This window comes from Bacillus sp. 01N45, from assembly GCF_056399205.1.
The window spans coordinates 115,344-230,686 of the sequence record NZ_JBFTQW010000003.1; the positions used below are offsets into that span (position 1 = coordinate 115,344).

Annotated in this window: 124 protein-coding genes, 1 pseudogene, 4 riboswitches and 2 other annotated features (2 of these 131 cut by a window edge); of the genes and pseudogenes, 24 read left to right on the forward strand and 101 right to left on the reverse strand. The window is 35.6% G+C overall.

From position 1 onward, the window contains the following. From dinG to panB, 4 genes are all read right to left on the reverse strand, one after another. Window positions 1-2,722, reverse strand: the 5' portion of a protein-coding gene (gene dinG / locus AC1DMU_RS08310) for an ATP-dependent DNA helicase DinG (protein WP_088062714.1). The gene continues 83 nt to the left of window position 1, outside the view; the window shows 2,722 of its 2,805 coding nt (coding positions 1-2,722); the start codon lies at window positions 2,720-2,722; its stop codon lies beyond the left edge, outside the window. Between the two features lie 128 nt (window positions 2,723-2,850). Further along, window positions 2,851-3,234 carry an aspartate 1-decarboxylase gene (panD, locus tag AC1DMU_RS08315; protein ID WP_088062713.1) on the reverse strand — a complete coding sequence of 128 codons (384 nt, stop codon included), beginning with the start codon at window positions 3,232-3,234 and terminating at the stop codon, window positions 2,851-2,853. A 15-nt stretch (window positions 3,235-3,249) separates the two neighbouring features. Then, complete coding sequence (gene panC / locus AC1DMU_RS08320; RefSeq protein ID WP_088062712.1) at window positions 3,250-4,095, reverse strand: pantoate--beta-alanine ligase; 846 nt, start codon at window positions 4,093-4,095, stop codon at window positions 3,250-3,252. Further along, window positions 4,095-4,931 (reverse strand): 3-methyl-2-oxobutanoate hydroxymethyltransferase, encoded by an 837-nt coding sequence (panB, locus tag AC1DMU_RS08325; RefSeq protein ID WP_000853116.1) that lies wholly within the window; start codon window positions 4,929-4,931, stop codon window positions 4,095-4,097. Before panB ends, panC begins: the two co-directional genes overlap by 1 nt. A 409-nt stretch (window positions 4,932-5,340) precedes the next feature. Here panB and AC1DMU_RS08330 point away from each other — a divergent pair, with 409 nt between their 5' ends. Beyond that, window positions 5,341-5,730, forward strand: coding sequence for a cupredoxin domain-containing protein (locus AC1DMU_RS08330; protein ID WP_078183454.1), 390 nt, complete (start codon window positions 5,341-5,343; stop codon window positions 5,728-5,730). Between the two features lie 26 nt (window positions 5,731-5,756). On the opposite strand, the gene AC1DMU_RS08335 is transcribed toward AC1DMU_RS08330, so the two are convergent. The 7 genes from AC1DMU_RS08335 to AC1DMU_RS08365 are packed head-to-tail and all read right to left on the reverse strand — an operon-like array spanning window position 5,757 to window position 11,312. Continuing rightward, window positions 5,757-6,737: a biotin--[acetyl-CoA-carboxylase] ligase gene (locus AC1DMU_RS08335; protein ID WP_046955213.1), complete on the reverse strand. Its 981-nt coding sequence runs from the start codon at window positions 6,735-6,737 to the stop codon at window positions 5,757-5,759. Then, the gene (locus tag AC1DMU_RS08340) at window positions 6,722-7,915 is read right to left on the reverse strand and encodes a CCA tRNA nucleotidyltransferase (RefSeq protein WP_088062710.1); all 1,194 of its coding nucleotides are present in this window, start codon (window positions 7,913-7,915) and stop codon (window positions 6,722-6,724) included. The genes AC1DMU_RS08335 and AC1DMU_RS08340 overlap by 16 nt, the downstream gene beginning before the upstream one ends. Then, on the reverse strand, window positions 7,902-9,047 hold the full coding sequence (gene bshA / locus AC1DMU_RS08345; protein ID WP_087985552.1) for an N-acetyl-alpha-D-glucosaminyl L-malate synthase BshA: 1,146 nt from the start codon (window positions 9,045-9,047) through the stop codon (window positions 7,902-7,904). The genes AC1DMU_RS08340 and bshA overlap by 14 nt, the downstream gene beginning before the upstream one ends. After that, entirely contained in the window at window positions 9,048-9,749 is a 702-nt protein-coding gene (bshB1, locus tag AC1DMU_RS08350) for a bacillithiol biosynthesis deacetylase BshB1 (RefSeq protein ID WP_048543522.1), read from the reverse strand. Window positions 9,750-9,760: 11 nt separating this feature from the next. Further along, the gene (gene mgsA / locus AC1DMU_RS08355) at window positions 9,761-10,156 is read right to left on the reverse strand and encodes a methylglyoxal synthase (protein WP_046955216.1); all 396 of its coding nucleotides are present in this window, start codon (window positions 10,154-10,156) and stop codon (window positions 9,761-9,763) included. A gap of 14 nt (window positions 10,157-10,170) precedes the next feature. After that, window positions 10,171-10,971 (reverse strand): dihydrodipicolinate reductase, encoded by an 801-nt coding sequence (dapB, locus tag AC1DMU_RS08360; RefSeq protein ID WP_048543525.1) that lies wholly within the window; start codon window positions 10,969-10,971, stop codon window positions 10,171-10,173. Beyond that, on the reverse strand, window positions 10,971-11,312 hold the full coding sequence (locus AC1DMU_RS08365; RefSeq protein WP_048543622.1) for a nucleotide pyrophosphohydrolase: 342 nt from the start codon (window positions 11,310-11,312) through the stop codon (window positions 10,971-10,973). Before AC1DMU_RS08365 ends, dapB begins: the two co-directional genes overlap by 1 nt. Before the next feature lie 240 nt (window positions 11,313-11,552). Here AC1DMU_RS08365 and AC1DMU_RS08370 point away from each other — a divergent pair, with 240 nt between their 5' ends. Continuing rightward, window positions 11,553-12,434, forward strand: coding sequence for a YitT family protein (locus AC1DMU_RS08370; RefSeq protein ID WP_476941491.1), 882 nt, complete (start codon window positions 11,553-11,555; stop codon window positions 12,432-12,434). A gap of 28 nt (window positions 12,435-12,462) precedes the next feature. Here the strand turns inward: AC1DMU_RS08370 and AC1DMU_RS08375 are convergent, their stop codons facing one another. From AC1DMU_RS08375 to AC1DMU_RS08515, 29 genes are all read right to left on the reverse strand, one after another. Continuing rightward, window positions 12,463-13,095, reverse strand: a complete 633-nt coding sequence (locus AC1DMU_RS08375; protein ID WP_088062708.1) for a uracil-DNA glycosylase — start codon at window positions 13,093-13,095, stop codon at window positions 12,463-12,465. Window positions 13,096-13,204: 109 nt separating this feature from the next. After that, a complete protein-coding gene (locus AC1DMU_RS08380) occupies window positions 13,205-13,885 on the reverse strand; it encodes a zinc metallopeptidase (protein WP_002096760.1) in 681 nt (226 codons plus the stop codon). A gap of 112 nt (window positions 13,886-13,997) precedes the next feature. Further along, complete coding sequence (ypjB, locus tag AC1DMU_RS08385; RefSeq protein WP_088062706.1) at window positions 13,998-14,786, reverse strand: sporulation protein YpjB; 789 nt, start codon at window positions 14,784-14,786, stop codon at window positions 13,998-14,000. A 107-nt stretch (window positions 14,787-14,893) separates the two neighbouring features. Then, window positions 14,894-15,580: a lipoprotein intramolecular transacylase Lit gene (gene lit / locus AC1DMU_RS08390; protein ID WP_088062705.1), complete on the reverse strand. Its 687-nt coding sequence runs from the start codon at window positions 15,578-15,580 to the stop codon at window positions 14,894-14,896. Between the two features lie 17 nt (window positions 15,581-15,597). Then, window positions 15,598-16,188 (reverse strand): lipoprotein heptaprenylglyceryl N-acetyltransferase LhaT, encoded by a 591-nt coding sequence (gene lhaT, locus AC1DMU_RS08395; protein WP_097907594.1) that lies wholly within the window; start codon window positions 16,186-16,188, stop codon window positions 15,598-15,600. Between the two features lie 121 nt (window positions 16,189-16,309). Next, window positions 16,310-17,077: a menaquinol-cytochrome c reductase cytochrome b/c subunit gene (gene qcrC, locus AC1DMU_RS08400; RefSeq protein WP_000554601.1), complete on the reverse strand. Its 768-nt coding sequence runs from the start codon at window positions 17,075-17,077 to the stop codon at window positions 16,310-16,312. Between the two features lie 43 nt (window positions 17,078-17,120). Next, window positions 17,121-17,795, reverse strand: coding sequence for a menaquinol-cytochrome c reductase cytochrome b subunit (qcrB, locus tag AC1DMU_RS08405; RefSeq protein WP_000932700.1), 675 nt, complete (start codon window positions 17,793-17,795; stop codon window positions 17,121-17,123). Continuing rightward, a complete protein-coding gene (gene qcrA, locus AC1DMU_RS08410) occupies window positions 17,796-18,308 on the reverse strand; it encodes a menaquinol-cytochrome c reductase iron-sulfur subunit (RefSeq protein WP_001290419.1) in 513 nt (170 codons plus the stop codon). 143 nt (window positions 18,309-18,451) lie between these two features. Next, on the reverse strand, window positions 18,452-18,907 hold the full coding sequence (locus AC1DMU_RS08415) for a YpiF family protein (protein ID WP_048543535.1): 456 nt from the start codon (window positions 18,905-18,907) through the stop codon (window positions 18,452-18,454). 155 nt (window positions 18,908-19,062) lie between these two features. Then, window positions 19,063-19,599, reverse strand: a complete 537-nt coding sequence (locus AC1DMU_RS08420) for a ReoY family proteolytic degradation factor (protein ID WP_001095922.1) — start codon at window positions 19,597-19,599, stop codon at window positions 19,063-19,065. Between the two features lie 73 nt (window positions 19,600-19,672). Next, the gene (locus tag AC1DMU_RS08425) at window positions 19,673-20,935 is read right to left on the reverse strand and encodes a tetratricopeptide repeat protein (RefSeq protein WP_088062701.1); all 1,263 of its coding nucleotides are present in this window, start codon (window positions 20,933-20,935) and stop codon (window positions 19,673-19,675) included. A 350-nt stretch (window positions 20,936-21,285) separates the two neighbouring features. Beyond that, entirely contained in the window at window positions 21,286-22,398 is a 1,113-nt protein-coding gene (gene hisC, locus AC1DMU_RS08430) for a histidinol-phosphate transaminase (RefSeq protein ID WP_088062699.1), read from the reverse strand. 120 nt (window positions 22,399-22,518) lie between these two features. After that, entirely contained in the window at window positions 22,519-23,604 is a 1,086-nt protein-coding gene (aroB, locus tag AC1DMU_RS08435) for a 3-dehydroquinate synthase (RefSeq protein WP_088062697.1), read from the reverse strand. Next, a complete protein-coding gene (gene aroC / locus AC1DMU_RS08440; protein WP_087985544.1) occupies window positions 23,604-24,776 on the reverse strand; it encodes a chorismate synthase in 1,173 nt (390 codons plus the stop codon). The genes aroB and aroC overlap by 1 nt, the downstream gene beginning before the upstream one ends. Before the next feature lie 273 nt (window positions 24,777-25,049). After that, on the reverse strand, window positions 25,050-25,496 hold the full coding sequence (ndk, locus tag AC1DMU_RS08445) for a nucleoside-diphosphate kinase (protein WP_000415885.1): 447 nt from the start codon (window positions 25,494-25,496) through the stop codon (window positions 25,050-25,052). A 124-nt stretch (window positions 25,497-25,620) separates the two neighbouring features. Then, window positions 25,621-26,583: a heptaprenyl diphosphate synthase component II gene (gene hepT / locus AC1DMU_RS08450; protein WP_000776075.1), complete on the reverse strand. Its 963-nt coding sequence runs from the start codon at window positions 26,581-26,583 to the stop codon at window positions 25,621-25,623. Between the two features lie 87 nt (window positions 26,584-26,670). Continuing rightward, window positions 26,671-27,384, reverse strand: coding sequence for a 2-heptaprenyl-1,4-naphthoquinone methyltransferase (gene menG / locus AC1DMU_RS08455; RefSeq protein WP_088062695.1), 714 nt, complete (start codon window positions 27,382-27,384; stop codon window positions 26,671-26,673). Window positions 27,385-27,413: 29 nt separating this feature from the next. After that, entirely contained in the window at window positions 27,414-28,163 is a 750-nt protein-coding gene (locus tag AC1DMU_RS08460) for a heptaprenyl diphosphate synthase component 1 (protein WP_141542766.1), read from the reverse strand. 212 nt (window positions 28,164-28,375) lie between these two features. Then, complete coding sequence (folE, locus tag AC1DMU_RS08465; RefSeq protein ID WP_001151478.1) at window positions 28,376-28,945, reverse strand: GTP cyclohydrolase I FolE; 570 nt, start codon at window positions 28,943-28,945, stop codon at window positions 28,376-28,378. Window positions 28,946-29,065: 120 nt separating this feature from the next. Beyond that, a complete protein-coding gene (locus AC1DMU_RS08470) occupies window positions 29,066-29,338 on the reverse strand; it encodes an HU family DNA-binding protein (protein ID WP_001043860.1) in 273 nt (90 codons plus the stop codon). Window positions 29,339-29,637: 299 nt separating this feature from the next. After that, on the reverse strand, window positions 29,638-31,116 hold the full coding sequence (spoIVA, locus tag AC1DMU_RS08475; RefSeq protein WP_476941492.1) for a stage IV sporulation protein A: 1,479 nt from the start codon (window positions 31,114-31,116) through the stop codon (window positions 29,638-29,640). A 242-nt stretch (window positions 31,117-31,358) separates the two neighbouring features. Further along, entirely contained in the window at window positions 31,359-32,072 is a 714-nt protein-coding gene (locus AC1DMU_RS08480; protein WP_215559018.1) for a hypothetical protein, read from the reverse strand. Window positions 32,073-32,136: 64 nt separating this feature from the next. After that, the gene (locus AC1DMU_RS08485) at window positions 32,137-32,340 is read right to left on the reverse strand and encodes a DUF2768 domain-containing protein (protein WP_001288995.1); all 204 of its coding nucleotides are present in this window, start codon (window positions 32,338-32,340) and stop codon (window positions 32,137-32,139) included. Window positions 32,341-32,606: 266 nt separating this feature from the next. Further along, complete coding sequence (locus AC1DMU_RS08490) at window positions 32,607-32,858, reverse strand: stage VI sporulation protein F (RefSeq protein ID WP_142291700.1); 252 nt, start codon at window positions 32,856-32,858, stop codon at window positions 32,607-32,609. Window positions 32,859-32,973: 115 nt separating this feature from the next. Continuing rightward, window positions 32,974-33,996: an NAD(P)H-dependent glycerol-3-phosphate dehydrogenase gene (locus AC1DMU_RS08495; RefSeq protein WP_088062692.1), complete on the reverse strand. Its 1,023-nt coding sequence runs from the start codon at window positions 33,994-33,996 to the stop codon at window positions 32,974-32,976. 18 nt (window positions 33,997-34,014) lie between these two features. After that, entirely contained in the window at window positions 34,015-35,325 is a 1,311-nt protein-coding gene (gene der / locus AC1DMU_RS08500; protein WP_001125888.1) for a ribosome biogenesis GTPase Der, read from the reverse strand. A 124-nt stretch (window positions 35,326-35,449) separates the two neighbouring features. Continuing rightward, window positions 35,450-35,635, reverse strand: a complete 186-nt coding sequence (locus tag AC1DMU_RS08505; protein ID WP_000979052.1) for a capping complex subunit for YIEGIA — start codon at window positions 35,633-35,635, stop codon at window positions 35,450-35,452. Further along, window positions 35,632-36,525 (reverse strand): YIEGIA family protein, encoded by an 894-nt coding sequence (locus tag AC1DMU_RS08510; protein ID WP_000141603.1) that lies wholly within the window; start codon window positions 36,523-36,525, stop codon window positions 35,632-35,634. Before AC1DMU_RS08510 ends, AC1DMU_RS08505 begins: the two co-directional genes overlap by 4 nt. After that, window positions 36,518-37,129, reverse strand: a complete 612-nt coding sequence (locus tag AC1DMU_RS08515) for a YphA family membrane protein (protein WP_088062691.1) — start codon at window positions 37,127-37,129, stop codon at window positions 36,518-36,520. Before AC1DMU_RS08515 ends, AC1DMU_RS08510 begins: the two co-directional genes overlap by 8 nt. Window positions 37,130-37,245: 116 nt before the next feature. On the opposite strand from AC1DMU_RS08515, the gene AC1DMU_RS08520 reads away from it, so the two are divergent. Continuing rightward, the gene (locus AC1DMU_RS08520; protein WP_000513900.1) at window positions 37,246-37,380 is read left to right on the forward strand and encodes a YpzI family protein; all 135 of its coding nucleotides are present in this window, start codon (window positions 37,246-37,248) and stop codon (window positions 37,378-37,380) included. A 330-nt stretch (window positions 37,381-37,710) separates the two neighbouring features. Here AC1DMU_RS08520 and AC1DMU_RS08525 read toward each other — a convergent pair whose 3' ends face one another. The 4 genes from AC1DMU_RS08525 to AC1DMU_RS08540 all read right to left on the reverse strand — a co-directional run bounded on the left by AC1DMU_RS08525 (window position 37,711) and on the right by AC1DMU_RS08540 (window position 41,235). Further along, window positions 37,711-38,760 carry a type 2 isopentenyl-diphosphate Delta-isomerase gene (locus tag AC1DMU_RS08525; RefSeq protein ID WP_087985539.1) on the reverse strand — a complete coding sequence of 350 codons (1,050 nt, stop codon included), beginning with the start codon at window positions 38,758-38,760 and terminating at the stop codon, window positions 37,711-37,713. A 12-nt stretch (window positions 38,761-38,772) separates the two neighbouring features. Beyond that, window positions 38,773-39,921: a 30S ribosomal protein S1 gene (gene rpsA, locus AC1DMU_RS08530; RefSeq protein WP_000229549.1), complete on the reverse strand. Its 1,149-nt coding sequence runs from the start codon at window positions 39,919-39,921 to the stop codon at window positions 38,773-38,775. 334 nt (window positions 39,922-40,255) lie between these two features. After that, entirely contained in the window at window positions 40,256-40,933 is a 678-nt protein-coding gene (gene cmk / locus AC1DMU_RS08535; RefSeq protein ID WP_000361262.1) for a (d)CMP kinase, read from the reverse strand. Window positions 40,934-41,061: 128 nt separating this feature from the next. After that, a complete protein-coding gene (locus tag AC1DMU_RS08540; RefSeq protein WP_000738047.1) occupies window positions 41,062-41,235 on the reverse strand; it encodes a YpfB family protein in 174 nt (57 codons plus the stop codon). A gap of 180 nt (window positions 41,236-41,415) precedes the next feature. On the opposite strand from AC1DMU_RS08540, the gene ansA reads away from it, so the two are divergent. After that, window positions 41,416-42,390 carry an asparaginase gene (ansA, locus tag AC1DMU_RS08545; RefSeq protein ID WP_087985537.1) on the forward strand — a complete coding sequence of 325 codons (975 nt, stop codon included), beginning with the start codon at window positions 41,416-41,418 and terminating at the stop codon, window positions 42,388-42,390. A gap of 36 nt (window positions 42,391-42,426) precedes the next feature. On the opposite strand, the gene AC1DMU_RS08550 is transcribed toward ansA, so the two are convergent. The 12 genes from AC1DMU_RS08550 to AC1DMU_RS08605 all read right to left on the reverse strand — a co-directional run bounded on the left by AC1DMU_RS08550 (window position 42,427) and on the right by AC1DMU_RS08605 (window position 52,431). Then, entirely contained in the window at window positions 42,427-43,407 is a 981-nt protein-coding gene (locus AC1DMU_RS08550) for a YpdA family putative bacillithiol disulfide reductase (RefSeq protein WP_088062690.1), read from the reverse strand. Window positions 43,408-43,516: 109 nt separating this feature from the next. Further along, window positions 43,517-44,047: a peptidoglycan recognition protein family protein gene (locus AC1DMU_RS08555; protein ID WP_001240648.1), complete on the reverse strand. Its 531-nt coding sequence runs from the start codon at window positions 44,045-44,047 to the stop codon at window positions 43,517-43,519. Window positions 44,048-44,126: 79 nt separating this feature from the next. Continuing rightward, a complete protein-coding gene (locus tag AC1DMU_RS08560; protein ID WP_001983018.1) occupies window positions 44,127-44,363 on the reverse strand; it encodes a DUF3961 domain-containing protein in 237 nt (78 codons plus the stop codon). Window positions 44,364-44,457: 94 nt separating this feature from the next. After that, entirely contained in the window at window positions 44,458-44,667 is a 210-nt protein-coding gene (locus tag AC1DMU_RS08565; protein WP_000426773.1) for a hypothetical protein, read from the reverse strand. A 78-nt stretch (window positions 44,668-44,745) separates the two neighbouring features. Beyond that, on the reverse strand, window positions 44,746-46,032 hold the full coding sequence (gene gudB / locus AC1DMU_RS08570; RefSeq protein ID WP_000225171.1) for an NAD-specific glutamate dehydrogenase: 1,287 nt from the start codon (window positions 46,030-46,032) through the stop codon (window positions 44,746-44,748). Between the two features lie 351 nt (window positions 46,033-46,383). Then, on the reverse strand, window positions 46,384-46,992 hold the full coding sequence (locus AC1DMU_RS08575) for a genetic competence negative regulator (RefSeq protein WP_001235391.1): 609 nt from the start codon (window positions 46,990-46,992) through the stop codon (window positions 46,384-46,386). A 77-nt stretch (window positions 46,993-47,069) separates the two neighbouring features. Further along, a complete protein-coding gene (locus AC1DMU_RS08580) occupies window positions 47,070-47,945 on the reverse strand; it encodes a MerR family transcriptional regulator (RefSeq protein ID WP_142291699.1) in 876 nt (291 codons plus the stop codon). Beyond that, on the reverse strand, window positions 47,945-48,727 hold the full coding sequence (locus AC1DMU_RS08585) for a metallophosphoesterase (RefSeq protein ID WP_088062688.1): 783 nt from the start codon (window positions 48,725-48,727) through the stop codon (window positions 47,945-47,947). The genes AC1DMU_RS08580 and AC1DMU_RS08585 overlap by 1 nt, the downstream gene beginning before the upstream one ends. Before the next feature lie 58 nt (window positions 48,728-48,785). Beyond that, entirely contained in the window at window positions 48,786-49,265 is a 480-nt protein-coding gene (locus tag AC1DMU_RS08590; protein WP_001231546.1) for a LysM peptidoglycan-binding domain-containing protein, read from the reverse strand. A 22-nt stretch (window positions 49,266-49,287) separates the two neighbouring features. Beyond that, on the reverse strand, window positions 49,288-49,851 hold the full coding sequence (locus AC1DMU_RS08595) for a CPBP family intramembrane glutamic endopeptidase (protein WP_001025770.1): 564 nt from the start codon (window positions 49,849-49,851) through the stop codon (window positions 49,288-49,290). After that, entirely contained in the window at window positions 49,851-51,380 is a 1,530-nt protein-coding gene (locus AC1DMU_RS08600; protein WP_088062687.1) for a RecQ family ATP-dependent DNA helicase, read from the reverse strand. Before AC1DMU_RS08600 ends, AC1DMU_RS08595 begins: the two co-directional genes overlap by 1 nt. Beyond that, entirely contained in the window at window positions 51,370-52,431 is a 1,062-nt protein-coding gene (locus tag AC1DMU_RS08605; RefSeq protein WP_088062686.1) for a YpbB family protein, read from the reverse strand. The genes AC1DMU_RS08600 and AC1DMU_RS08605 overlap by 11 nt, the downstream gene beginning before the upstream one ends. 289 nt (window positions 52,432-52,720) lie before the next feature. On the opposite strand from AC1DMU_RS08605, the gene AC1DMU_RS08610 reads away from it, so the two are divergent. Then, complete coding sequence (locus AC1DMU_RS08610; protein WP_001151994.1) at window positions 52,721-52,969, forward strand: ferredoxin; 249 nt, start codon at window positions 52,721-52,723, stop codon at window positions 52,967-52,969. A 123-nt stretch (window positions 52,970-53,092) separates the two neighbouring features. Here AC1DMU_RS08610 and AC1DMU_RS08615 read toward each other — a convergent pair whose 3' ends face one another. Further along, window positions 53,093-53,671: an ECF transporter S component gene (locus AC1DMU_RS08615; protein ID WP_000810851.1), complete on the reverse strand. Its 579-nt coding sequence runs from the start codon at window positions 53,669-53,671 to the stop codon at window positions 53,093-53,095. 162 nt (window positions 53,672-53,833) lie between these two features. Beyond that, a riboswitch (FMN riboswitch) is annotated at window positions 53,834-53,973 on the reverse strand. A 245-nt stretch (window positions 53,974-54,218) separates the two neighbouring features. On the opposite strand from AC1DMU_RS08615, the gene AC1DMU_RS08620 reads away from it, so the two are divergent. After that, a complete protein-coding gene (locus tag AC1DMU_RS08620; protein ID WP_000711800.1) occupies window positions 54,219-54,905 on the forward strand; it encodes a hypothetical protein in 687 nt (228 codons plus the stop codon). Window positions 54,906-54,934: 29 nt separating this feature from the next. Here AC1DMU_RS08620 and AC1DMU_RS08625 read toward each other — a convergent pair whose 3' ends face one another. The 14 genes from AC1DMU_RS08625 to AC1DMU_RS08690 all read right to left on the reverse strand — a co-directional run bounded on the left by AC1DMU_RS08625 (window position 54,935) and on the right by AC1DMU_RS08690 (window position 67,979). Next, the gene (locus AC1DMU_RS08625; protein ID WP_088062685.1) at window positions 54,935-55,549 is read right to left on the reverse strand and encodes a peptidoglycan DD-metalloendopeptidase family protein; all 615 of its coding nucleotides are present in this window, start codon (window positions 55,547-55,549) and stop codon (window positions 54,935-54,937) included. Between the two features lie 85 nt (window positions 55,550-55,634). Next, the gene (locus tag AC1DMU_RS08630) at window positions 55,635-56,216 is read right to left on the reverse strand and encodes a cob(I)yrinic acid a,c-diamide adenosyltransferase (RefSeq protein ID WP_087985531.1); all 582 of its coding nucleotides are present in this window, start codon (window positions 56,214-56,216) and stop codon (window positions 55,635-55,637) included. Window positions 56,217-56,353: 137 nt separating this feature from the next. Then, on the reverse strand, window positions 56,354-58,129 hold the full coding sequence (gene resE, locus AC1DMU_RS08635) for a sensor histidine kinase ResE (RefSeq protein ID WP_000964666.1): 1,776 nt from the start codon (window positions 58,127-58,129) through the stop codon (window positions 56,354-56,356). Further along, window positions 58,129-58,845, reverse strand: coding sequence for a DNA-binding response regulator ResD (gene resD / locus AC1DMU_RS08640; RefSeq protein ID WP_000426862.1), 717 nt, complete (start codon window positions 58,843-58,845; stop codon window positions 58,129-58,131). The genes resE and resD overlap by 1 nt, the downstream gene beginning before the upstream one ends. 302 nt (window positions 58,846-59,147) lie before the next feature. Next, window positions 59,148-60,305, reverse strand: coding sequence for a cytochrome c biogenesis protein ResC (resC, locus tag AC1DMU_RS08645; RefSeq protein WP_087985530.1), 1,158 nt, complete (start codon window positions 60,303-60,305; stop codon window positions 59,148-59,150). A gap of 14 nt (window positions 60,306-60,319) precedes the next feature. Further along, a complete protein-coding gene (gene resB, locus AC1DMU_RS08650) occupies window positions 60,320-61,945 on the reverse strand; it encodes a cytochrome c biogenesis protein ResB (protein ID WP_000910540.1) in 1,626 nt (541 codons plus the stop codon). 121 nt (window positions 61,946-62,066) lie between these two features. After that, window positions 62,067-62,588 carry a thiol-disulfide oxidoreductase ResA gene (gene resA / locus AC1DMU_RS08655; RefSeq protein ID WP_000742211.1) on the reverse strand — a complete coding sequence of 174 codons (522 nt, stop codon included), beginning with the start codon at window positions 62,586-62,588 and terminating at the stop codon, window positions 62,067-62,069. 94 nt (window positions 62,589-62,682) lie between these two features. Next, window positions 62,683-63,411: a 23S rRNA pseudouridine(2605) synthase RluB gene (gene rluB, locus AC1DMU_RS08660; protein ID WP_000440552.1), complete on the reverse strand. Its 729-nt coding sequence runs from the start codon at window positions 63,409-63,411 to the stop codon at window positions 62,683-62,685. Between the two features lie 292 nt (window positions 63,412-63,703). Beyond that, complete coding sequence (spmB, locus tag AC1DMU_RS08665) at window positions 63,704-64,234, reverse strand: spore maturation protein SpmB (RefSeq protein WP_000029511.1); 531 nt, start codon at window positions 64,232-64,234, stop codon at window positions 63,704-63,706. Continuing rightward, window positions 64,231-64,827, reverse strand: a complete 597-nt coding sequence (gene spmA, locus AC1DMU_RS08670; RefSeq protein WP_000247806.1) for a spore maturation protein SpmA — start codon at window positions 64,825-64,827, stop codon at window positions 64,231-64,233. Before spmA ends, spmB begins: the two co-directional genes overlap by 4 nt. Further along, window positions 64,820-65,944, reverse strand: a complete 1,125-nt coding sequence (gene dacB / locus AC1DMU_RS08675; RefSeq protein ID WP_001252621.1) for a D-alanyl-D-alanine carboxypeptidase DacB — start codon at window positions 65,942-65,944, stop codon at window positions 64,820-64,822. The genes spmA and dacB overlap by 8 nt, the downstream gene beginning before the upstream one ends. Window positions 65,945-66,055: 111 nt before the next feature. After that, the gene (locus AC1DMU_RS08680; protein ID WP_000082674.1) at window positions 66,056-66,970 is read right to left on the reverse strand and encodes a superoxide dismutase; all 915 of its coding nucleotides are present in this window, start codon (window positions 66,968-66,970) and stop codon (window positions 66,056-66,058) included. 105 nt (window positions 66,971-67,075) lie between these two features. Beyond that, window positions 67,076-67,567, reverse strand: a complete 492-nt coding sequence (locus AC1DMU_RS08685; RefSeq protein ID WP_000067570.1) for a YpuI family protein — start codon at window positions 67,565-67,567, stop codon at window positions 67,076-67,078. A 22-nt stretch (window positions 67,568-67,589) separates the two neighbouring features. Beyond that, window positions 67,590-67,979, reverse strand: a complete 390-nt coding sequence (locus AC1DMU_RS08690; RefSeq protein ID WP_000583791.1) for a hypothetical protein — start codon at window positions 67,977-67,979, stop codon at window positions 67,590-67,592. Window positions 67,980-68,165: 186 nt separating this feature from the next. Between AC1DMU_RS08690 and mprF the strand changes: the two genes are divergently transcribed. Continuing rightward, the gene (mprF, locus tag AC1DMU_RS08695; RefSeq protein WP_048541887.1) at window positions 68,166-70,751 is read left to right on the forward strand and encodes a bifunctional lysylphosphatidylglycerol flippase/synthetase MprF; all 2,586 of its coding nucleotides are present in this window, start codon (window positions 68,166-68,168) and stop codon (window positions 70,749-70,751) included. 4 nt (window positions 70,752-70,755) lie between these two features. On the opposite strand, the gene AC1DMU_RS08700 is transcribed toward mprF, so the two are convergent. Continuing rightward, entirely contained in the window at window positions 70,756-71,544 is a 789-nt protein-coding gene (locus AC1DMU_RS08700; RefSeq protein ID WP_141499058.1) for a hypothetical protein, read from the reverse strand. A gap of 175 nt (window positions 71,545-71,719) precedes the next feature. On the opposite strand from AC1DMU_RS08700, the gene deoD reads away from it, so the two are divergent. The 4 genes from deoD to AC1DMU_RS08720 all read left to right on the forward strand — a co-directional run bounded on the left by deoD (window position 71,720) and on the right by AC1DMU_RS08720 (window position 75,347). After that, window positions 71,720-72,427 carry a purine-nucleoside phosphorylase gene (gene deoD / locus AC1DMU_RS08705; protein WP_000110707.1) on the forward strand — a complete coding sequence of 236 codons (708 nt, stop codon included), beginning with the start codon at window positions 71,720-71,722 and terminating at the stop codon, window positions 72,425-72,427. Window positions 72,428-72,583: 156 nt separating this feature from the next. After that, a complete protein-coding gene (locus AC1DMU_RS08710) occupies window positions 72,584-74,395 on the forward strand; it encodes a sensor histidine kinase (RefSeq protein ID WP_088062683.1) in 1,812 nt (603 codons plus the stop codon). Window positions 74,396-74,502: 107 nt separating this feature from the next. Continuing rightward, window positions 74,503-75,033, forward strand: a complete 531-nt coding sequence (locus tag AC1DMU_RS08715; RefSeq protein WP_000806231.1) for a tyrosine-type recombinase/integrase — start codon at window positions 74,503-74,505, stop codon at window positions 75,031-75,033. Between the two features lie 119 nt (window positions 75,034-75,152). After that, window positions 75,153-75,347, forward strand: a complete 195-nt coding sequence (locus AC1DMU_RS08720) for a DUF3924 domain-containing protein (RefSeq protein ID WP_001094861.1) — start codon at window positions 75,153-75,155, stop codon at window positions 75,345-75,347. Between the two features lie 298 nt (window positions 75,348-75,645). Here the strand turns inward: AC1DMU_RS08720 and AC1DMU_RS08725 are convergent, their stop codons facing one another. Then, window positions 75,646-76,491, reverse strand: a complete 846-nt coding sequence (locus tag AC1DMU_RS08725) for a DUF72 domain-containing protein (RefSeq protein ID WP_000897337.1) — start codon at window positions 76,489-76,491, stop codon at window positions 75,646-75,648. 160 nt (window positions 76,492-76,651) lie between these two features. Here AC1DMU_RS08725 and AC1DMU_RS08730 point away from each other — a divergent pair, with 160 nt between their 5' ends. The 3 genes and pseudogenes from AC1DMU_RS08730 to AC1DMU_RS08740 all read left to right on the forward strand — a co-directional run bounded on the left by AC1DMU_RS08730 (window position 76,652) and on the right by AC1DMU_RS08740 (window position 79,925). After that, window positions 76,652-77,923, forward strand: a complete 1,272-nt coding sequence (locus AC1DMU_RS08730; RefSeq protein ID WP_088062682.1) for an ATP-binding protein — start codon at window positions 76,652-76,654, stop codon at window positions 77,921-77,923. A 229-nt stretch (window positions 77,924-78,152) separates the two neighbouring features. Beyond that, window positions 78,153-79,301, forward strand: a pseudogene (locus AC1DMU_RS08735) (Gly-Xaa-Xaa repeat protein); the annotation flags it as partial. A 195-nt stretch (window positions 79,302-79,496) separates the two neighbouring features. Then, complete coding sequence (locus tag AC1DMU_RS08740; protein ID WP_088062681.1) at window positions 79,497-79,925, forward strand: hypothetical protein; 429 nt, start codon at window positions 79,497-79,499, stop codon at window positions 79,923-79,925. 126 nt (window positions 79,926-80,051) lie between these two features. On the opposite strand, the gene AC1DMU_RS08745 is transcribed toward AC1DMU_RS08740, so the two are convergent. Then, window positions 80,052-82,094, reverse strand: a complete 2,043-nt coding sequence (locus AC1DMU_RS08745) for a transglycosylase domain-containing protein (protein WP_088062680.1) — start codon at window positions 82,092-82,094, stop codon at window positions 80,052-80,054. Between the two features lie 312 nt (window positions 82,095-82,406). Here AC1DMU_RS08745 and AC1DMU_RS08750 point away from each other — a divergent pair, with 312 nt between their 5' ends. The 3 genes from AC1DMU_RS08750 to AC1DMU_RS08760 all read left to right on the forward strand — a co-directional run bounded on the left by AC1DMU_RS08750 (window position 82,407) and on the right by AC1DMU_RS08760 (window position 84,955). Further along, window positions 82,407-83,027 (forward strand): DUF47 domain-containing protein, encoded by a 621-nt coding sequence (locus tag AC1DMU_RS08750; protein WP_000231446.1) that lies wholly within the window; start codon window positions 82,407-82,409, stop codon window positions 83,025-83,027. An 11-nt stretch (window positions 83,028-83,038) separates the two neighbouring features. Then, window positions 83,039-84,037, forward strand: coding sequence for an inorganic phosphate transporter (locus AC1DMU_RS08755; RefSeq protein WP_048544857.1), 999 nt, complete (start codon window positions 83,039-83,041; stop codon window positions 84,035-84,037). A gap of 117 nt (window positions 84,038-84,154) precedes the next feature. Further along, window positions 84,155-84,955 (forward strand): sulfite exporter TauE/SafE family protein, encoded by an 801-nt coding sequence (locus AC1DMU_RS08760; protein WP_000455764.1) that lies wholly within the window; start codon window positions 84,155-84,157, stop codon window positions 84,953-84,955. 293 nt (window positions 84,956-85,248) lie between these two features. Here AC1DMU_RS08760 and AC1DMU_RS08765 read toward each other — a convergent pair whose 3' ends face one another. Next, on the reverse strand, window positions 85,249-85,476 hold the full coding sequence (locus AC1DMU_RS08765) for a hypothetical protein (RefSeq protein WP_000882907.1): 228 nt from the start codon (window positions 85,474-85,476) through the stop codon (window positions 85,249-85,251). 169 nt (window positions 85,477-85,645) lie between these two features. Between AC1DMU_RS08765 and AC1DMU_RS08770 the strand changes: the two genes are divergently transcribed. Then, the gene (locus AC1DMU_RS08770; protein ID WP_000600574.1) at window positions 85,646-86,158 is read left to right on the forward strand and encodes a Crp/Fnr family transcriptional regulator; all 513 of its coding nucleotides are present in this window, start codon (window positions 85,646-85,648) and stop codon (window positions 86,156-86,158) included. A gap of 31 nt (window positions 86,159-86,189) precedes the next feature. Here AC1DMU_RS08770 and hmpA read toward each other — a convergent pair whose 3' ends face one another. The 3 genes from hmpA to AC1DMU_RS08785 all read right to left on the reverse strand — a co-directional run bounded on the left by hmpA (window position 86,190) and on the right by AC1DMU_RS08785 (window position 89,288). After that, window positions 86,190-87,398: an NO-inducible flavohemoprotein gene (gene hmpA, locus AC1DMU_RS08775; protein WP_088062679.1), complete on the reverse strand. Its 1,209-nt coding sequence runs from the start codon at window positions 87,396-87,398 to the stop codon at window positions 86,190-86,192. A 159-nt stretch (window positions 87,399-87,557) separates the two neighbouring features. Beyond that, window positions 87,558-88,076: a hypothetical protein gene (locus AC1DMU_RS08780; RefSeq protein WP_000734814.1), complete on the reverse strand. Its 519-nt coding sequence runs from the start codon at window positions 88,074-88,076 to the stop codon at window positions 87,558-87,560. A gap of 114 nt (window positions 88,077-88,190) precedes the next feature. After that, window positions 88,191-89,288 (reverse strand): site-2 protease family protein, encoded by a 1,098-nt coding sequence (locus tag AC1DMU_RS08785; RefSeq protein WP_075308733.1) that lies wholly within the window; start codon window positions 89,286-89,288, stop codon window positions 88,191-88,193. Window positions 89,289-89,444: 156 nt separating this feature from the next. Between AC1DMU_RS08785 and AC1DMU_RS08790 the strand changes: the two genes are divergently transcribed. After that, window positions 89,445-89,642, forward strand: coding sequence for a hypothetical protein (locus AC1DMU_RS08790; protein ID WP_001053356.1), 198 nt, complete (start codon window positions 89,445-89,447; stop codon window positions 89,640-89,642). A 107-nt stretch (window positions 89,643-89,749) separates the two neighbouring features. Here the strand turns inward: AC1DMU_RS08790 and AC1DMU_RS08795 are convergent, their stop codons facing one another. Beyond that, window positions 89,750-90,601, reverse strand: a complete 852-nt coding sequence (locus AC1DMU_RS08795; RefSeq protein ID WP_142291698.1) for a YhfM domain-containing protein — start codon at window positions 90,599-90,601, stop codon at window positions 89,750-89,752. A gap of 108 nt (window positions 90,602-90,709) precedes the next feature. Between AC1DMU_RS08795 and AC1DMU_RS08800 the strand changes: the two genes are divergently transcribed. Beyond that, window positions 90,710-91,486 carry a class I SAM-dependent methyltransferase gene (locus AC1DMU_RS08800; protein WP_088062678.1) on the forward strand — a complete coding sequence of 259 codons (777 nt, stop codon included), beginning with the start codon at window positions 90,710-90,712 and terminating at the stop codon, window positions 91,484-91,486. Window positions 91,487-91,525: 39 nt separating this feature from the next. Here AC1DMU_RS08800 and AC1DMU_RS08805 read toward each other — a convergent pair whose 3' ends face one another. Beyond that, window positions 91,526-91,735, reverse strand: coding sequence for a hypothetical protein (locus AC1DMU_RS08805; protein ID WP_000880630.1), 210 nt, complete (start codon window positions 91,733-91,735; stop codon window positions 91,526-91,528). Between the two features lie 271 nt (window positions 91,736-92,006). Next, window positions 92,007-92,265 (forward strand) — a binding site (T-box leader). Between the two features lie 56 nt (window positions 92,266-92,321). On the opposite strand from AC1DMU_RS08805, the gene brnQ3 reads away from it, so the two are divergent. After that, the gene (gene brnQ3 / locus AC1DMU_RS08810; RefSeq protein ID WP_476941493.1) at window positions 92,322-93,677 is read left to right on the forward strand and encodes a branched-chain amino acid transport system II carrier protein BrnQ3; all 1,356 of its coding nucleotides are present in this window, start codon (window positions 92,322-92,324) and stop codon (window positions 93,675-93,677) included. Window positions 93,678-93,700: 23 nt separating this feature from the next. On the opposite strand, the gene AC1DMU_RS08815 is transcribed toward brnQ3, so the two are convergent. The 9 genes from AC1DMU_RS08815 to gltP all read right to left on the reverse strand — a co-directional run bounded on the left by AC1DMU_RS08815 (window position 93,701) and on the right by gltP (window position 101,428). Continuing rightward, entirely contained in the window at window positions 93,701-93,997 is a 297-nt protein-coding gene (locus tag AC1DMU_RS08815; RefSeq protein ID WP_131932946.1) for a DUF3922 domain-containing protein, read from the reverse strand. Between the two features lie 98 nt (window positions 93,998-94,095). Further along, window positions 94,096-94,728, reverse strand: coding sequence for a response regulator (locus AC1DMU_RS08820; protein WP_000598709.1), 633 nt, complete (start codon window positions 94,726-94,728; stop codon window positions 94,096-94,098). Further along, window positions 94,725-95,780 (reverse strand): sensor histidine kinase, encoded by a 1,056-nt coding sequence (locus AC1DMU_RS08825; RefSeq protein ID WP_064476649.1) that lies wholly within the window; start codon window positions 95,778-95,780, stop codon window positions 94,725-94,727. The genes AC1DMU_RS08820 and AC1DMU_RS08825 overlap by 4 nt, the downstream gene beginning before the upstream one ends. Further along, on the reverse strand, window positions 95,780-96,520 hold the full coding sequence (gene liaF, locus AC1DMU_RS08830; protein WP_075308724.1) for a cell wall-active antibiotics response protein LiaF: 741 nt from the start codon (window positions 96,518-96,520) through the stop codon (window positions 95,780-95,782). The genes AC1DMU_RS08825 and liaF overlap by 1 nt, the downstream gene beginning before the upstream one ends. Window positions 96,521-96,626: 106 nt before the next feature. Further along, a complete protein-coding gene (locus AC1DMU_RS08835) occupies window positions 96,627-97,289 on the reverse strand; it encodes a PspA/IM30 family protein (protein WP_075308722.1) in 663 nt (220 codons plus the stop codon). 56 nt (window positions 97,290-97,345) lie between these two features. Beyond that, on the reverse strand, window positions 97,346-97,702 hold the full coding sequence (locus tag AC1DMU_RS08840; RefSeq protein WP_000808634.1) for a lmo0954 family membrane protein: 357 nt from the start codon (window positions 97,700-97,702) through the stop codon (window positions 97,346-97,348). Window positions 97,703-97,931: 229 nt separating this feature from the next. Continuing rightward, on the reverse strand, window positions 97,932-99,248 hold the full coding sequence (locus tag AC1DMU_RS08845; RefSeq protein WP_088062675.1) for a Na+/H+ antiporter NhaC family protein: 1,317 nt from the start codon (window positions 99,246-99,248) through the stop codon (window positions 97,932-97,934). 94 nt (window positions 99,249-99,342) lie between these two features. Next, a riboswitch (SAM riboswitch) is annotated at window positions 99,343-99,448 on the reverse strand. A gap of 120 nt (window positions 99,449-99,568) precedes the next feature. Beyond that, complete coding sequence (locus tag AC1DMU_RS08850) at window positions 99,569-100,087, reverse strand: ribonuclease FAU-1 family protein (RefSeq protein WP_088062674.1); 519 nt, start codon at window positions 100,085-100,087, stop codon at window positions 99,569-99,571. Between the two features lie 66 nt (window positions 100,088-100,153). After that, complete coding sequence (gltP, locus tag AC1DMU_RS08855; RefSeq protein WP_087985514.1) at window positions 100,154-101,428, reverse strand: glutamate/aspartate:proton symporter GltP; 1,275 nt, start codon at window positions 101,426-101,428, stop codon at window positions 100,154-100,156. Between the two features lie 493 nt (window positions 101,429-101,921). Between gltP and AC1DMU_RS08860 the strand changes: the two genes are divergently transcribed. Together AC1DMU_RS08860 and AC1DMU_RS08865 are read left to right on the forward strand one after the other, a co-directional pair. Beyond that, window positions 101,922-103,193 carry a murein hydrolase activator EnvC family protein gene (locus AC1DMU_RS08860; RefSeq protein WP_097889752.1) on the forward strand — a complete coding sequence of 424 codons (1,272 nt, stop codon included), beginning with the start codon at window positions 101,922-101,924 and terminating at the stop codon, window positions 103,191-103,193. A gap of 102 nt (window positions 103,194-103,295) precedes the next feature. Next, window positions 103,296-103,457 carry a hypothetical protein gene (locus AC1DMU_RS08865; protein WP_001096003.1) on the forward strand — a complete coding sequence of 54 codons (162 nt, stop codon included), beginning with the start codon at window positions 103,296-103,298 and terminating at the stop codon, window positions 103,455-103,457. A 30-nt stretch (window positions 103,458-103,487) separates the two neighbouring features. On the opposite strand, the gene AC1DMU_RS08870 is transcribed toward AC1DMU_RS08865, so the two are convergent. From AC1DMU_RS08870 to AC1DMU_RS08925, 12 genes are all read right to left on the reverse strand, one after another. Then, window positions 103,488-104,843 (reverse strand): sodium-dependent transporter, encoded by a 1,356-nt coding sequence (locus AC1DMU_RS08870; protein ID WP_046958187.1) that lies wholly within the window; start codon window positions 104,841-104,843, stop codon window positions 103,488-103,490. Between the two features lie 111 nt (window positions 104,844-104,954). Then, window positions 104,955-105,202, reverse strand: a binding site (T-box leader). 61 nt (window positions 105,203-105,263) lie between these two features. After that, a complete protein-coding gene (locus tag AC1DMU_RS08875; protein WP_088062670.1) occupies window positions 105,264-105,881 on the reverse strand; it encodes an NAD(P)-binding protein in 618 nt (205 codons plus the stop codon). After that, window positions 105,856-106,611, reverse strand: a complete 756-nt coding sequence (locus AC1DMU_RS08880; protein WP_088062668.1) for a sirohydrochlorin chelatase — start codon at window positions 106,609-106,611, stop codon at window positions 105,856-105,858. Before AC1DMU_RS08880 ends, AC1DMU_RS08875 begins: the two co-directional genes overlap by 26 nt. A gap of 1 nt (window position 106,612) precedes the next feature. Next, window positions 106,613-107,389, reverse strand: a complete 777-nt coding sequence (cobA, locus tag AC1DMU_RS08885) for a uroporphyrinogen-III C-methyltransferase (RefSeq protein ID WP_088062666.1) — start codon at window positions 107,387-107,389, stop codon at window positions 106,613-106,615. Between the two features lie 85 nt (window positions 107,390-107,474). After that, window positions 107,475-107,675, reverse strand: a complete 201-nt coding sequence (locus AC1DMU_RS08890) for a DUF3906 family protein (protein ID WP_000366913.1) — start codon at window positions 107,673-107,675, stop codon at window positions 107,475-107,477. 10 nt (window positions 107,676-107,685) lie between these two features. Beyond that, complete coding sequence (locus AC1DMU_RS08895) at window positions 107,686-109,308, reverse strand: nitrite/sulfite reductase (RefSeq protein ID WP_088062664.1); 1,623 nt, start codon at window positions 109,306-109,308, stop codon at window positions 107,686-107,688. 11 nt (window positions 109,309-109,319) lie between these two features. Next, window positions 109,320-109,913, reverse strand: coding sequence for an adenylyl-sulfate kinase (gene cysC / locus AC1DMU_RS08900; RefSeq protein ID WP_048561381.1), 594 nt, complete (start codon window positions 109,911-109,913; stop codon window positions 109,320-109,322). A 12-nt stretch (window positions 109,914-109,925) separates the two neighbouring features. Continuing rightward, a complete protein-coding gene (sat, locus tag AC1DMU_RS08905) occupies window positions 109,926-111,062 on the reverse strand; it encodes a sulfate adenylyltransferase (RefSeq protein WP_088062662.1) in 1,137 nt (378 codons plus the stop codon). 38 nt (window positions 111,063-111,100) lie between these two features. Further along, complete coding sequence (locus tag AC1DMU_RS08910; protein WP_075308704.1) at window positions 111,101-111,805, reverse strand: phosphoadenylyl-sulfate reductase; 705 nt, start codon at window positions 111,803-111,805, stop codon at window positions 111,101-111,103. Window positions 111,806-111,891: 86 nt separating this feature from the next. After that, window positions 111,892-112,035, reverse strand: coding sequence for a YezD family protein (locus AC1DMU_RS08915; protein WP_000116163.1), 144 nt, complete (start codon window positions 112,033-112,035; stop codon window positions 111,892-111,894). A gap of 72 nt (window positions 112,036-112,107) precedes the next feature. Next, window positions 112,108-112,216, reverse strand: a riboswitch (SAM riboswitch). Between the two features lie 116 nt (window positions 112,217-112,332). Then, on the reverse strand, window positions 112,333-113,649 hold the full coding sequence (lysA, locus tag AC1DMU_RS08920; protein WP_000280662.1) for a diaminopimelate decarboxylase: 1,317 nt from the start codon (window positions 113,647-113,649) through the stop codon (window positions 112,333-112,335). Window positions 113,650-113,829: 180 nt separating this feature from the next. Then, window positions 113,830-114,011: riboswitch (Lysine riboswitch) on the reverse strand. An 89-nt stretch (window positions 114,012-114,100) separates the two neighbouring features. Then, window positions 114,101-114,496 carry a DUF3888 domain-containing protein gene (locus tag AC1DMU_RS08925; RefSeq protein WP_001228833.1) on the reverse strand — a complete coding sequence of 132 codons (396 nt, stop codon included), beginning with the start codon at window positions 114,494-114,496 and terminating at the stop codon, window positions 114,101-114,103. A 254-nt stretch (window positions 114,497-114,750) separates the two neighbouring features. Here AC1DMU_RS08925 and AC1DMU_RS08930 point away from each other — a divergent pair, with 254 nt between their 5' ends. Then, window positions 114,751-115,343: the 5' end (the start) of an LTA synthase family protein gene (locus AC1DMU_RS08930; protein ID WP_088062660.1), read on the forward strand. The gene runs 1,294 nt beyond the window's last position; 593 of the gene's 1,887 nt are visible here — the first part of the coding sequence; the start codon lies at window positions 114,751-114,753; the stop codon falls past the right edge of the window.

Consider the following 115,343-nt stretch of genomic DNA (forward strand, 5'->3'; position numbering starts at 1 on the left):
AAAAACGTTTTCCATAAGAAGCGCTTATCAAACGACGGTCTAATACAAATACTGTTCCGGTATCTGTACTTGTTCTAATCAGACGACCAAATCCTTGTTTGAAACGCAAGATTGCTTGCGGGAGTGCTAACTTAGCGAATACGTCCTCTCCTTGATTTTTTAACCACTCTCCTTTTGCTTCCATCATCGGTTGATGAGGAGGCGTAAAGGGAAGCCGTACAATAACAAGACAACTAAGGGCATCTCCAGGTATATCTATCCCTTCCCAAAAACTACTTGTTCCTAACAAAATCGATTTGTCGAACTCTTGAAATTTACGAATGAGACGACTTCGGCTCTTATTATTTACACTTTGCGTTAATAATAAATACCCCTCTAATTCCTCATCATTTTTCAAATTCGTATACGCTTCTTTCAACATTTCATACGAAGTGAATAAAACAAGCATTCTACCTTTTGTAGCTTTCGCGATTTTTGCAATATGTGCCGACACAGATTTAATATATTCTTCATTACTTGCTTGCTTAATAAAAGGCACATCTGTTGAAACCATTAATTTCATCTGTTCTTCAAAACGGAATGGTGATGGAACCTGTAATGTATTGGGAGCAAAATCATGTAAACCTAGCTCCTCTTTTATATAGTCAAATGAATCGTTTACTGTTAACGTTGCTGATGTGAAAATAACACTCTTTTTCTGTGTTAAAAATTCATCCGCAAGCCTTTCACCAATATGAACAGGCTGTGCATATAAAACGGTTGAATGAATTGTTCCCTTCGTTTCAGTCTCCATCCATGTCACATATGAATTTTTTTCTAAAATGAGTAATTGTAAAGATTTTTCCATCTTTCTCAACAACTCAATTAAATGCATAAATTCACCTGTAATAACATGCATCTCCCATTCTAATTTACTTTGCAATATATCAACTTGCTTCTCAAGTATAGTCAATAATTTTCTTACATCGTATACAAAACGATTTGTTAACTCGGTAATGCTATCCCATAACTTACCTTTCTCTACTTCCGTGTTATATCGATAAATGAGTGGCATATTGCTTATCCCTTGTTCCTGCTTTGTTTGTTTAAAGATGAAAGCACGTAACATTTGGAATAGCTCATCCGCATCAAATTTCAATTCCTTCAAACTATGACTCACCATACGGAAAGTCGAACGAGAGGCTTGCTCTGATTTTTTCATCATTTTATATACTTTAGAAAGTACATCATCTGTTTCTAGCGTACCAAGACGAGATAAAACTAATTGAAAATACATACAGGAGAACTGTTCACCTAATATTCTACTCGCCGCTTCCTCGATATGATGAGCTTCATCAAAAATAATATGTTCACATGAAGCAAATAGTGGTTCTTCACTTGAAAAATCTTGAAATAATAACGCATGATTTGTAATAACGATATCTGCAAATAATGCTTTATTCTTTGCTCGTTGATAAAAACAACGGCTATACCAGTTGCTTTGCATCCCGCCTGGACTATGTACATCACTACAAATACGGTTCCAAAGTAACTTTCCGCCCTCAGGAATATTTAATTCATCACGATCGCCAGTTTCTGTTTGCAATAACCACACTAAAATTTTTGCCTTTGTGAGCGCCATATCATAATTTTTCTCTTCCTCTTGCAAAGCATATTCAAATTTATGTAGACAAAGATAATGCTTTCTTCCTTTCAAAAGAGCTACTTCAAATGAAAATGGCATTATTTTCTGTAATAATGGAATTTCTTTTTCTAATATTTGTTGTTGCAGTTGTACTGTTTGGGTACTTATGATGACAGGTTCTTCTTTTTTCGTTGCAAAATAAATACTTGGAAGTAAATATGCAAGAGTCTTTCCTGTTCCTGTTCCTGCTTCAATTAGTGAAAACCTAGAATCTCTTAGTGCTGTATATATTTCCTTCATCATAATCTGTTGGCTTTCTCTTTTTTCAAACCTTGGCATATTCAATTCAAGTTTATCGATTGCCTTATGCAAGAAAGCATCAAATTTAGATGAACATGTTTCACTGAGATTTAAAGCATAATTCCGTTTTCGAAGCGCAATATTTCGATACACTTCATACCCCTCTGCCACTTTTCTACCATGCATCATTTTCTTTAAAATATTTTCAGAAAGTACATCCGCTATATCACTTTGAAAAACATCGCTCAATTCATAAAGCGATTGCAAGGTGACAAGTGGTAACTTTTCAATTTCATTTAAAAATTGTAAAAATAATTCCGCTGTTGCAAGAGCATCACTATCCGCACGATGCGGTTGATCGTGCTCTAATTCATGTTGTTTAGCTAAATCACGTAATTTATAACTATCAGCTGTCGGCAAAAGAATTTGCGCCAACTCCACTGTATCAACTTTCGGACAATGTACTTCTGTATATCCAGCCCACCTTAATTCTTCCGTTAAAAAATTCCAATCAAAGTGAACGTTATGTGCAACAAAAGCTGCACCTTGCAATAGCTCAACAACCATCGGGGCTACATCATGAAATAACGGGGCTTGCTTAACCATACTCTCATCAATCCCTGTTAATTCTGTAATAAATGGCGGAATCTCTCTCTTCGGATTAATAAAAGATGAAAAAATCTCTAGTATCTCTCCATCTTCCACTACAACAGCTGCGATTTGGGTAATTTTATCCTTCCCGTCCTTCCAGGAGTTCCCTGTCGTCTCTAAATCCACAACGACATAACGTTTACTCATATATGTAACACCTCAATTTCTTACCTATCAATCACAAAATTATATAATGTTACTATACCACGTTTTATCTCATCTTAATGAAAAGATGCACAAAAAAGCTATCTCCATAATAGAGATAGCCTTCTTACTTATAATATCGTACCCGCTTTTTCAGTGCCTAACATTTGGATAATTTGATTATCATCGTCTAATACTGCAATTTTCGGCTCTTGGTTATGAATATTTTCTTCTGCCACTAAACCGTAGCAAATAATAATAACTTTATCCCCTGGCTGTACAAGCCTTGCAGCTGCACCATTTAAACAAACAACACCGCTACCGCGTTCTCCTTTAATAACATATGTCTCTAAGCGCGCACCATTATTGTTATTTACAATTTGTACTTTTTCATTTTCTAAAATATTTACTGCATCCATTAAATCTTCATCAATTGTAATACTACCTACATAATTTAAATTTGCTTCTGTTACTGTTGCGCGATGTAACTTCGCTCTCATCATTGTGCGAAACATAGATGCTCCCCCTTATTAAACCGTTAATGTTATATTGTCAATTAATCGTACATTCTCAAATTTAACTGCAATTGCTAAAATGATTCGTCCTTCAATTTTATCTATTACTTGTAGTGAAGGATAGGCATATAAATCAGCATAATCTACAGTGCCTTTCGTATACGTCTCAATATACTCTTTCACAAGAGTTGTAATGATTTCTGCATTACGTTCGCCTGCTTCAATTCTTTCTTTCGCTATACATAGACTGCGGTATAAATGAGGAGCCTCTTCACGCTCTTCTTGTGATAAATACACGTTACGAGAACTTTTCGCTAATCCATCTACTTCCCTTACAATATCCACTGGTACGATCGTAACCGGAATATTAAAATCAGCGACAAATCCTTCAATGACAGCAACTTGCTGTGCATCTTTCATACCAAAATAAGCACGCGTTGGCAATGTAATATTAAATAGTTTCATTAGTACAGTCGCAACTCCAGCGAAATGACCAGGTCTTTGTTTGCCACATAATACATCGGTACGCTTCACAACTGCTACTGTTGTCGTTTGTTCTGCTGGATACATTTCTTCTACGCTCGGATAAAATAAATATTCTACACCGTTTTCTTTTGCTACATTTTCATCTCTATCAATATCACGAGGGTATCGATCTAAATCTTCATTCGGCCCAAACTGTAGCGGATTGACAAACACGCTTAAAACCACAATTTCATTTTCTTCTCTTGCCTTACGTAATAAAGTCGCATGGCCTTCATGTAAATAACCCATCGTTGGAACAAAACCAATACTTTTTCCACTTATACGAAGTTCGTTTGTAATTTGCTGCATCTCTTGCACTGTAGTTACGATTTTCATTATTGTTTTCCTCCGTATAACGCTAAGCATTCTTCCTCTTTCATTGTGAATGAATGTTTTTCTTCTGGAAATTGCCCTGTCTTTACTTCAGTAACGTATTGTGAAATCCCTCGCACAATCTCCTCTTGAACAGACGTATATTGCTTTACAAATTTCGGAACACGATTTACGCCGTATGAGATAAGATCATGATAAACAAGTACTTGCCCATCTACTTTTTTCCCTGCTCCAATTCCAATCGTCGGAATTGTTAGTTGCTTCGAAATTAATTCCGCTAACTGCATTGGCACACATTCTAACACAAGCGCTATCGCACCAGCTTCCTCACATCTCTTCGCATCTTCTATTAATTTTTTTGCACTTTCAGCATCTTTTCCTTGTACTTTATACCCACCTAGTACTCCTACAGATTGAGGAGTTAAGCCTAAGTGTGCCACGACAGGAATTCCCGCATTCGTCAAGTAATGAATAGTTGATACCACTTCCCCTGCACCTTCTACCTTCAGTGCATGAGCACCACTCTCTTGAACAATGCGGCGTGCATTCACCATCGTATCTTGAGGCGACACATGATACGACATAAATGGCATATCAGTTACAATAAACGTCTCTTTCGCTCCTCGGCGTACAGCTTTCGTATGATGAATCATATCCTCTACTGTTACAGGTACTGTTGAATCGTAGCCAAGCACAACCATCCCAAGGGAATCTCCAACTAGAATCATATCAACTTCAGCTTCTTCTGCTAACTTAGCAGATGGATAATCATACGCCGTTAGCATCGTAATCGGCTCACCTTGCTCTTTCATCTTCAAAAAATCTGTTTTTGTTTTCAAAAACTACTCCTCCTTTATACAGGAGAGAGGAGATGGCCGAAATCATATAAAAAACCCCTCTGGCCATAAAAGGGCAGAAGGGTTGTGTGTTAGTCGGCATTATTCATCCCTCTGTCCCAGTCCGTTATTGGATCAAGGCAGAATCCAAGTTATTATTTTTCGTATTGCTTCGAATCATGGTGCAGTTCGCTCTGATACTGCCCACATTCGAACTAATTATAGCAAACTCCAAAAAGGAATTACTACATTTTTTTGAAAAAATAATTTTTTATTCCTATTATGGTATGTGAAATTTTTTATAAATAACTCAATCATAGAAAGATTAAGCTTTGTTTAAAATGCCTCGTATAACTCTTAAACTAATGATGCAGGTTAATGGAGAAAAGTACTTACAAAAGGAGAATTGCGCATGTTTATGAACAAATGGTTATTTCCATTCACCGGTTTGCTTCTGATGATTGTAGGGATGATAACTTTTAGCTCCTTCCATGCATTTGCCTCAGTTAACGTCGTAACACAACCTATCGATTCAACGAAAGTAATTGAGGTCGAACTGAATGATGATTACTTTCATCCAAACGTCATCACCATTCCAATTGAAGAGTCAACAACATTGTTATTAAAAAACAAAGGTAAGAATGAACACACCTTTACAGTAAAAAAACTCGGCATTGATGTCGTAGTCGAGTCAGGAAAAGAAAAAAACATTACCGTGAAACCTAAAAATACTGGTACATATGAATTAATATGCCGGTACCACCTTCTTAAAGGAATGGAAGGCAAAGTAATAGTCAAATAAAAAGAAGTTCCCAAAAGGAACTTCTTTTACTTAATTTCGATATCCGCAGAATGAATGTGATGTACTTTCCCTTCATGGTCCTCCAGAAGCAATACACCATCCTCTGTAATTCCTTTTGCTACGCCTGTAATTGTCTCTCTCATCGTTCGAGCGGTAATTTCTTTCCCGATGCTCACAGCGTAACTTTCCCAAAGAATTTTAATGACAGAGAAACCATTTTGTAAATACTCTTCATATAATTTTTCTAGTTGTAAAAAGATTTGTTGCATCAGCTCTGCACGAACAATTGGCTCACCGGATTCAATCGCTAAAGAAGTAGCAATATGCTGAATTTCCTCATCAAAATGCTCTTGCTTTTGATTTGCATTAATACCAATACCCATAATGACAGCATTAATTTTATCAGGATCAGCCTGCATTTCTGTTAATATACCTACAGCCTTTTTACCTTGAATTAAAATATCATTCGGCCATTTTATTCCTACGTTTACACCCGTGCACTTTTCAATTGCTTGTGCAACGCTAACAGCCGCTAATAAAGTAAGTTGTGGTGCATGATGAACCGGGATTGATGGACGTAAAATAATACTCATCCAAATTCCTGTTCCTTTTGGTGAATGCCATTTCCTACTTAAACGACCTCTGCCGGCTGTTTGTTCTTCTGCAACAACAATCGTTCCTTCTTCTGCACCTTCATAAGCAAGTTTTGCTGCAATATGCTGCGTAGATTCAACAGACTCTTCAAAATATACCGTTCTACCAATATGTTTCGTTTGTAACCCTAACTGAATTTCATTAGCAGTCACTTTGTCTGGCTTACTCGCAATTCGATAACCTAATCGACGCACAGCTTCAAGTTCATATCCCTCATTCCGAAGGTCCTCCATATGTTTCCACACAGCGGTTCTTGAACAACCAAGTTTATCACTAATCGTTTGGCCAGATACAAACGCGCCATCCGCTTCTGAAAAAACTTGCAATAACTGCTTTCTTATAGTAGATTGCATTCTTGCAGCCACTCCCTTATACACTCTTTCTCATTAACTACGTTTCCTTGTACAATTGCTTCCTCAATTTTTTGAATCATTTCAGCAACCCACGGACCTGGCTTTTTATTTGCCCAGTTTAATAAATCATTCCCAGTCACATTCATTTCTTGTCGATTCTTGATTGGCAATGCTTCAAACAACGTTTGTACTCGTTTCACAGATGTATTATCATAGCTTTCAATCATCGCTTCATATACTCTTTCTGCCATTTCAGCGATATGAATTCCCGTTTTATAAAGAAAGACTGTATCCCAATCCTTCTCCTTTCTCGTACGGAGTGTTAATAAAACTGCGACGATATCTTTTATTTTTTTATTTGAAAACTTCCATTGACGTAAAAAGACAGATGGATGCTCTTCCCCAATACAATATAAGAAGAATGCCCATGCCTCAATGTCCGTTTCAAAAGAATCCCAGTTATACTGCGTAGCTTTTAATAATCTCTCATCTGACATTTGTAAATATGGCAGATGAGAAAATAGCTTCGTTTCTACTAATTCTTGCAAGCCCTTCACGCAATATGTACCAGTTAACAGTTTCTCAAACTCCACTGTAATTCGCTCAATTGCAATATGTTCTAGCAAATGTCCATATGTTTCTATTGCTTGTTTCGTTTTCATTTCTAAAGAAAAACCTAACGTACTTACGAAACGAATACCACGCATCATTCGCAGGGCGTCTTCTTGAAAACGATCCGCAGCATTGCCAACCGTCACAATTTCTCTCTTTTGAATCGCTTGCTGTCCAGCAAATAAATCAACCATTTTGCCTTCTTCTGTCATCGCAATTGCATTCATTGTGAAATCACGACGTTTTAAATCCTCTTCTAATGAACGAACAAATTGAACACTACTAGGTCTTCGAAAATCTTCATATTCGCTCTCTGTTCGAAAAGTGGTTACCTCATAAGGTTCACCATTTTCTACCACAATTACAGTTCCATGCTCAAGACCAACAGGAACATGTCTTGGAAATATAGCCATCACTTCTTCTGGTAAAGCAGATGTCGCAATATCAATATCTCCAATCGGCCTATCGATAATAAGATCTCGTACGCTTCCACCGACAAAGTAGGCCTCATGTCCTTGTTGCTTTAAAGTCTCAATAATAGAACTAGCTTTTTTAAATCTTTCCATTTTTGTCATCCCTTAGTACATCATAGTAAATCGTTTCATATTGTGAGACGATTTTTTCAGAGCGGAACTGCTCGTAAACACTTTCTCTTGCTCGCTCTCCCAAATTACGGTGAAGTTCTTCATCCTTTAATAGCTGAATGGCTTGATTTGCCACTCCTGTTGGATCGCCAACTTCACATAAATATCCTGTTTCACCATGTTGAATGACTTCTGGAATACCTCCAACCCTTGTTCCGATACAAGGTACACCACACGCCATCGCTTCTAATAAAACAAGACCAAAACTCTCCTTCTCTGAAAGAAGCAACATTAAATCACTCATCGCAAGTAGCTCTGCAACATTATCTTGCTTCCCTAAGAATAAGACGCGATCTTCAATATGTAAATTTTTTACTATCTGTAAAATCGTGCAAAATTCTGGTCCATCTCCAACAAGAAGCAACTTCGCATCTACTTCTGTAACAATTTTAGCAAATGCCTGAACAACATCTTGCACACGTTTCACTTTACGGAAATTTGAAATGTGAATCAGTATCTTTTCACTCTCACTTATACCGTATTCTTTCTTTAATTGAGACATATCACGCTTGAAATATACACGCTCGTCTATAAAGTTATATACCGTTTGAATGTTTTTATTTGGTTTTACAAGCTCATGCGTTTCGTTAATCAATGAATGCGAGACAGCCGTCACAACATCAGATTGCTCAATACCAAAACGAATTAAATTATTTAACGAAGGGTCAGAACCTAACACAGTAATATCTGTTCCATGCAAGGTTGTAACAATTTTAATACGCTCTCCAATCATTTGTTTTGCTAAATAAGCACAAATGGCATGTGGTATTGCGTAATGCACATGTAAAATATCTAGGTTCTCTCTTTGTGCAACCTCTGCCATTTTACTCGCTAACGCTAAATCGTATGGTGGATATTGAAATACAGAGTATTGATTTACCGTCACTTCATGAAAATAAATATTTGGATACACTTTATTTAACCGGAATGGTAAACCCGATGTAATAAAATGAATTTCATGCCCGCGTTCCGCTAATTGCTTTCCTAATTCTGTTCCAACAACTCCAGAACCACCTACAGAAGGATAACATGTAATACCTATTTTTAATTTCATTTACATCCCCCCTATTAAATCAGCATGTAATAAAACCGGTTTCTTACTCATAAATCCCTCGGCATATAAGACTCCAACTTCTTTTCCAAACATTTTCTCTCGAGCGACCACAGTTTCAACGTAACCTTCTGTTAACGGCGTTTTCACACCATCACTCCCTGTTGAAAACTGACTTTCATACGCTTCTAATGCTTCCACTTTTATAGAAAGGTACTCACTTATATCTATACAAAAATTCGGTTTATGAAAACCATTAATCATATAATAATAAAAAGACTCCACGCGATGTGGCGAAACCTCTGGCATATATTTACGAATTCCCGCTGAAAAAATAGCTTCTTCCACAAGTTTTGCACAATTTGCATGATCTGGATGACGATCTTCATAATACGGCGCGAAAACTAGTTTCGGTTTATATGTACGAATCACCTTTACAATTTCACGTATATACTCTTCTTTCATATACAAACCACGGTCTGGCATCGCTAAATTCAGTCTCGTTTTTACTCCCATTATACGAGCTGCCGCCTTTGCTTCTTCTTTTCTCAATTCTATCGTTCCATTAGAAGAAAGGTCAGCTTCTGTTAAATCACAAATACCTACTTCATACCCTTGCTTCGTATATTTAGCAATGGTACCAGCCATGCCGATTTCGACATCATCGGCATGAGCACCAAACGCTAATATATGTAATCCACTCATAATTGTTCCCCTCATTTTCTAAACTTGCGGTAATCTAAATCTCCTCGCTCTAATGCGTGCATTAACATTTCAGCACTTGCCATATTCGTTGCAAGTGGAATCGCATATACATCACATAAACGAAGCAATGCATTTACATCTGGTTCATGCGGCTGAGCAGTTAGTGGATCTCGGAAAAAAATCACCATATCCATATCGTTTTTTGCAATCATGGCACCAATTTCTTGATCGCCACCAAGAGGACCCGACTGAAATCTTGTTACAACTAAACCAGTTGCCTCCATAATACGAAGTCCTGTCGTCCCTGTTGCAAATAATTCATGTTGTTCAAAAATTGGTTTATATGCGTATGCAAACGAAACCATGTCATCTTTCTTTTTGTCATGTGCGATTAAGGCAATTTTCATCCGTTGTCTCCCCTTTAGTCGATAATATTTTCTAAACCGTACACAAGATGATCTAGATTCATTACTGTATCAATTGATAGTTTTACACCCGACATAAATGATGCACGATTGAATGAATCATGACGAACCGTTAACATTTGTCCATCTCCACCAAACATTACTTCTTGGTGTGCAATAAGTCCTGGTAAACGTACACTATGAATGTGAATGCCGTCTACATTTGCACCACGAGCACCTTCTAGTTGTTCTACTTCATTCGGATGACCTTGCTGCTTTGATTCACGATTTTGACGAATTAATTCTACTGTTTTTACTGCTGTACCAGATGGTGCATCTAACTTTTGATCATGATGCAATTCAATTACTTCAACATCTTGGAAATACTTCGCTGCCATTTGTGAGAATTTCATCATAAGAACTGCACCAATTGCAAAGTTTGGAGCGATAATTGTTCCTACTGCTTTTTCTTTCGCATTCTCTCTTAATTGCTTTAGTTCTTCTTCTGTAAATCCAGTTGTACCAATAACAGAACGAAGTCCACGCTCAACTGCTAGTGTAACGTGTTGTTTCCCAACTTCTGGCGTTGTTAAATCTAACAACACATCTGCTTCTACTTCCTCTAAACAAGTATGTAAATCTGCGTAAATTGGCGCTTGTAACGCTGGCATGCCCGGTAAATCAGAAATTTTCTCTCCACCATGCTTATAATCCACTGCTGCTACCAAATTAAAATGTTCCGTTCTTTCCATAAGAAGGACTGCTTCATGTCCCATACGTCCTCTTGGTCCAGCGATAATTACTTTAATTTCTTTCATTATTCTTTCTCTCCCTCATCAATACGTGTCCAGCGATCTTTATCACGTGTATTAAATTTATTCATTACAATGTTATGTGCCGTTTCTAAATCAATATTTAAACTATTTGCCATACAAATCATAACAAATAATACATCTCCAAGCTCTTCTTCCAGACTACGTTCTTTTTCAGTTGTTTTCTTCGGTTTCTCACCATAATAATGATTTACCTCTCTTGCAAGCTCCCCCATTTCTTCCGTTAAACGAGCCATCATTGCAAGTGGACTGAAATAACCTTCTTTAAACTGACCAATATATGCATCTACTTCTTTCTGCATATCCTTCATCGTTTTTGCTTCCATACAATTCACCTCTAATCCTTCCTCTTTCATGTTAGCCAATTCATCGCGATTTGACAAATATTATTCCCCGCCAAACACCTATTTGCGACCCTTTTTTGGATAGACTATAATAAAGTGAAACTTTCTTTTGCGTTTTTTTTACAGCCTTCTCTATTTTTACTAACAACTAGAAATTACTTATCATTATGTTTTACCGTATCAGCGGAGCAATGCAATTTACATAATTAGGAGGATTTCTATATGACATCAAATGTGAAGATTCGAAATATCATTTTCATTTTAATCGGTTCCGCTATTTTTTCTTTCGGTATTGTGAATATCAATATTGAAAATCACCTTGCAGAAGGTGGATTTACCGGTATTACACTATTATTGTATTTTCTATTTAAGTTTGATCCTTCTTATTCAAACTTAATTTTAAATATCCCTATATTTTTTATTGGTTGGAAGTTACTTGGAAGAACGACATTTATCTATACACTAATCGGCACCTTCAGCGTATCTTTATTTCTATGGATTTTTCAACGTTACGAAGTTCTTAACTTACATTTAAACTTACAAAATGATATGACACTCGCGGCTTTATTCGCCGGGGCATTTATCGGTGTCGGTCTTGGCATAATATTTAAATATGGCGGGACTACTGGCGGTGTAGATATTATCGCAAGACTCGCTCATAAATATGTTGGCTGGAGTATGGGGAAAACGATGTTTATGTTTGATGCTATCGTCATTATCGTCTCTATTCTTACCTATTTATCATACCGCGAGGGCATGTATACGTTAGTTGCTGTTTTTATCGGGGCGAAAGTCATTGATTTTATGCAAGAAGGAGCCTATGCGGCAAAAGGAGCAACTATTATCTCAGATAAAAACGATGAAATTGCTGCCAAAATTTTATCTGATATGGAACGCGGAGCTACTTTTTTAAAAGCTGTTGGATCGTATACGAAAGTGGAACGGAACGTATTATATTGCGTTGTTGCTAAAAATGAAATCGTGAAATTAAAAAATATTATTACTTCTGTAGATCCTCATGCCTTTGTTGCTGTAAGTGATGTACATGATGTAGTTGGTGAAGGTTTTACGTTAGATGAAAATAAAAATCCGTTACATAAATAAACGCAACTAGAAAAGCTCTCTAGCTTTTCTAGTTTTTTATTACATATTTTTTAAGTTTATCTAAATCCTCATAAATAAGCTCCAATAAACTCCGATTATAAAAAATGGAAGCAGGATGAAAGGTCGGAAAGATATGATATTCTTGCTCTGACCATGTAAACACTGCACTTTGCATATCCTTTAATTTTTGAATGGGCTGTTTTAATAATTGTCCGTGCACATCTGTTATTTTTTTATTTTTTCCTGTTAAACGTTGAAGACCGATATTTCCAAGGGTGACGATAAGCTTCGGATTTATTTTCTCTAATTCATAATCTAACAAAGGCGCATGGGCAAGTATTTCTCCTTGATTTGGTGTTCTATTATATTTTTTCTGTATGATTTCACCATTTCGTTCTTTTTTCTCTCGCCATTTATAAGGCCTACTTCGGACAGCGCTCGTAATATATACTTCTTCCCTTGTAACATGAATCCGTTCTAAAAAACCCATTAATTGTTTTCCCGCTCTCCCGCTCCCATTATGAATTTCTGTTTCACCAGGCGCTTCTCCTAACAGCATAAATTTTGGATTTTCAGGACCTTGTCCACTTAAAAAGCCTTCTAACTGATAAGAAGCGCTTTGTTCTTTCACTTGTTTTACTAAACGACTTGGATATTTCACTTCCCCCACCGCCTTTCCGCATTACTTCTATTCCTTCTATTATTTCTATTTGCAATACATTATATAATTCAATCCACAAAACAAAAAAGACTATCAAAATTGATAGTCTTTAGTCGTCGCTACGCTGCATACCAGTATACATTAATACGAGACGTAATAATTCAAATACTGCTACAGCTGCAGCCGCTACATATGTTAATGCTGCCGCATTTAATACTTTACGAGCTTGGCCATATTCATCTGTTGATACGATACCTAACGCTTCAATTTGTTGCATTGCACGCTTTGATGCATCAAACTCAACAGGTAATGTCACAAGTTGGAACACAACACCTGCTGCCATTAAAATGATACCTAATAACAACAAGTTAGACATAGATGCAAAGGCACCAATCATAATAAATACCCAAGAAATATTCGATCCAAAGTTTGCAACTGGCACTAACGAATGACGAATACGCATAAAGTTATAATCTTTTGCGTCTTGAATTGCGTGTCCTACTTCGTGTGCTGCAACTGCTGTACCAGCAACTGAATGACCGTAATAGTTATCTGTTGATAATCGAACTGTTTTGGCAGTTGGATCATAATGGTCTGATAAATGACCTGGTGTTTCTTCTACAGCTACGTTGTATAATCCGTTCTCATCTAAAATTTTTCGAGCCACTTCCGCTCCTGTCATACCTGAAGTTGAATAAACTTGTGAATACTTGCTATAGGCACTACGTACTTTTGACTGTGCATACAACGGTATGATCATTATGATCGCGAAGTAAATTAAATAAAACATCATGAACCTCTGAACCTCCATTGAAGTTTTAATTATAGTACTTCTCATTCTATTTTCTTCTGACATCATTGTCAATGAATAAACCTTACAATCCGTATCTTTATTTATTGCATTATCTATTCTTAGAGTGTACATTACTTTTTCTTTTTTCTCTCTCTCCTTTATACTTTCTCCATCCAACATAAGTTAATGTGAATAAAATAAGACCTCCAGTAATTGTCATAAACCAAATGAGTGAGGGTGCAATTTCATCTTTTTTTACTGTGTGAAATATTTTTTGCAAATCCCCTTTAATGATTCCTACTTGCATTTGCCCCCCTTTCGTATTTAACATAACGTTACGAAATTCATCCAAATAAGATAAATGGGCATTTACACGCTGCACTTCATTTTCTGGCAGGGCGATCATTAAGCTTGGATAAATAATATTAAATTCATGTAAAAATGTGTTTAACGTTTGTTGAAACTGTCCCGTATCTTCTTTTTTCATCGCTTTTTCCATTTGAGAAAAGGCACCCATTACTTTTCTTTCTCTTTCCATCCAAAGCGGTTGATATTTCGACACTTGCGCATCAACAGCGAGCTGCAGGGCTAACACATTATCAATTTTAACTTGTTTACCTAAATCTGTTTCCGAGAGAGATTGTTTCGCCTTGTCGTAAGCTAAAGAAATAACTCTAACCTGATCTGGCGTTACTTCTTGCTTCTTTTCATTCCCCTTTATAACAAACTGCTCGGAGAAATGTTGTAATACTTGTACTGCTTTTCCATCTTCATTACGCTTCACTAATTGTAATGAGTCGTCTAACAACCCTGTTAGTTCACTCCACTCTTCAGCATATATACGTAACGGAAACATTATAATTAGAAATGCTATTAATCCAATTAATGTTCTCTTCATCACGGTCCCCCCTATAACTACTAGTACAAAATATGTTAATTTGGACAAGAATAGAACAGAACTGGACCGAAAAATATATTATCATTTTACAAACAAAAAAATTCTCTTTAAACAGAGAATTTTTCCTTTGAAACCCTTTTCTTTTTTACGAAATATCTATACAAACTGTAACAAATTATGCTGCCGCATAAAATAAATAATAAAATAGCACACGCAGCATGCATAAAGAATTCTTCTGGTAACATTAATATAATTGGATCCGTTTCAATATCAAACATCCAATAATCATTACTGAATAAAAGTTTATGGAATAATACAAAACTCTTTTCAAAATTAATAGCGATCGGTAACATGAGCGCGATCGGTAAGATAATTGTTAAAATTGATCCGTGCAGTAAAAACTTTTCATTTTTCTTTTTTAATAAATAAATCCCGCCTATTATTGCAATCATAATTGTCGCATACATCACATATTGAATTTTCACTAAAATATTTTTAACATCTACAAAATGAATACGGCCATTTGTGGACATATCTAATGTTGGAAACTGTAATGCTCCGTCATAAAACGGAGATAAATATGTGATAAGCACATCATAATTTCTTTTAATATCATCCTTCGTCATATCCGCTAAGTCTGGAATGTTTAAAAAATCAATTTCAAAATAATATAGCCATTTTCCGTACACCACCACCGTTGTTGCGAGTGCAAATATAGAAAATGCTATGCTATATGAAACAACTATCGTAATCAATCGATCCAATATTTTTGTACGACTCTTATTCTTCTTCATTTTCTCCCCCTAAATGTTCATAAAGAAAACTGTTTTCGGTTCTCACGTAAGCAATAATAATATGTAACACAAAGCACTGCGATACTTAGCCAGAACGTAAAATAACCAATTTCTCCTACAAACAAATGCATAATTCCATATCTCGGCATTTGCCAAAATAAATAATCAATTGCATCATTATGTAATGTCCATATAGCTGCTACCGCAAAATGCCATTTTTTTATACGGTAAAACGGCGCATATAGCACTGCTTGTACTGCCATCGCAAAATGCGAAAGCATTAACATATACCCCATAAGACCAATAGGACCTTTTACATAGATCATAATTGCATTTACAACAACAGCCCATATACCATATTTCATTAAAGTAACAATCGCTAGCGCCTCTATTAATCCCCAATTTCTCTTTCTTAAAAAAGCAATTAAAACAAAGACAAAAAAGAGACTTGCCATCGGGCTATCGGGTACAAACGGCCAAAATATAGGTGAGGTTTCTTTTAATTGATTTCCATACCATATAAATCCGTATATTGTACCTAATATGTTAACAACTAATAAAAATAATAATATAGAGCGTTGTCTTAACATTGCATACAAATAAACCAAGCTGTATGTCCAACACCTTTCAAACAAAGTCATTCTTTCCTCAAACTCTACTCTATTATATAGTAAACTTTCTTTCATCAAAATAAAAAGCTGACTACAAATTTTTGTAGTCAGCTTTTTATTATTTTTTATTATACTTTGCAACGAATTCCGAAAGTTTCTTCAGTTCCTCATCTGTACCTTTAAATACCCCTTTAGGCATTGAACCTTTTCCATCTTTCGCAATTTTAGCAATTTCTTCTGGCTTTAAAGTTAAGTTTTGCAGTGCAGGCGCTGCTGCCCCGCCCTGTAAATTGTCACCGTGACACGTTAAACAAGTATTTTTTTGCATTAATTTATAGCCGTCATCATTTTTATCAACTGGTGCTGTTTTTACAATTGCTCCTTGTTTTTTTGCAGCTTCCCAGTCGTGGTGTGCTACAGATTCCCAAGTTAAAAAGATAATCGATGCAATTGCTAAAAGCATAAATCCAGTTGCTACAGGACGCTTCAATGGGCGTCTTTCTGGGCCTCGGTCAAGAAATGGAGCTAACAATAATGCGCCAAACGCAATCCCTGGCATAATAAACGCTCCAATTACAGTAAATGAACCAGAAGCATAAGAATACTTTAATAACTGATACAAGAATAAGAAATACCAATCTGGAAGTGGTATATATCCGGCATCAGTTGGATCTGCCATTCTCTCAAGTGGTGACGGATGCGCCACTGTTAAACATAAATAACCGATTAAAAAAACTGCACCAACCATCCATTCTTTTAACAAGAAGTTCGGCCAAAACGCTTCTGTTTTTCCTGGGTATTCAGAATAGTCTTTTGGAATATTTGGTTTCCGAGCTACTGGTACCCGAGAATCTCCTACAAACTTCATCCCTTTGCCTCGATGCATAATCTCCCTCCTTTAGTTCTTTCCCCTTTAATTTAGCAATCTCTTATAGCGGACCGGAAATACCTTGTTTGCGAATCATGATGAAGTGGAAGGCCATTAAACCTAGAAGTGCTGCTGGTAAGAAGAAGACGTGAATAGCAAAGAAGCGAGTTAATGTTTGAGCGCCAACAATTTCGGAATGACCAGCGAGTAATGTTTTAATATAAGGACCAATGAGCGGCGTTTGCTCTGCAATTTGAATCCCTACTTTCGTAGCAAATAATGCTTTCATATCCCACGGTAATAAATATCCGGTAAAACCAAGACCTAACATAACAAAGAAAATAAGAACACCAACAATCCAGTTTAACTCACGAGGCTTTTTATACGCACCCTGGAAGAAAACTCTAAGTGTATGTAAAAACATCATTACAATGACGAGACTAGCGCCCCAGTGGTGCATACCACGAACAATTTGCCCATATGCAACTTCATTTTGTAAATAATAAACCGATTCCCAAGCATTTTTAATATCAGGCACATAATACATCGTCAAAAACATTCCTGATAAAATTTGAATTACAGTAACGAAAAAGGTAAGTCCTCCAAAGCAATAAACGAATGCAGAAAAGTGATGTGCCGGGTTTACATGTTCAGGTACTTCATGATCAGCGATATCACGCCATATTGGTGTAATATCTAACCTTTCATCTACCCAATCATAAATTTTATTTAGCATCTACTTTGCACCCCCTTTTGGCTTCGCTTTGCCTAAATACAGCGTTCCATCTTTTACTTTGGACTCGTATACATCAAGCGGAGCAAGGGGCGGCGTGCCTTTAATGTTCATCCCGTCTTTTGTGTAACGGCCCCCGTGACATGGACAAAAGAATTGATTCGGATGTGCTTTGTCCGAATTCCAGTTAACTGTACATCCTAAATGTTTACATACTGGAGAGAACGCAACAATGTCTCCGCTTTCATCTTTATGAACCCAAGCTGATTTTGGCTCTTCGGACTTGTACCAACCATCAACCTGCTTCACCTTAAAGTCGAAACGTTTCGGCTCTGTTGTAATATCCTTTACTTGTGCAACAGCAACCATATCCGTTCCCGCTTCTTTTCTTAACACCGGATCAAGCGCAAATCGCGTCATCGGCATTAAAATACCCGCTGCCATAAAGCCTCCTACCCCTGTAAGGGTGTAATTTAAAAACTGTCTTCTTGATACACGATGTTCTTTCTCGCTCACGAAAATTTCCCCCCTCTATCAGAAATTGTCCCCTCGTGATAAATTATATAAAAAATAAAAACTAGGACACTATCATGATATAATACGCTTAGGTACAGGTCAATATCATACTACTCATAATAATAAGAACTTTCTGTTTATTACTACTTTCCCCATTTTTCTTCTAACATCACCATTATATTTTTTATATGTGCATGAATAACTTCTCTTTTCGCTTGATCACTAAATTGTTCTAACGCTAATGAAGGAAACCAAAATAAATCTCCTTGTAACTCTTGCATATCTTCTTTCCATGAAAAATCACTTGTAACATAAGCAATATGCTTAAAACCTTGCTTTTGCAAATGATTTGTCCATTCTTGCAAACGACCTTTTTCATTTTTTTGACTTTCTACTAAATACGTAAATGCAGGTAGTAAAAGTACTCTTCCTTTATATTCTCTTTCCAACTCCATACTCAACAATTCGATAAATTCACCTTGTTCTACTACCATTTTCATTTCTTTTGCTGCCGAAATTGATAAAAGTGGTATAACACCAGTATCTACATAATCTCTTGCTTGCTCAAACTGCTCCACATCTTTTACACTCCATTTCAAATGTCTTCCCTCCCTTCATTTTCAAATGACAGAACTTTCACTTTATATATATTAAACCATACTAAAAGAGGTAAAAAAAGAAAAACTACCTATATTAAGGTAGTTTTTCTTAAAAAAGTCTGAAATTTGTAAAATTTTATGAATCCAAATGAATTCTATAACATCTTTAACTCAGCTGTTAACTTATGAAACGCTTCCTTATCTTGCTTATCCAGCGCTTCATCAATTTGTTTCAAAAGACGTTCTCTTCTAAAAGAAAATACACTTTCTTCTAAAAATCTTTCTGCAAGTAAACGATCTTTTTCATTTACTTCAATATGCTTTGGTAAATACGGGTTTTCTTCTAATACAGCTACATAATTGGCATTTTGAAACGATGATTTAAAATTGAGTTGAATATAAATATCTTCATCTCGATTTAAACGAATATCATGAAACGATTTTTCAGCATCTGTTGTCATAACATTTTGTTTAAAAAAGTGAAATGGTGTGTCTTTCACACAATTCGCGGACATCACTAAACCACGCGGACAATATTTTGCATGCTCTACGAAGTGGACTTTATGCATCAATTGGTCATGACTCATTAAATAATTCAAAATCCATACACATTCACGCTGTTTCAGTTGGTAATTATTCAAAAACCATTTTACAAAATCCTTCTTCTCGTTTACAGAAACAGGGGTATTCATAGCAATTAAGTCCCTCCTCTGTCTTTCTCTTTTCTTTTTAGATTCAAGAAGCGGTATTCAGTTTCCTTCCAACTTATGAAAAATCCTCTAAATTATATAACAATTCTTCAATATGAATTTGTGTCGGGTCTAGTTGTATTAACTGAGTAAATACTTCTTTCGCCTCTTTTCGCATACCTTCTTCCAATAAGAAATAACCGTACTCTTCCAAGAAGTCTGGATGATTCTTAAAAGAAGTATATGCACTTTCATAGTGTTTTAATGCATCCGAATACATTTCTAATTGTTTTTTTGCAAACGCAAGATCCCAAAGTAGTTGTGTATCTGGTTCTCCGCTGTCAATCGCACGCTCTACAACTGCAATTAACTCTTCATATTTTTCTTGTTCTTTTAAGATATACGCATATTTTAATATCGCACCTAAATGTCCTGGATCTAACTCAAGCGCTTTTTGAAGCACTTCCTCTGCTTCCGCTATTCTTCCTAATTTCGCCGCAATGTTCGCTAATTCTACATAAAATGGTACAGAAAGCTCATCTACTTTAATTCCTTCTTGAAGTGTTTCATAGCTTTCTTGAAGCATTCCTTCTTTTTCATAGCTTTTCGCCAAATACATGTACAGCGATGCATACTCCGGATCTAATTCTTTTAGTTCTTGCCAAGCACCAATTGCTCTTTGATATTCTTCACCTTGGTATAATGTGAAGGCATATCCAAATAATGAGTGGATATCTTTTTGTTCCTCTAAACCTGCTTCATAGTAAGAGATCGCTTCTTCCCAATTTCCAATCGCACTTAACGTTTCTGCGAGGCGAAGTGCAATGACAACACCACCCATGACTTTATGTTCTGCTAATAGCGACTCATAATGAGTGATTGCCTTTTGTTCTTCACCTTTACTACTATATAACTCTGCTAATCCAAACGTAATAACAGGTTCGTCAGGCATCATTTCTTTCGCCTTTAATAGTTTTTGTTCTGCTACATCATCGAAACCTTGCATTTGGAATAAATCTGCAACAAGTAATAACGATTGAACATATAAGTCATCATTTTCTGGAATATCATGAAGCACTTCAATCGCTTCATCTTCTTTGTCTAGATCAATATATAATTCTGCTAAAAATACAGTGAATTCACTTTCTTCCGGATACAATAAACGCAAGTCTTCTGTAATAGCTAACGCTTCATCCGTAAATCCAAGTGTATGATAATAGCGAGCGATATCATACTTCTCTTCATCATTCGCAATTTTTAATTGTTCTTTTAATAATTGTAATCCTTTTTCCGCTTCACCATTTTCAATATATGAAACAGCTTGTTCAAACTTTTGCATAAACGTCTCCTTTAATTCTAACAAATATTATTTTCTGTTCATTTACCCCGATTGGTGCGGGCTAATAATCAGTGAGGGGATGAGCATCCCCTCACTGATTAAAGTTTCACTTTATCATAAGCAACTAGGTGTACGAACGCAACCTTTAGAATGAGCATACTTCATCTTGTACTTTCACTGACAACGATTCAAACATGACACCGATACCGCATTACTACTTTCTATTGTACCGTTTTCTTTCATTACCGTGCAAATAACTTCCCTTATTAATTATTAACACGCACGGATCAAGCTTTACAGGCCTTCATTTAAATAAAAAAGACTCCTATATTAGGAGCCTTCACAAACTCTTAAGAGTATGTTTCTTCTTTCTTTACTTGCTCGTTTACAAGCTCTTTCAATAATTCTATAATTTCATCATTTTCTTCTTTCAAACCGACAGTAATACGAATACCATCATGTATACCAAATGCAGCACCAGAACGAACAATATATCCTTTCTTCATTAATCGTTCGAAAGCCTCATTACCAGGAATACCGAGTTTTAAGAAAATGAAATTTGTTTGAGATGGATAATAGAATACGTTATATTCCTTACAAAATGCGTAATATTGATTTAATCCTTCTTCATTTTTTTTCACACATTCTTGTAAAAATACTTGATCTTCTAATGCAGCGAGTGCTACAGCCTGCGCTACAGTCGATGTATTAAATGGTAACCTTGCTACTTCTAGCTGCCCGATTAAATTCGCATTACCAACCGCATATCCGATACGGAAAGCAGCTAAACCATATGCTTTTGAAAACGTGCGTAAAACCATAAGATTTTCATACTGTTCAAGAAGTGGTAATGTTTGCGGATAGTCTTCTGCCCCCGCATATTCATAATATGCTTCGTCCATAATAACGAGCGCTGACTTAGGAACTGATTCTAAAAATGAAAGTAAATTTTGTTTCTCTACATATGTACCTGTCGGATTATTCGGGTTACAAATCCATACAATCTTCGTTTTATCATCTACTTGCTGTAACATCGCATCTAAATCGTGAATGCCATCTTTAAGTGGTACTTCACGAACTTCTGCTTCTTCAATAACAGCATGGTGATGGTATTGCGAGAATGTTGGATTCGCCATTACAACATTTGTTCCTTCATGTAGTAATGCACGACTAATCATTTGAATGACTTCATCTAATCCACTACCAAATAACAGTTGTTCTGCTTTGACACCTAACTGCTCTGCTACTTTTGTCCGAAGTTCAAATGCATATCCATCTGGATAAAGAGCGTATTGACTCGCTAAAGAAGTTAATGCTTCTGTTACGCGTGCTGAGCAACCGAATGGATTTTCGTTCGATGCTAATTTCACAATTTTTGATAATCCATATTCCCTTTTTACTTCTTCAATATTTTTCCCAGGTACATATGCTCTCAAAGTTAACAATTGCTCTTTCACTCTCATTTTTCTTCCCCCAGTCGTTTTATTCAATTCAATTACAATAAGGTTGTAATTTCTCACTGTAATCGTTTATCTTAACCGTCACTATTACGAGGATACCTTTAAACAAGCACTTCTTAGCTCTTAAACCATATCCTTTTGAAATGCCTCTAACGCAATATGAACAGTCTCATCTGGAATAGATACGACATTCACTACCCCATATTCCTGCATTAACACCATATGAATTGCTCCAGCGTTCGCTTTCTTATCTTGTTTCATCAATTGAACGAGACGCTCTACACTCAAATCACTTGGCATTTTTGGATATCCGTACTTTAAGAACCACTGCTTCATCTCTTCATAAGAAAGATTAACCTTGTACACTTGCTCACTTAAAAACAAGGCAAATAACATTCCAACCGCTACTCCGTCACCGTGAGTAATATTTCCATATCCTAGTTCTTTTTCAAGAGCATGGCCTAACGTATGTCCAAAGTTCAAATGAGCACGTACACCTTTTTCTGTTTCATCTTGCGATACAATGTTTGCCTTTACAGGAATTGCCTTCGTTAATATATGGATTAACTTCTCATCACGAAGATCCGCTAATGTTTGCACTTCTTCTTTTAACCAATGATACAGCTTTACATCACCAATAAGAGCATGTTTTATCACTTCTGCATAACCTGAACGCCACTCTTTTTCAGGAAGTGACTGTAAAAACGGCGTATGATATACAACTACTTCCGGTTGATGGAATGCACCGATCATATTTTTACCTAACGGATGATTGATCGCTACTTTCCCACCCACTGCGCTATCGTGAGCTAATAAAGTCGTTGGAACTTGAACGAAGCGAATTCCACGCATAAACGATGCAGCAACAAAACCAGCTAAATCTCCAATCATCCCGCCTCCAAGTGCAATAATTAAAGAATTTCTATCTAATTTATTTTCAAGAGCTGACGTATGAGCCGCATAGAAATTTTCAAAAGACTTCTCTTTTTCGCCACTCGGTACGACAAATGAAAATACTTTTTGCTTTATTTGCAACGCGTCTACAACTGTCTGTAAATGTAAAGACGCAACAGCTTCATCTGAAATGATCATGATGTTTGACACAGATGGCTGCATGTTTTGAACAATCGTTGTCAACTTTGACAACGATTGTTTTCCTACATGTACATCATATTCTTTTGATTTCGTTTGAATATGTATGTTTCCCATTAAAATCCCCTCGCATATTCATTATGTTTCTCAATATTTTCACGAATAAGGTCCATACGATCTAATCCGAATTGTTCTATTAAAGCTGTCGCTAATTCCCAAGCCACAACCGCTTCTGCAACGACACTAGCTGCTGGCACAGCACAACTATCTGAACGTTCAATACTTGCTGTAAAAGGCTCTTTCGTATCAATATCTATACTTTGAAGAGGTTTATATAGTGTAGGGATCGGTTTCATCACACCGCGCACAACAATTGGCATTCCAGTCGTCATACCGCCTTCTAATCCACCTGCATTATTTGTTCTTCGTGTATATCCATGTTCCTCATTCCACAGAATTTCATCATGAACTTCACTTCCCGGTCTATGCGCTGCTTCAAAACCAATTCCAATCTCGACACCTTTAAAAGCATTAATGCTCATAATTGCAGCTGCTAATTTTGCATCCAGTTTTCGATCATAATGCACATAGCTACCGACCCCAATTGGCATTCCTTCCACAATCACTTCAACGATTCCACCTATTGAATCACCATTTGCTTTCGCATCATCAATTGCTTTCATCATTTGGTTACCTGCTGCTTCATCTAAGCAACGTACAGGTGATGCTTCTGTAATACTTTTTAATTCTTCAATTGAACTATAGGTAAATTCCTGAGCCTGTACACCGCCAATTTCAATTACATGGCCCGCCACTGTAATACCAAGTTCTGCTAACACTTTTTTAGCAACCGCACCAGCAGCAACACGCACTGTCGTTTCGCGTGCTGAAGAACGCTCCAGTACATTTCTCATATCTCTATGACCATATTTAATCGCACCATTTAAATCAGCATGCCCAGGTCTTGGTTTTGTTACTTTCCTTTTCATTTCTTTTTCTTCTTGTTCCGTTAAAGGCTCTGCGCCCATAATTTTTGTCCAATGTGCAAAATCACGATTTTCAACAACAAGTGCAATTGGAGAACCTAATGTCTCTCCATGTCTAACACCACTTACAATTTGCACTTGATCTGTTTCAATTTGCATGCGTCTACCACGCCCATGCCCCTTTTGCCTTCTAGCTAACTCTTCATTTATATCATCCGCTACTAAAGGCAGTCCTGCCGGAACACCTTCTATAATCGTTGTAAGTTGTGGACCATGAGATTCACCAGCTGTAATATATCGCATACGTTATTCCTCTTTTCGTATATGTATTTATCCCGCTATATTAAGCAATGATATTATCTTTCCTTACTCTAAAAATATGAAAGAAATTATATATTTGATCAGCCATTCGCTTATTCTCCGATAGGCCTTTTACTTTACATATCAATATATCATAACAGCTCTAACTTCGTAACTAATTGAAACAAAAAAAGTGCAAGAAGAATACCCCTATTCTCCTTGCACTTTCTACTATTATCACAGTGATTAAAGCGTTTGCAAATTATTTCAAAATAATTAGTAAATCCATTCATTCATTAATTTTGAGTAGTCAACTAATTCTTCTTCCTTAAAGAAAATAGCAATCTCGCGCTCTGCACTTTCTAACGAATCAGAACCATGGATAATGTTTTTCGCAACAGTTACACCGAAATCTCCACGAATTGTTCCAGGAGCTGCTTCATGTGGTCTTGTTTTACCCATCATGTTACGAGCTGTATCTACTACGCCTTCACCTTGCCATACCATTGCGAATACAGGTCCAGATGTAATAAAGTCTACTAATTCACCAAAGAAAGGTTTCTCTGTGTGCTCAGCATAGTGTTGTCCAGCAATTTCCGGAGTGACTTGCATTAATTTTGCACCAACTAATTGAAAGCCTTTTTTCTCAAAACGAGCTACGATTTCCCCAATGAAGGCACGTTGTACACCGTCTGGTTTTACCATTAGAAATGTTTTTTCCATAAAAAATCTCTCCACTTCTGAATTATGTATGTAATTGTATATCCCCACACACATATTAACACCCTTATCACAATTGCGCAATAGTTTTGAAATAGAGAGATTATTTTATTTTTTAGAAAAAACACTAAAATTTTCGTTTCCCAATATACTTTGCTACATTTTGTAATGCATACTTCGCTTGTCCACGCGGAAGTGGTTTTATGATTTCTAATGCTTTATGTAAATAACGTTCACTAAACGCAAATGCTTGATCAATAGCGTCACTATTTTTTACAGCCTCAATAATTCCTTTCATTTCGTCCGCTGTTGTATTTTCATGTACAGATGTGATTTTCTTACGAAGCACGGGATCTTCCATAGCGTATAGGGCAGGAAGCGTAATATTCCCTTGTAACAAATCACCACCAGCAGGTTTTCCAAGCTTCTCTTCTGTGGAAACGAAGTCTAAAATATCATCAATAATTTGATACGACATTCCTACAAAATACCCATACCAAAATAGTCGATTTACCGTATCACGATTAGCGCCAGCAGCAATTGCTCCTAGTTGACAACTCGCAGCAATTAATAAGGCTGTTTTTCGCTTTATTCTTCTTAAATACGTTCGTAAATTTTGGTCATAATTGTACTTATCTTTAATTTGTTCAATTTCACCTTTACACACTTCTAAAATGGTATGCGATAGCGCCTGATGCGCCTCTGGAATTTCGATATTTGTTATACATTCAAGAGACTTAGCGAACAAATAGTCCCCTGTATACATTGCAATACGATCTCCCCATTTCGCATTCACAGTTGCACTACCACGTCGTAAAAATGCAGCATCAATAACATCATCGTGAACAAGAGAAGCCATATGAATAAGTTCTAACGCAACAGCTACATGTTTAATTGCATCTAACTTATAATCTCCAAATTTTCCCGCAAGCAACACAAATACAGGACGAATTCGCTTCCCACCAGCTTCAATAAGTTGTAATGCCGCCTCTTCTACCAATGGCTGTTCAGAAGCAACTGTCTTTTTTAATTCTTTTTCTATCACATTAATATCCGATCGTAAAAAAGAGTACATAAGTTGTAACTTCATATTGTTCACCTTAACCTAAAACTTCTTTTTTCTTTTTTCTTTTTTCTTTTTTCTTTTTTCTTTTTTCTTTTTTCTTTTTTCTTTTTTCTATTTTGATTCTGGTTTCATACCTAAGTGCATCGCTGCTACCCCAAAAGTAAACGGCTTCACTTGTACACGTTCAAGTCCAGCTTTTTCGAACATATGAGCCAATTCTTTCATACCTGGGAATGTACTAGCAGATTCTTGCAGCCATGAATATTCTTTAAAACTTTTCGCAAATAACTTTCCAAATAAAGGCATGATATATTTAAAGTATAAAATATACCCTTGTCGAAAACCAATCATTGTTGGTTGAGATGTTTCTAAACAAATCACTTTTCCACCTGGTTTTACTACACGCGTCATTTCTTTTAATACGTGCATATAATCCGGTACGTTACGTAAACCAAATCCAATCGTTACATAATCAAATGTGTTATCTTCAAATGGAAGTTCCATTGCATTCCCGTGTAAAAGTTCTACTTGTTTTAATTGTAACGCCTCTACCTTTTGCTTACCGACAGATAACATATTTTCACTGAAGTCTACACCAACAACCTCGCCCTGTTCACCTACCGCTCCAGCTAGCGCAATTGTCCAGTCCGCTGTCCCGCAGCATACATCAAGAGCTTTGCTACCTGGTTTTACATCCATAATGCGCATCGTCTCTTTACGCCACGCTTTATGTCTTTGAAAACTAATGACAGAATTCATCACATCGTATTTATCAGAGATTTTCTCAAATACATCATGTACTCTTTCTTCTTTTGATTGTTGCATGCTCGTACCTTCTTCCAATGTAAAATTGCTTATGTCTTCGATTTATCTCTTAACACAGAGTTTATTTCGCTTATATCTGTGTGGTTTTCCAAATATTGATTTTCTTTCTTTCTGAGTTCCATCATCCATCCATGAATAACTGTTTCTACCTCCGCTTTATCCTTCATAATCCCTTGAACTGCTTGAAAAACAGGTGAATGTTGTTTATCAGCGTGCAGTTCATATTCTTTTTGAAGACGGTTTTTTCCTAGTACATACGTTATAAACGGCTTCCAATGCGATAAATGAAAATGATCACATGTTTTTTGCAAGAGTGCAGACTCAATCGTTACTACACTTTCCATTATGTCATCCATCGTTTCATGCGCTTTTTGATATAACATTATTTTGTGTTCATTAATTTCTTTAATTCCTTCAGCAAGCGCACGAATTAAAACAATATCACAATTCATAGACAGTAAGTAATAATATAACCCACTATAGTAATCACCAGCAAGCACTGTTAACTGGCGACGTTTATGCGATTCATTTGCTTCTTCCCCTGCTTTATTTGATACTCTTTCATGTGTATCAAGTGCAATTTGCACAAGCATAATCGTTACTACATAATGCTCAATTTGTTCTATATGTAAATTTTCACTTTTTAAAGCACCATATAACAATGCTATTTTTTCTTCATCAATAAATGGTTCTTCAATATAGTTTATAAAATAAGGATGGCGTAATTTCTCCATCAATTTCTCTCTTATACCCGCATACCCTCCGTAGATGTCACACACAAAAATCACCCTTGTTTTCTAATTCATAAAACTTATTATAACACATACATTCTATTTTCTATAACCAAAACTTGGCTACTCTTTCCAAACTTCCACCGAACTAAATAACATCTTCCATTCTTTTTAGTAGTCTTTCTATTCTCACTCTGCCTTGCTAAAACTATATCATTTATTTACATAAAAAAAAAAGAAAAGCAGTTTCCTACTTTTCTTTACTTTGTTTTAATAAAAGATAAAATTTCACTACGTGCCGCTGCATCATTTTCTAACACACCACGTACTGCTGTTGTTACAGTTTTCGCGCCCGGCTTTTTCACACCACGCATCGTCATGCACATATGTTCCGCTTCTACTACTACCATTACACCATGCGGTTCTAGTACTTCCATAATAGAGTTCGCTACTGTTGATGTAATACGTTCTTGCAGTTGTGGACGACGTGCAATTGTATCTACAGTTCGAGCTAATTTACTTAACCCTGTCACTTTTCCGCCTTGCGGAATATATGCAACGTGAGCAACTCCATAGAATGGAACTAAATGATGCTCACACATCGAATAAAACGGTATATCTTTTACTAGTACAAGCTCCTCGTGATCTTCTCCGAACACTTTATGCAAATGTTCTTTCGGATCTTCATGCATACCCGCGAACACTTCTGCGTACATTTTTGCCACACGCTTTGGTGTATCAAGTACTCCCTCACGATTTGGGTCATCTCCGATTGCCTCTAAAATAAGGCGTACTGCATGTTCAATTTGTTCTAAATTAACTTTTGCCATCCGCTAGCCCTCCCGAAAACCTAAAAGTGATACGAACACATTCTAGCATATTTATGTTTTTAAAAGCAAAAAGAAGAGTTCCCAAAAAGGAAACTCTTCTTCCCTGTTAATATGTAAGGATTATTTAACCGCATCTTTTAACGCTTTACCAGGTTTGAATGCAGGTACTTTACTTGCAGCGATTTCAATCTCCTCACCTGTTTGTGGGTTACGACCTTTACGAGCCGCACGCTCACGAACTTCGAAGTTACCGAATCCGATCAGTTGTACTTTATCACCTTGTTTTAAAGCTTCTAAGATAGAATCAAAAACAGCGTCTACTGCTTTTGTTGCGTCCTTTTTAGAAAGGGAACTTGCTTCTGCAACAGCATTGATTAAATCTGTCTTGTTCATGCCATTCACCTCCTCCCAAAGATAAGACTGTATAATGATCATAAAATGAGTCTTACTTTCATTTGTAGGCAATTTTTACAAATTCTATACTACAAAGATGTAGATAAATCATTATCAACGCCTATATTATACGATTCTCCTTTATAATTCAATATTTTTAAGGAAATTGTTACTCTTAAAATGTGAAAATCTGATGAAACTTGACAATTTACAACAATATATTAGATAATGACTGTTTATTTTGCTATTCTATACGCGAAAATCAAAAAAAATCCCTCTACGATGAGAGGGATTTTTTCTTATAATATAATCGCAATTAATCCGCCAGATCCTTCATTAATAATTCTTTCTAGCGTTTCTTTTAATTTATATCTTGCATTTTCTGGCATTAAAGATAGTTTCGCTTGAATGCCTTCTCGAACAATAGAGCTAAGTGAACGTCCGAATATATCAGAATTCCAAATTGATAATGGGTCATCTTCAAAATCCYGCATTAAATAACGAACTAATTCTTCACTTTGCTTTTCAGTACCAATAATTGGCTCAAACGTTGACTCCACATCTACTTTAATCATATGAATAGACGGAGCTACAGCTTTTAGTTTCACACCAAACCTTGAACCGTGACGAATAATTTCTGGCTCATCTAAGCTCATGTCAGCTAACGCAGGCGCTGCTACACCATATCCTGTTTGCTTTACCATACGCAGGGCATCCGCCACTTGATCGTATTCTATTTTCGCATGAGATAAATCGAGCATAAGCTTTAATAAATGATCTTTCCCTCGAATTTCTACTCCTACTACTTCTTTTAAAATTTGATCATATAATTCATCTGGTGCATATAAATCAATCTCTGCTACACCTTGCCCCATATCAATGCCAGCTAAGCTCGCTCGATCAATAAATTCATACTGACTAAACTGCCAAACGACACGGTCCACATCACGAAGACGTTTTATATCCTTCACAGTCTCTTGAACAGCTTCTTGATAACTTTGGCGTAACCAATGCCCTTCATTTAACACCATCACCCAGCTCGGAAGGTTAACATTCACTTCTAAAACCGGGAACTCAAATAAAGCCTCTCGAAGCACATTGTACACATCTGTTTCCCTTAAACTTTCTACACTCATCGCAATGACTGGGATATCATATTCTTCAGATAAACTTTGGCGCAATTGCTCTGTATCTGGATGATACGGCTGTACAGTGTTAATGATCATAATGAAAGGTTTTCCGACTTCTTTTAACTCATTTACTACGCGTTCTTCTGCCTCTATATAATCTCTTCTTGGAATTTCACCAATCGTTCCATCTGTTGTAATTACAACACCAATTGTGGAATGTTCTTGAATTACTTTACGTGTTCCGATTTCTGCAGCTTCATGGAATGGAATAGGTTCTTCATACCAAGGAGTATTAATCATGCGCGGGCCATTCTCATCTTCATAGCCTTTTGCTCCTGGAACCGTATATCCAACGCAATCTACCAATCGAATATTCACTTCAAGACCTTCATCTACTTCGATAGAAACCGCTTGGTTTGGAACAAACTTCGGTTCCGTCGTCATGATTGTACGACCAGCAGCACTTTGAGGCAGTTCATCCTGCGCCCTTTGACGGTCAGACTCATTCTCAATATTAGGAATAACTACAAGTTCCATAAATTTTTTAATAAATGTTGATTTCCCTGTTCGAACAGCTCCTACAACTCCAAAATAAATATCACCGCCTGTGCGTTCCGCAATATCTTTAAAAATATCTACCTTTTCCAAGTGATTCCCTCCCTCAATATTTTTGGGAATAATTCCACATTTATAGTCAACTAATACCTTCTCTAACGTTGCCTATAATATCTGATATAATATAATGGTATTCTAGAAGTTCGGACAATATATCATATAATTTTGTCCAATTTCATATGACTATTAAAAAATACCTTTTGTTTGCATCGCAAGTTGTGTAACATAAAAAACCTTTCTTCTAGAACTTATTCACTAAAAGAAAGGTTCATGACTTATGATTTTAAAAAAATTGGTTCTCCATTCTTTACCGTATACGGTAAAGAATACGCAGGTACAAATGGAGAATCTTTCGAAAGTATATTCCGAATATCTTCCCCTTCCTTAAATTGCCCTTCATTTTTTTTCAACGCTTCATATAAGTCGATTCGATAATCAACATAAATTTCTCCCTTTTCATTGATTACAAAAGGAAGCCCTTTACCAGAATACGGACTTGTCACTTGCGGCACATCTTTATATCCTAGTTTTTTGAAATCTAATTCATATACACCATCTGAAATTACCTTTTTAAAAGGCGGATATTGATGTTCATCCCGATACATCCTAAGCTTTAATGATAATTCCTGGATTTGTTCAGCCATCCTAACATCAATTAACTTTACTGTCGGGTTTGCTTCAACGTCTATTAATACGTATTGGTATACTCCTCCGCTTTCATACGCATTTCCTGGCGCTTCCTGTATGTACCGCGGAGCAATCTTTTGAAAATCGATTGGATACTTTTGATAAATAGGCGTACTCATATCCCGCGTCTTAATTGGCAATATCCCCTCATTTTGCTCCTTAAATGTCACTACAGCTTTTTGAACAACCTGTATCTGATCTTCATAAGGAACGGCATTTTGTTTCATATTTTCTTTCGGATACAGACATCCTGTTAAAAGGCTCATACAACAAAATATTAAAATAATATGGACTTTTTTCACTAGCAATCACCTTTTCATACTAATATAACTTGCTCCGTATGTAGCATTTTCGAGACCATTCCCTTTACTGCTGTACAGGTCCACTAAATACAACAAGAAAAATAACAATTCCTGACACAATCATAAGGGTGTACGCTACTAACGCTGTAATCCCTTTCAAAAATTTATTCTTTATTTTGTATCTACTTAGTAAAATAAAACTTACTGCAAAAAACATAAATCCAATTGCTCCTAAAGCAAACCACATTTTTATGAGCCCTTCTGACATATACACACCCCTTTTTATTAATCTATTTTTATACTATTTTAACAAATTAAAATCTTTAAACAAATACAAAAAGAACATTTTACTACAAATTAAGAATATATAACTTTAATCAACAGGTTTTTTCGCATCTTCCACTAATCTAAATAAAAATAAAACCGAAGCGAGTGTATCTCTCGCTTCGGTTGACCAAATATGCCCAAAACAGCTCTATTCCCATACTTTCATGGCTATCATATGCAATCTACAAACTCTTTGTTTCTTATATCTTATTTTTTAAACATTTTGCTTAACGAACCAAAATCAGCGGGCATATTATTGTTAATAATCGCTTTTATAATTTGATCCTCTTGTTCTTTCGGCACTTCACGTCCTGCCATAAGAGCCACTTGATGAATCAATTGACGAAGCACAGTCTCATCACGTAAATTCGCATTCTGTACAGATGATGCTAATTTAAAAATATCTTCTTTATTCACTTTCGCTTCTTTTTCAATGTTATTAAAAATGTTATTATCCATTCTTTTCACCCTCTCCTCAAGTTACTCTTCATCCTATGCAAAATTAAAAAAATGGTGAAAAGACCCATAAAAATAAAAAGCGACAGAAGTACAAATGTACTTCTGTCGCTTTTCTTTAAAGTAAGTCAGGTATAGCTTCCACTTCATGTTTTCGAACACGTCCCATTAATGAGCCTACTGCATCTTTCACATTATTCCCATTGAATAGCACGTCATATAAAGCAGCTGTAATCGGCATTTCAACTTCCATTTTCTCTGCTAATTCGTGAGCAGCTTTCGTTGTTCTTACACCTTCTACAACCATACCCATGCTTTCTAACACCTCTTCTAAAGAGTGTCCTTTTCCAAGCATATTTCCAGCGCGCCAATTTCGGCTATGAACACTTGTACAAGTTACAATTAAGTCTCCCATACCAGTTAGACCAGCAAACGTTAATGGATTTCCGCCCATTTTTCTTCCTAAACGAGCAATCTCCGTTAAACCACGTGTCATTAATGCCGCTTTCGCATTATCACCTAATCCAAGTCCATCAGTTATCCCAGCAGCTAATGCGATAATATTTTTTAACGCACCACCAAGCTCAACTCCAACGATATCTGGATTTGTGTATACACGGAAGTAACTATTCATAAACAAATCTTGTACTTCCTCAGCCGCTTCCATACGCTTTGCTGCAGACGTAACAGTTGTCGCTTGACGTAAACCAACTTCTTCAGCATGACTCGGTCCAGATAGTACAACAACATCTTTAATCAAGTCCTCTGGAATTTCTTCCTCAATCACTTCCGAAATACGTTTTGATGTACCAGGTTCAATCCCTTTACTTGCATGAATCCAAGTAGTCGGACCTGCTACATATTTCTTCATATCTTGTAATACCTCTCTATACGCTTTCGTTGGTACTACAAGAAGTACTACATTTACATCTACTAATGCTTCTTCTAAAGAAGAGTAGGCTGCGATTGTGCTTGGCAATGTAATTCCTGGAAGGTATCGACTATTCTCATGTGTTGTATTAATCTCATCCATAAGTTCAGAACGATTTCCCCAAATACGTACATCATGTCCATTGTCAGCTAATACCATCGCTAACGCTGTTCCCCAGCTACCTGCTCCAACTACTGTGATTTTTGTCATAAAATCACATCCTCTCCATTAGTCTCTTGCTCTAGCGATAATGTGAATCGGCGTTCCTACAAAACCGAACGCTTCACGTAAACGATTCTTTAAGAAGCGCTCATATGAAAAGTGCATTAATTCTGTATCGTTTACAAATATAACAAATGTTGGTGGTTTTACCGCAACCTGTGTCGCATAGAAGATTTTCAGACGGCTACCATTATGAGTTGGTGTTGGATTCATCGCTACCGCATCCATAATTACATCATTTAATACGTTCGTTTGAATACGGATACTATGGCTTTCATTTACTTCATTAATAACTGGTAATAATGTTTGTGTACGCTTTTTCGTTTTCGCAGATAAGAATACAATCGGCGCGTACTCTAAAAATTGGAAATGAGCACGGATGTTTTCTTCAAATGCTTTCATTGTTTTTTCATCTTTTTTCACTGCATCCCATTTGTTTACGACGATAATAACAGCACGTCCTGAATCATGAGCATATCCAGCAATTTTTTTATCCTGTTCAATAATTCCTTCTTCTCCGTCTAAAACGACTAAAACAACGTCAGAACGTTCAATCGCTCTAAGTGCACGAAGTACACTATACTTTTCTGTGCTTTCGTATACTTTCCCTTTTTTACGCATACCAGCTGTATCGATGATTACATAATCTTGACCATCTTTACTATATGGTGTATCAACAGCATCACGTGTCGTTCCCGCTATATTACTTACAATTACACGTTCTTGACCAAGAAGTGCATTTACAAGTGATGATTTCCCTACATTTGGACGTCCAATTAAAGAGAAACGGATTGTTTCATCATCATACGCTTCTTCTTCAATCTTTGGAAAATGATTTGCAGCTTCATCTAACAAATCACCAAGTCCTAAACCGTGTGTACCTGAAATCGGGAATGGCTCGCCAAATCCTAATGCATAAAAATCATAAATATCACTACGCATTTCTGGATTATCAACCTTATTTACCGCAAGTACAATTGGTTTTTTAGAACGATATAAAATTTTAGCAACTTCTTCATCTGCTGCAGTTACACCATCGCGACCATTCGTCATAAAAATGATAACATCTGCTTCATCAATCGCTACTTCCGCTTGTTGACGAATTTGTGTCAAGAACGGCTCGTCTCCAATATCAATTCCACCTGTATCAATAATGTTAAATTCATGATTTAACCATTCTCCCGCACTATAAATACGGTCTCGCGTTATACCTGGTATATCTTCTACGATTGAAACTCTTTCTCCAACAATTCTATTGAAAATAGTAGATTTTCCTACGTTCGGGCGGCCTACTATTGCTATTACTGGTTTCGGCATATACTTTCATCCTTTCAACTTGCTTCTGTTTATTATGTAAAAAACCCTTCTTTGTGCAAGAAGGGATTTGCATTCCAGAATATTTCTCAGCGTATCAAAACACCTCACATTATACCACACGTTACTAATGTTTCACAATAATATATACATTCTCTTGTAAGCGATGCGCAATACCATCTAAAATTGCCTCTAAATTATTTGCAACAAATTCTAACTCATCTGTCGATTCACAAGTAAACAAAGGGGCACCACCAGCAAATTTCTCCGGCGTTGTTGTAATAACCGCGAGAATTACACTTTCTAACATCATCTTTTATCTCCCCTTCCTTTCGGGGCTTCCGATGACATATGAACAGCACTTTCTAACGTCGGCACATTCCCTATGACACCTATCGCTTTCTCTGCATCTTGATCTTGTGGCAAGACAAAAATCCCAACCCTACCATCTTCTAAATCACGCTTTGCTAGCGGCACAAGCGCTGGCGTACCAGAATCTCTATAAATCCCTAAAGCAACAGAAACATCATGTAAAATAGCTTGTCGTTGTCCTAAGTTTGAGATTGTCACCATCGCATCAATTGTTTTCGGCCTTAAAATAAAGCCCATTCCATATTTCATAATTTCCTCTTGCCTTGCTGGCAATCCAATATTCATAATGTAAATATTATCAATATACAGCCCCGCTCCTTCAAAACGAAGTGGAACATGCTCGATATCAACAAGATCATGTAACCTTCTGCCAGACATTAATTTTTTCGCGATAATAAATGCGATTATAGCCATAATTACTCCAGCAATCCACGAATGGAACCCTATATACGCAAACGTCGTTGCAAACGACGTTAACATCGCCAAATAGTTTCGACTTTCAAAAACTAATGCAATCCCTTCAATATATGTATTTCCACGCGGTACGAGCTCATATCCATCTAATTGTTGAAGGGTATTTCTTTCCATATTACGCACATCACGAAACTGTGTTGCTGCTAATGTAAGAAATGTAATAGCAGAAAAATCTTTTTTCAAAATTGACGGAATCGCAATTGCTCCTAAAGCCGCTGCAATTAACCCCATCGCAACGTGAATAATTTTTCCGTGGAGCCTCGTCGGATATTGACGCGTATCTGTCCGGAGCATTAGCACTCTCGTTACTGTCCCCGCTATTACTCCGCATAAAATGGCCGGTGTATATTCAGTCATGTATTACCCTCGCCTTTCTTTTACGTGCTTTCCTCTTGAACTGTTCCATGTATACTGATGCTTTTGCAATCCAAAACAAAATTGCCATGAAAAATGTAGCAACGGCGACGATATCAAAAAACGCTAAACTTCCGTAATCATAAGGGAAATGTAGTTTTCGAAAAATAAGTGTCACTAACAATTCCCCCTGTAACATTCCTATATAAAGAGAACATAATCGTAATATGCGATCCTCATGCAATAAAACCGATGCATACACAAGAGCACCACTTACCAAAAACAACCTGTCCACCACAATCCAAATCGGATCATATACTTCTAACAAATGAAAACTTGTATATAACATTGCAATAATAAGTGCCGAAAGTAAGCTATATAATTTTTTCCAAATAGAATATAGTGCGATTCCTATAAAAGCAACAATACAAAGCAAAAGTGCATTTACTGATACCGTGAATGAAGCAATCGTTACATGTAACGGAGAGCAAATAATAAAAATCAATATACAAGCGCTTATCTTCCACCGCATAGAGTCCTTTTTCATAAAAAAAGTTACAACAATCCACCCTATCCAAGCTAAAAAATAAAAAGTACTCCCTTCCATCATTTCACCTCCTATGTTTTCCATTATGGGAACTTTTTATGAAAGTTAATCCACTTTCTTCGCGCATAGTTTTTTCATATAACAGCAACACTTTTAATAAGGAGGTGCTATTCATTATGGGTAAAGATCGTCAAGAACGAAAACTAAGAGAATCACGACGCGTTGAATCTGATCGTGACCAATCACTACAATATCCGGGTGCAACTGGACTGGATACACCAGAGCAAGCCCGAAAACAAAATCAGCACTAATGAACACAAAAAGACGGTTTCGATATTGTACGAAACCGTCTTTTACATAATTATTTTAATGATTTTTACTTATATCAAAATAATATTTAACATCCGAATTTTTCTATGGTTTATTTTTATCTCCACCTATTTTTCCTTTACGAAATTAAACCCTCCCTAATAATTCAGTAGCAAACTATCTACATTTTCCAGCCTCTTTTTCAGTCGCAACTTGCACAAGATAGTGTTTATATAGGAATAATTTTATTTTGATAGAATATTAATTCCATTCCTCACTTTATATTACTAAAACGAACAAAAAACAAAAAATCAACCAAACGGTTGATTTTTTTATCTTCTACTATAATGCGTCGTATCAATACCACGCTGCGTTAACCAATGATACGTTTCGCCCTTTACAACAAGAGGTACAGCCTGTAACTCTTCTATCGTCTTTGCACCAAGAGCTGTCATAATAAATTTCAAATCTGTATGTAAAAGATCAATTTCATCCACTAACTTCTCGATACCATCTTGCATTAAAATACGTAAAAAGTATCCAGCAAACGCAGTTGTATTCGCCCCTAATGCGATTGCTTTCGCTACGTCAAGCGCTGTTTGTATACCCCCAGATGCAATAAAAGAGAGGTTATTATTTGTAGAGGTTGCTTCAATAATCGAGGTTGCTGTTTGTATGCCCCAGTTATTAAAATAAGAAAGCATTCGCTGTCTTCTTTCATTTTCAACAGCAGCAAAATTTGTACCACCTTGTCCACCAATATCAATTGCCGTTACACCTATGCTCGCTAGCTGTTGTATTGTTTCCTTACTCATCCCAAATCCAACTTCTTTCACAATGACAGGAACTTTACTATTTAATACAATTTTCTCAATGCGCTGAAGTACACCAGTAAAGTCACGGTCTCCTTCTGGCATCGTTAACTCTTGTATGACATTTAAATGAATTTGCAATGCATTCGCTTCAATCATATCAACGGCACGCTCTGCTTGTTCGATAGTTGCCTCACTACCTAAATTAGCAAAGAAAATACCATTTGGATTTACTTTTCTGATAATCGTATAAGAAGCAGCCTCACTTTCATCTTTTAACGCCGCCATTTGCGACCCTACAGCCATAGCAAGATTATGATGTTTCGCTACATATGCTAATTGCTCATTAATATGTAACGTTTTCTCTCCCCCACCACCAGTCATCGCATTGATAAAAATCGGCGAACTTAGTGAAAGTTCGCCGATTTTTGTTTCACATGTTATTGTGTCATAACTTGAATTTGGCAATCCTTGATGCACAAAATCAATATCATGAAATCCATGCGTACGAGACTGACCAGTAGAAAGAGCGTATTCAATATGATCTAATTTACGTTTTGCCCTTACCACTTGTACCCCTCTTTATTTCTTTAATTTTTTCAGTTGTTCACCAATAATATCACTTAATTGGAAAGTAGCAGAATCAGCATTTGGTTCATACTGACTGTAATCCTCAATTACATTATTTTCCTCAAGCGTTTCTTTTATACTTAAAGAAATACGTTTCTCTGCAACATGGACTTCAAGCACTTTCACTTTTACTTCTTGTCCCATTTCCAATACTTCATTTGGATTTTTCACGTGACGATTTGCAATTTGAGATACATGCACAAGACCTTCAACGCCAGGTAAAATTTCAACGAATGCACCGAATGTAACAAGACGTTTTACTACTCCCTCACGAATATCTCCAGCTTTTATTTCGCCAGCAACATTCTCCCAAGGTCCTGGCTGAGCTGCTTTAATTGATAAAGAAATACGTTGTGTATCAGCATCAACAGATAATACCTTTACCTTTACCTTTTGACCTTGCTCTAATACTTCAGAAGGTTGCTCTACACGTTCGTGTGAAATTTGTGAAATATGAACTAAACCGTCCACACCACCAACGTTAACGAAAGCACCAAAATCCGTTAATCGTTGCACTGTTCCTTCAACAACGTCTCCTTCTTTTAATGAAGAAATCGCTTCTTTTTTCTTAGAATCTAGTTCTAATTCTACTACTGCTTTATGCGAAAGGATTACACGATTTTTTTCGCGGTCTAATTCAACAATTTTCACGGCTAATGTTTTGCCTTTATAGTCAGTAAAATCTTCTACATAATGTACTTCTACAAGTGAAGCTGGGATAAAACCACGAACACCAAGGTCCACAACTAATCCACCATTCACGATATCTTTTACAGTAACATCAAACACATGACCAGAAGTAAATTTCTCTTGTAATTCTACCCATGCTTTTTCTGCATCAACAGCACGTTTAGATAAGACAAGATCATCTTCTTCTAATTTAATAATTTTCAATTCTAGTATTTGATCTAATTCTACAACATCGCTTGCTTTTTCAATATGAACGTTAGCTAATTCACTAATTGGAATTACGCCATCTGTTTTGTATCCAACATTTACAAGCACTTGTTTCTCTTCAACTTTCGTTACAGAACCTGTAACAACGTCACCAACTTGTAATTCTTTTGAATCCATAACTTCTTCATTCATTTTCTCTACCATGGAAATACCTCCCTACAGAATTGACAAAGCATTTTTTATGTATATACGAAATGAAAACATATGTTTTCATTTGCATGTTTAAGAATTTATCATCACATACTCAGTTTTCATACATTTCACTAGAAAATATATTAAACCTATATAAATAGTATACAGCAAAATCATCTTGAAGAAAGTATGTTTTGAAATATAATAGCGAATATATTCTGAAAGTTTTATCCTTCTTTTACTAACTTCTTACAAATCCGAGCATTTGTCAAGGAAAGAGACTCACAATTCACGCATCCTTTACATTTCTATATAAACAAAAAAAGAAAGAGGTTATCCCCTTTCTTTATTTTGCAAACACTCCTGAAACAATACTCATAATTTTTTGGACAACTTCTTCAATTGATAAAGAAGTTGTATCTAATTCCAATGCATCATCAGCTTTCTTTAGAGGAGAAACCTCGCGTTCTGAATCTAATTTATCACGCTGAGCAATTTCTTTTTTTAACTGCTCTAAATTAGAATCGAAACCTTTATTTATATTTTCTAAATGTCTTCTTTCTGCTCTTTCTTCAACAGAAGCAAGCATAAAGATCTTCACTTCAGCATCTGGTAACACATGTGTACCAATATCACGGCCATCCATTACAACGCCGCCTTTTTCCGCTAACTCTTGTTGACGACGCACCATTTCTTCACGAACAAGGCGATGTTTCGCCACAATAGATACTCGATTCGTCACCTCAGGTGTACGAATTACTTCAGAAACATCTTGTCCATTTAAAAATACAAGTTGTGTATTTTCTCCTTGCTGAAACTCAATATTTACATTCTTTACAACTTCCATTAACTTCTCTTCATTTTCAATGTCCACTTTTTGTTCAAGGGCTGCATATGTAATCGTGCGGTACATTGCGCCTGTATCAATATAAACGTAAGAAAGTTTCTTTGCCACAACTTTTGCAACCGTACTTTTTCCAGCAGCTGCTGGACCATCTATAGCAATTGAAATTCGTTTATCCATTGTAACACCTCATTTTTTCACTTATAAAACAAAACGAAAAGCAGGTATTCTCCTGCTTCTTCTCATTTGCTTCACGTCATTAAATCCTCAATTATTGTAGCATAATCCTTCATAGAAGAAAATGAAAACTACCTATTCACCTGTAAGATTTCTGCTTTGTTTTTTACCATGACACCTTCATAATAAACAATTTTAGATAAATATTTCACTGATGACTTATGTATAAATAACAATTGCACAACAGAAAGACAAATGAATTGTATTACTAATATACGAATAAAAATTTTCTCCATCTTTTTCAATGTAATTGCTCCCTCCTATCCTACATTTACACATTTCGTTTCGTGATTTTATACATCGTATATATAGCAGCTAACTTTATTGTCATTTCCGAGGCATACTTTTATACATTTCCATTGTCGAATTTACTCAAAACATGTTATGTTCTAAATGTATTTTTCAACTTGAAAGGGGTATAAGCATTGAAAAGAATCCTAGTTTTACACACAGGTGGAACAATTGCAATGGAGGAAGATAAAGAAACTGGGGTCGTACAACCAGGTGAAAAAAATCCTCTTTTAAAATTTATTCCTGATTTAGAAGGCGATGTTGATTTAATCGTTGAAGACGTGTTCCATCTACCATCTCCTCATATGACACCGAGCGAAATGTTACAATTACAAGTCATCATTGATGAAAAAGTAAAACAAGACAACATTCATGGCGTAGTCATTACGCATGGTACGGATACATTAGAAGAAACAGCCTATTTCTTAGATTTAACAGTGCAAGCAACTATTCCAATCGTTGTAACAGGTGCAATGCGTTCTAGTAATGAATTAGGTGCTGATGGTCTATATAACTTCTTATCGGCTGTAAAAGTAGCTAGCTGTAGTGAAGCTGCTGAAAAAGGTGTTTTAGTCGTATTAAACGACGAAATCCATTGCGCTACAAATGTAACGAAAACACATACAAGTAACGTGGCAACATTCCAGAGTCCACAGTATGGACCAATCGGTATGGTAACAAAGCGCGGCGTTGTATTCCATCACGCTTTAGTACACCATGAAACATATTCAGTAAATAAGGTTTCTAAAAACGTAGTTGTTCTAAAAGCATACGCTGGTATGGACGATACATTGTTAGCAGCAATTGAAAACCTTCCAGTAGACGGGATTGTTATTGAAGCACTTGGACAAGGTAATTTACCTCCAAGAACACTTCCTAGTCTAGAACGATTAATCGACAAAGGAATCCCTGTCGTATTAGTTTCTCGCTGTTTCAATGGCATCGTGCAAGATGTATATTCATATGAAGGTGGCGGCAAACAATTAAAAGATATGGGTATTGTATTCACATACGGTTTAAATGCTCAAAAAGCACGTATTAAATTATTAGTTGCATTAGAGAATACAAATTCTCATGAAACAATCCAAAATATGTTTATGCACAATTAAAAAGAAGCTGTCGAAGTTTATTTCGACAGCTTCTTTTTATATTTCCCTTGACGCAATGGTTTGCGCAATCGCATCCCCATGAAATCGACCGTTCTCAATAAATATTTCATTCGCATTATTTCCAGCAGCAATTACACCTGCAATGAAAATATTTTCAGCGTTCGTTTCCATTGTATCCTCTGCATAAATCGGACGTCCTGTTTCTACATCAATCCGAACACCCATCTTCGTTAAGAAATTATGATCAGGATGGTAACCAGTCATCGCAAATACAAAATCATTTTGGATTGTATATGCCTCATCATCGACTGTAAACGTTAATGTATGTTCAGTAATTTCTTTCACGTGAGCCCTGAAATGCATTTGAATTGTGCCGCTTCGTACTAACGCCTCAAACTCCGGCAAAATCCACGGCTTAATGCTTGGTGAATACTCACTTCCGCGATATAAAACCGTTACACGCGCACCGGTTTTAACAAGTTCTAACGCGGCATCTATACTCGAGTTTTTCCCACCTATAACTACTACATCTCGATCAAAATAAGGATGTCCCTCTTTAAAATAGTGAGCTACTTTCTTCAGTTCCTCGCCGGGAACATTCATATAATTTGGATTGTCATAATATCCAGTTGCTACAACAACATATTTCGCTATATATATTTCTGTACTTCCGTCACGCTTTGTTGTCTCAACATGAAAAACTTCTCCATCTTTTTGTACTTTCTCCACTCGCTCAAAAGCATTTACACGTACAGATTTACGCTTTACTACTTCACGATAATACGCAAGCGCTTGATTTCGAACTGGCTTACGATTTTCTGTAATAAAAGCTACATCACCAATTTCTAATTTTTCACTAGAAGAGAAAAATGTTTGATGAGTTGGATAATTATAAATCGCATTTACAATGTTTCCTTTTTCAATTACTAACGGATTTATCCCTACCTTTTGCAACGAAATTGCTGCTGCTAATCCGCACGGACCGCCTCCAATTATGATAGCTGTTTCTTTCTGCATACTCAGCTCACTCCTAGTCTTCTACCAATACGCTATTTATAAAAACAAGAAAAAACCTACTTACAGCAGTAGGCACCTATCTTTATTGTATTCATTTTTCATATATTTGTCATCTAAACGAAACGTACATCCGATAGACATCTGCTAAAAACTGCTGAAATTTAATACCTTGTTTCCCTAATACATTTTCAGGATCAATCTTTCTAGCTGGGTCAAGTGTTTTATGTGATACGATATCTTTCTTCGGATTCAAGCCGAAGTTTTGACATAAATACGCATGATACCACGTAAAACGGGTATATGCTTCCCAAAAGTTAACATCACCGCCATAACAAAGTTCCACTCCAATGGCAGCCTTATTAGCATCATAACCATATAAGTCATTATCTGTCGGCACACCATATCGAACGTGATAGGCAACTTCATTTATAGGAACAATTTCCAATATTGTTTTATCATCTATAAATGTATGTGCCGAAGCTTTCGGTTGTATTTCATTAAAATAATCCCGATTCCCTATCGCATTGCTACCAGGGTTCCCCGTATCATGACTTACAATAAACCTTACTTTAGAAAGAGGAATTCCCGGTCGTGAACTTCCATACCCAATATAGTTACGCTCTATAGGAAACATCGCCATTACTACCAACTCCCGCTTCAGAAGATTACCTTACTTCTTTATATATGTATTCGGTAGCAATGTCCTTATCGCATATTTCTTACGCGAAGAGAAAATCGAAAATATTTGATGTGAACACCATAAATAATAAAATACTTACAGCAACTCCATAAAAACCGTAAAACCAAACACAATCTTCTTTCGTATCTAAACCGAAAAATTTATTTACAGATTGTAATAATGTGCCGCGCTTACTTTGTTTGTTTCTTAATACTTCCACTCGTTCTACAACATCTGCTGGCATCATAAATCTTTGGTCTACTGTCATTTTCATCATTTATCTCTCCTTAAAATCATTTCCGTTTTGTTTATCTAAGGAAAGTATAGCACGTTTGTTCGTGTAGAACAAGCGTTCTTTTTTTGTTTTTATTTTATTTTTCAACAATCCAAGTAAGAATTGAGATTACAAAAGCGATAATCGGCCCTACTACAACTGCACCAAATATTAAAAACAGTAGTCCTTCTCCGAACATCCGAACGTTACTTGTTTTTCGGGCTTTCATCGTTCTTGAGAGTTCTCCCTCTAACCTCTTAACCTTTTCTTCTAATTGTTCTACTCGTTCCATCATTTCATTTTCCATATACAACACCTCACACTAATACTTCAACAAAAAAACGTGATTCCCTCGAAAGGAATCACGTTTTCTCACGATATAATATTATACCCAACCTCTGAAGCGACTTGCTTCAGCCATTTTACGAACACCGACCATATACGCAGCTAAGCGCATGTTCACTTTACGAACTTGTGCTGTTTCATAAATAGAATCAAATGATCTTACCATTACTTTTTCTAAACGTTGTTCTACTTCTTCTTCAGTCCAGTAGTAACCTTGGTTATTTTGTACCCACTCAAAGTAAGATACTGTTACACCGCCAGCACTTGCTAATACGTCTGGAACAAGTAAAATTCCGCGATCTGTTAAAATTTTAGTTGCTTCTAATGTTGTTGGACCATTTGCAGCTTCAACAACGATTTTTGCTTTAATATTATTAGCATTTTCTTCTGTAATTTGGTTCTCAATTGCAGCTGGAACTAAAATGTCGCAATCAAGTTCTAACAATTCTTTGTTTGAAATTGTATTATTAAATAGTTTTGTTACTGTACCGAAGCTATCACGACGGTCTAATAAATAATCAATATCTAATCCGTTTGGATCATGCAATGCACCGTAAGCATCCGAGATTGCAATAACTTTCGCGCCTGCATCATGCATAAATTTAGCTAAGAAGCTACCAGCATTACCGAATCCTTGAACAACAACGCGTGCACCTTTAATATCAATGTCGCGTTTTTTTGCAGCTTCGCGAATACAAATTGTTACACCTTTCGCCGTTGCTGTTTCACGTCCATGTGATCCACCTAATACAAGTGGCTTACCTGTAATAAATCCTGGTGAATTAAATTCATCAATACGGCTATATTCATCCATCATCCATGCCATGATTTGAGAGTTTGTGAATACATCTGGAGCTGGAATATCTTTCGTCGGTCCTACGATTTGGCTAATTGCTCGTACATAACCGCGGCTTAATCTTTCTAACTCACGGAATGACATTTCACGTGGGTCACAGATAATTCCACCTTTACCTCCACCGTATGGTAAATCAACAATACCACATTTTAAACTCATCCAGATTGAAAGTGCTTTCACTTCATTTTCTGTTACATTCGGATGGAAGCGAATTCCACCTTTCGTTGGACCAACAGCATCATTATGTTGTGCACGATATCCTGTAAATATTTTAACAGTCCCGTCATCCATACGAACTGGTATTTTCACTGTCATCATACGAATTGGTTCTTTTAATAATTCATATACTTCGTTTGGATAACCCAATTTTTCTAATGCTTCACTAATAACAATTTGTGTCGAATTCAATAGTTCAAAATGTTGTTCCCTTTGTTGTTGTGTTTTTGTTTGAGTTCCCTTTTCGGCTACCATAGTAAGTAAACCCCCTGTAATTTCACTTGTTTAGTAAACCTTCATTGCCTAGTATACACCGTTAAATTTGGAATGCAATAGAAAACGCTAACAAATATATACAAACTATTTCCTGTTGCAAGCGTTTTCACTATCATTATAGTCCTTTTATTGCTTTTAGAAAAGTAAAATACTTAAATATTTAAATGTTTTTTATTTTACTTATATATAACAACTTAAGAAGATATTTTTAAGTATAGTAAAGAGCGCCCAAATATTTATGATTCCCGCTATACCATTAATTGTTTTGACATTTTCAGACCAACATTTTAGGTTTCTCCAAATAAAAAACAAAACCTTAGCTTTGTTATATTAGCTAAGGTTTTGTTTTTTCACAAAGTAATTGTGTATTTGTTCAATTGCTTGAGAAGCCATTAATTCTTTACCATACTCCATTAGACGATAAATAGTTGCTGTAGACGGATTACCATATTCCGCTAAAATAGCTATAAAATCTGCCTTCAGTAATTGAACCTGCTCCTCTTCTTCCATCCAAAGATAGAAACGCCCATCCCACGTATATAGTTTTCCGCCAGTTACATCAAGGTTATATAAACGATTCGACAGGTTAATTACGTCATCTAGTGTAGCAAACTCATAAAGTATATGCTCGCTTTCATCTAGAGTCACTTGCATTTCAATAAACTCGTCACGGAACTCATCATCTGTATCCACATCTTGATGTTCTTTCGTTACAATTACGACCATTCCTTGCGCTTGTAGAGAAAATACTTCAACTGCAATTGGACCATCCGCTTCAAACCCTAGTTCCTTATTTGCTTCTTGCATCATATCACGAAATAATTGCTGTACTTTCGGTGCATTTCTCCACAAATCTTCTTTCGTTAATCCTCGTTCAGATAAATCATCAAATGTTAAGAAAATTTTTATCTTATTGTAATTTAATCGTTCCAGCCTCATCTCATACCCTCCCTACGTAACCAATGAATATAATTTTTATTATATGAAATAGAAAATAGATGGTTCTTTTCGAACAACTATTCTAACATTTTTAACCAATCATCCCATTCTTCTTTCGTATCACCAATTAGGCATGTTTGAATGTTCAACTGATCCCGAGCACCTATTTCTCCTATAAACCCAACAGAAAGTTTCTCACTTTTTTCTTGCAACAAATTCATGTCCTTTATCGCGTTCTTAAGTTCTCGTTCCTCATCAAAAGAGACTACTACATATGTAGGTTGTATTTGCTCAACAGCTAACAAAATACCATCTTCCGCTAAGCTTGACCTAATATATATCACCTCATATCCTTTTAAGCGTAAATACGTTGAGAAAACAAACCCTTTCAACATATTATTTTCTAACACGACAACTTTGTGTATAGAAGAAAATGATGATGCATTATGATACACCATTCCTAGACGAGTTTGTAAAAATGATACGACATATTGGAATTGCACCATTGTAACTTCATTATTATTTTTTAACGTTAACAATTTATTTGACACTTGAAGAACAATACTTGCTATGACTTTTTCTGTTGCATAAATACTGAAAGCCTCGTTTAACAATGCAGAAGTTGTAATTTCATCAAATTTTAACAAAGCTTGCAGTAAATCGTCCACTAAAACAACTTCTCTATCGTAATGTATTTCTTTTTGAACATTACTCTGCAAACGATTCCCTTCTAATAATTGAACTGCTTGTCCAATCATCATGCCGGAAGAAACCTTGTCCATTAACCATTTCAAAATTTGAATATGCTCTTCTGTATATAATCGATGCCCCGCATGATTCCGCTTCGGGGCAATAATTTGATATCGTCTTTCCCATGCACGAAGCGTACTCGGCTGAATTCCAATTATATTCGAAACAGCTTTTATGTTATATTTCCCGTTTAGAGTTGGCATCATTTCCCTCCGCATAACGTAATAATATGTGTTTGAGCAGGTGCTCGGAAGCGAAGTGGAATCAACGTTGTTCCATACCCATTACTAACAAAAAGAGTCATATTTGAATGCTTATATACGCCACCTTTTAAATATTTTTTAGATGGGAATAATCGAATCTGTCCTCCATGTGTATGTCCACTTAACACAAGTGAAATTTGTTCTTTTCCAGACATTTTATTTATTATATCAGGGTTATGGCTAATTAATATGCGAAAACCATCTTCTTTGCAATCAGCCAAAGCTAAATCTAAACGATCACGCTTCAAACCAACATCATCTACACCGAGCAAACAAATTTTTTCTCCTAGTTCAGACTCAAATACAACTCTTGTATTATCTAAAACTTTCACATTATTTTCTAATAACAAAGCATCTAATTCATGATATTCAATCTCATAATCATTATTTCCCCACACAAAATATACAGGAGCTATCGCTCTTAACTTTTGTATATTTGCAGAAATTTTCGATAAAGGGACGCCTCTTTCCGCTAAATCACCGCCAATAATTACAAGGTCTACTTTTCCTTTTACTTGTTCAATTAATGAACTTGAAATGACCCTTCTATGAATATCAGAAATAAAAAACACCTTTACTTTTTGAAAACTTTTCGGAAATTCTTCAAAAAGTAAAGTATGTTCTAACACAGTATTACGCATCGCTTCTGTATACATTACCATTACAAGAAGAAATATAATACCAATACATATGAGAGCACTTAATAAGATAATCCATATCATATATTTTTCACTCCCTTCCGCATAAAGATAATCCTCAGTTTTTATAGTAGGTATGCTACTAGCTATCCTGTTTTGCGGACTTATCTTTTATCGGAATTTTTATTTCTTGACCTACATTCACTTCATCTTCTTGTAAATCATTATACTTTTTAATCACTTCAATCCCAGTTTCATCTGAAAAATATTGCTTCGCTATACTTTCTAAAGTTTCTCCTTCTTTTACCGTATGCGTTACTACTTTCTCAGATGTTGCCTCAGACTCAGATTTAGCTGAATCAAAGAAAATGACCTCAAACGCACTTTTCCCAGCGTTATTACCATCACTTTTCACCTGAATATATTTATCTGTATACCATAAGATACTAATTGGTAGTAATATGAATAGAAATGTTAAAACTCGGACGAAAATATGATTCATTTTAAACTTTTCTTTTTTCTCTTTATTTCTATGAATTTCACTACGCGGCGGTAAACTTTCTTTTTCTTCCACTCGCTCAACTTCTAATTCCTCTTCGAAATCAGGAATTCGTTTTCTCATGTTGTTCACCACCACCTTCCATTTATTTTCTTAATTGGAGTCCCATTATAAAATCAACAAGAAAGTGTGCAAAGATTGTTATAAATAAATTTCCTGTCCATTCAAACACATAACCAAAGACAAAACTAATGAAACAGACGAAACAAAACAAAAATGGCTTTGTTATATACCGAATATGTAACACTGCAAATACTAAACTCGCTATTACAATTCCAAAGTGCGTCTGCACTACACCTCTAAATAAAAATTCTTCTGCAAAGCCGATAATGAACGTAATAACGAGTAGGTGCATAACTGACATTCCTTGAAACATCTTATCGTTAATACCACCATCATCAAACCAAGACTCTGGAAATACTCGCATTGCAACATAATCTAATAACACAATACCAATCGCCAACAAGCCACCTATTATAAGTATAGACACCGGTTCCCACTTCCACAGACTATACACCGATTTTATATCTCGGAATAATACATATGCTAGTAAACAACCGATACCGATAATAATGAACTGTGTGATATACAGATTCAGCCTTATTTCTTTCGGACTCATATCTTCAATATTATGCCTTTGAATGTTCATCATTCCCCCATCTTTTCTAGACCGAAAAGCTTTTGTAACTCTGTTTCCCAATTATAGTCGAAATCCGATTGTTGCGCTTGTCTTTTTTTATAATCTGTTTTTGTAATACCACAATAGTCACAGCAATTTTTCAACTCGTTCTCTTTTCTATAACCGAACTGTTGTAACAAATATTCACGCCTACATTCTTTCACTTGTATCCACGATTTCATGTTTTCTAGCTCACTATATTTATTACGTAGCCTTATTTCTACTTCAACTATTAATCTGTTCATAATTTCATCTGACAAGCTCTCTAATTTTAATTTTCGCTGTTGTATGATTCCAAGCTGTTCAAGATGATAGCGGATGAAACGCCAATATTGTTCATTAAATCTTGCTGCATTATAACAAATTTCTTCTACCTCTTCTATTGGTAATTCTTTCGTTTGAAACATTCTTTCTTGTAGTAAAGAGAATAAAAATTGTATTTGCGACTGACTTGGCAATTCATCTTTAATTATTGAAATTGGTAAATCGTGATCTAACGGACTACATAGTAAGATAGCTATACTCGGTTCACCATCTCTTCCAGCTCTTCCGATTTCTTGTAAATAGGAAGCTATATTAGTCGGATAATGAAAATGAATAATATAGCTCGTATTCGACTTATTTACTCCCATACCAAAAGCACTTGTACATATTACAAGCTGCAACTGGTCATTCATAAACTGCTGTTGAATTAACATACGCTCTTCATGTTCCATACCACCATGATAAAAAGCGACACCAGTCACGCCTTTTCCTCTTAAATACTCCGTTAAACGTTCTGTCCACGCTCTGCTTGAACAATATACAATCCCTGGCCCTTGTAAATACATCACCTGGTTCAAAAGCGCTTCTTTCTTCTCTTCTATCGTCTCCACAAATTGTACTTCCATCGCAATATTTGGACGATCAATAGAGTATACATGCTGCGTCACTTTCTTCAAATCTAAACTCTCTGCTATATCTCGGAGTACATCTTTTGTCGCTGTTGCCGTTAATGCTAGCACCGTAGGAGACCCGATATTTTCAATGACTACATTTAGTTTTTTATAGTCTGGCCTAAAATCATAACCCCATTGTGAAATACAATGAGCCTCATCCACAACAAATAATGAAATATGAACTTTCTTCAATTCTCTTATTAACACTTCCGACTGCAACATCTCTGGTGAAACAAAAATAAATTTATATGAAGCTAATTTTTTCATCGCTTCTCTTTTTTCATGTAATGTCCGAAAACTATTAAGTGCTATTACTCGGTTTTTCACAACATACTTTAATTGTGTAACTTGATCTTCCATCAAAGATAATAATGGTGATACAACAAGCACGGTTCCTTCTTGCATTAGCCCTGGAAGTTGATAGCACATAGACTTCCCTCTTCCAGTCGGGAGCATTGCTATAACATCTTTTCCTTCTAATAAATCTGTAATTACCCCTTTTTGCCCTGTACGAAATTCAGAATATCCAAACCATCTATATAAATATTCCTCAAGCTTCATTTATACCCTCCATCCGCGCCAATACAAGACGAACTTCAAAATAAGAGATACCCTCTCCAACCGCTTGTTTCAACTCACGCAACTTACGTGTTTGTAATGCCTCAATTACTTTTGTTACTTTATCTATTTTGTCTTTTTCCATAAACATCTCGATTGAAAACTCTTTTTCCCGCAAAGCAATTTCAACAAAATGATCTTCTATCGTTGCAACCTTTAAATTTCTAATTGTCGCTATTTCATCTAAAGAGCGTCCTTGTCTCCAAAAATTATATGTTTTTTTCGTTGATAAACTAAATAATTCAGCTCTCTCATTTGGATAAGAGATAATCTCAGCCAATAGCGGAAATTCATTTTCTTTATCGTGAACTTCTTGTATAAAGAAGTGAATCGTACCCCAAAATAAAAAATACACCCGGAATATATCTTGTTTCGTAATTTCCGCTAATTGCTGCAATGTACAACCGATACGTTCATATCCTGTTAATCTATATGTTACAATCGTCGCTTCTACTACATCACCTTTTCCTAAAAGATTATGTATTTCTTTCCATAATCTTTTAGCCAATTCACTTCGCCTATATGGTATACCTGTTAAAAAGCGTTTTACCCACATCATTATTTCTGTATCTTGTTGAATGGGAATAAATTTCGTATTATTCTGTTGTAAATTAGATATAGTTTGAATAATTAATGATAAACGTTTCCAAAATGTTTCACCTAATTCACCATAGTGTAAACTATGTAAATGCGCGGGAAAAGCATACACTTCCTCCCATGTATGTAACTGCATTTTACCTTTAGATGTTAACAAATATGTATTTTCATGTATTTCTCGAATCAAATCTGCTTGCAACAACTTTGCAACTTCACGATCATAGTCTGTTCTATTTAACGATTTATATATTCCAAACAAAAATGAAATTCGGAACATGTTTCCATCTTGTAACGTTTGCGAAGATCGTTTTCCTTTTAATAAATAATAAATAGAAGAAACGGTCCTTTCACCATTCAATTGTTTTAAACAATACAATAAAGTATATTGTAGTTGCATTACCGCTTCCACCTTTCAATCTAGCTTAATTACTTTTTAGTATGATTGCACTTACTCATTAAACTTATCATATCGGCACTATGTACTTGTATATAGTATATTGTACCAAACGAAATAACATTTACGTATTTTGAAAATCTTATGACATAATGCAAAAATTAGTTGACACTCTAATTGATAAGGATTATCATTATAATTTTATGTTGAAAAGTTTTAAAAACCGTTTTACAATAAGGTTATAATTTTTATGGCGAGCTTTTCACATACATATTATCAGGAGGGAAAAAAGATGGCAAAATATACAATCGTTGATAAAGATACTTGTATCGCATGTGGTGCTTGCGGCGCTGCTGCACCAGACATTTATGATTATGATGATGAAGGTATTGCATTTGTAACGTTAGACGATAACCAAGGTATCGTTGAAATTCCAGATGTATTAATTGAAGATATGATGGATGCATTCGAAGGTTGTCCAACTGACTCAATTAAAGTTGCTGATGAATCATTTGATGGCGACTCTTTAAAATTCGAATAGTCTTTTATTAACTTCAAAAAATATCCCTCATTCATATGAGGGATATTTTTTGTTTTCTATTTTCATTCTACTTAATAAAAAACCACTAATAGTTCCATACTACTAATGGTTTTATTTTATATTTTATGCATTTTTCATTTTTGCAAACACCCATACTTTCAGGCGTGAGAATAACGCTACAAATACAATTGTCACAACAATTCCTTTAATCAAATTAAATGGTAAGATTGCCGTTACAACCGTTGTTCTTATAGCCTCGCTAGACATAGCTGGTGAATTTAAAAACCAAGTGTAAGCTGGGAATATAATGATGTAATTTAATACACTCATAATGAGCGCCATTGTAATTGTCCCTAGCATTAATCCTGTCGTTAAACTCTTAACAGTACGATACTTTCTAAATAAGAAAGCTGCCGGTCCAATAAATAAACATCCTGCAATAAAGTTAGCAATTTCTCCAACTGGCACTCCCGTTAAACTCCCTTGAATTCCGTAATGTAAAATATTCTTTATCGCCTCTACAATTATCCCTGCAACTGGCCCGAAAATAATTGCTGCAATTAGAGCTGGTACATCACTAAAATCAATTTTTAAAAATGGCGGAAGCCCTGGAAACGGGAAATCCAACATCATCAGTAAATATGCAATACTACTTAGCATCGCTACACTCACCATCTGCACTACACTGTTTTTTTGTTTCATCTTTCTCTCTCCTTTTCCATCGATCTTCTCATGGAAAGTGGAAAGGTTCTGCTATGCCTACTTTTTCATAGAACGAAAAAACCCTTTGTGTTTTACACAAAGGGAGAATTTAAGGCACATCAAACAGACGTTCAAATCCATATCTTTTTTGAACGCTTGAACCTCCATCTTCTCCCATCCAGACTATACTGTCGGCTTTGGAATCACACCAAATCCTGCCTTAACGGCTCGCGGGCTTAGAACAAAATCACATATAGTTCATCACCGCCGGTCGGGATTTTCACCCTGCCCCGAAGATAGACCGATATTCTATTTTCCACTTTATTATACAACAACATAATCGTATTGTGAACAAAAAAAGTGTAACTTATTAAAAATAAGTTATTAATTTTATATAATTAAAACCAATCACTATATTTTACAATACACCCCAGATTTTTTAGTATTCGGCATTTCCCCTATGAATCCCCTAGTCATATATAATGAAAAGTGATAAGATGTTGAATTGTTAAGATAAGAACATTTTCTGGATTATGGAGGAAATGTCATGAAAAAAGAAAAGAGACACTCTATTCGAGAAGCAATGAAAAAAAACTTAAGAAAAGAATACTTTTACTTAAAAAAAGAATTACTTTTCTACTGTCCAATTGATTTAGGCACATTCTCAAGCGAGACATACTATGCTGCTTTCGATGAAGATGGCATCAGTATTTATCAGTATGATAAAAAAACAGAGAGTAAATTAAAACTGTGTGAGCGTCACCCATGGAAAAGTTGGAATAAAGTGAAGGTGGATCATTATTTGACAACTTCTCAATTTATTTTTCAAGGTGAGCGAAACTGGATATTATCCCTTTTCCAAAAAGGAAAAGAAGCTCAAAAAATAATTGAAGAGCACACATCTTTACAAACTGAAGTTGTTTCCCGCTCCTTCTTGAAAAAACTTCCAGGGTTCCGTTCTAATGCACCGTTGAATAAATACATCGGCAGCATTTGCTACACTGCACTTATTGCATTTTTATTAAAATGGATGATTCCATTTCAAGCACCACAAATCGCCCTGTACTCCATTTCAATCGGTTGTATGCTTCTTGGTTTACTTTGTTTGACAATCGGTTTAATTGAACCGACTATTGTACTATTTCGAACGAACGAAAAAACAAGAACGAAAGTATTTTACTTATATAGCTACTTAGCTATTTCTGGATTTATATGTGTCTTTATTTTTTGGTAAAAAAAGAGCTAGTTTAACTAGCTCTTTTTTTACTTTACGTATAATTGTTGATTTGGATAAATCCTATCTTGCTGCAGTCCATTTTTATCTTTAACTTCCTTAACTGACATACTAAATTTCCGTGCAATACTAACTAAAGTGTCCCCTTTTTGGACGACATATAAGGATGAGGAAACAACTTCATTTCTCTGTTCATTTAGAACAAGCAATGGATTCATCGCATTCTTTTTCGCCATCGTCCATCTTCCTTGATGAACTTCTAAATGTAAGTGTGCACCTCTCGATTCTCCTGTATTTCCTACTTCTCCAATTATTTCTCCTTTTGAAATATAATCCCCTTGAACTACATATCTCTTATTTAAATGCGCATACACGGCCTCATATTCTCCATGTTTAATAAATACAACGTTTCCATAACTACTTGAATAGTAAGACTTTGTTACCTTACCTTCTTGAATAGCTGCCACAGGCGTGCCAATCGGTGCCGCTATATCTATACCGTAGTGTTTTCCATGCCTTGTCCCAAAATAATCACTTATCTGCCCTTCAACAGGCCATGTCCATTGATTTCCCTCTGCGTACACATGTAATTGAGAAAAAAACAATACCGTCAATAACATGACGCCACATTTTAACACTTTCATATACATCCTCCGTTTTCTAATTAACACCATACCTTCTCTTATTTTGGTATATTACAGAAAAAAGTATACAAAAAAAGAAAGTGAATCACTCCACTTCCTTCTCGTTTTTATCACGAAAAACGATTGCACTGCGATTATACTCCACATCTTTTACTTGTAATCGAGCGTTTATTACTCTAGCTACCGCAAACAAATAATCAGATAATCTATTTACATACTTTAGAACAACTTCATTTATTTTCCCTTCTTTTTGCAAGGACACTACACATCGTTCTGCTCGCCTTACAACTGTACGTGCAATATGAATAGCAGCTGCCGCTTCGCTTCCACCTGGTAAAATAAAACGCTCTAACGGCGGTGCTTCTTCTATATACGAATCAATCCTTCTTTCTAAGCTTTCAACCATTTCAACCGTTACTTTATAAGGAATTTTCCCCTCTACTATCGCCAAGTCTCCCCCGCAATCAAATAGTTCATGTTGAATATTTTCAAGTTCATTGTAAATATCTCCAAAAGATCCGCCTTGTAGCTTAGTCATTGCATATCCAATATGAGAATTCGCCTCATCTATCGTGCCATATGCTTCAACTCGGATATTATCTTTATCCACTCTGCCGCCTATTACACTTGTTGTCCCTTTATCTCCTGTTTTCGTATATAATTTCATCGCTTCACGACACCCCTCTTGCTATTCTTCATTCGACTAAGACAGAAAAAAAGTTCTACTATTATTTATTTAATTGATTTTACAAAAAAATAAAAAACAGTAGAACTTTATTCATTATCAACTTTAAAAACGTATATCTAAATTATACGATTCGGTAAATATACAGAGAATGTAGTTCCCTCTCCAACAACACTTGAAACAGCAATTTTACCATCATGGCCTTGCACAATATTTTTTGCAATCGCAAGCCCGAGCCCCGTTCCACCTTTTTTCCCACGTGTTCTTGCTTTATCAGCTTTGTAGAAACGATCAAATAAAAATGGAATATCTTCTTCTGGAATACCAGCGCCCGAATCTTGTACTTCAAAAGTAAGACCATTATTTTTCGTATTAATTACAAGCGTTACATGTCCGCCTGCATTCGTATGACGAATTGCGTTATCAATTAAATTCGTCAATACTTGTTCCATACGATCTGCATCAAACGGGTATTGTTCAATTGGATTCTGGAAATCAACCGTTAATGCGACTTCTTTATCCTTTGCAATTCCTTGGAATTTACGACCTATTTTTTCAACGAAAGGATGAATATCAACTTCACCTATATGTAACTCTACATTACCACTTTCCATACGCGCTAAATCTAATAGTTCATTTACAAGTTTACCTAAACGAACGGATTCATCATAAATAATTTGAACAAACTCATTAATTTCTTCTTTCGTTTGCACAATATCATCTAAAATCGCTTCACTATACCCTTGAAGCATTACCATCGGTGTACGAAGTTCATGTGATACGTTCGCAATAAAGTCTTGACGCATCTTCTCAAGACGGCGCTCTTCCGTCATATCACGTAATACAGCTACAGCACCACGAATTTTCGTTTGATTGTAAAGCGGCGTCATAAGAACTACATAGTTCCCTTTTTGTAAATTAATTTCAACCACTTGTTGTTGTTCACTTTCTACAACGAGATGGAATAGTTCAACAAGTTCAGAAGGTAGTTTTTTACTGAGCTCTACTTCCTTTTCCTCTTGCCAAACTTGTAAGAAATGTTCAGCCGGCGGATTAATTACAACGACTTCACCTTCTTGATTTAACGTAATAACCCCATCTGCCATACTACTTAAAATACTAGCTAACTGTTCTTTTTCTTGCTGCAGGGCATTCATATTAAACTTCAACTGTTTCCCCATTTGATTTAAGGCCGTTGCAAGCTCACCAATCTCATCCTGAGATACCATAGGTGCTTTCGCATCAAACTTCCCACGCGCGACCTCAAAAGCAACCTCACGCATTTTACGGAGTGGTGCTGTAATTCGAGTAGATAAGAAGAATGCAAAGAACGTTGTTAATATAATCGCAATCCCTGCTGATAAGAATATAAAATCAGTCGTTCTCTCCATACCTTGTATCGGTACTTGTAAAGATTCGTATACGAACACTGCACTTTGATTTTTTGAATGCACTGGTTTTCCGACAATCATAATATCATTTTCAGTGTTTTTATTCTTTCTACTATTAGAGGCTTTTCTAATGTTATTCTTAATTTCTTTTTTGTCTGTAAAAACAGCCGCTAATTCTTTGTCTTCTTTCAAATCATCCATTGTAAGAGTGACTAATCCTTCTTGTTTCGGCGAAGAAGATATTTCTTTACCATCTTCTACAATAATGATCCTTGAAAGTGGATCAGAGAATTTGTACGCGATATTCTCAATCGTTTTTACATCGGCACCTTCCTCAATTAACTCTGAAACACTTGTTGCAACTTTTTGAAGCCTAGCTTCACTCATATCAACATAATATGTTCTAAAAAACTGTGAAAGTAAAATCGCAACAAATCCGAGCACAAACGAAACGAGAAGTAATATAGTCATCCATAACTTCCCTACTACACTTCTCCAAAGCATCAGTCGTTCACAACCTCAAATTTGTAACCTACGCCCCAAACGGTAACAATCATCTTCGCAGCATCTGGTGATTTTTTGCTTAACTTCTCACGTAAACGCTTTACATGCGTATCAACTGTACGTAAATCTCCGAAGAATTCATATTGCCATACTTCTTTTAACAATTGCTCACGATCAAATACCTTATCAGGCGCTTTCGCTAAGAATAATAGTAATTCGTACTCTTTCGGTGTTAAGTTTACTTCATTACCATCTGCTGTAACACGGTGTGCATCATTATCAATTGTTAAATGAGGGAACACAGTAACATCTTTTGTCGTTGTATCTTGTGTAAAGAACGTTGTTGGTACAGAACGGCGTAAGACCGCTTTCACACGAAGCACTACTTCACGTGGGCTAAATGGTTTCACAATATAATCATCAGTTCCTACCTCAAACCCTTGTACTCGGTTTACTTCTTCACCTTTTGCCGTCAACATAATAATTGGCGTCGCTTTCTTCTCACGAACCCCTTTACACACTTCAATACCATCTTTACCTGGCATCATAAGATCTAATAGGATTAAATCGTAATCATTTTGTAACGCCATTTCTAAAGCTGTATCACCATTGTCCGCTTCTTCAATTGTGTATTGTTCTCTTTCTAAATACATTTTCAACAAACGACGAATACGATCCTCATCGTCTACAATTAAAATTCTTGATTCATTTTCCATTTCTACCCGTTGCGTACTTTTACCACAACGGTTTACACCTACCCTTCTACACTAGTATGTTGCGCTATTCTCGTTTATTTAAGCAATCTTCTAAATGTTTCACTTCCCATATTATGCTTCACAAGAATAATAAAGTTTGTTCAATTTTTTTCCAAAACTATGTATTTTTTTTGAACAGGATATAATGTCCTCGACATCATTTTACAAAATCAACCGCTACTTTGTCATGTTTTTCTCAAAAAAGAAGAAAAGTTGACAAAAATAAAATAGGAAAGTGACATTCACTCTCCTATTTTATTTCTCTATGCGTATGAATGTAAACCCGCGATAATTAAGTTTACTACAATAAAGTTAAACATAATGATTGCAAAACCAATTACCGCTAACCACGCTGACTTCTCTCCGTGCCACCCTTTTGATAAGCGTAAATGTAATACCGCCGCATAAAAGAGCCAAGTAATAAGCGCCCAAACCTCTTTTGGATCCCAACCCCAAAAACGTGTCCACGCTATTTGAGCCCAAATCATGGCAAAAATTAATGCACCTAATGTGAAAACCGGGAATCCAATTGCAATAGAACGATATCCGATTTCATCCAGTAAATCACTATTTGTATTCTTTACTAACGGCTGAAGTGCTGCCGATACTCGTTTGCGTAAAACAAGTCTTAATACAATATAAAGTAATGTCCCAACTAACACTGACCAAATAACAGTATTTAATTTTTTCGCATTTACAATCGCTGGAACTTCAACTGTCGGTTCTAATTTATTTTCTGTCAATAACTTTCCTTCGTGCGGTCCTACTAAAGCTGGAAGATTGTACTTCATTTCCACTTGTTGTTCATTTTTATCAACCCATTGAAACTTCGCTTCATATTTCATACTAGAAAATAACGTTGTCACTCCAATAAAACCAACTGTACAAACAAGTGTGAACACTACCGTTTCTAACCAAAATGTACGTTTGCTTCTCGTTGATTGGTCTACATTTTTCAATAAATACATAACGCCCGTAATAAAACTAATTGCTAAAATTGCTTGTCCTGCTGCTGCAGTCGTCACGTGAATATGCAACCAATTACTTTTTAAAGAAGGAATAAGCGGAGATATTTCCCTCGGAAACATACTTGCATAGGCAATTAATAAAAGTGCAACTGGTAATGCAAAAAGTCCGATTATACTTACGCGATACATAAAATACATGACAATAAATGCTCCGACAAGCATCATGCCGAAAAATGTACCGAATTCAAAAAAGTTACTAACTGGTGCATGTCCTGATGCAATCCATCTTGTAACAAAATATACTGTTTGTGCAATAAACCCTAAAATTGTAATCGTTATTCCTATATTTGCCCATTTATGACCTTTTTCTTTAATTGCTCCCCCGAAAAATAGAGTTGCAATTAAATATAAAATAAATGCGGTAAAGAGAAAGTTACTACTTATTTGCACCATATCGTTTCCCCACCTTAACTAATTTTTTTATCCACTACTTTATCGCTTGGCTGCGGAATTGCCGTACCTTCTAGTACTCTTTCAATATCTTTCTTTAAACCGAACCAATTTTTATTCGTGTGTCCTGCAATCCACCATTCATCATTAACGCGTTGTATCCAAATACGACGATGATTCCAATACATCCCTTGAATGACACCAACCATAAATATAAATCCTCCAATACCGAGAATCCAAAGCGTTAAATCTTTCCTTACAGTAAGTGCTGTTGCATTTTGCATTTCCACACCTGCAAACGACATTTTATATTTATTATTTCCATCAGGTTCTATATTTTGCTGAATACCAACAAAACTCACTTCACCATCTGGTGTTTCAGGCGTAAACATTTTAAACACAAATGCAGGGTTGTTTGGTAATTTCGTTTTCGTATTTGGTCTTCCACTCTCATCAAAATAAAAGTCAGGGAAATAGCTTAATAGTTCTAAAGAATAACCATTTCCTAAATCATATTTTTCTGTAGGGTTCGTTAAATCAACTTTGATCGGTCCCCACTTTTGATTATTTTCTTTGTTTTGCAAATGGAATGACATGCTTTTAAATTCACTTTCTTTGTAATCCACTTGATATATAGCAAATTGATCAAATTTCAGCGGTTCATTCACTCGAATTTCCGCTTCTTTTACTTTTTCTAATTTCGGTTTTTGTCCTGCTATATTTTCGCCGACCGCTTTATATAATACAGCATTCGTTTGGAAGTTTTTCGCAATCATTTTATCGCCTACACGATCAATCGCTTCATCAAAAACTTCCTTGTCCTTACTTTTATCATAAACTTCCTTAATAAATTTCTCGTTTTTTAAATAGTATTGACCATCCGTTCCTGGTATTTCTTTCGTTTCACCGTCACGTAACCAAAGGGCTTCGTCTACGTACATACTCGGTAAAAAACGGAGCATTGCACCGAATAAAAAGATAATGAGACCAATATGATTCACATATGGACCCCAGCGTGAAAACCGTCCCTTTTCCGCCAAAATATTTCCGTCTTCCACTTTCACGTTATAGTTTCTTTTCTTTAAATTCTTTTGCACTCTTTCAAGATCACCATCTTGCGGTGTACCAGTACCGTATAATCTTTGTCTCTTTAAAAAGCTAGGGTGTCTTTTCACCCCTTGCTTCTTTAAAGCTTTATAAAGTGGAATGACACGGTCTAAGCTACATATCACAAGTGAAATACCAATTGAAGCAATTAAAATCATATACCACCATGAACCGTATAAATTATTAAATCCTAATTGATAGTATAATTGCCCTAAAAATCCGTATTCTTGCTTATAATATTCAGCTGGTGCAATTCCTGGAGTTATGTACATTTCTTGTGGAAAAATAGTTCCTATCGCTGATGCAGCTAAAGTGATTACAATGAGCCATACACCCACTTTTACAGAAGAGAAAAAGCTCCAAATTTTATCGACTATCGTTTTTGTTTGCGTGAGAGATCTCCGAGCACTCCCCTCATAGCGCATATCCAATAGTTTTATATTTTCATTGCTTTCAAATGGTTTCCCACATGCTTCACAAAAAACAGTTCCTATCGGATTAACGTGTCCACATTCACACTTAATTTCTTTCAACACTCTCACCGCCCCTATATCTATATGTACTATTGTATATTCTACCCTCAAGTTACCGCAATACTCAGAATTTTTAAACCAAAGACGCTATAGGTAAGCGCCTCGTATGTAAAGGCTTTCTTTATTACGGAGTAATTTTCTTTAAATACTCTTCCAATTGTTCTATCGTTTGTTCACCTTTAATCTCTTGAATCACCTTACCATCCTTATCAATCAAGAAGCTTGTTGGTAACGGTATTACTCCATACGTTTTTATAATTTCTCCACCTTTATCAATTGCGACTGGGAACTTAAGATCGTATTGTTTCACAAAATTCTTAACAGCAATATCCGTTTCATCTGCATCTAACGCAATAATTTCAACGCCTTTTTCTTTATACTTTGGATATAATTCGTTCATATAAGGCATTTCTTTTTCACACGGTTTACACCAAGTGCCCCAAAAGTTTAAAAATACACCTTTTCCCTTTAAATCTTTTAATTCAATTTTCTTTCCTTCTAAATCTGTTACAACAAAATTAGGTGCTTCTTTTCCGATTTGCATTTTCTCTTCTTTAGTGAAATATCCTTGATAAAGTGTAAATCCTACAGCACCGCATAAAATGAGTAGAATCATAACGCGAAATAATAAGCGATTTTTTTTCATATTGTCTCCCCTCTCTTCGACGAGTGATAAATATATGTATTTTTTAATAAATCACCAGCGGAGCATTCCACTGGTGAAAGTTTCACACTATCGATTAGCGCGGCTTTGTAGAAGCCAATGCACGTAATTGTTTCACCTCATGTGGTGACAATTCTCTCGCATCACCAGGTCGCAAGCTACCCACTTCTAAAAAGGCGTAGCGTTCACGCTTTAGTTTCACTACTTTACAATCTAACGCTTCAAACATGCGGCGTACTTGACGATTACGTCCTTCATGAATCGTTAATTGTACAATCGCAGTCTCTTTACGCTTGTCCCAAGAAATAATTTTCACTTGTGCTGGTGCTGTTTTCCCATCTTCTAATGCAACACCTCGTTCTAACATGCGAATTTTCTCACCTGTTAATGGCCCTTTAATTTTTGCAACATACGTTTTTTCAACTTTATATCTCGGATGCATTAATACATTTGCAAATTCCCCATCATTTGTCATCAATAATACGCCAGACGTATCATAATCTAAGCGTCCGATTGGGAATAATCGTTGTCTAATTTCAGGGAAAAAGTCTGTTACAACACTTCTTCCTTTATCATCTGATACACTTGAAATTACGCCAGTTGGTTTATATAGTAAAAAATAAACAGGTTCTTCTTTTTCAAGAGGGATGTTATTTACTTCTACTTTATCTTGAGGAGTTACTTTCGTTCCTAACTCCTTCACTATTTTTCCATTCACTTTTACTTTTCCTTGCTGAATTAATTCCTCAGCCTTTCTTCTCGATGCAATACCTGCTTGCGCAATCACTTTTTGTAATCGTTCCATTTCTTTTTTTCACCTCGAATTTATCTTACCTTACATTAGAAAGACTTGGCAACCGCATACGCTTGACGGCCATTCGCTTCATCTTACTTAAACAACATAGCGATGATAATAAACATATAAAGGGCAAATCATGTTTTTACCTTTTATTATTGTCCATATTCTTCATATTGCTCACAATAAAAGTTCATCATTTTGTCAAAAATACCACATAAAAAAACCACTATTAAGCAACACCTTAATAGTGGTCGTATACGTATTATAAGCGAAATAGCATAAAAAATGAATAGCCGCCTTACTTAAACATTAAAGAAACAAACACAATTGAACAAATAATCCCGATTAAATCGGCAAAAAGTCCTACTTTTAATGCATCTCCCATTTTTCTAATTCCAACAGCTCCGAAGTATACTGTTAAAATATAAAAAGTCGTATCTGTACTCCCTTGCATCGTAGAAGCCAATCTTCCAATAAACGAGTCTGGCCCATATGTGGCAATTAAATCGGTCGTAATACTTAAACCAGCAGAGCCTGAAATAGGGCGTATAAGTGCTAGTGGAACAATTTCTGCTGGGACATGAATTAAATCTAACATCGGCTTCATTACTGATATCATTGCATCTAACGCTCCAGACGCCCGAAAAATCGAAATAGATACAAGCATTCCAACCATAAACGGTAAAATAGAGATCGCAATTTGAATCCCTTCTTTTCCCCCCTCAACGAACGATTCATACGTCGGCACTTTCTTTATCGTGCCATATAAAAGGATAAAACCGATTACACAAGGGATTACCCATAATGATATCGTATTGACAATACTCATTTTTTCCGCCCCTTCCTACTCCTTCTTCGGTAAAAATAGCGGTCAATCCAAATCGCTCCGATCATAGAGAGTACTTGTGCAATGAATGTTACCCCAACAATTTCAGTAGGATTCGCTGATTCATACGTCATTCGAATCGAAATGACAGTAGTAGGAATTAAAGTAATCGCTGATGTATTTAATGCGAGAAACGTCACCATAGAACGGCTCGCCGAATCCTTCCCTCCATTTAACTCTTTCAATTGTTCCATCGCTTTAATACCAAGAGGGGTTGCTGCATTACCTAACCCAAAAAAGTTCGCCATCATATTCGATAAAATAAATCCCATTGACGGATGATCTTTCGGTATTTCTGGAAACAACCTTTTTACTATCGGCATAAAAAGTGACACTAACTTTTTTAACAACCCTGCTTCCTCTGCAATTTTCATTAAACCGAGCCAAAATACTAATACACTAATAAGTCCTATACAAATTGTTACTGCATCTTTTGCTCCGTCAAATACGGCTTTATTTATTGCTTCCATCGTTCCATTTATCATGGCATATACAATCCCTATGACTGCCATCGCTACCCATACGAGATTAACCATCGCTCCCAACACCTATCATATGAGAAAAAATTTCTTTCACATTATTCCAATACATTCCCGTTGTAGCTACTAACTTTCGTTTACTATAAAATAAATTCCGTTCTCCAACTTTCTCATTGCCAACATAAATTTCCGTCTTCCCAACCTTTACTCCATCTTTAAGTTTTGCACTTTTATCAAGTTCAACTTTTAATACGACATTCTTTCTTTCCTGCTCAGTTAATGGCACTGCAAAACTATTTTTTGTATATACATGATTGGCATATTTCTTTTCAGTTATTTCAGCAAGAGCTCCTTGTCCTACAACGTTCGTTTGCTTGAAACGTTCAAAACCTTTATCAAATAAATTCATATGATCATCCCAATCACTAGAAGCGCTCAAAGTTACGACAATTAGATCTAGTCCATCTTTTGATGCTGTTGTAACAAGTGTCCGTCCTGCTTTCTTCGTAAAACCTGTTTTTCCTCCTGTCGCAAATTCATAATAAGATGTCACGAGTTTATGTTTGTTTTTCCACGGATAATCCCACGAATCTGATTTATACGTTTTTGTCCCAAAAATCTTCTTAAAGGTTTCGTTCCCCATTGCATACTTTGTTAAAAGTGCCATATCATAGGCTGATGAATAATGGGATCCATCTCCATCCAAACCATGTGGGTTTGAAAAGTGAGTATCTTTCATTCCAATTTGTTTCGCCTTTTCATTCATTAAATATACGAACCCTTCTATACTTCCTCCTACATTTTCAGCAATTACTTGTGCTGCATCATTACCAGATCTAAGCATGAGTCCGTATACTAAATCCTCTAACTTCACTTTCTGTCCAGGCTTTAAATAAATTGCTGATCCTTCTACTCTCACCGCTTCATTACTAACCGATACCATTTCTTTCATTTTTCCTGATTCAGCAGCTAACAAGGCTGTCATAATTTTTGTTATACTAGCAATTTTTTGTGGCTCATGTTCTGCTTTTCCGTATAATACACGACCGGACTGTTGCTCCATTAATACAGCATTTCGAGCACTGACATTACTGTTCATCTTTGCATATGTAGGAATTGGTATAACGCTTGCGTACATAATAAGAAGCGTGATTATTACACAAATTCGTCTCATATTTCCCCCCACGTCCTTTTGGCACTTTTTGTACAAGTGTATGCTTGGCCTTTTAAAATATGAACGAAATCTCTTTCTCCTTCTAATAAAAAAGACGCAGAGAACCTGCGTCTAATACGGTGTCCATTCAATTTGTTTCGCACTTTCAAATCTTTTTTCTACATCAGGCCAATTTACAACATTCCACCAGTTTTTAATATATTCATCTTTTCGATTTTGGTATTGTAAATAATACGCATGTTCCCACACGTCTAGCACGAGGAGCGGTATCGTATCCCATTGTGTAAATAATTGATGAAGTGTACTCTGCAAAATTTCTAATCTTCCAGATCGTGGTACCCAAACGAGAAGCGCCCAGCCTGATCCTTCCACTTTAGAAGCTGCTTCTGTGAAATGTTTTTGAAAACGTAAAAAACTCCCAAAATCTTGTTCAATCTGTTGTGAAAGAGCCCCTCTTGGACTTCCGCCACCATCTTTTTTCATGTTATTCCAAAATATCGTGTGTAAGTAATGACCTGATCCATGAAAAGCCGCTTCTCTTTCCCAATGCTTAATTAAATCAAATTGATTTGTTTTTCTCGCTTCTTCCATCATTTTCTCTGCCTTATTTAACCCTTCCACGTAACTGCGATGATGTTTATCATGGTGTAACATCATAATTTCTCTAGAAATATACGGTTCTAACGCATTATACGGATAAGGTAATGGTGGAAGTGTATGCCCTCCAATCGGAACAGCTCGTTCACTATCCCCTCTTTCATATAGTTCATATTCCTCTTCTCCTTGCACGAATACTTCCTGCAAATGATGCTGAATATGTTCTACATCATCACTTATTTCATACATAAACTCTGCATCTGTATCATACTCATGCTCTTTCATACGATCTAATAACGTTTGAATTTTATAAGCAAGCATATGGACATCATACACTTCCATTGCACGGCTATCTAATACGTGAAGAACACTTTCACACCAGCTTTCTACTTCATGAAAGTAATCTGTAAATACACCTTGCTGACTCATGTTACACCTCCTTAATGCTATCCCCATAAATATATTCAAAGGAAATCCCTTATATAACTTTACAAAAGGAAAAGAAGCTAAGTCTCCTTAGCTTCTTTTTCGCAATTAATATTTGTGTAACATCTTTGTTTGGTAATCCGTCTCATAATATTCTAGTTCTTCACGCATCAATTGAAATTTTCCTTCTAAACTCTTCATCACTTGCTCTATAGATGCTGGTGGCGTTTGTTGAAAAACGATGGAGTTTTTCCCTGTATAGGCAGACCGACTATTTTCATACCAATGATCACTCTTTGGTGAGAAAAACTCTGCAATTACTTGATGATAAATTTTATATAAAATTTTCTCAGCTGCTGTTTTTCGAAATGGCTGGCTATTTAACAAAACAAAACATGCATCATGTCCTTCTTCACAAAAAACGAGAAGACGTCTTATTGATGCTAATAACCCTTTATAATATTGCTCGTTCCCTGCTGGTTTTTCTTCTAATAAAGAAGGCAACGTATGATAATTTACATAATTGGTTATCAAAGTAATAACATCTTCTAAAAACATAGAAACTTGTTCTGTTTGATTTTCAACCATTAGATTAGACATTTTTTCCCTCTCCTTTGCCATTTCACGCTATTTCTACTCTTTTATTTTTATGTAATTCAGCTAATATTTCTTGTACTTTCACCACTGTTTCCTCATCAAAATATTGTTGGAATGCTTCTATATTATTTAAATATAAACGTTTTTGCATGCGATGCTCATTCTCTTTCAGTAAACAACATATCGCTACAATATCCCGTAAATATATGTCTTGTTCTTCTACTTTACATACTGGATTTCCTTCAAAAGGAGTAATTTCTTGTAAAACTTCTTCAAAATATCGAACGTATAAAACGGAAAAAGTTCTCTCTTTATTATTTAATATATATGTCACTTCAGATCTATTAAAGAAATCTTCTGATGTATTAGGTTTCGCTTTCTCTAACTCATATCCCGCATAACCTATTATAATCATCTACTTCCCCTCTCTTCCTTCTTTCAATTCATTTTAACTTAATTTTCTGACAAACGAAATACTCTTTTAAATATGACCCATATAAAAAATAGCTTCTCTATACAGGAATTTACCTTTTTATTTTTCTTGAAGTTTGTCATAATAATATTATTGTCTCAGTTTTCTTATACAAGGAGAGTTGTATTTATGTCGTTTTCATGGAAACGTTTCTTACAAATCGGGAAAATTATCTTCCCATTTGTTGTATTAACAATTGTATTCTTTCAAGCAAAAAAAGAATTAGCAGGCATTTCTTTTTTAGAAGCAATCAATACAATTAAAAACATTCCAACCGGAGGAGTCTTTTTAGCAATTACACTTGGTGCATTTGCCGTATCAACAATGTTCTTTTATGACTATGTTATGCTTCGTTATTTAAAAGCTGATATACCAGTCCAAAAGATTTTTCGTATCTCATGGATTGCTAATACTTTAAATGGATTTATTGGGTTTGGTGGTCTCGTTGGAGCTGGTGTACGCACAATGCTTTATCGTCCATACATAAAAGAAAATGGCAAACTTATTAAAAGTATCGCCTGGATGACAACTGCTTTTATTAACGGACTCGCAATTCTTTCTTTCCTCGGTCTTATTGGAATATTAGACACAAGTTTTATTTTGCATGAAAAACCGTGGCTATGGCCTGTTCTTATTTTCTTCGCCCTTTTCGTCCCTATATACATTGGCTTTTCTAAACTAAAAAATAGAAAACCAAAGCAAACCGAAGGGCAAGAAGAAGGGGAAGAAGAAAAAAATCCAACTGTTTTATACTCATTAGTTTCATTAGTTGAGTGGGTATCTGCCGGTATTGTTATGTACGTCATACTAATATTATTTGGTATCGATATCGAATTTCAAAAGTTTTTAGGTGTGTATGTAATTGCTGCTTTAGCTGGTGTTGTTAGTCTCGTTCCTGGTGGACTTGGTTCATTTGATCTTGTCTTTTTAACTGGGCTCGGACAATACGGCATTGATACAGGCGTATTACTACCTGCTATGTTATTATATCGCCTCGTCTATTACATTTTACCTTTCTGCCTTGGTCTTATTTTTGCAGCTTTTGAAATGACAGGCGTGGCCATTAAAAAGTTTGAAGATAAACCTTTTATTGCGCCTGCATTAGAAACAACTGGTGTTATATGGACTTTGCAGCGTGATTTTCTAGGAAAACTAGGTTCATGGGCCTCTGCTGCTTTAACAGTATTTGCTGGATTAATGGTTATTTTATCGACCATTCTACCGACAAGTATAAACAGGGCACATGCCTTACATATTCTAGCTCCAAAACATCTTATTCAATTTTCTTTTAGCTTATCACTAACATTTGGTATTCTCCTCCTGATCCTTTCGCGAGGGATATATTATGGAACAAAGCGTTCTTACTATATGACGATTATTTCTTTAATCGGAGCAGCCATCTTTAATACGCTAAAAGGGATTGATATTGAAGAGACGTTTATTTTATTAATCGTACTCGCTGTATTATATATGCTTCGTAAAAGATTTGTACGCGAGAAAATGGAAGTCTCACTTTCTGATATGGTAAAAGTTTTTATATTCTTACTCATAACTTTATATTTATATAAAAACTTAGGTATTTTATTTGCAGGTGCAAAAGAAGCTTTTAAACCTGATTTTGTCGTTCGTAATATTACACAAGTGAAACGAAGTGCATTAGCAGCTGCCTTTTTCGTTCCTACATTTTTACTGATTGGCTCACTCATTGCCAATCGTTATCGAAATGAATTTCCCGGGCAACCAGCTAATGATAAAAGGTTGCAAAACTTTTTAGATGAACATGATGGTAATGTACTTAGTCATTTAGGATTTTTAGGAGATAAACAATTTTTCTTCAGTAGTGATGGGAAAGCGCTCCTTCTCTTCTCTATAACTGGAAAACGTCTCGTTGTGCTAGGTGATCCAATTGGGGATCCTTCCTCCTACCGTACTGTGTTACAAGAGTTTTTAGCTGAGGCTGATCGATTTGGATACATTTGTGTATTCTACCAAATAGAAAGTAAATGGATGAGTTTATATCATGATTTTGGTTACAACTTCTTTAAACTTGGTGAAGAAGCTGTCGTTGATTTGAACACATTTACAATAACAGGAAAAAAACGAGCCGGTATGCGAGCGACTTTCAACCGTTTCGAACGAGAAGGCTATACATTCTCTATTCATCAGCCACCATTCTCAAACGAATTATTTGAAGAGTTAAGAAAAGTTTCAGATGCGTGGCTCGGCGGAAAAAAAGAGAAAGGTTTTTCACTCGGATACTTTGATCGTGAATATATTAGCCGAGCACCTATCGCTACATTATGTGATGCTGATGGAAAAATCATTGCATTTACAACCTTTATGCCCGTATATCAAGACGGATCATTGTCTGTTGATTTAATGCGCTATTATCCAGATGCACCTAGCGGCATTATGGATGCAATTTTCATCCACCTATTCCAGTGGGCAAAAGAAAATGAATACCACTCCTTTAATATTGGTATGGCACCACTTTCAAATGTAGGTTTATCGACACAATCTTTTTGGTCCGAACGAGTTGCTGCTGCCATCTTTAATAATGTTCGTTATACGTATAGCTTCAGCGGGCTACGTCATTTTAAAGAAAAATATAAACCAGCATGGAGCGGTAAATATTTAGCATTTAGAAAGAATCATTCTTTACCAATTACAATGCTCTCTGTAACAAAATTAATAGGAAAAAGAAAAAACAGCTAAACATTTAGCTGTTTTTTCTTTTTTGAACTTGTACAATAAATTCTTTTTCATATTTCTTACCATTTATATAGAAATCTCCCCATATTTTATACGTTCCTTCTATAGGAAATGTAATACGGTATTGTAATTGCTCATCTGTATCAACAGGTATTGCGTATAAAAAGTTTTCTCTCGTTTCGTCCACGATATAGAGCGCTTCCACTTCTCCTCTCTCTGAATGTAATTTCAATTTCTCACCCTTTTTCGCTTGGAATTGAAATGTTAACGTCGCTGGTTCATTCGGATGCAATGCACCAAATAATAGAGAAACTTCATACTCCCCTATTTTTTTTGTAAGCACACTATCGATTGGAAATTTTACTTTTTTCTTATTTTTCTCCTCTATTTCTCTCCCAAAATCTTTCTTCGCAAATGATTTCACAGACTTGTTTTTGTCTTCATATAAAAATATTGTATACCTTTCATCTTTCGCTATGTTGGAAGATACCTTATATGATCCATTCCCTGCAAATGTAGGTTTCATTTGTTGTACATGTTTTAATTGTCCGTCTACAATAACTGCCCGAATTTGATCATTCACACCACGAACTTCGTTATTTTTATTATTTAGTAATTGAAACAAAATATTTACTTTCTCATTTCCTTTTCCATTTGACACATCCCATTTTACTTCCTGAACATCACCTACAGTCTCTGTAGTTTCCTGATACTTTTTTATGTAAAATCCGCCTACTACAATAAATAGTAAAGCAACAAGTCCAATGACAAGATTTTTCAAAATATCACCTACCATTTTTATTGTCTCTGTTTATACAAAACTTCTTACATATATATTCTAGATTATGATTTATGAAATCCTCCTGCTTTGCACATATTACAAATAATTAAAAGATTTTAATTGAAAGGATTGATAGTGTATAATGCAAATGATATTGATTTCTATCAATACATTATAAGGAGGACTTTTCATGAGTGTACATATTGAAGCAAAACAAGGCGAAATTGCTGAATCTATTCTATTACCTGGTGATCCATTACGTGCAAAATATATCGCTGAAACATTTCTAGAGGACGTTACTTGCTATAATAACGTGCGTGGTATGTTAGGTTTCACTGGAACTTATAAAGGAAAACGCGTATCTGTTCAAGGTACAGGTATGGGTGTTCCTTCTATTTCTATTTATGTAAACGAATTAATCCAAAGCTACGGAGTTAAAAATTTAATTCGCGTTGGAACTTGCGGTGCGATTCAAAAAGACGTAAAAGTACGTGACGTTATTATTGCAATGACAGCTTGTACGGATTCTAATATGAACCGTTTAACATTCCCAGGTTTTGATTTTGCACCAGCTGCAAACTTTGACCTTTTAAAGAAAGCTTACGATGCTGGAACTGAAAAAGGCTTACACGTTCGTGTTGGTAATGTTTTAACAGCAGATGTATTTTACCGCGAAAGCATGGACATGGTTAAAAAACTTGGAGATTATGGTGTACTAGCAGTAGAAATGGAAACAACTGCTCTTTACACATTAGCAGCGAAATACGGTGTAAACGCGTTATCTGTATTAACAGTAAGCGATCACATTTTCACTGGTGAAGAAACAACATCTGAAGAGCGTCAAACTACATTTAACGAAATGATTGAAATCGCTTTAGATGCAGCAATTCAACAATAATACATTAAAGAACTCGTCATACGTCTGTCGAGTTCTTTTTATGTGACTTTTTACTAAAAACTACTTTCGGAAGAGACAGATTTTCTCCTCTACTTTTTTGTAACGTTTGTTATAATAAAGAAATCATTTACAGTATTTCTCACAAGAGGTGACGCAGTGAAAAACAGAAGTATCGTCTTTAAACTATTTTTATTAACATCAACATTATTTACAATCATATTCCTCCTTTTTTTCTTAGGACAATCTCTATTTTTAGAGAAATTTTACATTAATAAAAAAGTAAAAACAGTTCAAACTGCTTTTGAGAAGTTCGTAAATACTTACGAAGAAAGTGGTAAAACTTATGAGGAAATTCGAAAACTAAAACAAGAATTTCATGATAAAACAAATGCTGAAATGCAGTTTTTAAATACGAACGGCATTATTAAAAGTGACAATAATTTCTACATTGATGTAATTAATCCTAAAAATAATAAAGCATATTCCATTCCACTCAATAATGTTTTAACGCCAGAAGAATATAATAAATTCGAAAACTTAGGATTGAAAAAAGATGGGATGATAAACGTCGTCGGTTTTGTACAAGATTCCACCATAACACCACTAGAATTGACAACAAACTATAATCGATGGCAAAACGAAAATGTCAACTCAGATTTTCAATCCATTAATGGAAACCCTGCTAAAAATAGACTTACAAGCCGATCCAAAACTGTGACTCAAATTGAGTTTACTGGTATCGTATCTAAGTTACAGCTTCCATCCAAAGCGGATGTTCGTCTTGCAAATGATTTTGAAACATTACAAGCCGTTCAATATTTTGCAGAGATTATTAGAAATGGCACTGCTAACTCACACCAATTAAACACTTATATAATAGATGGTGGAGAGAATATAAAAAATAGTATCTTTGTAAAACCTATTGTGGAAAATGGAAAAATTACAGAGTACGCTTTTGCGATAGCATCTTTACAACCTGTTAATGAAGCGATGCTCGTTTTAAAGGATTATTATGTCTATGCCTTAATCATCGTATTTCTCGTAATTATTTTATTATCCTTCTACTACTCAAAAATCATTGTGAAACCATTAATTAAAATGAATCGCGTTACAAAAAAAATGGCCAATTTTGATTTTAGTGAAAAATTACCTGTGACAGCAGACGATGAAATTGGCGGGCTTTCCGGTAGTATTAATACGTTATCTGTAAACTTAAAAGACCGAATCGATCGATTAAATGTTGCCAATACAAAATTACAACAAGATATTGAACGTGAACGTCAATTAGAGAAAACGCGAAAAGAATTCATTTCTGGTGTATCACACGAATTAAAAACACCACTTAGTGTAATTAGAAGTTTCGCAGAAGGAATTAAAGATGGCGTTAGTAAAGATACGACGTATTACACAGATGTTATTTTAGAAGAAACAGAAAACATGAACAGACTTATTGTTGAAATGTTAGAATTAGCAAAACTAGAATCTGGTACGTACAAACTAGATATGACGACATTCTCAATCGGTGAATTAATTCAACAAGTCTATACAAAGTTATTATTTAGCATGGAGGAAAAGCATTTACAAGTGAACGTAGATGTAGACTCTTCTATATTCGTTAAAGCGAATCGTAGTCGTATTGAGCAAGTCGTTGTGAACTTACTTAGCAATGCAATTCGCTATACGCCAGATGGAGAAAAAATACACGTCTCCGTTATAGAACTGGAAGATATAGTAAAAGTCGAAATCGAAAACACAGGAAACCCTATCCCTGAAGAAAGTCTTGAAAAAATTTGGGATCGTTTCTACCGTTTAGATGCATCTCGTAGCCGTCATACTGGAGGTACCGGTCTCGGGTTATCTATTGTAAAAAACATTTTAGACCTCCACCATGCCGAGTACGGTGTATATAACACGACTAATAGTGTTGTATTCTACTTTAATTTACAAAAAATAAAAGAAGTCAAATAATTTGTCTTAATTTCACTAGGAGTTCACATGAAATTCACACTCTCCCTTTATAGTAGGAAACAAGTTAATCCTTTCCTTTACACACATAAAAGAGGAGAGTGCGTGAAATGAAACAAGCAGGACAACCTATTCAAAATGAAAAACAATTAGAAACTATCAAAAATATACTTTTACAATCTTCGAAACGTGATGGCTTATTATTCGTATTAGCTGTAAATTCTGGCTTAAAAGTAAGTGAAATCTTACAATTAAAAGTTAGTGATGTAATCGATGAACATGAAAATGTTCGCCATTCCATTTTATTTTACAATGAAAAAGTAAAGAAACATAAATGGTTTGCTGTAAATGAAGACTTGCAGCACGCGATCGAAGACTACATGAAAGAACGTAAAACTTGGAAACGTAATGAACCATTATTAAAGTCTCAAAAAGGAACGAAATCTATTACGAGACAACATGCATGGTACATTTTAAACAAAGCTGCAAAAGAAGTTGGATTAGAAGGGATTAGCTCACATACACTTCGAAAAACTTGGGGATATTGTGCATACAAATCAGGTGTTGATATCGCATTTTTACAACACTTCTTTGATCATAGTACTCCATCAAAAACTTTAAAGTATATCGGTATTGCTTAATAACTCTTATACATAAAAAAAGTTACCATTTATAAATGGTAACCTTTTTTATGTTTCACATTCTCTTTTCTTGTCTCTCCTATATTGTAGTGGTACTCTAATAGTAAGGGGGAGAAATTATGAACACATTAACAATTGAATTACCGAAAGAAACGGCTGAAAAACTTGATTTATTAAAACAAGCTTATGAAAAGAAAACAGGTGCTTCCATTTCTGAAAGTACTCTTGTTCAAACACTTATCTCAAAAGAGTTTATCCAAGCGATAACTCCTTTTGATTTACAACAATTCGTCACTGGAAAAGAACAGCATTAATTGCTGTTCTTTTTTTTTGATACTTTATTAGGAGTTTACTAGCATTCTCCCCCGAAAAACTTCTTTGCTTCAGCCAAACCTTTTATCAGGAATCTTCCTACCCGGTAATGTCTCATAAAAAGTTTTTTATTTATTTTTCGGAAAACTATTGACAATGATAATGATAACCATTATCATTTATTACGAAGCCAACAATTGATGAATCAACCAAACGCTCAGTAACATTGTTACCCCTCTTTTTCATATAGAAAGGCACTGTACATTCCCCCTGTTTGTACAGTGCCTTTCTTGTTTATTATCATTCAAACAAATTTAATTGCTCAGGCTTCGGCTCACCATATGTAATGTTCATCATTTTCATAAGCTGTTTCGCATTATCCGCTGCATCTCCGCCCGAATTATTGTTAAATAGTACATATATGTCCTTTGTCTTCTTTTTTAATTGCTCTAGTCTTTCTACCCATTCTTCTAATTCTTTATTGTTGTAGCGATATAAGCAACGAACCGCTCTCCAATTTTCCCCTTTATCAAGCCACCCATGAACATTCCTACCATGAAAACGTATTAACACCATCTCTGCATTCGTTACTTCTAATACGAGCGGTACCGAACCTATCCCGGCCTGCGGCTCATCACAAATGGTATGAATCCATTTCTCATGTTCTAGAAACTGTATCGTCTTATCTTTCATTTCGGGATAAAACCATGTTTGATTTCGAAATTCTATGGCACACGGTAAACCTTCCATTTTTTCTTTCGTATATCGAAGAAAATCCACATTTTTCTTTTTACAATCAAACCATGGTGGATATTGAAATAAAATCATTTTTAATTTATCAGCTTCTATTAAAGGCAGAATAGATTGTTTGTACACATCAAACATCTCATCAAACGTAGAAAAAGGGATTTCACCTTTCATATGTCCTGTCATTCCTTGATATGCTTTTACTATAAAAGCAAAATCTTTCGGTGTTTCCATTGCCCATTTTGTATAGTTTCGTGCAGGTTGCATCGCATAAAATGAACTATCCACTTCCACTATAGGAAAATACTCACTATATGTTCGTAATTTATTTCTATTTTCATAGGGATCTATATATAAAGAATCATGATCTCCCCACCCTGTCACTCCAATGAAAAGCAAATATATCCCTCCCTTTTTAACTTCACCTTCTATTCATTCTACTCACTTCCCGAACACTTCAGCTAATCAATTTTATTAAGTAGCCCCTTCTTTAAGAGTATCCGTATAAAAATATGATATACTAGATGGAAGAATTTTTAAATTGAGGGGTTATTTATTTATGCTTCCAAACGATGATATTGTATCTCATGAAAAACGAATAGAAGAATTAGAAAATAAAGTACGTTTTTATGAAGAACTTGTGAATCAATTACCAAATCATTTCACATACAAAAATCCACATATTGGTTTACAAATAAAGAAAACGAGAACGACTCATTCCATTCAAAACATAAAAAAAGAGAATAAAGAGGCTGATTTTCAACTTACTTGCGATTCATTATTTTTATTTGAGCAACTTGAAACATACTTCATTCATATTTTTGATGCTTTTTCACATCATGTAACCTTTGTTGATGCTAAAGGAAATATCACTTTATGTAACCAAGCTGCAGCAGATGATTTTGGTGTAGTACGAAATGATATAATCGGAAAGCCAATTCAACAATTACTACAATTGCCAGAAGAAAAAATTAAAGCTCTTGAAACATTAAGAACGGGAACAGAAATATATAATGAAGAAGTTTTAGACAAAAACTATGGCATTTTAAATAACCGAATTATTCGTGATTATAACGGAGAGATTTTTAGAGTTATTAGTGTCTTTCATTATTTAAACACAGAACGTGATGCAGAGAAATTTTCTTTAGCAGGGCGAATTGCAGCTGGGATTGCACATGAAGTACGTAATCCTCTTACAACCGTACGAGGTTATTTACAATTTTTACAAGAAACTGTTTCTCCATCTAATAAAGAATTATTTGAAAACTTACTTATTCCTGAATTAGACCGCGCAAATAGTATTATTACAAAATTTTTAGCTATTTCAAAAACACGCGAATTTACAAGAGAACCGTTTCCTATTAATACATTTTTACGTGAGTATATTCAACAGTTACTAGCTAGTGAAGTCTTTTTACATAATATTTCAATTGATTATAATTTTTCTACCGAATTAGATGATGTATTAGTCCATATTGATCGTCATGAACTTGTACAAGTTTTTTTAAACCTATTTCAGAATGCTGTCGATGCTCAAGGTGAAAAAAAACTTTCTATCCAAATTACTAGTTATCGCCTAGATAATTTTGTTCGTATTACTTTCACTGATAATGGAATTGGTATTCCAACAGCCATTCAAGAGTATATCTTTGATCCATTCTTCTCAACAAAAGATTCGGGCACAGGACTGGGCTTGTCAGTAACGAAGAAAATTATTCAAAATCATAACGGTACATTAAAAATGACCAGTAATCAAGATGGTACAACTTTCACTATTTCAATTCCAATTTTACCTAAAACAACCCTTGAAAGATTAAATGACTACAAATGAGGTACTCCTCCACAAACTGCATGCCAATTGTTAAATACCTACAACAATTAGCATGCAGTTTTTTATGCTGAATTTTTCGTCTTTACATTATATAAACCTTCTCTTTATCTTACTTATTTTTGCTAAGAGGGCCAATTTCTTATTTTTTTTAGAAATGGTAGTTTGTCCATCACGAATTTAGTATAAATTTCATTTTAATATATAGTAACGACTATTGATTCTATGAAAGAAAGGAAAAGTATTTTATGGTAATGATGGTTGCGAAGTCAGAGCTTGTAGTTATATTAACATCTCTAAGTCCGAACTTACAGAATTCGTTAGACTTCTTCAAGCTCTTGGCCAAGCTATTCAAGCTGTCTTTCAAAACCCTTCTCAAAATAATATCGATAACTTGATTGCTGCCCTAAATAACCTACAAAAATTCCTCAATTGCTTAGATTTATCTCCAGCACAAAAACAAATTGGAAATTCTATTATCGCTAATCTATTAACTATTTTAAAAACAAAACCTTTCTCATGCGGAGCATTGTACGTTGAGCTACAAAGCTTGCTTAATTATTTATTGTATATCGCTAAGTTATTCAAAGTAGATTGCTGCACTATCGACAAACTAGTTAAACTCATAACAGAGATCCAAACTATCCTAGTTCAATACGGGTCAGGTTGCCTTGGAGGAGGAGCAACAGGTGCTACTGGACCTCAAGGACCGGCTGGTGCTCAAGGTGCTACTGGTGCCCAAGGACCGGCTGGCGCAACAGGTGCTACTGGTGCTCAAGGACCAGCTGGCGCAACAGGTGCTACTGGTGCTCAAGGACCGGCTGGTGCTACTGGTGCTCAAGGACCAGCTGGCGCAACAGGTGCTACTGGTGCTCAAGGACCAGCTGGCGCAACAGGTGCTACTGGCGCTCAAGGACCGGCTGGTGCTCAAGGACCAGCTGGCGCAACAGGTGCTACTGGCGCAACAGGAGCAGCGGGTACTCCAATTCCTGTAACTATCGCAGCTATCGGAAACTCAAATCCACAAACTATATCCCCTGGAACAAACATCCAATTCAATCAAGTTTTTGAATTAACTAATATCTCTTTCAACGATACTTCAGATACTTTAACAATTTTAGAAACAGGCGTATATGATATTAGTTTCTCAGCGTCTACAACTTTCCCAGGATCTTCACCATTCGGATTCGGTATTTCATTCAATGGCCAACCACCTAATCGTAACTTCTCAACTAACGTTATCGGTAGTGCTGTTTCTTTCTCTACAATCGTTACTTTACAAGCTGGTACAACGATTGCTGTACAGCCTACAGCAAACACTATTTCTATTCCTAACACAGGCGATACAACTGCAACACTATCCGTATTCCGAATTTACTAATTTTCAATCAATAAGTATATTTATAATAATATGTATCGTTTAACCGTGCATTAAATCTCTCTTTATATAGAAAGGAGCACTTATTTGGGAGGATAAGTGCTCCTTCTTTACGTTTCTTTACCTCAAATTTACTCTGTCTTAATCCTCATTTTGTATGATAAATAGTGAAGTCAAAGATATGAAAGAGGGATGAAAATGAGAGTTATGTCACTAATACGCATTTGGGTTGCTCTTATGGTATGCATTATTTTATGTGTAGGATTTTTTTTAACTCTAAAATATTCCACTATATCAAAAGCAGAGAGAAAAACTGTTCCATACAAACTTTTGTATGCAAAACAAAGCAACATCCCTTATTCCAATGCCTCAAATAATGAAAAAAAAGTTATAAAAGGAATGCTTATTACGAAAGCTGCTAGTTCCGAAGCGTTACTTCAAATTGCTGAAACGATTAAAGTTCAGTATACAAATAAAGAAATTGATGAAATCACGCTTTCTATCCATAATGAAAATAATGGTAATTACGAAGAAGAATTACCTTACGAACCTATTAGTAAAGGAAAAATAATCATCACATACGATTCTCAATCCTTTGGCAGTACAAATGTTACACTTAACGAGTAATACTATTTATCCCAATTAATATGGGCTAACAACTCGTAGGGATAGATACAGCTCCTCCCACCGATTAAAAGTTCACTTAATTTCTCATACGAAAAAGAGGCGAATTTCGTTATTCGCCTCTTTCTTTTACCAAAGTGAAGGAATCCATTCTTTCACTTTGTCGAGCCACTCTTGTTGCTCTTTTTTTCTTTGCTGTTCCTCTTCTTTCCTTCTCTTCTCTTCTTCTTTTCTTCGTTTTTCCTCTTCTATTGTATTCAATTGTTTTTTATAATCAGCCTCAGATATGAGCGATAACTGGAATGCTTTTTGAGCTGGATTGGCATTCGCTTTTTTCATAATATCCCGGAACATTGTCGTCGTAATTTGACTCCCCCCTGGAACATAATGATCGCTATCTGTTTTATCAAATCCTACCCAAATCGCACCTACTAAATCTGGTGTGTATCCAACAAACCATGAATCCTTTGCACCGGTGCTTGGTCCATTTACAATTTGAGTAGTTCCTGTCTTACCGGCCGTATCAACATTATTAACTTTCGCCTTTTCGCCCGTTCCCTTTTCGACAACACCTTTTAATAAATATGTCATCTTTTGAGCAATTTTCTCGCTCGTCACTCGTGTCTCTTTCTTATACCACTTTCCAATTGTTTCACCTTCAGCATTTTGTATCTCTCTAATCGCATGAGCTTCCACTTGGACACCGTCATTTGCAAATGTACTGTATGCTTGAGCCATTACAAATGGAGAGGTCCCAACATGCATCCCGCCTAAAGCAATTGGATACGTACGATCTTCTGGCACTAATGGAATACCAAATCGCTCTAAAGATTTCAATCCTTTATCCAATCCAATTTGTTCCAATAGCCAAACAGCCGAAACATTGTACGACTTTGCCACGGCTTCATACATTGTCACATCACCGTGAAAAGTGTGATCACTATTTTGCGGTTTATATTCTTTAATATTAAATGGTTCATCTTTTAATATATCGTATACTTCATACCCTTGCTCTAAAGCTGGTACATATACAGCCAGAGGCTTTAACGTTGAGCCAGGTTGTCTTTTTAATTGGGTTGCATGGTTAAACTGTAAAAACTGATACGGTCCTCTACCTCCAACTAAAGCTGGTACACCACCTGTTTTTGGATTCATAAGAACTACACCCGTTTGCATAAGCTGGTCTGAGCCATTATCTTTGAAATAACTCTCATTATTCACAACGTCTTCTACAGCCTGTTGTTTTTTCGGATCAAGCTCTGTGTAAATACGATAACCACCTGCTAAAATTTCATTTTGTGTTAATTCGTACTTGTCCATAGCTTCCCTAACAATATAATCTACATATTGAGAGTATTTCCCTTTGTATTTATCATCCACACCACGTTTTAACACAAGACCGCTCTCTTTTTCTTTATTATACTGTTCGTCAGAAATATATCCTTGCTCTTTCATTAAACTTAATACAACATTACGTCGTTCGATTGACTTATTAAAGTTTTTATATGGTGAATATGCAGACGGTGCTTTAATCAAGCCAGCAATCGTTGCAGCCTCTGAAACCGTTAAATCTTTTACATCTTTATCAAAATAAGATTTAGCTGCCCTTTTTATACCCCAAGCACCTTCGCCAAAATAAATTTGGTTCATATACATTTCAATAATTTCATCTTTCGTATACGTACGCTCTATTTTTTTTGTTAAAAAATATTCCTTTATTTTTCGAGAGTATGTGCGGTCTTGTGTCAGAAATACATTTTTCGCAAGTTGTTGTGTAATTGTACTTCCCCCTGCTACAACTTCTCCTGCTGTAATATTTTTAAAAACTGCACTTATAATTCCACTATAGTAAATACCGTGATGGTTAAAAAACTCCTTATCTTCTACTGCAACAATTGCCTGAACCATAATGTCAGGAATATCTTTCCTTTTAACACCTTCTGTTTTAGAAGAAGCTAATTTAGTCGCAACTTCATTATTTGCATCATAAATTAAGGTCGGTTGCGGAACAGCTTGTTTTAATTCAGATATGTCTTGAATGGAAATTATTATATTTATAGCAACAAATAGAGTAGCGAGTAAACTCCCTAATACAATTAATGAATTACGAAGTTTCTTCCTCTTGTTGAACCACTCCTGCATTTTTTTTAAGTGAGTGTTCTTCAATTTCATTCGTTCACTTCCTTCGTTTGTTTACACTCTTCTTTTCAAAAGGAAGAATATACCTCCTTTTAAATTTATTATAATAACGTAGTCGTTCCTATAGTGTAAAGCTTTTCTTTCACATTCATACTTTTTGCAAGAAAAGGACATTCTACAAGTAAGATATTCACTATTGATTATTAATATTATTAATACAACAATGAGAGTTATGTTAAGTTTTTGTAAACTTTTCGATAAAATGTTTTAAAAAACGACAGTTTTTTGTTAGAATTGATTAGCCAATATATTTTACATATATTACTTTTGTGGGGGTAACTAATAATGGTATTTAAATCAAAAAAAGATAAATTTTCTGAAATGTTAATGAATGTTTCAGAAAATTTAAAAGAAGGCGCGCAGTTTTTCGTGGAGTATAAAATTAAAAATGCTAGCGATTTAAAAGAGTTTTCTATGCGCATGAAAGAGTATGAGTCAAAAGGTGACTCATTTATTCACGAAATCATTATGGAGCTAAACAAAGCGTTTATTACTCCAATTGAACGTGAGGACATCCTACAACTTGCAATGAGTATGGATGATGTATTAGACGGATTAGATCATAGTGCTGGTCTATTCGAAATGTATTCTATTACAGAAGCTGATGAATACATGATTAAATTCGTTGAAGCAATTAATCAATGTGCGATTGAGATTGCAAATTCTGTTGAACTACTGTCTAAAAAGAAGTTAGTCGACATTCGTACGAACGCGATTAAGATTAAGGATTACGAATCACAATGTGATGATATTCGCCGTCATGCAATTAAGCACTTATTCTCTCGTGAGAAAGATCCGATTAAGATTATTCAATACAAAGAGATTTACGAAGAGCTTGAAGAAGTAGCGGATAGCTGCCAAAGCGTTGCAAACGTATTAGAAACAATTATTATGAAGAACGCGTAAGGAGTTTGATCATGGATACACTCTTGATACTGACCGTTTTAGTAGTCATTTGCGCTTTAGCTTTTGACTTTATCAATGGATTTCACGATACAGCAAACGCTATTGCAACGGCTGTTTCAACGAAAGCTCTAAAGCCTAGACATGCAATTATTATGGCAGCTATTATGAACTTTTTAGGTGCGATGACATTTACAGGTGTAGCAAAAACGATTACAAAAGATATCGTTGATCCATTTGCCTTGCAAAATGGTTCTCTTGTAATTTTAGCTGCTTTGCTTGCGGCAATAGCTTGGAATTTAATTACTTGGTACTACGGTATTCCAAGTAGTTCTTCGCATGCAATTATCGGCTCAATCGCAGGTGCAGCTATCGCTGCTGCCGGTATTAGCTCATTAAATCTTAAAGGGTTCATAAAAATTCTTGAAGCTTTAATCATTTCACCGATTATCGCTTTTGTTATTGGTTATATCGTATACAGTATTTTTAAAGTGGTCTTTAAAAACTTTAATTTAACGAAAACGAACAAAAACTTCCGTTTATTCCAGATTTTCACTGCAGCATTACAAGCTTATACACATGGTACGAATGATGCACAAAAAGCAATGGGAATCATTACGATGGCTCTTATGGCCAATAACTATCATACTTCTGACGACATCCCGTTCTGGGTACAATTATGTTGTGCAATCGCAATGGGTCTTGGTACTTCTGTTGGCGGATGGAAAATTATTAAAACTGTCGGTGGACAAATTATGAAAATTCGTCCTGTAAATGGTGTAGCTGCTGATTTATCATCATCACTTGTTATTTTCGGCGCAACATTCATTCACTTACCGGTTAGTACAACGCACGTTATCTCTTCTTCTATTTTAGGGGTTGGTGCTTCACATCGTGTGAAAGGTGTAAAATGGGGAACTGCAAAACGTATGTTAATTACATGGGTTATTACACTTCCTATTTCAGCTTCGTTAGCTGCATTATTTTACGCTTTATTACACTTAATCTTTTAATTAAAAGTCGTCTTCCTTATTTTTCTAGGAAGACGACTTTTTTGTGAACAAACCTTTTTCTTATTAAAAAGCGTGTATAATAATTGGTGGATAAGTTATATAGAGGAGTTGGAAATTTTGGAATACATCATGTTACTTTTCATCGGGTTAATCGCCGGGACAGTCGGGAGTCTAGTCGGGCTTGGTGGCGGAATTATTATTGTTCCGTTATTAATCGGATTACACAGTCTATCACCACAACTTGCAGTAGGAACTTCAATGGTAACAGTCGTTTTTACAGGACTATCTTCCACCCTTACTTATATGAAGCATAAACGAGTAGATTACAAAAGTGGACTTATTTTATTTATCGGGAGTGGCCCTGGTGGTATCATCGGCTCGTGGGCAAACAAATTTTTAAACCAAGATACATTTTCTTTATATTTTGGGATTTTCCTTATTTTTGTCTCCATCCTTCTTATGTTACGAGACAAATTAAACCCCCTTTCTTTATCAAATATGACGGTAATTAAGCGTTCTTTTACAGATAACGAAGGAAACACTGTACACTATCAATTTCCACCGCTTCTCGCTATCTTTATCGCCTTTATAGTTGGTTTTATATCTGGATTATTTGGAATTGGCGGCGGTGCCTTACTTGTTCCAGCAATGATGCTACTTTTTGCATTCCCAGCACATATTGCTGTAGCAACTTCGATGTTTATCGTTTTTTTATCAGCAATTGTAAGTTCTGCAACTCACATCTCCCTTGGAAATGTCAGCTGGGTTTACGCATTAATTCTTATTCCTGGTGCATGGATTGGCGGGAAAATCGGGGCTTATATTAATACAAAATTAAGTGGTAATGCCGTAATTAATTTATTACGTATCACATTAATCATTCTTGGAACTAGATTAATCATTACTTCTTTTTTATAACGCGTTCTTTTTAGAATGCGTTTTTCTTATACACATGAATATAAAAATCCTCCTAAGAGAACAAATAAAATTAAACAAACACATAATAACATATAATTGGAAATATGTACTTTCTTCAAGTTGACCACTCCTATAACTGCGACTGTTATCTTTATGATAGCGAAAAAATAATTCACTTGCAGTTACAAAGTGCTAACAATGCAAAATCATTTATTACAAATTTTATCCTTATATTTCATTTCTTTGTATATTCTATCGTTTTAATAAAAAAAGATGTCATATTGACATCTTTTTTAGTGAAGAAGTGACCATCCCATAAAATCCTCATGTACTTGGCACGCCCTCTTATCGTTTCGATCATATAATTCAGCATAACTATCTGTTTCTTCATCATAAGCCATCGTATAAATAATTTGGCCGTCTACTTCAACGGATAACACGACTCCACCTTTCATCTCTTCTACATGAATGATAGCATTCGCCGGAATTCTCATATCCGTCATTTTTATCGCATCTAACAATATACTAAACCCCCTACAGCGTATTCATTGCTAGTACTATTACACACTAAATAGTATACTACTGTAATAGCATATATTTCGTCAATGAAATTGCTATTTAAAAGCATATTGTCTTTATACATATACGCTAAAATAGAAGAAATAGAAATGTTTAAATGGGGGGCTAACATTGATTCTACACAAAGGAGATGTACTATTCCGTCAAGGCGAGGACGGTCCTTTATATTTTATAAAAACAGGTTTATTAAAAGTAGTACGGATAGAAGAAGATGGAACACCATTTCTATTCAACATTATCGTTCCAGGTGAAACGATACCTCACCATTCTTTAATTTCACCGAAGGAATATCACGGTACAGCAATCGCTTTAATGAAAACAGAAGTTGAACCTATAATTAGTAATGAATGGTACGATCAACTTCAGGCAAATCCTGCATCATATGCAAATATTGCTATGCAACTACAATCAAAATTAAGAATGATGCAACAGCGTATCGATCAATTGACAACCGTCTCTCCGAAAGAACGTCTACATCGTTTACAAGAATGGTTCACACTATATTTAGGTGACATTCCTATATATGAAATATTAACACAAACTGAAATCGGTCAACTCATAGGTATACGCCGTGAAACGGTAAATCGGCTGTTACGAGAACAAATAAAAAACGAGGTAAAATAATACCTCGTTTTTTATTTATTTCAAACTTCATCTATTGTAAGCTTGCTGCTGGACCGAAAAATTCATAATGAATATGCTCTTGTTCCACACCTAAATTAGTTAGTGCAGCATTTATATGCTTCATAAATGGTACGGGACCACAGAAATAAAATTCTGCTTCAGTTGTCGGAATAATAGTTTGTAACCATTCAGCTTCAATGAAACCTTCTTTATCAAAGTTCTTCATTTCCATATCTTTTTCAGTTGGTGCAGAATAGCAAGTGTATGCTTTAACTTGTTCGTATTCATTATCTACTGTCTCAACGTGTTCTTTCATTGCATGTGTATTACTATTTATCGCTGCATGAACAAAACATACATTACGTTTTGAGTTTTGTTCAATTAACGTATTTAGCATACTCATCATTGGTGTAATACCTACTCCACCACTAATTAGCACAACTGGTAATGTTGAATCCATATTTAATACGAAATCTCCTGCTGGTGCACTTACTGGTAACATATCCCCTTCTTCTACATGATCGTGTAAGTAGTTAGATACTTTACCGTCCGGTGTATCTACACCTTTTTCTTTCTTTACACTAATACGATAATATTCTTTTCCAGGAGCATCTGATAAACTATATTGACGATTATGTGTATACGTTTCACCTTCTATATTTATTTGAATCGTTACATATTGTCCTGGGATGAATGAAGAAACTTGTCCACCATCTTCAGGTTTTAAATAAAATGATGTAATAACGTCGCTTTCCTTCACTTTTTTAACAACCACAAAGTTACGGAAATCTTTCCATCCACCTTCTTTATGTGCCGCTTCTTCATACATCTCTGCTTCAATGCTAATGAATGCATCAGCAATGACACCATAAGCTTCTCCCCATGCATTTAAAACTTCATCAGGTGCACCTGCGACCTCTTTAATTGCACGTAGTAAACATGTACCTACAATCGGGTAATGCTCTGCTTTAATACCTAAACTTCTATGCTTATGACCAATTTGTTTTACAACTGGAATAATAGCTTCTAAATTATCAATATACGTTGCAGCTGCATAAACAGCATTCGCTAGCGCTTGTTGTTGTCTTCCCTTTTTCTGATTTGTATGGTTGAAAATATTCAATAACTCCGGATGTTCCGAAAATAAAATTTGATAAAATCTCGTTGTAATTTCAACGCCTTTTTCTTGTAATAATGGTACTGTTGACTTTACGATTTCAATTGTTTTTGCACTTAACATTGTATCCCACTCCTCTATTTCCTTAACTGTTTTTAGTTTAACTGAATTGTATAGTACATATTGTGATTTTAATCACTATTAACACGGTGTTTTTGTGAATAATATATGAACATTGCACTTACAAAAGAAAATAAGCCAACTAGAATTCTAGCTAGCTTATTATTTGGACTGTATAGCTTGTTCAATTACCCTTATATCTTTTCCATCTCCAAACTCTGTATACCCCCAGATGTTCGTTTCACCTCTATATTTATTTACAATAATATCTAAGTCATGGTATACACGATGTGCATAAACTACATACTCAATATTTTGAAGTTCCACACCTTTTTTTACAATTTCATAGCTTCTATTTACATCACGTTTTATTTTTTCATTCTTTATTTCTGTATGTATATTTTTTAAAGACGATTCTTGTTGTTGAAACCATTGTTTAAATTGGTTCCAGTCTCCTTCTGTATAATTCTCTGCTTTACCGTAATTTAAGAAATTATTATAACTTTCATGCGTCATACGAATAAAATCTAGCACTTTTGTCTCCTCTTGCACATCTTCTATTTGAGCTATTGTACTTACCTCAGCAGGCTTATTCGCATAATGTAATAGCAATTTCATAAGACTATAGCTCGCAATGATCATTACGATAATAATCCCGAATACAATTAACAATTTCTTCATATACAGAACTCCTTCTCTACTAAAGATATTACAAAGTATGACTATACTTGTAACATTCTCTCGTAGAAATATAATTCCTGTATAAATTCTTCCTATCATTTCGACAATATTTTTCTATACATTTCTCGTTGGTAAATGTTCTTGTAAAACAATGTACCCTTCATAAGCTGTGTAACCGAGTATAGCCATTAATCCGATATAACAAGCAAAGACTGTCCATTTTGTTTTCATATCAACTTTATAATAGTTTTCCTGTTGTCTCTTTTCCGTCTCCCATTCCTGTAATTTTCTTTCTGACATTTCAAATGCTTCTCTTATATGAATTGTATGCGTTTCTTTTTCATCTTCATATGGAACGTAATCAAGCGGCTCAAACTTTGGTAAAAGATGCTCTAACACTTCAATCTTTTGAAGTTCTCCTACTTTTAATTCTTTCTCTCTTTCTTTTTGCCTTAATATATTTATTTCATGTTGCATCATATATATATTTCGATGCACCGCACCTGTTTCTTTTAACTCCTCTTCAAGTCTTGCAACATATTCTTTCATTCCATCAATTCTATATCCTAATTCCTTAATTGGCTCATCTCTCTTTATTACTCTATATAATTCCATACAGCCGATAATAAAAATAAATCCTCCCAAAATACTTTTAAAGTAAATGGCATAACCGAGCAATACAATAAGACCCGCTCCCCAAATCTTTGTACTTACAACTGAGATAATTCGTCCACCATCTAATGGAGAAACCGGAATCAAGTTAAAGAAGTTAATCATACTTCCAAGTAAAATAATTAATGCCCAAAATGGCTCTTTCGTTATTATATAAAGTGGAATCGCAGGTAAAAATGACAACAATCCGAAAAGAGGTCCCATGAAGGCGATGTAAGCTTCATCTTTTGCATTTTTCGGCATCTCTTTCATCCCAATAAGAGCGCCCATAAATGGAATAAATATTGCTGGCGATGTTGGTATACCTTTTCTTTTCGCAGCCCATAAATGGCCCATTTCATGAATAAACAACAAATAAATGAGCGCTACCCCAAATTTCCAACCATATATAACCGCGTATGCACCAAGTGATAGAAACATACTAAATACCGTTGAAAACTTTGCTAGTTTAAAAATTGCAAATACCCACTTTAACTTAGAAAGTAAAAATAGCCCTATTGCAACAATAATTCCCCATAATCCTTTTTTATTATTTTTCATATTCCTCTCCTTTATCTCTCATTAATGAATCATATTTATTCATCAAAACTATTCTTTTCTCTATTATGACATATTTTTTTCTATCGTTAGAAATAATGTTTATTTAATCCATTTTTAGCCAAAAATATAAGTATAAATATAAGGAGGTGTTTGCAAATGAATTTACAATCTCTCATAATAGGCGCTCTATCGTTTTTAGCTTCAACTCTTATTTTTTATACCGTTAGTTACGTATTATTATTAGATTTGTTGCCCAATCACGTATTTATTGCCCTTGTCATCCTTTCCGCTCTTATGATTTCTTTTCTTATTACACGAAAATCAATGAATGAGCCATCTGCAAAAGCAAAATAATAGAGAGGGGGTGTTTTCCCCTCTCTATTATCATTTCCTAGGAAAGGCCATATAAACTTTACTAATTACCTTCATCCCGATCTGTCAGGGCTAATTAAAGTTTCATTTTATCTTTGTAAATCCATTTTTTCACCATACTCTTTAACAATTTGAATGATATTTTGAAAAACACCTATTTTTTCTTTTTTGCTATTTAATATTTTCAAATCATAATTTTCATAATATGTTTCTAATGACTTTAATTGTGATTCTGAAGCATCTTTTACCGGAACAGTAGCATGCAATTCATATTGTTTATACCCTTCCTTTACCTTTTCACCTGAAATTTTTTCACTCTCTTTTGCTCCAATTAATTTTTGAACTTTTTCTGGGAAAACGACTTGTAAATAATACTCTTGTTCCTTCTCTAACTTGTTGTATAGTGATTGTGAAATCGTATACCGCACCGTATAATTCACTTTTTGATCGCCTGCTTTAATATGAAACGCAGTAATCTGCAAATCTTTTTTTGTTACATCCGTTAAAGGACCTACCTGCATCTCGTCTTCTTTTTGTTCTGAAACATTTGGAAATATAGCCAAAAGCTTTTCCGTATCTTTTTTATTCAGCATATACATAGCTTTCTTATATTGTACCCATCCTCGTCTGTCTTCTCCTCTTAGCCACGCATAATATGTTTCTTTTTTTCCATCCCTATTAATTTGTATTTCATATTCCGGTTCACCAAAACTACCTGTTACTTCTTGTTTTTCCGCTTTATCTATAATGTCTATTACTAACTTAGCTTCTGATTCCTGTAACTTTTTCTCTTTATGTTTTTTTTGTATAACGGTTACCCCTTTCGTTTCTTTCACTTCATTCACCGTCTCTTCCACTTTTTTTGTTTCTTTTTTTTGCTCTACTTGACCACAAGATGCTAGTAACGTAGCAAATAACAACAATACATATTTCCTTTTCAACTTAATCCTCCTTTTACAATAAGAAATTCTTATACTCTTCATATAAAAAACAAAAACGTGAAACACTATAAAATACGCTATACTAAGTATTGAAAGGAGGTCTTTTTCATGTCCATTAATTTTCACGATGCAAATAATAAATACACATACGCACAGCGAAACGCCCATATTTCTTGGGGAGAAATGATAAAAAGTATTACAAATATACAAAACAAGCAAATAATTGATATCGGCTGTGGTGGCGGGATTTATACGAAAGAACTTGCTCTTATGGGGGCCAAAAATGTCATTGGACTTGATTTTTCAAAAGAAATATTACAAGCTGCAAAAGAAAATTGTAGCGGCTTTCCAAATATTTCATTCATTCACGGTGATGCACATAACGTCCCATATCCTAATGATACATTCGACATTGTTATTTCGCGCGCAGTGATTCATCATTTACAAGACATTCCTGCATTTTTACGTGAAGCTTCTCGTATATTAAAGAAAAACGGTGTACTTATTGTACAAGACCGAACTATTGAAGATTGTACAATTCCTGAAAGCCCCGAACACATTCGTGGATATTTTTTCTCTACCTTTCCAAAACTCATTGAAATAGAATCAAAAAGGCGGCCAAAAACCACCACGATACAGCAAGAATTACAAAAATATTTTCTTCACGTATTCCCCTCTCAAACACAATGGGAAGTACGAAAAATACATGATTCTGTAGAAGCATTGCTACAAGATTTATCACCTCGAACAGGTCGATCCATTCTATATGAATTAACAGATCATGAACTTTCTCAACTTCTACAACAGGTCCAGACCGCATTACAAAGCATCTCTCCTATTATCGAAAGAGATCGGTGGACAATTTGGAGCGCCATGAAATTGTAAGGAAGGAAGCCTCACAACATAATGTGAGGCTTCCTTCTTTCATAATCTAATTTTGCAACACTCTTGATATCCTCCACTTCTGGCCTGTGCACTTCCACACTTCGGACATACTAAATATCTAGACTGATTTGTCAACAAACTACCTTTTTGAAAGAGTAAAACTTCTGCTTGTTTAAACGAACGCGAATAATATAACCACATAAAACCAATTATAGCAATAATGCCAAATAATACTCCCATTGCAAGCATTCCAGTCACCTCTTTTGGTTTGTTCTTTCCAGCAAGTGGATTGTTGTATTATTCTCTGTAAATTCAAACAATACCTTCTTTACTCCTATAAATATCAACTTTCTCTATAAGTTTTACAATTCTCTACAAATTTTTACTCCCATTTTACAATTCACCATTCCCTTTACAACAACGAATATCACATTCAATATTTCCATATATAAATATACCTTTCAAAAAAATGTTGACTTTCAAAAAAAAACATGTGACAATACTGTCAGAATACTTGAATAAAAATTCATTGACGAGAACGAGTACGTTATAGGACTGTCCCCCAGAGAGTTGGCGATTTGCTGAAAGCCAACGTTCAGTGCGTAACCGAAAATCATCTCCGAGAAGTAGAACCGAATGTTACAGTAAGTTCTTACCGGCTGTCCCCCGTTACAAGGAACACGTATCATGTTGTACGTTGTAAAGCCGTATACATATAGACTCATTTCTACATGTATAAATTAGGGTGGTATCGCGGGTAAATATAACTCGTCCCTTTCTTTAGGGACGAGTTTTTTGTGTTCTTACAAATGAATTTAAAAAAGGAGGAAAAACAATGAACACTGTATCAAAAAAACATATTTTTTTCACGGGTCTTATGCTATTTTCTTTATTTTTTGGGGCAGGTAATTTAATTTTCCCTCCCATGCTTGGACAAAATGCAGGTGAAAACTTTTGGCCGGCAATGATTGGATTTTTACTAACAGGAGTCGGTTTACCATTATTAACTGTTATTGCAATTTCTTTATCAGGAAACGGCATGCAACAACTCGCAAGTCATGTTCACCCATTATTCGGAATTTTCTTTACTGTAGTTGTATATATCGCAATCGGTCCTTCTATGGGAATTCCACGCGTTGCAAATGTCGCTTATGAAATGGGTGTTAGTTCTTTCTTACCAGAAACAATTCGTTCTAGTAACCTAGCACTATTTTTATACACAGTCGTCTTCTTCGCTATCGTATTTTGGCTTAGTTTAAATCCATCTAAACTTGTCGATCGCATCGGAAATATTTTAACACCTATTTTATTACTCTCTATTTTCTTACTATTTGTTAAAAGTGTATTTACACCACTCGGGCAATCAGGACCAGCAATGCAAGAGTATCAAACTTCTCCAATCTTCAAAGGTTTTATGGAAGGATACTTAACGATGGATACCATTTCTGCGCTTGCATTTGGAATTATCGTTGTAAATGCCATTTGCTCTAAAGGTGTGAAGGATCGTAAATCCATTGCCATCGCAACAGCGAAAGCAGGACTTATTGCCGCTACTGGTCTCGTACTTGTATATGGTGCACTTGGCTGGCTCGGTGCAACTAGCGTCTCGCTCGGATATGCACAAAATGGCGGAAAATTACTTACTGTTATCGTACAGCAATTATTCGGTCCATACGGTTTACTTCTATTATCTCTAATCGTTACACTCGCTTGTCTAACAACTTGTGTTGGACTTGTATCTGCGTGTAGTCAATATTTCTCAACATTATTGACTAAATTTTCATACAAAATGTTCGCGAGTATCATTTGTGCATTAGGATTATTAGTTGCCAACTTAGGTTTAACGAAAATTATTGCCATCTCTGTTCCAATTCTACTTGTTGTATATCCAGTTGCAATTGTACTCGTTCTACTATCGTTACTTCATAAATATTTCGGTGGATATCGCTCTGTTTATGTAGGTGCTTTAATTGGAGCAGCAATCGTAAGCGTATTTGACGGATTAAAACAAGGTGGCATTTCAGTTTCATTTATCACACCATATTTTGAATTTATCCCTTTATATAATGAAGGAATTGGCTGGCTAATACCAGCATTAGCCGGGGCTATTATCGGCCTTACAATCGCTAAGTTAAGCGGTGCGAAAAAAGTTCCCTTAATAACCGATTCCCGCGAAGTAAAAGCATCCTAAAAAACTCCCGAAAGGGAGTTTTTTTACTTTTGATAAGCAGTATGATTAAAACTGCTTATTTTATACGCTTTCGTATAATATTCGATATTTGTATCCACTGTTTCTACTTTGATAACATCGTAGCAATCTTCTTGCTTTACTAAAAATAAATAGTACTCTTCTGTCGCCTCAACAATTGCAATTTTATCTGTTTCAACATTATATTGTTCACAAAGCGCTTGTAATGCGTTCACATAATCCCCTAATTTTTTAGACTTATCCATGCCAAATATCGTTTGAACTAACATACACTCTCTCCCCTTTGTATGTACTGTTAACAACTTAATGATAACGCTTACATTTGTTAACGTCAATAAAAAGATTTGGCGTAAACTAATAATCAGCGGAGATACCCCCCACTGATTAAAGTTTCACTTTATCATTTCGTCAATTGATGTCTAAACGCATAAATAACTGCCTGTGTCCGGTCACTTACATTTAGCTTATTTAAAATATTACTCACATGTGTCTTTACTGTTTTGAGAGCAATAAACAATTCATCTGCAATCTCTTGATTACTTTTCCCCTCTGCAATTAATAACAAAATTTCAGACTCTCTTTCTGTTAACTCCTCATGCAAAGGTTGTTCTTTCTTCTGACGCATACGAGACATCATTTTACCAGTAACTTTTGGCTCTAATACAGTTTCTCCATCATAAGTAGCTCGTACAGCGTCTGCTATATCACTTGCTCTTGATGTTTTTAATAAATAACTTGTCGCTCCCGCCTCAATAACAGGGTACAATTTCTCATCATCTAAAAAGCTCGTTACAACTACAATTTTCGCTTCTGGCCATTCCTGAATAATAGCACGTGTTGCTTCAACCCCATCCATCTCGTCCATGACAAGGTCCATCAAAATAATATCTGGTCTTAATTGCAGTGCTAACTCTGAACCTTTTCTTCCATTTTCAGCTTCTCCAACTACTTCGATATCTGGCTGCGTTGATAAATATGCTGATACACCCATTCGAACCATTTCATGATCATCGACAAGTAACACTTTTATCATGATTCTCCCCCTCTCTCAATCATAATCGGTACTTTTACTTCTATTTGTGTCCCTTTAGCGGGGAAACTAAGTACTTTTAATGTCCCACCAATTTCATGAACACGCTCTTGCATTGATCTTAAACCATATGAACCAGCCTTATTCACTCCGACTTCAAATCCAACGCCATCATCAATAATTTTTAGAATTGCATATTGATCAATTTTCCGAAGACGTACTTCCGTTTTCTTCGCTTTCGCATGTCGTAAAGTATTGGATAAAGCTTCTTGCACAATACGAAATAAATGATCTTCTACACCTTTTTTCAATTCTATTGGCTCGATTAGCCATTCAATTTTCATATGTTGCTTTCGCGATAATTCCGTCAATAATTCCTCTATACCTTGTGTCAGTTTCTTACCTTCTAATTGTACAGGCCGTAAATGAAGAAGCAACGCTCTCATTTCTGATTGTGCATTTACAACCATATTTTCAACGAGCTGCAACTGCTTTTTTGTCGTTTCTGGAATTTCAGCTACTTGTTCATTAATAGCCGACATCATCATCGACATTGCAAAAAGCTGCTGACTTACAGAATCATGCAGCTCCCTCGCCAATCGATGCCTTTCTTGAGATATCGCTTCTTGTCTCATCTCTTCATTCCAATGAGCTCGTTCATTCGTTACTTTTTGAAAGAGTCCAGCTTGCTCCTCTAATCGACGAGCAAGACCGATTACTTTTCGTTCTACTTCATGAAATTCATCATCTGCAGTAAACGAAACATCACTCGGAAAATTCCCTCGCTCCACTTCAAATAGAAAAGTATTTAATCCTTGTATACGCTGCTCTATATAGTAACCGATTGCATATCCTACAATTCCCCCGATAAGTAAACTTGTAGTCATAATAAACAAGCCAATTGGAACAGAAGCGATGGATTCCTTCCATAATAAATCATACACTTGTTGCTCGCTTTTCCATACATATACAATTGTACAAATGAGTGCAATACTAACAGAAGACAACATAGAATAACGAATATACATCCACGAAATATTTTTTTGTTTCTTCATTATACTTTCCTCACTTCCGTATCGCCTACGACAAGCGAAGAAATAATTTTAATACGACGAGGCGCTTCTTTATACTGCTCTGTTCTAAATGTAACATTGCGATTAAATCCTGTCTCTTCATGTCCTGGCAGGAGCACACGTCCGACAATAACAGAATGATTTAAAGACAATTCAATATCATATGGCACATATAAACGAATATTACCAACGACACCTCGGATAACAATTACCGTTTCTCCTTCTGGAATCATAGCAGTTGTTAAATCTATTTCCACATCACAAGCACCATATTGAACATTAATATCCTCAAGTTCATAAATATGATCCATCATTCGTATATTCCCTACAAACATATTTTTTAAATATGGTTCTGTACGATATATTTGCTTCTCTTCGTCTATAATCCCTTTTTCTTTAATTTCAACCTTCATTGCTTTTTGCTGATGTCCTTGTTGAATCAGTTGATAACCAATTAAAGCTAAACAAGCAAATACGACAAGAACAAATGCTGCTGATGAAAATAAGAAGAATAAAAATACGATACCACCAACAAATAAAAAGACATTTCCCCTTACATAACGATTCTTCTTACGATAATGCCTTCCAAACATAAGCATAATAAATGCAAAAATGAGACCACCTGGTTCAAAATGTCCAAGTATCATATCAAGAAAAAGACCGAATCCAAATATGATGAGGAGCATCCCCATTAATTGTGTTTTTGAAAATTGTTTCTTCATTTCAGCTCCCCCCTTCTTGTTACATATACATAGAAGAAAAGGCATTGCTTTCCAACACCTTTTCTCCTATCACTATATCATAAGCCTGTTTTATAATATACTACTATTATTTTGTTAACTCTTTCGTTAACGATACATCATTCTTCTCTTTCATTTCACGCTCAAGCTTTGCAATCTTCATATCAAATGTGTCACGTTCATGCTCCTCATTTATACGAGATTCTAAGTCGCGAATATGATCTTCAATTTCCTCAAAGCGTAAGAACGGATTATTTTCATCCATTTTATGCATCGCTGTATTCATACGACGATTTGCATGTGCCATATTTTCACGTGCCATTAATTCCATACGTTTTGCGTGCATTTCTTTTAATTTATTTTTCATCTCAGCAAGACGACGCTCTAACTCATCAATTTGATCTACAACACCTGCATACATTTCTTCTAATCGAGTTACTTGCCCTTCATAATACGCTACTTCTTCTAGCGCACGCTCATGTAGCTGTAATTCGCCTGCTTCTTGAGCGACGATCGCTTGCTTTGATCTTTTATTAACGAAATAACGTGCTTGCTCAAGCTCACGAGCGAAATTAGATTTTAATGTTTTGTGGCGCTCAATTAACTTCTCAATTTTTGTTATTTCACGCTCACTATCGCGTAAATATTGGTTTAACATCGCGATTGGATTTTTTCTTTCTTTCTCATCTAACACATTATGAAAATCTGCTAAAATTGCATCGCGTACACGTCCGAATAAAGATTGTTTCATTATAATCTTCCTCTCTTCTACTTTATCAATTTGATTTGGTTTTTATTAATTTTTTATTAGTTTTTCATTAACTTGTTCCACTCATCTTCAAAGTTGCTATATGGTTTAGAACTTTCTGGTGCAGAATCAACAACTACATTTTTTTCTTTTTTCCACTCACGGTATCCGTAGTATAAAACTACTAATGCTGCGATACCGATTAATGCTGGGGAATGAGAAAGGGCGATGGACAAGCCGATCAAACCAACAATACCCCAAGCTAACTTTCCAAAAAATGATTGTGCTCGCACAAATGATTTATAGCTCCAGTACACAACTCCTGCTCCAATTGCGAATCCTATAATACCAGCAAGACTGCCAAGAGCAATTAAAGCTAAAATACCAGCCGCGATAAACGCTAGAAATTGTTTCATCTTGTGCTTGCCTCCCTTCGATTTGATACTCTTATCTTAACTATTTTTTCACTTTTCCATAACGAGCTTAAGAACCGTTTTCGACTCAGACTTAAGACTGAGTTGCATTCAGCCTTTTGTAAAAATATGCGGTAGGATAGGATGATTCACTCTTTTATCGCACATAAAAAGCCGTACAGAGAACATTCTCTGTACGGCTTTCATTACTATTCATAAACTTCATTTTAAATTATGCTGTTTTGTGATACTCTTTCTTTCCCGCTACTTTAGAAAACCTCGGGAAACCAATTAATATAGAAATAATTCCACATACTCCAACTAAGATAGGATAAAACGCATATGGTAACAATTCAATCGGAGATAACGCCGCAAATCCTGCTGCCGTTAACATTTGCGCACCATACGGAATTAACCCTTGCACACAACATGAGAAAAGATCTAATACACTCGCTGATTTACGAGGATCAATTTCATATTGATCTGCAATGTTTTTCGCAAGTGGACCTGTAAAAATAATAGAAATCGTATTATTCGCTGTACACATATTCGTCATACTCACTAAGCCAGCGATACCGAACTCTGCTCCTTTTTTCGAACGAATGTTACGAGTTAAAATATTCATTAAATATTGAATACCACCATTATATTGAATCAGTTCGACCATACCACCAATTAAAATAGCAAGTAATACTAACTCCATCATACCGCCCATTCCAGTCGTTACACTTTTAAAGAAACTCTCTAACGTGTAACTCCCATCTAAAAGACCTATAACGCCGGATAGTACAGTTCCACCAGTTAACACAATAAGTACATTCCAACCAAGCAATGCTGTAATAAGTACTCCTGCATACGGTAAAATCTTTATCCAGTCAAAGCTATGCGCTTTAATCTGCGTGTCACTTCCTAAAGTAACGATTACTAATAGTACAACTGTAATAATAGCTGCTGGTAATACAATTAAAAAGTTCGTTTTAAACTTATCTTTCATTTCTGTTCCTTGTGAACGTACAGCTGCGATTGTTGTATCTGAAATAAATGATAAATTATCCCCAAACATCGCCCCACCAACAACAGTAGCCATCGTAAGTGCAATAGAGATATCAGTTTGCCCACTAATACCTACAGCAATTGGTGCTAATGCAGCAATTGTTCCCATTGAAGTTCCCATCGCTAATGAAATAAATGCCCCTATAACAAAAATTCCAGCTACGATAAATCCTTGCGGTAAAATGGATAACGCTAAATTAACTGTAGAATCAACGCCGCCCATCCCTTTTGCTGTTTCAGAAAATGCTCCTGCAAGTACAAAAATCAGAACCATAATCATAATATCCGGGTTCCCTGCACCTTTAGCAAATCGTTCTACTTTTACATTAAAACTTTCTTTACGATTCATTGCTAAAGCGACTCCTACAGCAATTGAAATTGCTACAAGTATCGGCAATTTATAGAAATCACCTGTAATAATTCCAGAACCAATAAATAGCGCCAAAAATATCCCAAGTGGTAATAAAGCCAAACCATTTCCTCTCGTTTCTTTCAAAGTACCATCTCTCCCTAGTTTCAACCTTTTTCTAATGAATAACAAAAGACCTCTTCCAATGAGAAGAGGTCTTATACATCTATAAGGAACGCTCTTCTCATCTTTCAAGCACATGCTTGCTGGATTTGGCACAGCACTCTGAAATCGAGTCCGCTGCCGAGGCATCGTAGGGCCAGTCCCTCCGCCTCTCTTTATAAGAAGGTTTCATATTTATTTTTTAATAATAATTTCTTCCCTAACTTTACTCGCTTACAAAACAAAAGTCAATTATTTTTTGTATAGATTTTTTTGGTAATTATACAAAAATTTGAATACAACAATCATTTTAACTTTTTGATTTCTTCTTCCAATATTGAAATCCAATAAAATTCACTATTTTTTATTGCATCTATTATCCATTTCGTAGTGTACCAAGCTAACTCATACTCTTCTTTTGTAACATCGCCACTTTTATAAGCATCCTCTAGCTCATCTTCATCCAATATATACATTTTACCGTTCGGTAATAACACTACATCTAAATATAAATCATCAAAATACGGTAAACCACGGTCGTCAATTTTATATTCTTTCGCCACATCGATATAATATTGCACTAATTTTTTCTGATCATCTAACATAGCTGTAATCGCAAAGTTTTTCCCGTCTATGAAATATTGAATCCACGTATATTGATTCCCTGCGATACAAAGTTCTTTACTATCATATTCTTTACAACTAGGTTCTCTTACCTTTTTTATTTCTAATATTCCTAGCATTCCTTCTTCCACTTGCTTAACCGTATAATCCTTCTCTATTAGTCGCTTCCACGAAGAACCGTCACCATATTTACGTTTCATTACGTCCGCTCCCCTTCTATATAGAAAAGCCCCCACATATTATGTGAGAGCTTGTTCAAATTATAATTAAGCTGCTTGACCTTTTTCAGAAATCTCTTTCAAATAAGCTTGTCCTTTTTCAGCGTCATATTGACCTTCCCACTTAGACATAACTACAGCTGCTAAAGAGTTTCCTACAACGTTAACTGCTGTACGAGCCATATCTAAAATACGGTCAATACCAGCGATAAAGGCTAAACCTTCAGCTGGAATACCTACTGTACCAAGTGTTGCTAATAATACAACGAATGATACGCCCGGTACACCCGCAATACCTTTTGATGTAACCATTAATACAAGTAATAATGTAATTTGTTGTGTAATGGATAATTCAATACCGTACATTTGCGCTAAGAAAATTGCTGCAATTGCTTGATATAAAGTTGATCCATCTAAGTTAAATGAATAACCTGTCGGAATAACGAAAGATGTAATTGCTTTCGGACAACCGAATTTCTCCATTTTCTCCATGATTTTTGGTAAAACTGTTTCTGAACTTGCTGTAGAATATGCTAAGATCAGCTCGTCTTTTAAAATCTTAAAGAATTGGAAAATGTTAATTCCAAATAGTTTCGCTGTAAGTCCTAGTATGACTACAACGAAGAAAATCATCGCACCATATACAACTATGACTAATTTCCCTAATGGAATTAATGAAGATAAACCAAACGTCGAAACTGTTACACCAATTAATGCGAATACACCAAACGGTGCAAATTTCATAACTTGGTTAGTCACGTAAAACATCGCATCTGCTACACCTTGGAAAAATTGAAGAACCGGTCTTCCTCTTTCACCAATCGCCGCAACTCCTAAACCAAATAGTACAGAGAAGAAGATAATCGCAAGCATATCGCCCTCAACCAATGATTTCATAATATTCGTTGGAACGATATTCACAAATGTATCTGCAAACGAATGACTTTGTACTTGAGCTGTTGTTTCTGCATATTTAGAAATATCAGTCTTTGTTAATTGATCCATATTCACGCCTTTTCCTGGTTGGAAAATATTCGCTACCAGTAGACCAACAACAATTGCAATTGTTGTAATAATTTCAAAATAAAGAATTGTTTTCCCGCCTAATCGGCCTAGTTTTTTAACATCGCCAACACCAGCAACTCCAACAACAATACTTGCTACAACAATCGGCACAACGATCATTTTAATTAATCGGATAAAAATATCACCAATTGGTTTTAGGTACCCTACAACTGTGCTATCGCCATAAAAAATTGCCCCCACCGCGATACCTAGGGCAAGTCCAATTAAAATTTGCCATGCAAGTCCTATTCTTTTCATATTTGTTGTAACCCCCTCTTCGATGTGTCACTCTACCTCTCATTCTATATCTATAAAACTTGAAATTAAGAGTATTACATATTATTCGACAATTCACTACATTTTGTCCCTGTTAAAAATCATAAATCAAAAAATTAAATCTGACAACAAAATAACTTTTCCTGAACACAAATAATTTTCTTGACAAAAATAAAACCCATGTCAGAAAACCTAACATGAGAACGATTCCTCACTAGTATTTTAGTGGGTTTTCAACTTGAATTTCACTATATAAAATCACGATTTTTTCCCTTTATTTTACAGATAAAATCTAGAATACACCTTTGTTGCACAAACTAAAAAAGTAAAATCACCATTACAAATACTGTTGAAAAATGATAAATTCCGACAAAACTTAGCAACTTTATAAAATTTTCTTTACATTATGGTTACAACGATAGACACTCTTCTTCTTATGATATATAACATTCATAGGGAAAGGAGCCAGACAACCATGAAAAAGAAATTTGCAGCGTTTAGTGTTTTAGCAGCAGGAACACTTTTTGTTTCTCCGTTACTTTCACCCGTATACGCTGAAACGAATCAAGATAAATTATCTAATATTCAATCTGAATTAGAAGGAAAACAAAATGACTTACAAAATAAATCAGTTGAGAAAGAACAAATAGAAAAAGAAATTCAAGAATTACAAAAGAAAATCGACGATTTAACTACTTCTATTAATAAAAACGAAGCTGAATTAAACGATACAAAAAAAGAAATTAGTAAAACACAACAAATAATTACTGAAAAAAAGAAACATATAGAGCAATTACAAACAAACATAGATACGCGTCAGGAAGTTATTAAACAACGTTTACAATCTATGCAAGAAAAACCTCGTACAAACATCATCACAGAGGTATTAACAAATTCTACAAACATTGCTGATCTTGTTGATAATATGTACTCTGTAAGTTTAATTTTAAACAATGATACAGATATTGTTAAAAAGCAAACAACTGACCAAAATGCTGTGACGAAAGAAAAAGAGGCTGTTGAGAAAAAAGAGCAACAACTGAAAGAATCCGAGCAAAAATTAGAACAAAAACAGCAAGAATTACAAAATAACCAACAACAGCAGCAAACCTTTATTAGCGATCTACATACGAAAGTAGCAAAAGTAGATTCAGAGATTGAAGGATTAGAAGAATCTAAAGGCATTTTAGAAAATCAGCGTCAAGCTGTTCAAAAAGCAATTGAAGAAGAAAAACGTGCCGAAGAGGCTCGTAAAGCTGAAGAAGCTCGCAAGGCAGAAGAAGCTCGTAAACAAGCCACTACATCTGCTCAAACAGCTCAAGCAGCTCCAACACCACACGATACAAATATTGGCGGGTTTATTAAGCCAGCAGCTGGATCAAAAACTTCTGGGTTTGGCGTGCGCTCTATAGATAACCATAAAGGAATCGATATCGCAGCCTCAGGAACCGTTCCAATTATTGCCGCTGCTGATGGTGTTGTTATTCGCTCAGAATTATCATCTAGTTACGGAAACGTTGTGTACTTATCTCACCGTATAAACGGAAAAACATATACGACAGTATATGCTCATATGAGTAGCCGTTCTGTATCAAATGGACAAACTGTAAAACAAGGCACTCAACTTGGATTCATGGGAAATACTGGCCAATCATACGGGCAGCATTTACACTTCGAACTTCACCTTGGAGAATGGAATGTCGGTAAGACAAACGCAGTGGATCCATCTCCTTATATCGGATTATAAAAAAAACTCGGTTCATACCGAGTTTTTTTATTTCCACTTCACACACTATAGGCATTCCACATAGACTACAACTAAATGCCCATATTTTACGAGGTGAATCATATGAATACACAATTACAACAGAAAATAGAAGAAGCTAGAGAAACTTACATTGGCCGGTTATTTACATTTGGCGGCTCAGCATTATTTTTAATCGGATCATTCATTGCAGTCGTCACAGCCTATAAAGCGTATAATCGTTTATTGAATACACCTACAACATAATAAAAAGACGGAGAAATCTCCGTCTTTTTATTATGCAAACATTTTAAATACGCCTATCGCATTTAAAAATACAATAATTACCGTTACTGGAATAACATAACGAAGTAAGAAGAACCAAATATTAAATAATGTTTTCCCTTTCGTTTCCGTAACTTCTAATTCTTTCATTAACATTTCTTTACTCATTTTATTTGGTACGAATAGCGAAATGGCTAGTACTCCGAGCGGCAGTAATACATTACTTACCGAAAAATCGACGAAATCAAAGAATGTCTTACCAAATATTTTCACATCACTCATAATTCCAAACGATAATGCTGACGGGATTCCAACTGCAAAAATAAGAATACCAATTAATAATGATGCTGACGGACGCTTTTTCTCATTATCTTTCGCAACAGATGCTACTACAATTTCAAGCATGGAAATCGCAGATGTTAAAGTTGCAAAGAAAAATAAAACTAAAAACATAATGAAGAAAAATTGTCCAAATGGTATTTTCGCAAATACTGCTGGAAGGACGATAAACAGTAGTCCTGGTCCTTCAGTCGGCTTAACGCCTAATGCGAAAATCGCCGGGAAAATTGCTAATCCTGCAAGTACTGTAATAAAAACAGTTAAACTTACAATAGACGTTGCTGATTTAGCTAAATGTTCTTCTTTCTTCAAGTACGAACTATACGTGACCATTACTGAGGCACCTACTGTTAGCGAGAAGAACGATTGTCCCATCGCGTATAAAATCGTATCTGCTGTCAGCTTTGAAAAATCTGGTTTCAAAAAGAACTCTACCCCAGCAAAAGCACCATCGAGTGTTAACGCACGAATAATGATTGCAATAAACAAAATAAATAATAGTGGCATCATATACTTACTTGCCTTTTCTATTCCCTTCTCTACACCTTTACTTACTACAAAAATAGTACAAAGCATAAAGATAAATTGCGCTCCAATCGCACTTACTGGATTTGAAATCGTTTCACCAAATAATTTTCCATAATCAACAACACCATTCCAAAAGCTTCCTGTAACACTATAGTATAAGTACAGTAAAATCCATCCACCTACGACACTATAGAAAGAGAGTACACTAAAACAAGTTACAACTCCCATACGACCAATCCAAGGATATAATTTACTATTTGGTACTAGTACTTTATAAGCTGTAACTGCCTCTTTTTGGGTGCTACGTCCAATGACAAATTCCGCTATTAGAAGAGGCATACCTATAAATAAAGTTAATAGTAAAAATACAAGGAAGAATGCGCCTCCCCCACCATTACCTGCAACATATGGAAATTTCCATATGGCACCAAGACCTACTGCGGCTCCGGCTGCTGCGAGTACAAAGCCTATTTTCGACGTCCATTGCTGTGTTTCTTTCATCATAAATTCTCCTTTTCTGAATATTTAAACTTTTGTTAATTATACACTTTCATTTCATACTCGCACACCTCCTTTAGAAAATAAAAAAGTCCCCTACACGCAAATATGCATGTAGAGGACGATATATGTAATGTAAATACCGTGGTACCACCTCAATTGGATTGATAAATCCCACTTGTTCAAGTACAGGAAAATTCCGATACTCTATCCTTTTAACGGCGGAACCCGGGTTGCCTACTACAATGTTCAACATACCTCTCGCAAGCCCATTCTGTATATTTTATCGTACCGGGCTCACACCTTCCCCCAGCTCTCTGAACGTATCAAATATACATACTCTTCTTGCTCATCGATTTCATCTATTGAAGTTACTTGTGATTATAAATTATATTTTTATAGTTGTAAAGTACAATTTATTCATTATCCTATATGAACTCTTCTCTCTAATTCTTGTAAAAACAATTCTCTTTTTTGTTCATTTTGAACATATACCGACTTTAATACTTCTTGCAACAATATATTTCTCTCTCTTTTCTCTATTTGTAGTTCTTTCACTTTTATTCTAACTTCGGATAAAAAATCAAGATACGATTCATACGCCTCATCATATTTATTTGCAATATCATCACGAATTTTTTTTGCAAGTTTCGGACTCGCTCCTCCTGTAGAAACAGCCACATTCAATAATCCACGATGAATTGCCGCTGGAAAATGAACATTACCACTTTCCGGGTTCGTAATAACATTTACTAACTGATTTTCTGCGCTATCTTCAGCAACTTGTTCATTTAATACGGCATCACTACTCGCTGCAACGACCAAAAAAGCACCTTTAATGTCACTTTTTTCATACTCCCTTTGATACCAACGAATTTTCTTTTCTTCCACAAGTTTCACTAAATTCGCATCCAATTCAGGACTTACCACAACTATATCCGCACCTTGTTTTAGTAAAGGAATAATTTTGAATCCCGCGACTTTTCCTCCACCAATGACAACAATACGTTTCTTCTCAACTCGCACTGTAAGTGGATACATATTGATCTCCCTTCAATAATTTCTTCGTTTTCTGAATTAACATATATTGAAATGCTTCATTCTTTCCTAAATACGGACTTATTTTTATCTCATCCAACTCATATTGGCGCACTTCTTTTTCAATATGTTTCATAAGTAAACCTGTAAATAATAAGTAAGGCAGTACAACGATATTCTTTTCTTTTCGTTCAACAACTTCCTTTAACTTCTCCTCAAATTTCGGCTCGGCAGCCGCTAAATAACAAACCTCTACTTTTTTAATTTTCTCTTCATGTTGAAATAAAGAAGCAATCCAGTTTATATCTCTTAATACTTCAGGATCACTACTCCCTCTTGCTACGAGAAGTAGCGTCACTTCATTCTTATCTTCCTGTTCAATGCCACTTCCACTATACACCGATTTCACAAGTGTTTCTGATACACCAAACGGGTTACCGTAGGTCACTTTAACATTCGAAAATTGATTATTTAACTTTTCCAATTCAAACGGTATATCTTTTTTCACATGACCTGCCGCTAATAAAAAAACTGGAATAACAATAATCTCTGTAGCACCACGCTTCACACATGTACGGAACCCTTCCTTAATCGTTGGGCTCGCTAACTCTAAAAAACAAACTTCTTGAATACTTGCCTCTACACGGTTCATGCATGACGTAATAAATGCAACCGCTTCTTCTTTAGCTGCTTTCAAACGACTTCCATGGCATATATATAAGATGGCTTTCATTTTATAACACTCCACTTACTTGATAGGTACTTTCTGTCTGTTTCTCAAACCAATGGATTTTTTCTCGAAAACGGACCACTTCTCCAATTACAATCATGCTCGGATTTTGAATTTGTTCTTTTTTTGCAACATCCACAATTGTTCCTAACGTCCCAACAACTGTGCGCTGCATTGATGTCGTTCCCCGTTCAATAATAGCAGCAGGTGTACTTTTGTCTTTTCCATGCTTCATCAGTTGTTCACATATGTAGGGTAAATTGCTAACCCCCATATATACAGCTAAAGTCTCTACACCTTTCGCTAAATTTTCCCACTTCACTTCTTCTTCAGCACCTTCTTTCCTATGCCCTGTCACAATAGCAAAACTTGCACTTGCATCACGATGTGTCACTGGAATGCCAGCATAAGCAGGAGCAGCTATTCCAGCTGAAATACCAGGAACGATTTCAAATGGTACCCCTTGCTTTGCTAACGCTTCAGCTTCTTCTCCTCCTCTACCAAATACAAATGGATCCCCGCCCTTTAGCCTCGTTACAACTTTTCCCTTTTTCGCATATTTAATAAGAAACGTGTTAATCGTCTCTTGCTTCATCGTGTGATAATTTGGTAGTTTTCCGCAATAAATTAAATCCGCTTCAGGCTTTGCATGGGAAAGCAACTCTTTATTCACGAGACGGTCGTATAAAATAACATCTGCCTTCTTAATACATTTCAACCCTTTCACAGTAATTAAATCTGGATCACCAGGACCTGCACCAACGATATAAACCTTCCCCATCATCTCTCCTCATTTCTACTATTAAAGTGAAACTTCCATCCTTATATACGAATGGAAGTTTTCATTATTTCGTATTACCTTTTTCCTACTCATGAATAACAAATGCTGCACCTTTTCGAATCTTCTTTTTTTCAAATAGAGAAATCTCCTTTACTTCTGGTAACGGTAAAAAATGCTTTTCAAGCTCTATCTCCGCGAGCTTAAATGCCTGTTCTTCACTTTGAGCAACAACAACAATCGGAACAATACTATTTACTAACACAGCTTCAAATCGATATAAATCCATATTGTCCCTCCTAAGACGCTATTACTTCTTCTAACACAGTATTTAACGCTATTTGTAATGTCTCTATACCAACACGGCTGACAAAATCATAAAATGTTTCAGCTAGTAATTTATTCTCTTTGAAATAGCTTATAAATGATGCAAGTACATCAGGTAGATCCTCGCCATCTATTTTCCCTTTTAACTTTTGGTTATAAGCACCGCCATCTAACAGCGTTCCACCTACGTATATTTCAAATGCTTCAACAATTCCTTTTTCCTTCGTTTTCATTTTCACCCCTTGCAATCCAATGTCAGCAATTTGACGTTGCCCACATGAATTCGGGCATCCTACCATATGAATACGAACTGGAACATCGAGTGCAATTTGTGTATCTAAGTACTCTGCGATTTTGCGTAATCTTTCTTTCGTTTCTACTAAAGCAAGATTGCAATACTCAATACCGGTACAGGAAACCGCATGACCAATAAATGATTTAGGACTTGCTGATATGGCTTTAAACAACGGCTCATTTAGTAAACCTGTTACATTTTTTGGCGGAACATTCGGAATAATGAAGTTTTGCGAATTACATGTACGAATCTGTCCATTTCCATACTGCTTAGCAATTCTTGCAATCTCAAACATTTCTTCTGCATGTAGACGTCCTACCGGCACATTAAAACCTACATATTTTAGTCCATCTTGTTTTTGATCTTGAACACCATAAAAGTATCCCGCATTCCATCCTTTGAGAGCACTTTCTCCTTTACTTTGCAATGGTCCTATATACTCTATTAGTTTCTCTTTAAATCTCTCTGCTCCCCAGTCTGCAACTAGAAATTTCAAACGAGCTAAATGACGTTTTTCACGGTATCCAAAATCACGGAATATCGTAGCAATCGCAATTGCTACCGCCTTCACTTCTTCTGGTAAAACGAATACATCTAATTCATCAGCTAAATATGGACGGGCTGATAATCCACCGCCTACTTTTATATGAAAACCAACTTTTTTCTCACCATCTATCTCTTTCGTTGCAGGTGTAAATGCAACACAGTTAATCTCTGCGTTTGCTGAATTATAAATGTTAGAACTAATAGACATTTTAAATTTACGCGGTAAGTTAGAAAACTCTTCATTATGTTGAAAATAATCATATACCTCTTTCACAATACCCGTTGTATCAAACAGTTCATTTGCATCAATACCAGCAAGTGGATTCCCTGTAATATTACGCGTTATATCACCACACGCCCCCGCTGAAGATAACCCAACTCTTGCTAATCTTTTAAAAATATCTGGAATTTGATGAATTTCTAACCAATGAAACTGAATCGCCTGTCTTGTCGTAATATCTATTACGTCACGCCCATAATCCTCAGCGATAGAAGCAAGCACTTCTGCCTGTGCATTCGTAATAATCCCTGAAGGAATATTTACACGCATCATAAAATATCCAGCTTCTTTCGGTCTTTGTAAATATAACCCTGCCCATTTGAATGCGTCCCACTCTTCTTTCGGAATAGATTCGAAGCCATTTTCTGCATAGTAAGGAATATCATTAAAGATTTCCAATCCATCTTTTTTCAATTTATTTTTCTCAGTCTGATTTAATTTTTCATTGTTAGCCCATACTTTTTCATAACTCATTTTTTATCCCCCTATATAAAACTACGCTCTTGTAAGTACTTCACGATTTGTTCTGCACATTCTTCAATAGAATACTTGTGCGTTTCTACAATTAACTCTGCTTTCTCTGGCTCCTCATACGGTGAATCAACACCAGTAAACTCTTTAATATCACCCTGTCTTGCCTTTTTGTATAACCCTTTTGGATCACGTTTTTCACACTCTTCAATTGGACATTTTACAAACACTTCTATAAACTCATCTGCTGCTAATAGATCTCTAACTTGTTTTCGGTCTACTCGAAACGGTGAAATAAACGCTGTAAGAACAACAGTACCTTGATCTACAAATAGCTTCGCCACTTCACCAATCCGTCTTATATTTTCCATACGATCACTTTCAGAAAAACCTAAGTCTTTATTTAAACCGTGGCGTACATTATCTCCATCTAGTACATAGTTTCCAATATTCTTTTCAAATAGTTTACGAGCAACCGCGTTCGCCACCGTAGATTTACCTGAAGCTGATAGACCAGTAAACCAAACTACAAAACTATGATGCCCATTTCTTACTCTTCTCTCATCTTTTGAAACAGATGCTGTATGCCAAGTAATATTCGTATCCATGTCATTCTCTCCCTATTCTGTTACTACTTCTTTTTTCAAACCTTTAATTAGCACTTCCACTACTTCTTTACGACTAAATGTACTCGGCGGAACCTCACCGTTTCTTAATAGTTCTCTTACTTTCGTACCTGATAAAATGACATGATCCTCTTTTCCGTGTGGGCATGTTTTCGTCGAAGCCATCGCTTCACACTTCGTGCAGTAAAAACTATGTTCAAAAAATAATGGTGTAATCCCTAACTCTTCCACTGTAAAGTTTGTAAAAATTTCTTGTGCTTCATAAGTCCCGTAATAATCTCCTACTCCTGCATGATCACGTCCTACGATAAAGTGGGTGCATCCAAAATTCTTTCTGACTATTGCATGGAATATCGCTTCCCTCGGTCCTGCGTAACGCATTGCTGCAGGAAATACACCTAAAAAGACACGATCTTTCGGATAATAGTTTTGAAGTAATACTTCATAGCTTTCCATCCTTACATCAGCAGGAATATCGTCCGATTTCGTTTCCCCAACGAGTGGATTTAAAAAGAGACCATCTACAATTTCAAGGGCAGATTTTTGAATGTATTCATGGGCACGATGTACCGGATTTCTCGTTTGAAATCCAACCACTGTTTTCCAACCACGTTTTTTAAATTCTTCTCTCGTTTCAATTGGATCTAAATGATAAGAAGGAAACGGATTATTTTCAAAGCGTTTTGTAAGAATAATAGCTCCCCCGACATAAACGTTCGGTCGTTCATATAATTTTTTCACTCCTGGATGAGCCTCATCCGTCGTTTTATACACAAGTAACGCTTCTTTTTCCTTGTCAGGCACAAAAATATCTTCTATTTGAATGACACCATATACATTTTCAGCATTAACAAGTTTTACTTCCTCTCCAGCTTTTAGACTCTCTGCTACTTCTTCTGTTACTGGTAATGTAATCGGTATACTCCATATGCTCCCGTTTGCTAAGCGAAGCGTTTCTACGACCGAATCATAATCTTTCTTTCCTAAAAAACCAGTAAGTGGGCTATATCCCCCTGTCGCTAATAGCTCTAAATCACTTAACGCAATGTTGTCTAGTTCAATTTCTTTTTCGATTTGTGATACGTCGTAAGTCTCGTCTATACGATTTATTAATTCGTTTCTTGTACTCATTTTCTATTTCCTCTCTTAGCTTTATTTTCAAATTCATCTTATTGGTAATGAAGACCACATTCTGTTTTCACTTTCCCAGACCACCTACCATCTCTCGAATCGCCACCCTCACCTACAGGTAACGTACACTTCTCACACCCAATACTTGGATATCCAACATCATGCAGCGGGTTATACGGTAAGCTATGTTTGTATACATATCGCCACACTTCTTTCCACGTCCAATGAATGAGTGGACAAACTTTAATAGATTGAAAGCGATGATCTTGATTTATAAACTTTGTATGCTTACGTGTTTCTGATTGTTCCCTCCTTAAGCCCGATATCCAAGCTTTTTCCGCTGCTAATGATTTTTCTAACGGTAAAATTTTTCTAATTTTACAACAAAGATTCGGATTACTTTCCCATAATTTCTCACCATGCAACTTCGCTTGTTCATCAAGCGTAAGTTCCGGCTGTTTTTCTATAATATTTAATGAAGGAAATCGTTTCCGCACTTTTTGAATTAATTCATACGTTTCTTGAAAATGAACATTCGTATCTAAAAATACAACTTTAGCAGATGGATTTACTTGGTTTATAAGATGCAGCAATACCATCCCTTCCACTCCGAAGCTACATGCGTATACAATTTCACTTTTATATTCTTTATAAGCCCAACTTAATACAGATAGCGCGCCTTTCGTTTCATCTTCTTCTGAAAATGAAACATTATTTTCTTCCCACGTTTCATACGTCAACATGTTCTTTCCCCCTGTAAAAGCAAAAAGACGGTTTTAACCTAATATAATAGGTTAAAACCGCCTCTAGTTTTTCTAGTCAGCGCTTTTTACTTTAAACGTACCTTTTCACTTTTCTCTAATTGAATGACTTTCCCATCTTGCACAACAATTGTAATTGAACCATATTTCATATCAGCAAGCATCGCTTGAATTTTCTCAGATACTTCCTCAAAATGTTCCCGTACGCTCACGCGAACAGCCCCCCTTTTTATTCATAAAAAAAATCTTTCCCATTTCGAAAAGACTGTTCGGTAATATATTTTACCTTATCTTTCAAAATGGATTCCATTTTGCTGGATTTAGCACCTTGCTTTCTATAAGCAGGTTGCCGAGCTTCTTCGGGCCAGTTCCCTCCGCTTCTCTTGATAAGCTTTGTATTTGTATTTTATCACAATTCTGATTTTTTTCAATCCTAGTTTTCCGATATATTTTAATTATTTTGTTTTATAAAAAAGGAATTGCCCATCCGAACAACTCCTTTTTCCCATTCACACAAGTTCTTTAATACGTATGCGATCGTTCCCAATAATATTTTCATATGTTTCACGCTCTACAACAATTTGTGATGTGCCGCCTTTCGCGAAGACGACAGCTGGTCTACGAATCCGATTATAATTATTCGCCATCGAGTATCCATATGCCCCTGTACAAGAAATTGCTAATAAATCGGCTGAAGCAACTTTCGGTAGAGTGATATCCCAAATTAACATATCTCCACTCTCACAGCACTTCCCAGCAATCGAGACAAGTTCCTCATTCTCATCATTCCCTCGATTCGCTAACATCGCTTCATAACGAGCGTTATATAAAGCAGGTCTTAAATTATCAGTCATCCCACCATCCACTGATACATATTTCCGAATACCAGGAATATCTTTCACAGATCCGACTGTATAAATTGTCGTTCCAGCATCCCCTACAATACTACGGCCTGGTTCAACCCATATTTCTGGCAGGGGATAATTACATACTGTAAATTGTTCCCTCACAGCACTTGTTACAGCTCGCACATATGTCTCAAGAGTTAATGGTGTATCTGACTCTGTGTAGCGTATTCCGAATCCTCCGCCTACATTTAGCACTTTTACTACATAGTTTGTTCGCTCTCTCACTTGTTCTAAAAATTGACGAAGAACTTCAATCGCTCGCACAAAGCCGGCCGTTTCAAATATTTGTGATCCGATATGTGAATGAATTCCTAACACATTATAATTTGATTTTTGTAAAGCAATCTCAATTACTTGCATCGCTTGACCATTTGACACGCCAAATCCAAATTTCGAATCATCTTGGCCTGTTGTAATATATTCATGTGTGTGCGCCTCTACTCCGGGCGTTACACGAATTAATATGTTCACAAATTTCCCATGTTGCACTGCTAAATCATGCAAAATTTCTAATTCCAAGAAATTATCTACGACAAAACAACCAATATTCGCCTGAAGAGCCATCACAATTTCTTCTTCTGTTTTATTATTGCCGTGAAAATGAATGCGTGATGCCGGAAATCCTGCTTGCAGCGCAGTATATAATTCTCCTCCAGAAACAACATCTAATGACATATTCTCTTCACGAGCCACTCGGCACATCTCCATGCACAAGAACGCCTTGCTTGCATATGCTACTTGATAAGAGAAACCACTTTCTTTAAACGCACGATGAAACGCGCGGCACTTTCCTCGAATTGACTCTTCATCGTATACATAAAGTGGTGTTCCGTATTGTTTTGCTAGCTGCGTCGTATCGCATCCTCCAATTTCTAAGTGTCCTTGCCCATTGATTCGGCTCGTGCCGTGTAAATACATTTGAATTCCTCCCTTATTTCCTCTAAAACTCATAACCCCAATCTTCTATTCATTGCAGCACGCTTTTAGATAGACAAAAAACGCGCGGAACAATGTTCACACGCGTTTCTTATTAGGAAAAATATATATTGAAAAAATAAACGAGTTGTTATCTCCTCAAAATAAGAAACCGCATCAACATCTCCAAATAGCTCTCCATAAAATAAATATTATGACAGTACTACATTTATTCAATGCAGTCCCAATATATGAATAAGATGGTTATTCTTATATTTCGGCAATAGTCCCTTTCAACCTATGATCACAGATTCCATTAAATCTCCCATAGCTTACTCTTTCCTATCGCGGCCTCTACCTTTGAGAGTAGATGAGGTAAGTCTATTTAATTTTCAAACATCTAATTGTTGCTATTAACAATACCAAAGGACCATTTTATTTGTCAAACAATTTTTTATATTGTTTTTTTACAGTTTAATTTCGTATCATTTGGTAAGCGCTTTACTGAAATCTTTGACACTTCCCATTCGCCTTCTTCATTATTAAATGTAATCGTTACCTTCTCAAATGGTGGAGCAATTTTCCCAGCAACTCGTTCATACTTCGTTACTTCAATACTTGCTTGAAATAAATATGTACCGCTATACACTTTTTTTAAACTAATAATTTTAGGACATTGATAAGGCTTCAAGCTCCCATATTGTTTTTCAATTGCTTTATTTATTTTCGGAAATAAAACAGAATAAAGGGCATCTTCCATAAGAGGTGCATCATATTGGGCTACCGACACACTCGGTGAAGCAAAAAGTATAACACTACTGCATACTATAAAATATAATAATTTTCGCATTATAACCTCCGTATTATTACACGATTCTTTCTGCGCACGATAATTATCATACATAGAAACTCCGTTTTATTGTCTCCCACTGCCCTTTTTCTACTCAATTATTATAAAAAAGTCCACAACTCTCTTTTATTTTCGTATAATGATACTCATAGTATAATAAACATAATAACAAAGGACTGTTCGTATATATAAAATGAGGCGCTAATCAAACCGGCTCACAAGAACTGTCATGCTTTTTAGGAGAGGAGTATATTATGCTACAACGTCTGTTTCCAAAACTGCGATTTGCACTCGTTGCAGTCGTTTTATTATGGATAAAAACATATATTGTGTACAAGCTAGCATTTGATATTAAAATTGATAACTTCTTTGAAGAATTTATGCTTTTTATTAATCCACTAGCTGCGTTACTTTTATTTTTCGGTTTTGCTTTACTTGCATCTAAACACCGAAACCGTATTATAGTTGGAATCAGTTTTATACTGTCCTTTATTTTATTTGGAAATGCAATGTTTTATGGGTTTTATAACGATTTCGTTACGTTCCCAGTTTTATTTCAAACAAATAATATGGCTGATTTAGGGACAAGTATAAAAGAACTCTTTACGTACAAAACATTACTTTTATTTGCAGATGCAATTATTTTAATGTTTCTTTCACGTAAATTCCCAGCATTTTGCGACAAGACGCCACTTTCTCGCTCTGAGAAGCGAACTTTCTTTAGCGGTGTAACAGCTCTATTAGCATTACAAATTGTCGTTTCAGTTATTTATAAGCCACAAATGTTCTCACGCTCATTTGATCGTCAAACTGTCGTGAAAAATTTAGGTTTATACACATATCATCT

Coding starts and splice junctions, on each gene's coding strand:
- panD (WP_088062713.1), bottom strand. CDS start 3,234: ATGTTTCGCACAATGATGAGAGCGAAGTTACATCGCGCAACAGTAACA.
- panC (WP_088062712.1), bottom strand. CDS start 4,095: ATGAAAATCGTAACTACAGTGCAAGAGATGCAGCAAATTACAAACGAA.
- AC1DMU_RS08330 (WP_078183454.1), top strand. CDS start 5,341: ATGTTTATGAACAAATGGTTATTTCCATTCACCGGTTTGCTTCTGATG.
- AC1DMU_RS08335 (WP_046955213.1), bottom strand. CDS start 6,737: ATGCAATCTACTATAAGAAAGCAGTTATTGCAAGTTTTTTCAGAAGCG.
- AC1DMU_RS08340 (WP_088062710.1), bottom strand. CDS start 7,915: ATGGAAAGATTTAAAAAAGCTAGTTCTATTATTGAGACTTTAAAGCAA.
- bshA (WP_087985552.1), bottom strand. CDS start 9,047: ATGAAATTAAAAATAGGTATTACATGTTATCCTTCTGTAGGTGGTTCT.
- bshB1 (WP_048543522.1), bottom strand. CDS start 9,749: ATGAGTGGATTACATATATTAGCGTTTGGTGCTCATGCCGATGATGTC.
- mgsA (WP_046955216.1), bottom strand. CDS start 10,156: ATGAAAATTGCCTTAATCGCACATGACAAAAAGAAAGATGACATGGTT.
- dapB (WP_048543525.1), bottom strand. CDS start 10,971: ATGAAAGAAATTAAAGTAATTATCGCTGGACCAAGAGGACGTATGGGA.
- AC1DMU_RS08365 (WP_048543622.1), bottom strand. CDS start 11,312: ATGGAAGCAAAAACGATGAAGGATATGCAGAAAGAAGTAGATGCATAT.
- AC1DMU_RS08370 (WP_476941491.1), top strand. CDS start 11,553: ATGACATCAAATGTGAAGATTCGAAATATCATTTTCATTTTAATCGGT.
- AC1DMU_RS08380 (WP_002096760.1), bottom strand. CDS start 13,885: ATGTTTTATTTAATTTACTTCGCGATCATAATGATCATACCGTTGTAT.
- ypjB (WP_088062706.1), bottom strand. CDS start 14,786: ATGAAGAGAACATTAATTGGATTAATAGCATTTCTAATTATAATGTTT.
- lit (WP_088062705.1), bottom strand. CDS start 15,580: ATGAAGAAGAATAAGAGTCGTACAAAAATATTGGATCGATTGATTACG.
- qcrC (WP_000554601.1), bottom strand. CDS start 17,077: ATGCATCGAGGCAAAGGGATGAAGTTTGTAGGAGATTCTCGGGTACCA.
- qcrB (WP_000932700.1), bottom strand. CDS start 17,795: ATGCTAAATAAAATTTATGATTGGGTAGATGAAAGGTTAGATATTACA.
- AC1DMU_RS08420 (WP_001095922.1), bottom strand. CDS start 19,599: ATGAATACCCCTGTTTCTGTAAACGAGAAGAAGGATTTTGTAAAATGG.
- AC1DMU_RS08425 (WP_088062701.1), bottom strand. CDS start 20,935: ATGCAAAAGTTTGAACAAGCTGTTTCATATATTGAAAATGGTGAAGCG.
- hisC (WP_088062699.1), bottom strand. CDS start 22,398: ATGAGAGTGAAAGAGCAATTGTTAACTTTGAGAGCATATGTACCTGGG.
- aroB (WP_088062697.1), bottom strand. CDS start 23,604: ATGGGAAACATACATATTCAAACGAAATCAAAAGAATATGATGTACAT.
- aroC (WP_087985544.1), bottom strand. CDS start 24,776: ATGCGATATATTACAGCTGGTGAATCTCATGGTCCACAACTTACAACG.
- ndk (WP_000415885.1), bottom strand. CDS start 25,496: ATGGAAAAAACATTTCTAATGGTAAAACCAGACGGTGTACAACGTGCC.
- hepT (WP_000776075.1), bottom strand. CDS start 26,583: ATGAAGTTACAACTTATGTACTCTTTTTTACGATCGGATATTAATGTG.
- menG (WP_088062695.1), bottom strand. CDS start 27,384: ATGCAACAATCAAAAGAAGAAAGAGTACATGATGTATTTGAGAAAATC.
- folE (WP_001151478.1), bottom strand. CDS start 28,945: ATGGCAAAAGTTAATTTAGAACAAATTGAACATGCAGTACGCCTTATT.
- AC1DMU_RS08470 (WP_001043860.1), bottom strand. CDS start 29,338: ATGAACAAGACAGATTTAATCAATGCTGTTGCAGAAGCAAGTTCCCTT.
- AC1DMU_RS08485 (WP_001288995.1), bottom strand. CDS start 32,340: ATGTCAGAAGGGCTCATAAAAATGTGGTTTGCTTTAGGAGCAATTGGA.
- AC1DMU_RS08490 (WP_142291700.1), bottom strand. CDS start 32,858: ATGGATAATAACATTTTTAATAACATTGAAAAAGAAGCGAAAGTGAAT.
- AC1DMU_RS08495 (WP_088062692.1), bottom strand. CDS start 33,996: ATGACAAAAATCACAGTAGTTGGAGCAGGTAGCTGGGGAACAGCGTTA.
- der (WP_001125888.1), bottom strand. CDS start 35,325: ATGCCGAAACCAGTAATAGCAATAGTAGGCCGCCCGAACGTAGGAAAA.
- AC1DMU_RS08505 (WP_000979052.1), bottom strand. CDS start 35,635: ATGATGTTAGAAAGTGTAATTCTCGCGGTTATTACAACAACGCCGGAG.
- AC1DMU_RS08510 (WP_000141603.1), bottom strand. CDS start 36,525: ATGACTGAATATACACCGGCCATTTTATGCGGAGTAATAGCGGGGACA.
- AC1DMU_RS08515 (WP_088062691.1), bottom strand. CDS start 37,129: ATGGAAGGGAGTACTTTTTATTTTTTAGCTTGGATAGGGTGGATTGTT.
- AC1DMU_RS08520 (WP_000513900.1), top strand. CDS start 37,246: ATGGGTAAAGATCGTCAAGAACGAAAACTAAGAGAATCACGACGCGTT.
- rpsA (WP_000229549.1), bottom strand. CDS start 39,921: ATGGTAGAGAAAATGAATGAAGAAGTTATGGATTCAAAAGAATTACAA.
- cmk (WP_000361262.1), bottom strand. CDS start 40,933: ATGGATAAACGAATTTCAATTGCTATAGATGGTCCAGCAGCTGCTGGA.
- AC1DMU_RS08550 (WP_088062690.1), bottom strand. CDS start 43,407: ATGCAGAAAGAAACAGCTATCATAATTGGAGGCGGTCCGTGCGGATTA.
- AC1DMU_RS08555 (WP_001240648.1), bottom strand. CDS start 44,047: ATGGCGATGTTTCCTATAGAGCGTAACTATATTGGGTATGGAAGTTCA.
- AC1DMU_RS08560 (WP_001983018.1), bottom strand. CDS start 44,363: ATGATGAAAATGACAGTAGACCAAAGATTTATGATGCCAGCAGATGTT.
- AC1DMU_RS08565 (WP_000426773.1), bottom strand. CDS start 44,667: ATGGAAAATGAAATGATGGAACGAGTAGAACAATTAGAAGAAAAGGTT.
- gudB (WP_000225171.1), bottom strand. CDS start 46,032: ATGGTAGCCGAAAAGGGAACTCAAACAAAAACACAACAACAAAGGGAA.
- AC1DMU_RS08575 (WP_001235391.1), bottom strand. CDS start 46,992: ATGAGGCTGGAACGATTAAATTACAATAAGATAAAAATTTTCTTAACA.
- AC1DMU_RS08580 (WP_142291699.1), bottom strand. CDS start 47,945: ATGCCAACTCTAAACGGGAAATATAACATAAAAGCTGTTTCGAATATA.
- AC1DMU_RS08585 (WP_088062688.1), bottom strand. CDS start 48,727: ATGATATGGATTATCTTATTAAGTGCTCTCATATGTATTGGTATTATA.
- AC1DMU_RS08590 (WP_001231546.1), bottom strand. CDS start 49,265: ATGAGAAAACGAATTCCTGATTTCGAAGAGGAATTAGAAGTTGAGCGA.
- AC1DMU_RS08595 (WP_001025770.1), bottom strand. CDS start 49,851: ATGAACATTCAAAGGCATAATATTGAAGATATGAGTCCGAAAGAAATA.
- AC1DMU_RS08600 (WP_088062687.1), bottom strand. CDS start 51,380: ATGAAGCTTGAGGAATATTTATATAGATGGTTTGGATATTCTGAATTT.
- AC1DMU_RS08605 (WP_088062686.1), bottom strand. CDS start 52,431: ATGCAACTACAATATACTTTATTGTATTGTTTAAAACAATTGAATGGT.
- AC1DMU_RS08610 (WP_001151994.1), top strand. CDS start 52,721: ATGGCAAAATATACAATCGTTGATAAAGATACTTGTATCGCATGTGGT.
- AC1DMU_RS08615 (WP_000810851.1), bottom strand. CDS start 53,671: ATGAAACAAAAAAACAGTGTAGTGCAGATGGTGAGTGTAGCGATGCTA.
- AC1DMU_RS08620 (WP_000711800.1), top strand. CDS start 54,219: ATGAAAAAAGAAAAGAGACACTCTATTCGAGAAGCAATGAAAAAAAAC.
- AC1DMU_RS08625 (WP_088062685.1), bottom strand. CDS start 55,549: ATGAAAGTGTTAAAATGTGGCGTCATGTTATTGACGGTATTGTTTTTT.
- AC1DMU_RS08630 (WP_087985531.1), bottom strand. CDS start 56,216: ATGAAATTATATACGAAAACAGGAGATAAAGGGACAACAAGTGTAATA.
- resE (WP_000964666.1), bottom strand. CDS start 58,129: ATGCTTTGGAGAAGTGTAGTAGGGAAGTTATGGATGACTATATTACTT.
- resD (WP_000426862.1), bottom strand. CDS start 58,845: ATGGAAAATGAATCAAGAATTTTAATTGTAGACGATGAGGATCGTATT.
- resC (WP_087985530.1), bottom strand. CDS start 60,305: ATGGTGCAAATAAGTAGTAACTTTCTCTTTACCGCATTTATTTTATAT.
- resA (WP_000742211.1), bottom strand. CDS start 62,588: ATGAAAAAAAATCGCTTATTATTTCGCGTTATGATTCTACTCATTTTA.
- rluB (WP_000440552.1), bottom strand. CDS start 63,411: ATGGAACGATTACAAAAAGTGATTGCGCAAGCAGGTATTGCATCGAGA.
- spmB (WP_000029511.1), bottom strand. CDS start 64,234: ATGAGTATTGTCAATACGATATCATTATGGGTAATCCCTTGTGTAATC.
- spmA (WP_000247806.1), bottom strand. CDS start 64,827: ATGGTTAATCTCGTATGGGTAGCGATGGCAGTCATAGGGATTGTATAT.
- dacB (WP_001252621.1), bottom strand. CDS start 65,944: ATGAGACGAATTTGTGTAATAATCACGCTTCTTATTATGTACGCAAGC.
- AC1DMU_RS08680 (WP_000082674.1), bottom strand. CDS start 66,970: ATGAGTCAGCAAGGTGTATTTACAGATTACTTTCATGAAGTAGAAAGC.
- AC1DMU_RS08685 (WP_000067570.1), bottom strand. CDS start 67,567: ATGTCTAATCTAATGGTTGAAAATCAAACAGAACAAGTTTCTATGTTT.
- AC1DMU_RS08690 (WP_000583791.1), bottom strand. CDS start 67,979: ATGATTATAATAGGTTATGCGGGATATGAGTTAGAGAAAGCGAAACCT.
- mprF (WP_048541887.1), top strand. CDS start 68,166: ATGTCGTTTTCATGGAAACGTTTCTTACAAATCGGGAAAATTATCTTC.
- AC1DMU_RS08700 (WP_141499058.1), bottom strand. CDS start 71,544: ATGGTAGGTGATATTTTGAAAAATCTTGTCATTGGACTTGTTGCTTTA.
- deoD (WP_000110707.1), top strand. CDS start 71,720: ATGAGTGTACATATTGAAGCAAAACAAGGCGAAATTGCTGAATCTATT.
- AC1DMU_RS08715 (WP_000806231.1), top strand. CDS start 74,503: ATGAAACAAGCAGGACAACCTATTCAAAATGAAAAACAATTAGAAACT.
- AC1DMU_RS08720 (WP_001094861.1), top strand. CDS start 75,153: ATGAACACATTAACAATTGAATTACCGAAAGAAACGGCTGAAAAACTT.
- AC1DMU_RS08730 (WP_088062682.1), top strand. CDS start 76,652: ATGCTTCCAAACGATGATATTGTATCTCATGAAAAACGAATAGAAGAA.
- AC1DMU_RS08740 (WP_088062681.1), top strand. CDS start 79,497: ATGAGAGTTATGTCACTAATACGCATTTGGGTTGCTCTTATGGTATGC.
- AC1DMU_RS08745 (WP_088062680.1), bottom strand. CDS start 82,094: ATGAAATTGAAGAACACTCACTTAAAAAAAATGCAGGAGTGGTTCAAC.
- AC1DMU_RS08750 (WP_000231446.1), top strand. CDS start 82,407: ATGGTATTTAAATCAAAAAAAGATAAATTTTCTGAAATGTTAATGAAT.
- AC1DMU_RS08755 (WP_048544857.1), top strand. CDS start 83,039: ATGGATACACTCTTGATACTGACCGTTTTAGTAGTCATTTGCGCTTTA.
- hmpA (WP_088062679.1), bottom strand. CDS start 87,398: ATGTTAAGTGCAAAAACAATTGAAATCGTAAAGTCAACAGTACCATTA.
- AC1DMU_RS08780 (WP_000734814.1), bottom strand. CDS start 88,076: ATGAAGAAATTGTTAATTGTATTCGGGATTATTATCGTAATGATCATT.
- AC1DMU_RS08785 (WP_075308733.1), bottom strand. CDS start 89,288: ATGAAAAATAATAAAAAAGGATTATGGGGAATTATTGTTGCAATAGGG.
- AC1DMU_RS08790 (WP_001053356.1), top strand. CDS start 89,445: ATGAATTTACAATCTCTCATAATAGGCGCTCTATCGTTTTTAGCTTCA.
- AC1DMU_RS08800 (WP_088062678.1), top strand. CDS start 90,710: ATGTCCATTAATTTTCACGATGCAAATAATAAATACACATACGCACAG.
- AC1DMU_RS08805 (WP_000880630.1), bottom strand. CDS start 91,735: ATGCTTGCAATGGGAGTATTATTTGGCATTATTGCTATAATTGGTTTT.
- brnQ3 (WP_476941493.1), top strand. CDS start 92,322: ATGAACACTGTATCAAAAAAACATATTTTTTTCACGGGTCTTATGCTA.
- AC1DMU_RS08820 (WP_000598709.1), bottom strand. CDS start 94,728: ATGATAAAAGTGTTACTTGTCGATGATCATGAAATGGTTCGAATGGGT.
- AC1DMU_RS08825 (WP_064476649.1), bottom strand. CDS start 95,780: ATGAAGAAACAAAAAAATATTTCGTGGATGTATATTCGTTATTCTATG.
- liaF (WP_075308724.1), bottom strand. CDS start 96,520: ATGAAGAAACAATTTTCAAAAACACAATTAATGGGGATGCTCCTCATC.
- AC1DMU_RS08835 (WP_075308722.1), bottom strand. CDS start 97,289: ATGAAACAATCTTTATTCGGACGTGTACGCGATGCAATTTTAGCAGAT.
- AC1DMU_RS08840 (WP_000808634.1), bottom strand. CDS start 97,702: ATGAAACAATTTCTAGCGTTTATCGCGGCTGGTATTTTAGCTTTAATT.
- AC1DMU_RS08850 (WP_088062674.1), bottom strand. CDS start 100,087: ATGAAACGTAAATATGGTGACGGTTCTTCGTGGAAGCGACTAATAGAG.
- gltP (WP_087985514.1), bottom strand. CDS start 101,428: ATGAAAAGAATAGGACTTGCATGGCAAATTTTAATTGGACTTGCCCTA.
- AC1DMU_RS08860 (WP_097889752.1), top strand. CDS start 101,922: ATGAAAAAGAAATTTGCAGCGTTTAGTGTTTTAGCAGCAGGAACACTT.
- AC1DMU_RS08865 (WP_001096003.1), top strand. CDS start 103,296: ATGAATACACAATTACAACAGAAAATAGAAGAAGCTAGAGAAACTTAC.
- AC1DMU_RS08870 (WP_046958187.1), bottom strand. CDS start 104,843: ATGAAAGAAACACAGCAATGGACGTCGAAAATAGGCTTTGTACTCGCA.
- AC1DMU_RS08875 (WP_088062670.1), bottom strand. CDS start 105,881: ATGTATCCACTTACAGTGCGAGTTGAGAAGAAACGTATTGTTGTCATT.
- AC1DMU_RS08880 (WP_088062668.1), bottom strand. CDS start 106,611: ATGAAAGCCATCTTATATATATGCCATGGAAGTCGTTTGAAAGCAGCT.
- cobA (WP_088062666.1), bottom strand. CDS start 107,389: ATGGGGAAGGTTTATATCGTTGGTGCAGGTCCTGGTGATCCAGATTTA.
- AC1DMU_RS08890 (WP_000366913.1), bottom strand. CDS start 107,675: ATGGATTTATATCGATTTGAAGCTGTGTTAGTAAATAGTATTGTTCCG.
- AC1DMU_RS08895 (WP_088062664.1), bottom strand. CDS start 109,308: ATGAGTTATGAAAAAGTATGGGCTAACAATGAAAAATTAAATCAGACT.
- cysC (WP_048561381.1), bottom strand. CDS start 109,913: ATGGATACGAATATTACTTGGCATACAGCATCTGTTTCAAAAGATGAG.
- sat (WP_088062662.1), bottom strand. CDS start 111,062: ATGAGTACAAGAAACGAATTAATAAATCGTATAGACGAGACTTACGAC.
- AC1DMU_RS08910 (WP_075308704.1), bottom strand. CDS start 111,805: ATGTTGACGTATGAAACGTGGGAAGAAAATAATGTTTCATTTTCAGAA.
- lysA (WP_000280662.1), bottom strand. CDS start 113,649: ATGTATTTACACGGCACGAGCCGAATCAATGGGCAAGGACACTTAGAA.
- AC1DMU_RS08925 (WP_001228833.1), bottom strand. CDS start 114,496: ATGCGAAAATTATTATATTTTATAGTATGCAGTAGTGTTATACTTTTT.